The 112,366-nt window shown below is 42.7% G+C and carries 123 protein-coding genes, 6 tRNA genes and 1 other RNA gene (1 of these 130 cut by a window edge); 98 read left to right on the top strand and 32 right to left on the bottom strand.

Going from position 1 to position 112,366, the window contains the following annotated elements; genetic code table 11:
- The 3 genes from KIH41_RS09010 to KIH41_RS09000 all read left to right on the top strand — a co-directional run.
- Positions 1-27: the 3' end of a fibrobacter succinogenes major paralogous domain-containing protein gene (locus tag KIH41_RS09010; protein WP_214162174.1), read on the top strand. Its footprint begins 1,335 nt before the window's first position; 27 of the gene's 1,362 nt are visible here — the last part of the coding sequence; the start codon falls outside the window, past its left edge; its stop codon occupies positions 25-27.
- 205 nt (positions 28-232) lie between these two features.
- Positions 233-715: a very short patch repair endonuclease gene (locus KIH41_RS09005; RefSeq protein WP_213944867.1), complete on the top strand. Its 483-nt coding sequence runs from the start codon at positions 233-235 to the stop codon at positions 713-715.
- Between the two features lie 308 nt (positions 716-1,023).
- A complete protein-coding gene (locus tag KIH41_RS09000) occupies positions 1,024-1,662 on the top strand; it encodes an NAD(P)-dependent oxidoreductase (protein ID WP_213944868.1) in 639 nt (212 codons plus the stop codon).
- 118 nt (positions 1,663-1,780) lie between these two features.
- Here the strand turns inward: KIH41_RS09000 and KIH41_RS08995 are convergent, their stop codons facing one another.
- Positions 1,781-2,791 (bottom strand): glycoside hydrolase family 43 protein, encoded by a 1,011-nt coding sequence (locus KIH41_RS08995; protein WP_214162173.1) that lies wholly within the window; start codon positions 2,789-2,791, stop codon positions 1,781-1,783.
- 156 nt (positions 2,792-2,947) lie between these two features.
- Between KIH41_RS08995 and KIH41_RS08990 the strand changes: the two genes are divergently transcribed.
- Positions 2,948-3,454: a YcxB family protein gene (locus KIH41_RS08990; protein ID WP_214162172.1), complete on the top strand. Its 507-nt coding sequence runs from the start codon at positions 2,948-2,950 to the stop codon at positions 3,452-3,454.
- 239 nt (positions 3,455-3,693) lie between these two features.
- On the opposite strand, the gene frr is transcribed toward KIH41_RS08990, so the two are convergent.
- The 4 genes from frr to KIH41_RS08970 all read right to left on the bottom strand — a co-directional run bounded on the left by frr (position 3,694) and on the right by KIH41_RS08970 (position 6,121).
- Positions 3,694-4,254 (bottom strand): ribosome recycling factor, encoded by a 561-nt coding sequence (gene frr, locus KIH41_RS08985; RefSeq protein WP_213944871.1) that lies wholly within the window; start codon positions 4,252-4,254, stop codon positions 3,694-3,696.
- Positions 4,255-4,269: 15 nt separating this feature from the next.
- Positions 4,270-4,980 carry a UMP kinase gene (pyrH, locus tag KIH41_RS08980; protein ID WP_213944872.1) on the bottom strand — a complete coding sequence of 237 codons (711 nt, stop codon included), beginning with the start codon at positions 4,978-4,980 and terminating at the stop codon, positions 4,270-4,272.
- A 149-nt stretch (positions 4,981-5,129) separates the two neighbouring features.
- Positions 5,130-5,624 carry an acetyl-CoA carboxylase biotin carboxyl carrier protein subunit gene (locus KIH41_RS08975; RefSeq protein ID WP_214162171.1) on the bottom strand — a complete coding sequence of 165 codons (495 nt, stop codon included), beginning with the start codon at positions 5,622-5,624 and terminating at the stop codon, positions 5,130-5,132.
- 302 nt (positions 5,625-5,926) lie between these two features.
- A complete protein-coding gene (locus KIH41_RS08970) occupies positions 5,927-6,121 on the bottom strand; it encodes a hypothetical protein (protein WP_246535334.1) in 195 nt (64 codons plus the stop codon).
- A 156-nt stretch (positions 6,122-6,277) separates the two neighbouring features.
- Between KIH41_RS08970 and KIH41_RS08965 the strand changes: the two genes are divergently transcribed.
- From KIH41_RS08965 to cysM, 54 genes are all read left to right on the top strand, one after another.
- Entirely contained in the window at positions 6,278-8,857 is a 2,580-nt protein-coding gene (locus KIH41_RS08965) for a M1 family metallopeptidase (protein ID WP_214162170.1), read from the top strand.
- A 185-nt stretch (positions 8,858-9,042) separates the two neighbouring features.
- A tRNA-Tyr gene (locus KIH41_RS08960) sits at positions 9,043-9,125 on the top strand.
- A 50-nt stretch (positions 9,126-9,175) separates the two neighbouring features.
- Positions 9,176-9,248: transfer RNA gene (locus KIH41_RS08955), tRNA-Gly, on the top strand.
- 36 nt (positions 9,249-9,284) lie between these two features.
- Positions 9,285-9,356, top strand: a tRNA-Thr gene (locus KIH41_RS08950).
- Between the two features lie 60 nt (positions 9,357-9,416).
- Positions 9,417-10,604 (top strand): elongation factor Tu, encoded by a 1,188-nt coding sequence (gene tuf / locus KIH41_RS08945; protein ID WP_213944876.1) that lies wholly within the window; start codon positions 9,417-9,419, stop codon positions 10,602-10,604.
- 119 nt (positions 10,605-10,723) lie between these two features.
- A tRNA-Trp gene (locus KIH41_RS08940) sits at positions 10,724-10,797 on the top strand.
- Positions 10,798-10,812: 15 nt separating this feature from the next.
- Positions 10,813-11,001, top strand: a complete 189-nt coding sequence (gene secE / locus KIH41_RS08935; protein WP_143959993.1) for a preprotein translocase subunit SecE — start codon at positions 10,813-10,815, stop codon at positions 10,999-11,001.
- Positions 11,002-11,020: 19 nt separating this feature from the next.
- On the top strand, positions 11,021-11,578 hold the full coding sequence (nusG, locus tag KIH41_RS08930; RefSeq protein ID WP_213944877.1) for a transcription termination/antitermination protein NusG: 558 nt from the start codon (positions 11,021-11,023) through the stop codon (positions 11,576-11,578).
- A gap of 3 nt (positions 11,579-11,581) precedes the next feature.
- Positions 11,582-12,025 carry a 50S ribosomal protein L11 gene (rplK, locus tag KIH41_RS08925; RefSeq protein ID WP_213944878.1) on the top strand — a complete coding sequence of 148 codons (444 nt, stop codon included), beginning with the start codon at positions 11,582-11,584 and terminating at the stop codon, positions 12,023-12,025.
- A gap of 10 nt (positions 12,026-12,035) precedes the next feature.
- Positions 12,036-12,734, top strand: coding sequence for a 50S ribosomal protein L1 (gene rplA, locus KIH41_RS08920; protein WP_213944879.1), 699 nt, complete (start codon positions 12,036-12,038; stop codon positions 12,732-12,734).
- Between the two features lie 2 nt (positions 12,735-12,736).
- A complete protein-coding gene (gene rplJ / locus KIH41_RS08915) occupies positions 12,737-13,276 on the top strand; it encodes a 50S ribosomal protein L10 (RefSeq protein WP_213944880.1) in 540 nt (179 codons plus the stop codon).
- 51 nt (positions 13,277-13,327) lie between these two features.
- On the top strand, positions 13,328-13,705 hold the full coding sequence (gene rplL, locus KIH41_RS08910) for a 50S ribosomal protein L7/L12 (RefSeq protein WP_213944881.1): 378 nt from the start codon (positions 13,328-13,330) through the stop codon (positions 13,703-13,705).
- A gap of 157 nt (positions 13,706-13,862) precedes the next feature.
- Complete coding sequence (gene rpoB / locus KIH41_RS08905) at positions 13,863-17,738, top strand: DNA-directed RNA polymerase subunit beta (protein ID WP_214162169.1); 3,876 nt, start codon at positions 13,863-13,865, stop codon at positions 17,736-17,738.
- A 47-nt stretch (positions 17,739-17,785) separates the two neighbouring features.
- Positions 17,786-22,096 (top strand): DNA-directed RNA polymerase subunit beta', encoded by a 4,311-nt coding sequence (gene rpoC, locus KIH41_RS08900; RefSeq protein ID WP_213944883.1) that lies wholly within the window; start codon positions 17,786-17,788, stop codon positions 22,094-22,096.
- Positions 22,097-22,360: 264 nt separating this feature from the next.
- Positions 22,361-22,684: a DUF3467 domain-containing protein gene (locus KIH41_RS08895; protein WP_213944884.1), complete on the top strand. Its 324-nt coding sequence runs from the start codon at positions 22,361-22,363 to the stop codon at positions 22,682-22,684.
- A gap of 189 nt (positions 22,685-22,873) precedes the next feature.
- Positions 22,874-23,257: a 30S ribosomal protein S12 gene (rpsL, locus tag KIH41_RS08890; protein ID WP_143960002.1), complete on the top strand. Its 384-nt coding sequence runs from the start codon at positions 22,874-22,876 to the stop codon at positions 23,255-23,257.
- Between the two features lie 24 nt (positions 23,258-23,281).
- Complete coding sequence (gene rpsG / locus KIH41_RS08885; protein ID WP_143960003.1) at positions 23,282-23,749, top strand: 30S ribosomal protein S7; 468 nt, start codon at positions 23,282-23,284, stop codon at positions 23,747-23,749.
- Between the two features lie 8 nt (positions 23,750-23,757).
- Entirely contained in the window at positions 23,758-25,878 is a 2,121-nt protein-coding gene (gene fusA, locus KIH41_RS08880; protein ID WP_213944885.1) for an elongation factor G, read from the top strand.
- A 12-nt stretch (positions 25,879-25,890) separates the two neighbouring features.
- Complete coding sequence (gene rpsJ / locus KIH41_RS08875; protein WP_014020620.1) at positions 25,891-26,196, top strand: 30S ribosomal protein S10; 306 nt, start codon at positions 25,891-25,893, stop codon at positions 26,194-26,196.
- A gap of 217 nt (positions 26,197-26,413) precedes the next feature.
- Positions 26,414-27,046 carry a 50S ribosomal protein L3 gene (gene rplC / locus KIH41_RS08870; protein ID WP_213944886.1) on the top strand — a complete coding sequence of 211 codons (633 nt, stop codon included), beginning with the start codon at positions 26,414-26,416 and terminating at the stop codon, positions 27,044-27,046.
- Positions 27,047-27,050: 4 nt separating this feature from the next.
- Positions 27,051-27,680: a 50S ribosomal protein L4 gene (gene rplD, locus KIH41_RS08865; protein ID WP_214162168.1), complete on the top strand. Its 630-nt coding sequence runs from the start codon at positions 27,051-27,053 to the stop codon at positions 27,678-27,680.
- Between the two features lie 4 nt (positions 27,681-27,684).
- Positions 27,685-27,972: a 50S ribosomal protein L23 gene (gene rplW, locus KIH41_RS08860; protein WP_213944888.1), complete on the top strand. Its 288-nt coding sequence runs from the start codon at positions 27,685-27,687 to the stop codon at positions 27,970-27,972.
- Between the two features lie 13 nt (positions 27,973-27,985).
- Positions 27,986-28,810: a 50S ribosomal protein L2 gene (gene rplB, locus KIH41_RS08855; RefSeq protein WP_213944889.1), complete on the top strand. Its 825-nt coding sequence runs from the start codon at positions 27,986-27,988 to the stop codon at positions 28,808-28,810.
- Positions 28,811-28,812: 2 nt separating this feature from the next.
- Positions 28,813-29,091, top strand: a complete 279-nt coding sequence (rpsS, locus tag KIH41_RS08850) for a 30S ribosomal protein S19 (protein WP_008203028.1) — start codon at positions 28,813-28,815, stop codon at positions 29,089-29,091.
- A gap of 2 nt (positions 29,092-29,093) precedes the next feature.
- Positions 29,094-29,483 (top strand): 50S ribosomal protein L22, encoded by a 390-nt coding sequence (gene rplV, locus KIH41_RS08845; protein WP_143960009.1) that lies wholly within the window; start codon positions 29,094-29,096, stop codon positions 29,481-29,483.
- A 9-nt stretch (positions 29,484-29,492) separates the two neighbouring features.
- A complete protein-coding gene (gene rpsC, locus KIH41_RS08840) occupies positions 29,493-30,227 on the top strand; it encodes a 30S ribosomal protein S3 (RefSeq protein WP_213944890.1) in 735 nt (244 codons plus the stop codon).
- A 23-nt stretch (positions 30,228-30,250) separates the two neighbouring features.
- On the top strand, positions 30,251-30,670 hold the full coding sequence (gene rplP / locus KIH41_RS08835; RefSeq protein ID WP_143960011.1) for a 50S ribosomal protein L16: 420 nt from the start codon (positions 30,251-30,253) through the stop codon (positions 30,668-30,670).
- 9 nt (positions 30,671-30,679) lie between these two features.
- Positions 30,680-30,874 (top strand): 50S ribosomal protein L29, encoded by a 195-nt coding sequence (gene rpmC / locus KIH41_RS08830; RefSeq protein WP_143960012.1) that lies wholly within the window; start codon positions 30,680-30,682, stop codon positions 30,872-30,874.
- Positions 30,875-30,881: 7 nt separating this feature from the next.
- The gene (rpsQ, locus tag KIH41_RS08825) at positions 30,882-31,145 is read left to right on the top strand and encodes a 30S ribosomal protein S17 (RefSeq protein WP_213944891.1); all 264 of its coding nucleotides are present in this window, start codon (positions 30,882-30,884) and stop codon (positions 31,143-31,145) included.
- A gap of 2 nt (positions 31,146-31,147) precedes the next feature.
- Positions 31,148-31,516, top strand: coding sequence for a 50S ribosomal protein L14 (gene rplN, locus KIH41_RS08820; protein WP_009183371.1), 369 nt, complete (start codon positions 31,148-31,150; stop codon positions 31,514-31,516).
- Between the two features lie 2 nt (positions 31,517-31,518).
- Positions 31,519-31,863: a 50S ribosomal protein L24 gene (rplX, locus tag KIH41_RS08815; RefSeq protein ID WP_213944892.1), complete on the top strand. Its 345-nt coding sequence runs from the start codon at positions 31,519-31,521 to the stop codon at positions 31,861-31,863.
- Positions 31,856-32,416 (top strand): 50S ribosomal protein L5, encoded by a 561-nt coding sequence (gene rplE, locus KIH41_RS08810; protein WP_213944893.1) that lies wholly within the window; start codon positions 31,856-31,858, stop codon positions 32,414-32,416. The genes rplX and rplE overlap by 8 nt, the downstream gene beginning before the upstream one ends.
- Positions 32,417-32,418: 2 nt before the next feature.
- Positions 32,419-32,688, top strand: a complete 270-nt coding sequence (rpsN, locus tag KIH41_RS08805; protein ID WP_018475630.1) for a 30S ribosomal protein S14 — start codon at positions 32,419-32,421, stop codon at positions 32,686-32,688.
- Positions 32,689-32,770: 82 nt separating this feature from the next.
- Entirely contained in the window at positions 32,771-33,166 is a 396-nt protein-coding gene (rpsH, locus tag KIH41_RS08800; RefSeq protein ID WP_213944894.1) for a 30S ribosomal protein S8, read from the top strand.
- Positions 33,167-33,175: 9 nt separating this feature from the next.
- The gene (gene rplF / locus KIH41_RS08795; RefSeq protein ID WP_213944895.1) at positions 33,176-33,733 is read left to right on the top strand and encodes a 50S ribosomal protein L6; all 558 of its coding nucleotides are present in this window, start codon (positions 33,176-33,178) and stop codon (positions 33,731-33,733) included.
- A gap of 7 nt (positions 33,734-33,740) precedes the next feature.
- Positions 33,741-34,094, top strand: a complete 354-nt coding sequence (rplR, locus tag KIH41_RS08790) for a 50S ribosomal protein L18 (protein WP_213944896.1) — start codon at positions 33,741-33,743, stop codon at positions 34,092-34,094.
- Positions 34,095-34,102: 8 nt separating this feature from the next.
- Entirely contained in the window at positions 34,103-34,621 is a 519-nt protein-coding gene (gene rpsE / locus KIH41_RS08785) for a 30S ribosomal protein S5 (protein WP_213944897.1), read from the top strand.
- Positions 34,622-34,625: 4 nt separating this feature from the next.
- Positions 34,626-34,805: a 50S ribosomal protein L30 gene (gene rpmD, locus KIH41_RS08780; protein ID WP_213944898.1), complete on the top strand. Its 180-nt coding sequence runs from the start codon at positions 34,626-34,628 to the stop codon at positions 34,803-34,805.
- 2 nt (positions 34,806-34,807) lie between these two features.
- Positions 34,808-35,254 (top strand): 50S ribosomal protein L15, encoded by a 447-nt coding sequence (rplO, locus tag KIH41_RS08775; RefSeq protein WP_213944899.1) that lies wholly within the window; start codon positions 34,808-34,810, stop codon positions 35,252-35,254.
- A 2-nt stretch (positions 35,255-35,256) separates the two neighbouring features.
- Positions 35,257-36,573 carry a preprotein translocase subunit SecY gene (gene secY / locus KIH41_RS08770; RefSeq protein WP_213944900.1) on the top strand — a complete coding sequence of 439 codons (1,317 nt, stop codon included), beginning with the start codon at positions 35,257-35,259 and terminating at the stop codon, positions 36,571-36,573.
- Positions 36,574-36,576: 3 nt separating this feature from the next.
- Entirely contained in the window at positions 36,577-37,350 is a 774-nt protein-coding gene (gene map, locus KIH41_RS08765) for a type I methionyl aminopeptidase (protein WP_213944901.1), read from the top strand.
- Between the two features lie 2 nt (positions 37,351-37,352).
- The gene (gene infA / locus KIH41_RS08760; protein ID WP_143960025.1) at positions 37,353-37,571 is read left to right on the top strand and encodes a translation initiation factor IF-1; all 219 of its coding nucleotides are present in this window, start codon (positions 37,353-37,355) and stop codon (positions 37,569-37,571) included.
- Positions 37,572-37,631: 60 nt separating this feature from the next.
- Entirely contained in the window at positions 37,632-37,748 is a 117-nt protein-coding gene (gene rpmJ, locus KIH41_RS08755) for a 50S ribosomal protein L36 (RefSeq protein WP_009034194.1), read from the top strand.
- A 4-nt stretch (positions 37,749-37,752) separates the two neighbouring features.
- On the top strand, positions 37,753-38,130 hold the full coding sequence (rpsM, locus tag KIH41_RS08750) for a 30S ribosomal protein S13 (protein WP_213944902.1): 378 nt from the start codon (positions 37,753-37,755) through the stop codon (positions 38,128-38,130).
- A gap of 15 nt (positions 38,131-38,145) precedes the next feature.
- On the top strand, positions 38,146-38,544 hold the full coding sequence (gene rpsK, locus KIH41_RS08745; protein WP_143960027.1) for a 30S ribosomal protein S11: 399 nt from the start codon (positions 38,146-38,148) through the stop codon (positions 38,542-38,544).
- 18 nt (positions 38,545-38,562) lie between these two features.
- Positions 38,563-39,168, top strand: a complete 606-nt coding sequence (gene rpsD, locus KIH41_RS08740) for a 30S ribosomal protein S4 (protein WP_213944903.1) — start codon at positions 38,563-38,565, stop codon at positions 39,166-39,168.
- 33 nt (positions 39,169-39,201) lie between these two features.
- Positions 39,202-40,191, top strand: a complete 990-nt coding sequence (locus tag KIH41_RS08735; RefSeq protein WP_143960029.1) for a DNA-directed RNA polymerase subunit alpha — start codon at positions 39,202-39,204, stop codon at positions 40,189-40,191.
- A gap of 6 nt (positions 40,192-40,197) precedes the next feature.
- Complete coding sequence (gene rplQ / locus KIH41_RS08730; RefSeq protein ID WP_213944904.1) at positions 40,198-40,707, top strand: 50S ribosomal protein L17; 510 nt, start codon at positions 40,198-40,200, stop codon at positions 40,705-40,707.
- A 135-nt stretch (positions 40,708-40,842) separates the two neighbouring features.
- Entirely contained in the window at positions 40,843-41,934 is a 1,092-nt protein-coding gene (carA, locus tag KIH41_RS08725) for a glutamine-hydrolyzing carbamoyl-phosphate synthase small subunit (RefSeq protein ID WP_214162167.1), read from the top strand.
- Positions 41,935-41,958: 24 nt separating this feature from the next.
- Positions 41,959-43,236 (top strand): phosphopyruvate hydratase, encoded by a 1,278-nt coding sequence (eno, locus tag KIH41_RS08720; RefSeq protein WP_213944906.1) that lies wholly within the window; start codon positions 41,959-41,961, stop codon positions 43,234-43,236.
- A gap of 117 nt (positions 43,237-43,353) precedes the next feature.
- A complete protein-coding gene (locus KIH41_RS08715) occupies positions 43,354-43,641 on the top strand; it encodes an FtsB family cell division protein (protein ID WP_213944907.1) in 288 nt (95 codons plus the stop codon).
- Positions 43,622-44,170, top strand: coding sequence for a hypothetical protein (locus tag KIH41_RS08710; protein WP_213944908.1), 549 nt, complete (start codon positions 43,622-43,624; stop codon positions 44,168-44,170). The genes KIH41_RS08715 and KIH41_RS08710 overlap by 20 nt, the downstream gene beginning before the upstream one ends.
- A 13-nt stretch (positions 44,171-44,183) precedes the next feature.
- Entirely contained in the window at positions 44,184-45,017 is an 834-nt protein-coding gene (gene epsC, locus KIH41_RS08705) for a serine O-acetyltransferase EpsC (protein WP_214162166.1), read from the top strand.
- A gap of 11 nt (positions 45,018-45,028) precedes the next feature.
- On the top strand, positions 45,029-45,907 hold the full coding sequence (gene cysM / locus KIH41_RS08700; RefSeq protein ID WP_213944910.1) for a cysteine synthase CysM: 879 nt from the start codon (positions 45,029-45,031) through the stop codon (positions 45,905-45,907).
- Positions 45,908-45,966: 59 nt separating this feature from the next.
- Here cysM and KIH41_RS08695 read toward each other — a convergent pair whose 3' ends face one another.
- Positions 45,967-47,037: an Ldh family oxidoreductase gene (locus KIH41_RS08695; protein WP_213944911.1), complete on the bottom strand. Its 1,071-nt coding sequence runs from the start codon at positions 47,035-47,037 to the stop codon at positions 45,967-45,969.
- Between the two features lie 21 nt (positions 47,038-47,058).
- The gene (locus tag KIH41_RS08690) at positions 47,059-48,006 is read right to left on the bottom strand and encodes a Ppx/GppA phosphatase family protein (RefSeq protein WP_213944912.1); all 948 of its coding nucleotides are present in this window, start codon (positions 48,004-48,006) and stop codon (positions 47,059-47,061) included.
- A gap of 220 nt (positions 48,007-48,226) precedes the next feature.
- Between KIH41_RS08690 and KIH41_RS08685 the strand changes: the two genes are divergently transcribed.
- From KIH41_RS08685 to KIH41_RS08670, 4 genes are all read left to right on the top strand, one after another.
- Positions 48,227-49,810 carry an acyl-CoA carboxylase subunit beta gene (locus KIH41_RS08685; RefSeq protein ID WP_214162165.1) on the top strand — a complete coding sequence of 528 codons (1,584 nt, stop codon included), beginning with the start codon at positions 48,227-48,229 and terminating at the stop codon, positions 49,808-49,810.
- 12 nt (positions 49,811-49,822) lie between these two features.
- The gene (locus tag KIH41_RS08680) at positions 49,823-50,890 is read left to right on the top strand and encodes a M42 family metallopeptidase (RefSeq protein WP_214162164.1); all 1,068 of its coding nucleotides are present in this window, start codon (positions 49,823-49,825) and stop codon (positions 50,888-50,890) included.
- Between the two features lie 106 nt (positions 50,891-50,996).
- Positions 50,997-51,890, top strand: a complete 894-nt coding sequence (locus KIH41_RS08675; RefSeq protein WP_214162163.1) for a glycosyltransferase family 2 protein — start codon at positions 50,997-50,999, stop codon at positions 51,888-51,890.
- 131 nt (positions 51,891-52,021) lie between these two features.
- On the top strand, positions 52,022-52,780 hold the full coding sequence (locus KIH41_RS08670) for an ABC transporter substrate-binding protein (RefSeq protein WP_214162162.1): 759 nt from the start codon (positions 52,022-52,024) through the stop codon (positions 52,778-52,780).
- 85 nt (positions 52,781-52,865) lie between these two features.
- Here KIH41_RS08670 and KIH41_RS08665 read toward each other — a convergent pair whose 3' ends face one another.
- From KIH41_RS08665 to ald, 8 genes are all read right to left on the bottom strand, one after another.
- The gene (locus KIH41_RS08665) at positions 52,866-53,711 is read right to left on the bottom strand and encodes a prephenate dehydrogenase (protein WP_214162161.1); all 846 of its coding nucleotides are present in this window, start codon (positions 53,709-53,711) and stop codon (positions 52,866-52,868) included.
- Positions 53,712-53,739: 28 nt separating this feature from the next.
- Positions 53,740-54,885, bottom strand: a complete 1,146-nt coding sequence (locus tag KIH41_RS08660) for a pyridoxal phosphate-dependent aminotransferase (RefSeq protein WP_214162160.1) — start codon at positions 54,883-54,885, stop codon at positions 53,740-53,742.
- Positions 54,882-55,700, bottom strand: coding sequence for a prephenate dehydratase (locus KIH41_RS08655; RefSeq protein WP_214162159.1), 819 nt, complete (start codon positions 55,698-55,700; stop codon positions 54,882-54,884). The genes KIH41_RS08660 and KIH41_RS08655 overlap by 4 nt, the downstream gene beginning before the upstream one ends.
- 5 nt (positions 55,701-55,705) lie before the next feature.
- Positions 55,706-56,074, bottom strand: coding sequence for a DMT family protein (locus KIH41_RS08650; RefSeq protein WP_213944920.1), 369 nt, complete (start codon positions 56,072-56,074; stop codon positions 55,706-55,708).
- A 13-nt stretch (positions 56,075-56,087) separates the two neighbouring features.
- Complete coding sequence (locus KIH41_RS08645) at positions 56,088-57,308, bottom strand: 3-phosphoshikimate 1-carboxyvinyltransferase (RefSeq protein ID WP_213944921.1); 1,221 nt, start codon at positions 57,306-57,308, stop codon at positions 56,088-56,090.
- Positions 57,295-58,341, bottom strand: coding sequence for a 3-dehydroquinate synthase (gene aroB, locus KIH41_RS08640; protein ID WP_214162158.1), 1,047 nt, complete (start codon positions 58,339-58,341; stop codon positions 57,295-57,297). The genes KIH41_RS08645 and aroB overlap by 14 nt, the downstream gene beginning before the upstream one ends.
- Before the next feature lie 46 nt (positions 58,342-58,387).
- Positions 58,388-59,485, bottom strand: coding sequence for a chorismate mutase (locus KIH41_RS08635; RefSeq protein WP_213944923.1), 1,098 nt, complete (start codon positions 59,483-59,485; stop codon positions 58,388-58,390).
- A gap of 368 nt (positions 59,486-59,853) precedes the next feature.
- Positions 59,854-60,987, bottom strand: coding sequence for an alanine dehydrogenase (gene ald / locus KIH41_RS08630; protein ID WP_213944924.1), 1,134 nt, complete (start codon positions 60,985-60,987; stop codon positions 59,854-59,856).
- 444 nt (positions 60,988-61,431) lie between these two features.
- On the opposite strand from ald, the gene KIH41_RS08625 reads away from it, so the two are divergent.
- Positions 61,432-63,846, top strand: coding sequence for an alpha-ketoacid dehydrogenase subunit alpha/beta (locus KIH41_RS08625; protein WP_214162157.1), 2,415 nt, complete (start codon positions 61,432-61,434; stop codon positions 63,844-63,846).
- Between the two features lie 106 nt (positions 63,847-63,952).
- On the opposite strand, the gene KIH41_RS08620 is transcribed toward KIH41_RS08625, so the two are convergent.
- Entirely contained in the window at positions 63,953-64,630 is a 678-nt protein-coding gene (locus tag KIH41_RS08620; RefSeq protein ID WP_214162156.1) for a hypothetical protein, read from the bottom strand.
- A 76-nt stretch (positions 64,631-64,706) separates the two neighbouring features.
- On the opposite strand from KIH41_RS08620, the gene KIH41_RS08615 reads away from it, so the two are divergent.
- The gene (locus KIH41_RS08615; RefSeq protein WP_213944927.1) at positions 64,707-65,702 is read left to right on the top strand and encodes an acyl-CoA synthetase family protein; all 996 of its coding nucleotides are present in this window, start codon (positions 64,707-64,709) and stop codon (positions 65,700-65,702) included.
- On the opposite strand, the gene KIH41_RS08610 is transcribed toward KIH41_RS08615, so the two are convergent.
- Positions 65,703-66,095, bottom strand: coding sequence for a Dabb family protein (locus tag KIH41_RS08610; RefSeq protein ID WP_213944928.1), 393 nt, complete (start codon positions 66,093-66,095; stop codon positions 65,703-65,705).
- A 109-nt stretch (positions 66,096-66,204) separates the two neighbouring features.
- On the opposite strand from KIH41_RS08610, the gene KIH41_RS08605 reads away from it, so the two are divergent.
- Both KIH41_RS08605 and KIH41_RS08600 read left to right on the top strand, forming a co-directional pair.
- Positions 66,205-67,194, top strand: a complete 990-nt coding sequence (locus KIH41_RS08605; RefSeq protein ID WP_214162155.1) for an endonuclease/exonuclease/phosphatase family protein — start codon at positions 66,205-66,207, stop codon at positions 67,192-67,194.
- A gap of 100 nt (positions 67,195-67,294) precedes the next feature.
- Complete coding sequence (locus KIH41_RS08600; RefSeq protein WP_213944930.1) at positions 67,295-68,278, top strand: endonuclease/exonuclease/phosphatase family protein; 984 nt, start codon at positions 67,295-67,297, stop codon at positions 68,276-68,278.
- Here KIH41_RS08600 and KIH41_RS08595 read toward each other — a convergent pair.
- The 3 genes from KIH41_RS08595 to rnpB form a co-directional block, all read right to left on the bottom strand.
- Positions 68,275-68,451: a Lacal_2735 family protein gene (locus tag KIH41_RS08595; RefSeq protein WP_213944931.1), complete on the bottom strand. Its 177-nt coding sequence runs from the start codon at positions 68,449-68,451 to the stop codon at positions 68,275-68,277. The two genes, KIH41_RS08600 and KIH41_RS08595, sit on opposite strands and share 4 nt — an antisense overlap.
- Positions 68,452-68,808: 357 nt before the next feature.
- Positions 68,809-69,966: a sigma-54-dependent transcriptional regulator gene (locus tag KIH41_RS08590; protein WP_213944932.1), complete on the bottom strand. Its 1,158-nt coding sequence runs from the start codon at positions 69,964-69,966 to the stop codon at positions 68,809-68,811.
- A 28-nt stretch (positions 69,967-69,994) separates the two neighbouring features.
- Positions 69,995-70,408, bottom strand: an RNA gene (gene rnpB, locus KIH41_RS08585) — RNase P RNA component class A.
- 275 nt (positions 70,409-70,683) lie between these two features.
- Between rnpB and KIH41_RS08580 the strand changes: the two genes are divergently transcribed.
- Entirely contained in the window at positions 70,684-73,095 is a 2,412-nt protein-coding gene (locus KIH41_RS08580) for a TonB-dependent receptor (protein WP_246539037.1), read from the top strand.
- Positions 73,096-73,246: 151 nt separating this feature from the next.
- Positions 73,247-73,819, top strand: a complete 573-nt coding sequence (locus KIH41_RS08575) for a DUF3109 family protein (protein ID WP_213944934.1) — start codon at positions 73,247-73,249, stop codon at positions 73,817-73,819.
- Positions 73,820-73,878: 59 nt separating this feature from the next.
- Here KIH41_RS08575 and accC read toward each other — a convergent pair whose 3' ends face one another.
- From accC to KIH41_RS08535, 8 genes are all read right to left on the bottom strand, one after another.
- On the bottom strand, positions 73,879-75,228 hold the full coding sequence (gene accC / locus KIH41_RS08570; protein ID WP_214162153.1) for an acetyl-CoA carboxylase biotin carboxylase subunit: 1,350 nt from the start codon (positions 75,226-75,228) through the stop codon (positions 73,879-73,881).
- 33 nt (positions 75,229-75,261) lie between these two features.
- Positions 75,262-75,750 carry an acetyl-CoA carboxylase biotin carboxyl carrier protein gene (gene accB, locus KIH41_RS08565; RefSeq protein WP_214162152.1) on the bottom strand — a complete coding sequence of 163 codons (489 nt, stop codon included), beginning with the start codon at positions 75,748-75,750 and terminating at the stop codon, positions 75,262-75,264.
- 102 nt (positions 75,751-75,852) lie between these two features.
- Entirely contained in the window at positions 75,853-76,416 is a 564-nt protein-coding gene (gene efp / locus KIH41_RS08560; RefSeq protein ID WP_213944937.1) for an elongation factor P, read from the bottom strand.
- Between the two features lie 26 nt (positions 76,417-76,442).
- Positions 76,443-77,441 carry a beta-ketoacyl-ACP synthase III gene (locus KIH41_RS08555; protein ID WP_214162151.1) on the bottom strand — a complete coding sequence of 333 codons (999 nt, stop codon included), beginning with the start codon at positions 77,439-77,441 and terminating at the stop codon, positions 76,443-76,445.
- A 333-nt stretch (positions 77,442-77,774) separates the two neighbouring features.
- Positions 77,775-77,966: a 50S ribosomal protein L32 gene (rpmF, locus tag KIH41_RS08550; RefSeq protein ID WP_143962228.1), complete on the bottom strand. Its 192-nt coding sequence runs from the start codon at positions 77,964-77,966 to the stop codon at positions 77,775-77,777.
- Between the two features lie 18 nt (positions 77,967-77,984).
- Entirely contained in the window at positions 77,985-78,557 is a 573-nt protein-coding gene (locus tag KIH41_RS08545; RefSeq protein ID WP_214162150.1) for a YceD family protein, read from the bottom strand.
- 73 nt (positions 78,558-78,630) lie between these two features.
- Positions 78,631-79,653, bottom strand: a complete 1,023-nt coding sequence (pdxA, locus tag KIH41_RS08540; protein ID WP_213944940.1) for a 4-hydroxythreonine-4-phosphate dehydrogenase PdxA — start codon at positions 79,651-79,653, stop codon at positions 78,631-78,633.
- A complete protein-coding gene (locus KIH41_RS08535) occupies positions 79,650-81,089 on the bottom strand; it encodes a leucyl aminopeptidase family protein (RefSeq protein ID WP_214162149.1) in 1,440 nt (479 codons plus the stop codon). Before KIH41_RS08535 ends, pdxA begins: the two co-directional genes overlap by 4 nt.
- 54 nt (positions 81,090-81,143) lie before the next feature.
- Here KIH41_RS08535 and rsmA point away from each other — a divergent pair, with 54 nt between their 5' ends.
- From rsmA to KIH41_RS08475, 12 genes are all read left to right on the top strand, one after another.
- Entirely contained in the window at positions 81,144-81,926 is a 783-nt protein-coding gene (gene rsmA / locus KIH41_RS08530; RefSeq protein WP_214162148.1) for a 16S rRNA (adenine(1518)-N(6)/adenine(1519)-N(6))-dimethyltransferase RsmA, read from the top strand.
- The gene (mgtE, locus tag KIH41_RS08525; protein ID WP_213944943.1) at positions 81,914-83,281 is read left to right on the top strand and encodes a magnesium transporter; all 1,368 of its coding nucleotides are present in this window, start codon (positions 81,914-81,916) and stop codon (positions 83,279-83,281) included. The genes rsmA and mgtE overlap by 13 nt, the downstream gene beginning before the upstream one ends.
- Positions 83,282-83,411: 130 nt before the next feature.
- Positions 83,412-84,341: a 2-hydroxyacid dehydrogenase gene (locus KIH41_RS08520; protein ID WP_214162147.1), complete on the top strand. Its 930-nt coding sequence runs from the start codon at positions 83,412-83,414 to the stop codon at positions 84,339-84,341.
- 401 nt (positions 84,342-84,742) lie between these two features.
- The gene (locus KIH41_RS08515; protein WP_214162146.1) at positions 84,743-85,525 is read left to right on the top strand and encodes a hypothetical protein; all 783 of its coding nucleotides are present in this window, start codon (positions 84,743-84,745) and stop codon (positions 85,523-85,525) included.
- Positions 85,526-85,570: 45 nt separating this feature from the next.
- Complete coding sequence (locus KIH41_RS08510) at positions 85,571-87,412, top strand: gamma-glutamyltransferase family protein (protein WP_214162145.1); 1,842 nt, start codon at positions 85,571-85,573, stop codon at positions 87,410-87,412.
- A gap of 506 nt (positions 87,413-87,918) precedes the next feature.
- A complete protein-coding gene (locus tag KIH41_RS08505) occupies positions 87,919-88,140 on the top strand; it encodes a hypothetical protein (protein WP_213944947.1) in 222 nt (73 codons plus the stop codon).
- A 63-nt stretch (positions 88,141-88,203) separates the two neighbouring features.
- Positions 88,204-89,001, top strand: coding sequence for a GLPGLI family protein (locus KIH41_RS08500; protein WP_213944948.1), 798 nt, complete (start codon positions 88,204-88,206; stop codon positions 88,999-89,001).
- A 238-nt stretch (positions 89,002-89,239) separates the two neighbouring features.
- A complete protein-coding gene (locus KIH41_RS08495) occupies positions 89,240-91,906 on the top strand; it encodes a peptidase associated/transthyretin-like domain-containing protein (RefSeq protein ID WP_214162144.1) in 2,667 nt (888 codons plus the stop codon).
- A 38-nt stretch (positions 91,907-91,944) separates the two neighbouring features.
- Positions 91,945-92,415 (top strand): flavodoxin domain-containing protein, encoded by a 471-nt coding sequence (locus KIH41_RS08490; protein ID WP_214162143.1) that lies wholly within the window; start codon positions 91,945-91,947, stop codon positions 92,413-92,415.
- 154 nt (positions 92,416-92,569) lie between these two features.
- Positions 92,570-93,043 carry a transcription elongation factor GreA gene (gene greA, locus KIH41_RS08485; protein WP_213944951.1) on the top strand — a complete coding sequence of 158 codons (474 nt, stop codon included), beginning with the start codon at positions 92,570-92,572 and terminating at the stop codon, positions 93,041-93,043.
- A gap of 48 nt (positions 93,044-93,091) precedes the next feature.
- A complete protein-coding gene (locus tag KIH41_RS08480) occupies positions 93,092-93,484 on the top strand; it encodes an HIT family protein (RefSeq protein WP_214162142.1) in 393 nt (130 codons plus the stop codon).
- A 119-nt stretch (positions 93,485-93,603) separates the two neighbouring features.
- Positions 93,604-93,981 carry a GxxExxY protein gene (locus tag KIH41_RS08475; protein WP_214162141.1) on the top strand — a complete coding sequence of 126 codons (378 nt, stop codon included), beginning with the start codon at positions 93,604-93,606 and terminating at the stop codon, positions 93,979-93,981.
- 64 nt (positions 93,982-94,045) lie between these two features.
- Here KIH41_RS08475 and ruvC read toward each other — a convergent pair whose 3' ends face one another.
- Entirely contained in the window at positions 94,046-94,618 is a 573-nt protein-coding gene (ruvC, locus tag KIH41_RS08470) for a crossover junction endodeoxyribonuclease RuvC (protein WP_213944954.1), read from the bottom strand.
- A gap of 191 nt (positions 94,619-94,809) precedes the next feature.
- Between ruvC and KIH41_RS08465 the strand changes: the two genes are divergently transcribed.
- The 14 genes from KIH41_RS08465 to KIH41_RS18315 all read left to right on the top strand — a co-directional run bounded on the left by KIH41_RS08465 (position 94,810) and on the right by KIH41_RS18315 (position 105,817).
- Positions 94,810-95,847: a glycosyltransferase gene (locus KIH41_RS08465; RefSeq protein ID WP_214162140.1), complete on the top strand. Its 1,038-nt coding sequence runs from the start codon at positions 94,810-94,812 to the stop codon at positions 95,845-95,847.
- A complete protein-coding gene (locus KIH41_RS08460) occupies positions 95,828-96,094 on the top strand; it encodes a hypothetical protein (RefSeq protein WP_317194932.1) in 267 nt (88 codons plus the stop codon). Before KIH41_RS08465 ends, KIH41_RS08460 begins: the two co-directional genes overlap by 20 nt.
- Before the next feature lie 13 nt (positions 96,095-96,107).
- Positions 96,108-97,313, top strand: a complete 1,206-nt coding sequence (locus tag KIH41_RS08455) for a PP2C family protein-serine/threonine phosphatase (protein WP_213944991.1) — start codon at positions 96,108-96,110, stop codon at positions 97,311-97,313.
- The gene (locus KIH41_RS08450) at positions 97,313-97,954 is read left to right on the top strand and encodes a polysaccharide deacetylase family protein (RefSeq protein ID WP_246535337.1); all 642 of its coding nucleotides are present in this window, start codon (positions 97,313-97,315) and stop codon (positions 97,952-97,954) included. Before KIH41_RS08455 ends, KIH41_RS08450 begins: the two co-directional genes overlap by 1 nt.
- Positions 97,951-99,072 (top strand): glycosyltransferase, encoded by a 1,122-nt coding sequence (locus KIH41_RS08445; RefSeq protein WP_214162139.1) that lies wholly within the window; start codon positions 97,951-97,953, stop codon positions 99,070-99,072. The genes KIH41_RS08450 and KIH41_RS08445 overlap by 4 nt, the downstream gene beginning before the upstream one ends.
- A gap of 6 nt (positions 99,073-99,078) precedes the next feature.
- Entirely contained in the window at positions 99,079-99,855 is a 777-nt protein-coding gene (locus KIH41_RS08440; protein ID WP_213944957.1) for a TatD family hydrolase, read from the top strand.
- Positions 99,852-100,928 carry an asparaginase gene (locus KIH41_RS08435; RefSeq protein WP_213944958.1) on the top strand — a complete coding sequence of 359 codons (1,077 nt, stop codon included), beginning with the start codon at positions 99,852-99,854 and terminating at the stop codon, positions 100,926-100,928. The genes KIH41_RS08440 and KIH41_RS08435 overlap by 4 nt, the downstream gene beginning before the upstream one ends.
- 188 nt (positions 100,929-101,116) lie before the next feature.
- Positions 101,117-101,204: transfer RNA gene (locus KIH41_RS08430), tRNA-Ser, on the top strand.
- Positions 101,205-101,506: 302 nt separating this feature from the next.
- Positions 101,507-102,325, top strand: a complete 819-nt coding sequence (locus tag KIH41_RS08425; RefSeq protein ID WP_213944959.1) for a MotA/TolQ/ExbB proton channel family protein — start codon at positions 101,507-101,509, stop codon at positions 102,323-102,325.
- 56 nt (positions 102,326-102,381) lie between these two features.
- Entirely contained in the window at positions 102,382-102,711 is a 330-nt protein-coding gene (locus KIH41_RS08420; protein WP_213944960.1) for a hypothetical protein, read from the top strand.
- Positions 102,711-103,349: an ExbD/TolR family protein gene (locus tag KIH41_RS08415; RefSeq protein WP_213944961.1), complete on the top strand. Its 639-nt coding sequence runs from the start codon at positions 102,711-102,713 to the stop codon at positions 103,347-103,349. The genes KIH41_RS08420 and KIH41_RS08415 overlap by 1 nt, the downstream gene beginning before the upstream one ends.
- Before the next feature lies 1 nt (position 103,350).
- Complete coding sequence (locus KIH41_RS08410; protein WP_213944962.1) at positions 103,351-103,812, top strand: ExbD/TolR family protein; 462 nt, start codon at positions 103,351-103,353, stop codon at positions 103,810-103,812.
- Between the two features lie 113 nt (positions 103,813-103,925).
- Positions 103,926-105,425 (top strand): NAD(P)H-hydrate dehydratase, encoded by a 1,500-nt coding sequence (locus KIH41_RS08405; RefSeq protein ID WP_214162138.1) that lies wholly within the window; start codon positions 103,926-103,928, stop codon positions 105,423-105,425.
- A gap of 59 nt (positions 105,426-105,484) precedes the next feature.
- On the top strand, positions 105,485-105,817 hold the full coding sequence (locus tag KIH41_RS18315; protein ID WP_213944964.1) for a T9SS type A sorting domain-containing protein: 333 nt from the start codon (positions 105,485-105,487) through the stop codon (positions 105,815-105,817).
- On the opposite strand, the gene KIH41_RS08395 is transcribed toward KIH41_RS18315, so the two are convergent.
- Positions 105,814-106,266, bottom strand: a complete 453-nt coding sequence (locus KIH41_RS08395; RefSeq protein ID WP_213944965.1) for a hypothetical protein — start codon at positions 106,264-106,266, stop codon at positions 105,814-105,816. The two genes, KIH41_RS18315 and KIH41_RS08395, sit on opposite strands and share 4 nt — an antisense overlap.
- Before the next feature lie 72 nt (positions 106,267-106,338).
- Positions 106,339-107,790, bottom strand: coding sequence for an asparagine--tRNA ligase (asnS, locus tag KIH41_RS08390; RefSeq protein WP_213944966.1), 1,452 nt, complete (start codon positions 107,788-107,790; stop codon positions 106,339-106,341).
- A 197-nt stretch (positions 107,791-107,987) separates the two neighbouring features.
- On the opposite strand from asnS, the gene rpoN reads away from it, so the two are divergent.
- The 3 genes from rpoN to KIH41_RS08375 are packed head-to-tail and all read left to right on the top strand — an operon-like array spanning position 107,988 to position 110,853.
- Complete coding sequence (gene rpoN / locus KIH41_RS08385) at positions 107,988-109,436, top strand: RNA polymerase factor sigma-54 (protein ID WP_213944967.1); 1,449 nt, start codon at positions 107,988-107,990, stop codon at positions 109,434-109,436.
- 2 nt (positions 109,437-109,438) lie between these two features.
- The gene (locus tag KIH41_RS08380) at positions 109,439-110,062 is read left to right on the top strand and encodes a phosphatase PAP2 family protein (protein ID WP_213944968.1); all 624 of its coding nucleotides are present in this window, start codon (positions 109,439-109,441) and stop codon (positions 110,060-110,062) included.
- Positions 110,063-110,067: 5 nt separating this feature from the next.
- Complete coding sequence (locus KIH41_RS08375) at positions 110,068-110,853, top strand: enoyl-CoA hydratase-related protein (RefSeq protein ID WP_213944969.1); 786 nt, start codon at positions 110,068-110,070, stop codon at positions 110,851-110,853.
- A gap of 51 nt (positions 110,854-110,904) precedes the next feature.
- Here KIH41_RS08375 and KIH41_RS08370 read toward each other — a convergent pair whose 3' ends face one another.
- Positions 110,905-111,642: a porin family protein gene (locus tag KIH41_RS08370; protein WP_213944970.1), complete on the bottom strand. Its 738-nt coding sequence runs from the start codon at positions 111,640-111,642 to the stop codon at positions 110,905-110,907.
- 183 nt (positions 111,643-111,825) lie between these two features.
- Here KIH41_RS08370 and KIH41_RS08365 point away from each other — a divergent pair.
- Positions 111,826-111,899: transfer RNA gene (locus KIH41_RS08365), tRNA-Arg, on the top strand.
- The last annotated feature ends 467 nt before the right edge of the window (positions 111,900-112,366 follow it).

Below are 112,366 nucleotides of genomic sequence, written 5' to 3'. Positions count from 1 at the left end.
CGATCGGTGAGGTGTATAAGGGAGTGAAAAATGATTGGCGCCTGCCCACTTCCATCTCATGGTGTCGGAAATCAACAAGAATTCTATTTCCCGCATCAGGGAAAAGTAATCGTAGTTTCCTTTAGGGCAAGGGGATTGTTTCTACATGATTTGGAGTTATTTCATTGAATTGCACGATTGAGTCCTTGGGTATGTTATAGCTCCAGAGAAAGTGTAGTGGAGTGAATTTCCAATGAGTAAGTTATATAAGCAGCCCAAAATACAAGTGCCTAGATTCAGTGAGGAGAATGGCTTTTATACCACCAAAAAACGGTCTGACAACATGGCCCGCATCAAAGGTTGGGATACCAAGCCTGAGAAAATACTGAAAAAGGCGCTCTGGCATGCGGGAGTCCGATACAGAAGCAACAGCCAAAAACTCCTAGGCAGACCTGATATATCATTCATCAAGTATAAGCTGGTTGTATTCGTAGATGGCAGCTTCTGGCATGGTCATGATTGGAACCGCAGGAAATCTTCCATCAAGAGCAACCGAGATTTTTGGCTGCCCAAAATCGAGCGAAACATGCAAAGAGACCAAGAAGTAAATGCCTACTACCTGTCCAAAGGCTGGACGGTTTTGAGGTTTTGGGATTTTGAGGTGAAGAATGAATTGGGCGTATGTGTGATGAAGGTGGCTGAGGAGATTGAGAGGGCGTGTGGTTTTAAGGTTTAACTTCTTTGCGGAAGAAAATGGGCCGCAAAGGACCCAAAATTTTAAAGAAGTACACTATGGCCTCTTCGCGGAGTAAGAATTGGTCAAAAAGGGCACTATGGTCACAAAGTGGACAAAGTTCAAAAGTAGTAGCACGAAGAATTTTTAAGTACGAAGTTAGAGATAATCTTTTTGATCTGAATGAGTTTATCGGTAAATTTGTAAGTGGTTAATTTTTAGGTTTTTGCGAGTTGGTTCGGTGTGAGGTTTTTAATGCCGATCGGGTATGTTTTAGTGTATAATTTCACTTCTGATAAAATTCCAACATTATGCAAATCACTATTTTGGGAGCCACTGGTCAGGTGGGTGGCTCAGTACTTCGAGAGGCGTTAAAGAAAAACTACCAAGTGAAAGTTTTAGTGAGATCTCCGGAAAAGCTGAATGACCTGAGAGATAAAGTTACGGTAGTCACCGGTAACTTGTTGGATGCGGATGCAGTTGAAAAAGCACTTCAAGGGAGTGCTGCGGTTATTAATGCCGCGGGGGGAGTGAAAGAGCCTGATCAGTTTGAAAAGTTTCAACGTATCGGACAGTTGCTGACAGGTAAAATGAATGATCAAGGAATAAAGCGGTTGGTCAATATCTCCGGGGCCGTCAGTGCCCTTCCTAATGAGTCATTGGATTTGCAAAGGAGAATTATGAAGGTTTTTGTAAGTATACTTTTTAAAGAGATGAAACAGGCCCAAGAAGCACTGATGCCCATAATTATATCAAATGGGCAGATATACTGGACTTTTGTGAGAGCTGCCATGATCACTAAAAAAGCGGGGACGGGTAAGGTGTTGGCCGATGACAAACGGATGCCGGGCACCTCAATTAGATTGGATGACTTGGGGATGTTTTTAGTCGATCAGGTTTCCTCTGATAAGTGGGTGAAAAAAGCACCTTTGGTTGCATCAAAAACGTAATGGCAGATGTCAGGAGATATGATGGTTTAGAGGGTCTCCTCCAGCTAAACCTACCTGGTGCAGACAGGCTCCTAAACTCCCAATCCCCGAAGGGGTGTTCGGGAAATAAACTTCTAAACTATTTTCCGGCAATTTTTCTCTCCGGAACCCCTTCAAAGGTAATCCTTACCGGCTTGATCTTTCCTTCTTCGTCAAATTCCATCTTGTCTATGCAGACCACGCGGTGGTTGTGGTGGGTTTCCTCCAAGGGCCTGCGGTGATATACGATATAGTATTCGTCCTCATCGGGAATCTGGATGACGGAATGATGGCCGGCACCGGTGGCCACTTCGGGGTCTTGCTGGAGGACGGTGGCTTCCCGCTCGAATGGGCCGAATGGACTGTCGGCAATTGCATAAGCCACTCTATAATTAGGGCCTCCCCAGCCTCCCTCGGACCACATAAAGTAATATTTTCCGTCCCGGATAAACATAAATGGTCCTTCCACATAATCTTTCGGAGTTACTTCCTGGTAAAGTTCCCCGTCCTCAAATGGCTCCAGCCCGGTGAAGTCCTCATTGAGCTTGACCACATTGCAGTGGCCCCAGCCACCGTAATACATGTAGTGGGTCCCGTCTGCATCCCGGAAAACAAACTGGTCAATGGGCTGGGCGCCGTTGACGATCTCGTTGATTAGAGGCTTGCCGATGAGGTCTTCAAATGGACCCTCGGGTTGATCCGCTACAGCCACGCCTATACCTCCCAGAGCTTCCTCTTTTTGTATATCGTTTGCCCCGAAGAAAAGGTAGTATTTGCCCTTGTTTTCAATTACCGAGGGAGCCCACATGGCACTGTCGGCCCAAGTAATGACGGCTGTGTCAATAATTCGCTCGTGTTTTTCCCAGTTGACCAGGTCTTTAGAGGAGAATGCGTCCATATGGACCTGCCGGTGATAGGCATCCGAATAGGTGGGGTAGATCCAATAGGTGTCGCCGTAGACAATTCCCTCCGGGTCAGCGTACCAACCCTCAATAACCGGATTTCCGGAATAGGCGGGTTCGGTTGTGATGGGTTCTTGCGGAGAACAAGCTATTAGAGGAAATAGGGATAAAAGGAAATAAAGGGAAATATTGTGGGAGGAGGTTTTCATAGGTTGGTAGGTTTGGATTGAAAATAGGGGTTTTTGGAGAATGATGCAGGGGGAAAGGGTTTAGTGGTTGGTTAGGGTGATGGCTGGAAGGGTACTTCACCCATATATCCCGCCCCTACCCTTGCAAAATAAATCCCTACACCTTATCTTCCCTTTATGTCAGAAGTCACTATACATACCGGATTGAGTTTTAAAGATTACAGGAGGGCTAATTTCTTTTTGCTGTATAGGCGGAATATGACCAGAGGAATGCTAGTGTTGGGGGTTTTATTGATATTGGGAACCGTGGTTTTGTACTTTGTTCGGCCTGAATATTATTCCAGTTTTCCCATTTTGCCAATTGCCTTGGGTGCGGCGATGGTATTGTTACCGCCCTTATCCTTGCTTAGGTCCTCCAAGAAGAACTACTTTGGCGATGCTCGATTGAGGGAGAAGTTTACCTACAAACTTGACAGGGAGAGGATACAGGTTCTGGGCGAATCGTTTGACACAACCTTCTCATGGAAGAAACTTTATAAGTTTGAAGTTTCAGACCACTGGGTGCTGCTTTGGCAAAATGCCCAAATGGCACTGCTGATTCCAAAAAGAGACGTGACGGAGGGCCAAATTCAAAGGTTGAAGGATATTGCGGGCAAGCATCCGGGAGTGAGGACGAAATATTAAAATGATAACAAAAGCCACTTCGCGGAGTAATTGGCCACAAAGTTTTAAAGAAGTGGCACAACTTGTTCCGAGAAGCGGAGCGGGAAAGGGCACTTTGGGGAGGGAAAGGGTCACAGAGCCTCTTCAGGGAGGGAGGCCGAAAAAAATATTATTTTAATGGGCAGAACCTAAAGCGCTAGACTGCTTAGTACCTAGTATAGTGTACTTAGTACAATAAAAAAATCCCCGAAGGGATTTTTTTATACTTTCATGATTTCGGCTTCTTTCTTGTCGAAAAGCTCGTCGATTTTTCCGCTGAACTTATCGGTGTATTTCTGAACCATGTCTTCTGCTCTTTTGACTTCATCTTCAGGAGCTCCATCTTTCTGCAGCTTTCTCAAGGAGTCGTTGGTATCTTTTCTGACGGTACGGAGGCTGATCTTGCCGTTTTCGCACTCTTGCTTCACCTGCTTTACCAAACCTTTTCTTCTCTCTTCTGTCAAAGGCGGGATGGTCAAGATGATGATCTCCCCGTTGTTTTGCGGGGCAAGTCCTAGGTCGGAGTTTACAATTGCCTTTTCGATTTCACCGATCAGGTTTCTTTCCCATGGCTTGATAGTGAGGGTTCTGGCATCTGGCGTGGTGACTGAGGCCACCTGCTGCAATGGGGTAGGAGCGCCATAATAGCTGACCATGATCCCGTCAAGCAGGTTTGGCATAGCTTTTCCGGCCCTTATTTTTACCAACTCAGCAGCCGTGTGGTCTACGGCTTTTTGCATGAGCTCTTTTGCATTATCAAGTTCTAATTGAATCTCTTCCATGATATAGTTAAAAGCTTATTTTGACATAATTAAAGTACCAACGTCCTCTCCGTTGATCAGGTTTTCCAGATTGCCGTCTTTGTTCATGTCGAAGACGATGATAGGAAGGTTATTTTCCTGGCAAAGGGTGAAAGCCGTCATATCCATTACGTTTAGGTTGTTTTCATAAACCTCCTGGAAGGAAATGGTTTCGTAACGGGTGGCATTGGCGTCTTTTTCAGGATCTGCAGTATATACTCCATCCACTCGGGTGCCTTTCAATACCACCTCAGCTTCGATTTCAATGGCTCTCAAACTCGCCGTAGAATCCGTGGTGAAGTATGGGTTGCCGATACCTGCACCAAAAATCACTACTCTTCCTTTCTCCAAATGACGAATGGCTCTTCTGCGGATAAAAGGCTCGCATACGCTCTCGATTTTGATGCCGGACATCAGTCGGGTGTACATGCCGTTTTGCTCCAAGGCACTCTGAAGCGCCATGGCATTGATCAAAGTGGCCAGCATGCCCATATAGTCACCCTGCACACGGTCGATTCCGATTTTCTCGGATTGAACGCCCCTGAAAATGTTGCCTCCTCCGATTACAAGTGCTACTTCTACACCCATGTCCACCACTTTTTTGATTTCCAGGGCATATTGCTCTAGTCTTTTTGGATCTATGCCGTAGTTTTTGTCACCCATTAGGGCTTCGCCGCTAAGCTTAAGGAGGATTCTTTTATACTTCATGCTCTGATGGCCTTCTAAAGAAAGGTATTTGTTGTTGAAATGATTTTTATCGAATATTTAAACTCGACAAATATAATTTGTTAAGGTAATAAAACTATGGGAAATTGGGTTTTTTTGGACCGATGTAGGATGTCCGATGACCGGAGATTCTAGAATTGAATCAAAACCTGGTTTTTTTCCACGCTGGCCCCTTTGCTTACCTTGATTTCCTTTACCACTCCGTCGCCTGGGGATTTGATGATGTTTTCCATTTTCATGGCTTCCAGCACAAGTACGTGATCGCCCTTCTTTACCTCATCTCCTATTTTCACCTTGATATCAAAAATAAGCCCCGGCATGGGTGCCTTGATATCTTTAGCTTTTGATCCGGCTGTGTTGTTCATTCCCAATTTTTCCAAAAGCAAGTCATAACGGTCCTTTATGGAAAGGGTGACGGTTTTGTTGTTGAGTTTGACCTTGAGGGTTTTTTCCTCGGCATTGTGCTCGATAAGCTCCAAGTTGTAGGACTTGTTTTTGGCTAAAATATGGTAGCGTCGGTCCTCGAGTTTGGTAATGTCCCACTCGACCAGACTTTCATTGACCTGAAAGCCCTCGTTTTCCTTGCTTACCTCGAATTTGTCTTTATTTATAGTTACTGAATACATATTAGGGAATTTTGGTGGCTAAAGATAGTAAATGTGTGGGAAAGGACAAGGTGTGGGCATTGTACTAACTATATTGTACTAGGTACTAAGTACGATGTACTAAGCGTTCACGAAGGCGAAGGGATAGTGAGTACCAAGAGTACTACCACGTACCACCTAATCGCAGCGGAGGCTCACCGCTATCCTGTGTCTTTGACTTAGTGCCTAGTACCTAGAATCTTGGTACAACAAATAGTACAATAAAAAAACGACAACTACATGCTGTCGTCTTTTGAACAAAAAATCATATTTGGAGGTAATGCTTATGTCAGCTTTTTGGATCCGGCGCCCATCATGATGCCCCCGATTACTAATAGTACAACGCTCACAATCACGGGGGTCCAGTTGGCCGTGCTCACGGCGATATCCATGCCCAGGAAAGAGAAGCTTTCCGAATCCTGAATGGCCTGGATGCCAAAGATCAAGGTGCCAACAACACCCAGAATTAGTAAAATCATTCCAGCTATTTTCATAAAGTGTAGTGTGTTTGGTTAAAATAATAGTATAACAAAAAGAGTGCGCAAAATTTTTATGGGCTTCACTTTCAGCCAAAAACCCAATCCCCGAAAATTATCTTAACTTAGGACGTTGTTATTTCAAACCCGTTTGATTTTATGAATTTAAAAAATACCAGTGTTTTGTTATTGGCCCTTTTGCTGGGGTGTAAGACGCAAACCGAAGTAACCCAGGCACCGGCAGAAATGGAAGAGGTGCCAGCAGAGGTGGAGGAAAGGTTTGAGACTACCCAGCAGCAGAAAGGGGTCTTAAGGCAGAAAGAATATGAACTAAGGGAGTATAGGGCTACTAGGGAAAGGCATTTTGACCTTCTTCATACTTCATTGGACCTGTCTTTTGACTTTGAGAAAAAGCATGTTCTTGGGAAAGCCAAGCTAAAACTCAAGCCATATTTTTATGATCAAAGGGAGCTGGAACTTGATGCCAAAGACTTTGAAGTTTACGATGTTTCTGTCATCAGGGAGGATGAAAATTATCCCCTGAATTTCAAGTATGACCAGAAGAAACTTTTAATCTACCTGCCGGGAAAAATCTCCTCAAGCGACACCCTGGACCTGTCCATTAGTTACACTGCCAAGCCGTATGAAGGCGGTAGCGGCGGCAGCGCAGCCATCACGGATGATAAGGGGATGTATTTTATAAATCCAACCGGTGAGGAGGAGGGGAAGCCCACGCAGATCTGGACCCAAGGGGAAACGGAGCATAATTCCAAGTGGTTTCCCACCATCGATGCCCCAAATGAGCGGGCCACCCATGATTTCAAATTGACCGTGCCCGAAAGATACCAGACATTCAGTAACGGAAAGTTACTGGGCAGGCAGGATAATGAAGATGGTACGCGCACAGACCACTGGGAGATGGATATGCCTCATGCACCATACTTAGCCGCAGTAGTTGTTGGGGATTTTGAAGTAGTGGAGGACCAATGGGAGGATGTACCCCTGCGCTATATTGTAGAGAAAGGATACAAAGAGGGTGCGGCCAAGGTTTTTGAAAATACTCCCGAGATGATCGGTTTTTTCTCGGAGCTGTTGGGCGTGAGGTATCCTTGGCAGAAGTATGATCAGGTGGTGGTAAGGGATTTTGTGTCTGGAGCTATGGAAAACACAACCCTTTCCATTTTCATGGAAGCACTTAATCTCGATGAGCGGGAAGCCTTGGATAGCGAATGGGAGGGCATCATTGCCCACGAACTTTTTCACCAGTGGTTTGGGGATTATGTAACTACGGAATCTTGGTCCAATTTGCCGTTGAATGAGGCTTTTGCCAATTATTCCGAATACCTGTGGGAAGAATTCAAGCATGGTAAGGATGCGGCAGACCTTTCACATGTTGGGGAAATGGAGCAGTATTTTTCCGAGGCTGAAGGGAAGCAGGTAGATCTGATTAGATTTTACTATGATAATGATGAGGAGATGTTTGATAGCCACTCCTACGCAAAGGGGGGTAGAATCTTGCATATGTTACGAAAGTACTTGGGAGATGAGGCCTTTTTTGCTTCCCTAAACCATTATTTGGAGAAGCATGCCCTGAGCAGTGTTGAAGTTCACGATTTGAGACTGGCTTTTGAGAAGGTGAGTGGTAAAGACCTCAATTGGTTTTTCAACCAGTGGTTTTTGGACTCTGGGCATCCTGAATTGGATGTCAGGATAGATGAGAGTGTGCCAGGGAATATTCTGCTGACCGTAAGGCAACAGCAGCCTTTGGGGCAAACCCCGTTGTATAAGTTGCCCTTTAAGGTTCAATATTACATTGATGGGGTGCGGTATGAGCGGGAGTTTGTGTTGGAAGAAGGAGAGCAGTTTTTTGCCCTAGAGAACGGAGAATTAACGGATGTCGTGCTGTTTGATGAGGGCATGGAGTTGCTGGCCAAAAAGCAGACTTTTAGGGGATATGATAGGCTGGTAGCCCAATTTGAAAATGCAGAGGCAGGGATTGCCAGGTATGAGGCGCTGGACAGTTTGACCACCCACTACACCCGTCAGGAACTCGGTGGGATATTCCGTTCTGGAATGGAGGATGAGTTTGGTTCATTGAGAGAGCTGGCCTTGGACAGGTTGAGTTCGAGTGAGGTAAACTTCCAATTTGTGGAGGACTTGGTGTACCAGATGGCCCAAGAGGATGAGAAGAACAGTGTGCGGGCTGCAGCTATCGAGGTGCTGGCGCAAAACAACCCGGAGAAGTATCAAGCCTTCTTCAGAGCCCAATTGGATGAACCTTCCCTTTATGTGGCTGGGGCAGCTTTGGCCGCATACCTGGGGCATGAAGGTAATGACGACAGACAGGAAGTAGCAGAAGGATATATGGATCACCGTAACATCCGGGTGGTAGTGGCTTTGGCCAATTACTTTTCTGCAAGGGAAGAAAAGCAGTATGCGGGCTGGTTTCACGATAATCTCAACAAGCTTAGTGGAGAGTCGCTGTATTACTTTTTGGGGTATTATGGTGATTTCTTTGCTAGGCTTGAGGAGCAAGAGAGGAACGTGGCCATTGAAAAGCTTTATGAAGTGGCAGCAGAGAACCCTGCGAACTATATCCGCTTGGGAGCTTTTCAGAGCCTGTTTGGATTCTATGACGAAGATGGGGTAAAAGAAAAACTCAAACGCCTCAACGAAGAGGAGACCGATAGTATGGTGAAGCAGTATCAGGGTTTTTACCTGCAGAATTATGGAGATTAAAGGTGAGGGCAAATATTCTAGAAAAATTAATTGGTTGATGACGAAACGCTTAAGCGGGAAGGTTAAAAAAATATGAGATTTTTTCAGCCAATATTTTGATAGTTTCACAAAAGCCTATAATTTTGCCATCCGTTAAGACATACAAAAACAAACGAACGTTTTGAAAATGGCTTAGCGGATCAGTTGGGGGAATACCAAAGCGGCCAACTGGGACGGACTGTAAATCCGTTGACTTATGTCTTCACAGGTTCGAATCCTGTTTCCCCCACAATTTATTCGCAAAACTTTTGTAGTTTTGCAAGCATATTAGATTAACAAGCGGGAGTAGCTCAGTTGGTAGAGCGGCAGCCTTCCAAGCTGCAGGTCGCGGGTTCGAGCCTCGTCTCCCGCTCTATGCTTGTTTATAGGCATACTATTAATGTTATCAGCCGACGTAGCTCAGGGGTAGAGTGCTTCCTTGGTAAGGAAGAGGTCACGGGTTCAAATCCCGTCGTTGGCTCAGAGACATTCAGAAAAAATAACTAATTCATATCTTTAACTAAACAGAGGATTTTCACGCATGGCAAAAGCAACCTTTGACCGTTCCAAACCGCACGTTAATATCGGTACTATTGGTCACGTAGATCATGGTAAGACTACCTTGACAGCTGCCATTACGACCGTATTGGCTAACAAGGGTCTTTCTGAATTAAGAGATTTCTCTTCTATCGACAACGCTCCAGAAGAAAAAGAAAGAGGTATCACTATCAATACTTCACACGTAGAATACCAGACAGAGAAGCGTCACTATGCGCACGTTGACTGTCCAGGTCACGCGGATTACGTGAAGAACATGGTAACTGGTGCTGCTCAGATGGACGGTGCAATTCTTGTAGTTGCTGCCACTGACGGACCAATGCCTCAAACTAGAGAGCACATCCTTCTTGCTCGTCAGGTAGGTGTACCAGCTCTAGTAGTTTTCTTGAACAAAGTTGACTTGGTAGATGATCCTGAATTGTTAGAACTAGTTGAAATGGAAGTAAGAGAGCTTCTTTCTTTCTATGATTTCGACGGTGACAACATCCCTGTGATTTCCGGTTCTGCTCTTGGTGGTCTTAATGGCGACGAGAAGTGGGTAGACCAAATCATGGAATTGATGAACGCTGTAGATGAGCACATTCCTCTTCCTGAGCGTCTTATCGACAAAGACTTCTTGATGCCTGTAGAGGACGTATTCTCGATCACTGGTCGTGGTACTGTAGCTACTGGTAGAATCGAAAGAGGTGTAATCAACTCTGGTGATCCAGTAGATATCATCGGTATGGGTGCTGAAGGTCTTAAGTCTACCGTAACTGGTGTTGAGATGTTCCGTAAGATCCTAGACAGAGGTGAAGCTGGTGACAACGTAGGTCTACTTCTTAGAGGTATTGAGAAATCTCAAATCAAGAGAGGTATGATCATTTGTAAGCCTGGTTCTGTGAAGCCACACGCTCACTTCAAAGCTGAGGTTTACGTACTTTCAAAAGAAGAAGGTGGACGTCACACTCCATTCTTCAACAAATACCGTCCACAGTTCTACTTGAGAACAACTGACGTAACTGGAGAGATCAAACTTCCTGAGAACGTTGAAATGGTTATGCCAGGTGATAACGTTACTATCGAAGTGAATCTTTTGAGCCCAGTAGCTCTTGAGAAAGGTCTTAGATTCGCTATCCGTGAGGGTGGTAGAACAGTAGGTGCTGGACAGGTTACTGAAATCCTTGACTAATCCTTAGTGATTGAAATAAATTCAAATGCGGTTCTGAAATTTATCGGAATCGCATTTGTTTCTTTAAGGAAAATTGACTAGTTTTGCGTTCCGTTTGGAATGAGCAATTCAACAAATACACGGGCATAGTTCAATGGTAGAATAGCGGTCTCCAAAACCGTTGATGGGAGTTCGAATCTCTCTGCCCGTGCCACTAAATCATAAAATCATGAATGTTAAGAATTTTGTAGTTGAGTCAATAGACGAGATGAAGAACAAGGTTACTTGGCCTACATATTCGTCTTTGCAGAATAGTGCTGTATTGGTTCTTGTGGCGTCTTTGATTTTCGCACTGGTTATCGGTGTGATTGATCTGAGCTTCGAGAATTTGATGACATGGTTTTACGATTTATTTTAATTGAGAATTAAAGTTACGGATGGCTGAACATAAATGGTACGTACTTAGAGTGGTTGCAGGGCAAGAAAAGAAGGCTAAATCATATTTAGACAACGAGATTGCCAGGCAAAAGCTTGAGGAATTTATTCCTGAGGTTTTGATCCCCTCTGAGAAAGTTTACGAAATGCGCAATGGTAAGAAGCGGGTAAGGGAGAGAAACTATTTCCCGGGTTACGTTTTAGTCCATGCTGACATTACCAATGGTGAGGCCAATCACGTGATTACAAGTATTCCGGGAGTTATCGGTTTCTTAGGGTCAAGCACAGGGGGAGCTTCCAAAACCCCTGAACCATTACGCCAGTCAGAAGTCAACAGGATTTTAGGTCGTGTTGAGGACGTGGATGAGTTTGCCGAGAAATTGGATACCCCATATATAGTTGGAGAGACCATAAAAGTAATGGATGGTCCTTTCAGTGGGTTCCAGGGTACAATAGAAGAGGTGTTTGAAGACAAGAAGAAATTGAATGTTATGGTCAAGATCTTCGGTCGGAACACGCCTGTCGAATTAAACTTTATGCAAGTAGAAAAACTAGACTAGGAAATGGCTAAGGAAATTACTGGTTATCTGAAATTACAGGTGAAAGGTGGCCAGGCAAATCCATCTCCTCCAGTTGGTCCGGCCCTTGGTTCAAAGGGTTTGAACATCATGGAGTTCTGTAAGCAGTTCAATGCTAGAACTCAGGAAAAAATGGGTCAAGTTGTTCCTGTTCTTATCACGATTTATTCGGATAAGTCTTTTGACTTCGTAGTAAAAACTCCTCCAGCAGCAAACTTGCTAATTGAGGCGGCGAAGATCAAAGCTGGTTCATCAGAACCAAACAGGAAGAAAGTAGGATCTGTTACCTGGGATCAAGTTAAGGAAATTGCCGAGGTGAAAATGCCTGACTTGAATGCTTTCAAAGTAGAATCTGCCATGAAAATGATCGCAGGTACTGCAAGAAGTATGGGAATCACAGTTTCAGGAAAAGCTCCTTGGGAGGAATAAATATTAAACAATGGCTAAGTTAACAAAAAAGCAAAAAGAAGCTCTTTCTAAATACGACCCAAGCCAACAGTACTCCCTGGCTGACGCTTCTTCAATTGTGAAGGACATCACTACTACCAAGTTTGATGCTTCTGTAGATCTAGACATCCGTTTGGGTGTTGATCCACGTAAAGCAGATCAAATGGTAAGAGGAGTAGTGGCGTTGCCTCACGGTACAGGCAAGGACGTTAAAGTTCTTGTGCTTTGTACTCCTGAAAAGGAAGAAGAAGCAAAGGAAGCTGGAGCGGACTATGTGGGATTGGATGACTATATTGCCAAAATCGAAGGCGGATGGACTGACGTAGATGTCATCATCACTATGCCTAACGTAATGGCGAAAGTAGGTAGGTTAGGTAGAGTATTAGGACCAAGAGGTTTGATGCCTAATCCTAAATCCGGTACTGTAACCCTTGATGTAGGGAAAGCGGTAAAAGAAGTTAAAGCCGGTAAGATCGACTTTAAAGTAGATAAATTTGGTATCATCCACGCGAGTGTGGGCAAGGTATCTTTCGGACCTGAGCAAATTCAGGACAACGTGAAGGAACTTATTGCTACCATTTCTAAGTTAAAGCCAGCATCTTCAAAAGGTACATATTTCAAGAGTATACATTTGTCTAGCACAATGTCTCCTGGTATTGCAATAGATAAAGGGAGTATTCAAGGTATATAATTATGACTAGAGAGGAAAAACAAGTAGTAATCGAAAGTCTTACCGAGAAATTAAAAGAAACTCCGCATTTCTATATCACAGATGCATCCGGTTTCAACGTGGCTCAGGTAAATGCTTTCAGAAGAATGTGTTTTGAAAAAGGAGTCGAGTACAGGGTTTACAAGAACACCCTTATCCAAAAGGCGTTAGAAAACCTTGACACTGATTACGCTGCTTTTTCAGAGCAAACACTTAAAGGTTTTTCAGGGATTATCTTCTCTCCGGAGACTTCTAATCTTCCTGCCAAAATCATTAAGGATTTCAGAAAGAAATTAGGTAAGAAAGAAACAAGACCAGTTTTCAAAGGTGCTTCCATTGACAGCGATCTTTTCATAGGTGAGAAAAACCTTGAAATGTTGTCAACCCTTAAATCTAAGGAGGAGCTACTGGGAGAAATCATTGGATTGCTTCAATCTCCTGCCAAAAACGTTATCTCTGCGCTCAAGAGTGGCCAGGATAAACTTGCAGGACTTGTTAAAACTCTTTCTGAAAGAGAATCTTAAAATATCATCAAATCAATTAGTTTAAAAACAATCAATTAAAATAATAATACAATGGCAGATCTTAAAGCATTCGCTGAGCAGTTAGTTAACTTGACTGTTAAAGAAGTTAGTGAGTTAGCCACTATTTTGAAAGACGAGTATGGTATCGAACCTGCTGCTGCTGCTCCAATGATGGTAGCCGGTGGTGGAGCTGGTGAAGGTGCTGGAGAAGAAGAAAAAACTTCTTTTGACGTTATTTTGAAAGCTGCTGGTGGACAGAAACTTGCTGTAGTTAAGCTTGTAAAAGAATTGACTGGTCTTGGTCTTAAAGAGGCTAAAGAAGTAGTTGATAGCGCTCCTAAGGCGGTTAAAGAAGGTATCGCTAAAGACGAAGCGGAAGCTCTTAAAAAGCAACTTGAAGAAGCTGGAGCTGAAGTTGAGCTTAAATAATCTCCTTAACCTTTCACCCAGAGGGTAAAGGTTAAAAAAATTAGACCTGACTGTATAGTCAGGTCTTTTCCTGTTTGTGCGCAGTTTGAAAATTGCACTATTCTAAGCGATAATTGTCGCATTTGGTTATAAATTATCACTATAAACATATACTGCCTTGGCTATCCAGAATCAACCCGAAAGGAAAAGTTTCTCATCTATTAAGGTAGTCAAAGACTATCCGGATTTCCTAGATATCCAGCTTCAATCTTTCAAAGATTTCTTTCAGCTAGATACCCCAGCTGAAAAAAGAAGACAGGATGGTCTTTTCAAGGTGTTTTCTGAGAATTTCCCTATCAGTGATTCCAGAGAAAACTTCACCCTTGAATTCATTGACTACGCCGTAGATCCTCCAAAATACAACGTTTCCGAAAGTATTGACCGAGGGCTTACCTATTCTGTTCCGTTGAAAGCAAAACTTCGTCTATTGTGCTCTGATGAGGACAACGAGGATTTTGAAACCATCGAACAGGAAGTATTCTTAGGAAACCTTCCTTACATGACCGAAAAAGGCTCCTTTGTAATCAACGGTGCCGAGCGTGTAATTGTATCTCAATTGCACAGGTCTCCAGGCGTATTCTTCGCTCAAAGTAAACATACCAACGGTACAAAACTATATTCTGCAAGAATTATTCCTTTTAAAGGTTCTTGGATCGAATTTGCTACCGACATCAATAACGTGATGTATGCTTATATTGACCGTAAGAAAAAATTCCCTGTTACGACTTTGTTGAGAGCAATCGGATACGGCTCTGATAAGCAAATCTTGGATCTGTTTGGACTTTCTGAAGAAGTTCCTTCCACCAAAGCTGCTTTGAAGAAAGTAAGTGGTAGAAAGCTAGCTGCCCGTGTTTTGAGAACTTGGGTAGAGGATTTCGTGGATGAGGATACTGGTGAGGTAGTTTCTATTGACAGAAACGAAGTATTGTTGGAAAGAGACTCCATCCTTACTGACGAGGATATCGAGTTGATTTTGGAATCCGGCTCCAAAAGCATCATCCTTCACAGAGAAGATGTAAACGTAGCCGATTACTCCATCATCTACAACACCCTACAGAAAGATAATTCCAATTCTGAGAAAGAGGCGGTGGAAGTTATCTATAGACAGTTAAGAAATACTGAAGCACCTGATGAAGCTACTGCCCGTGAGGTTATTCATGGTCTTTTCTTCTCTGACAAGCGATATGACTTGGGAGAAGTAGGACGATATAGAATTAACAAGAAACTTGGTTTGGACATCGCTTCAGACAAGATCGTGTTGACCACCGAAGATATCATCAACATTGTGAAGTATCTAATCGGTCTAATCAACTCTAAAGCGGTAGTCGATGATATTGACCACTTGAGTAATAGAAGGGTTAGAACTGTAGGCGAGCAATTGTATAGCCAGTTCGGTGTAGGTCTTGCCAGAATGGCCAGAACTATCCGTGAAAGAATGAACGTAAGAGATAACGAAGATTTCAAGCCTGTTGATTTGATCAATGCTAGAACTCTTTCTTCTGTTATCAACTCATTCTTTGGTACCAACCAGCTTTCTCAATTTATGGATCAGACCAACCCGCTAGCCGAGTTGACCCATAAAAGAAGGTTGTCAGCTTTGGGTCCAGGTGGTCTTTCAAGAGAAAGAGCAGGTTTCGAGGTTCGTGATGTACATTATACTCACTACGGCCGTCTTTGTACGATTGAAACACCAGAAGGTCCAAACATTGGTTTGATTTCTTCCCTTTGCGTTCACGCTAAAGTGAACTCTATGGGCTTCTTGGAGACTCCATATAGGAAAGTGAAGGAAGGTAAAGTTTCCATGAATGTTGAAGACATTGTGTTCTTGACCGCTGAAGAGGAAGATGATAACAACATCGCCCAGGCAAATGCACCTCTTGATGATGCAGGTAACTTTATCAATGAGAGAGTAAAAGCTAGATTTGAAGGTGACTTCCCAGTGTTGGAACCAAATGAAATCAGCTACATGGACGTTGCTCCTAACCAGATTGTATCGGTTGCGGCTTCATTGATTCCATTCTTGGAACATGATGACGCCAACCGTGCTTTGATGGGATCAAACATGCAGCGTCAAGCAGTGCCGTTGTTGAAAGCAGAGTCTCCGATTGTGGGTACAGGGCTTGAAGCAAAAGCTGCTGTTGACTCGAGATCATTGATCATTGCTGAGGCTGATGGTGTGGTAGACTATGTGGATGCCAAGAGAATTACCATTAAATATGAATTAACTGAAGATGAGCTTATGGTCAACTTCAGTGACGAATATAAAACTTATGACCTGATCAAGTTCAGAAGAACCAACCAGGACACCACCATCAATTTGACTCCATTGGTGCTTAAGGGCCAAAAGGTAGTGAAGGGGCAGGTGTTGGTAGAAGGTTATTCAACCAACCAAGGAGAGCTTGCTTTGGGTAAAAACCTTCAAGTGGCTTACATGCCATGGCAAGGTTACAACTTTGAGGATGCTATCGTAATTTCCGAAAGGGTTGTAAGAGAAGATATCTTTACTTCTATCCACGTTGAAGAGTTCCAGTTGGAAGTTAGAGACACCAAGAGAGGTGAAGAAGAATTGACATCTGAAATTCCAAATGTTTCCGAAGAGGCAGTTAAAAACCTTGACGAAAATGGTATAATCAGAATTGGCGCTGAACTGAAAGAAGGTGATATCATCATCGGTAAGATCACGCCAAAAGGTGAAACTGATCCTACACCTGAAGAGAAACTTCTGAGAGCTATCTTCGGTGACAAGGCTGGGGATGTGAAGGACGCTTCTTTGAAAGCTTCTCCTTCATTGAACGGTGTGGTAATCGATACCAAATTGTTCAGCAGACCTAAGAAGGATAAGGATCTAAGAGCTAAGTCTAAAGCTGAGGTTGAAAAACTTAAGAACCAATATTCCAAAGATCTTCTTGGTGTAAGGGCTAAGATGATCAATAAATTGGTGAAGCTTCTTGATGGTAAGACTTCTCAAGGTGTAAAGCACAAGTTTGGGGATGAGATTATCAGCAAAGGCGTGAAGTTTAACCACAAAAATATTGAGCAAAACTTATTCCCTGCTAAGAACCCTTATAGAGATGAGTCTAACTACAATGTGGCTGAGGAAGCTAACCTGATTTCGGATATCATCCTAGATGACTGGACTGAGGATGCGCATACCAACTCATTGATTCAGCAATTGGTGAAAAACTATACCAATACTAGAAATGAAATCTCCGGGATCTTCAAGCGTGACAAGTTCACTCATGAGGTAGGGGATGAGCTTCCAGCGGGAATCGTTCAGTTGGCTAAAGTATATGTCGCCAAGAAGAGAAAGCTAAAAGTAGGTGATAAGATGGCGGGCCGTCACGGTAACAAAGGTATCGTGGCCAAGATCGTAAGAGATGAGGACATGCCATTCTTGGAAGACGGTACCCCAATGGATATCGTATTGAACCCACTTGGTGTACCATCTCGGATGAACATAGGACAGATCTTTGAAACTGTATTGGCTTGGGCTGGTAAGAAGCTTAATAAAAAGTATGCGACCCCAATCTTCGATGGTGCTACCATGGATGAAGTGGCTACAGAACTTGATGCTGCAGGTTTGCCATCATTTGGTAGAACTTACCTTTATGATGGTCTATCGGGCAAGAAGTTTGACCAGCCAGTGACGGTGGGTGTAGCCTACATGTTGAAACTGGGTCACTTGGTGGATGATAAGATGCACGCCAGATCTATCGGACCATACTCGTTGATTACTCAACAGCCATTGGGTGGTAAAGCCCAGTTTGGTGGACAGAGATTCGGGGAGATGGAAGTGTGGGCATTGGAGGCCTTTGGTGCTTCCCATGTACTTCAAGAAATCCTGACCGTGAAATCCGATGATGTGATCGGTAGGGCCAAGGCTTACGAAGCAATAGTAAAAGGAGAAAACCTTCCGAAACCAAATATTCCGGAATCCTTCAACGTATTGGTTCACGAGCTTAGAGGCCTTGCTCTAGAAATCACCTTGGATTAATTTGAAAAAACGGGCCGTAAGGCCCTTCACATACTCACAAATAAATTATGGCTTTCAGAAAAAATAAAAAACTAAACAACGACTTTTCCAGAGTCACTATTAGTTTAGCTTCTCCAGAATCCATTTTGGATAGCTCGCATGGTGAAGTGACCCAGCCGGAAACGATCAACTATAGAACCTACAAGCCTGAAATGGGTGGGTTGTTCTGTGAGCGTATCTTCGGTCCGGTCAAAGACTGGGAATGTCATTGTGGTAAATATAAGCGCATAAGATATAAAGGTATCATCTGTGACCGATGTGGTGTAGAAGTTACTGAGAAGAAGGTAAGAAGAGAAAGAATGGGCCACATTGAATTGGTGGTTCCAGTTGCCCACATTTGGTATTTCAAATCCCTGCCTAACAAAATAGGTTACCTTCTTGGACTTCCAACCAAGAAATTGGACCAGATTGTTTATTATGAAAGATATGCCGTAATTCAGCCAGGTGTAAAAGCCGAAGATGGATTGCAATACTTGGACTTTTTGACCGAGGACGAATACTTGGATATCATGGACAAGCTGCCGAAAGAAAATCAGCAGCTAGATGACCAGGATCCTAATAAATTTATCGCCAGAATGGGTGCTGAAGCTATTGAAATGTTGTTGTCAAGACTGGATCTTGATGACCTTTCCTACAGCTTGAGACACCAGGCGGCTACTGATACTTCTCAGCAAAGAAAAGCGGAGGCTTTGAAAAGGCTGAAAGTAGTGGAAGCGTTTAGAGACGCAAGAACCAGAATTGAGAACCGTCCGGAATGGATGGTGGTAAGAATGGTTCCTGTAATTCCACCGGAGTTGAGACCGTTGGTTCCTTTGGATGGTGGTAGATTTGCTACTTCTGATTTGAATGATCTTTACAGAAGAGTGATCATCAGAAATAACCGTTTGAAGAGACTTATCGATATCAAGGCTCCTGAAGTGATCTTGAGAAATGAGAAAAGAATGCTTCAGGAAGCTGTAGATTCACTATTTGATAACTCAAGAAAAGTGAACGCAGTAAGATCTGATGGAAACAGAGCATTGAAGTCGCTTTCTGATATGTTGAAAGGTAAGCAAGGTCGTTTCCGTCAAAACCTGTTGGGTAAGCGTGTCGATTATTCTGGTCGATCGGTTATTGTAGTAGGTCCTGAATTGAAGCTTCACGAATGTGGTCTTCCCAAAAACATGGCGGCTGAACTTTTCAAGCCTTTTATTATCAGAAAACTGATTGAAAGAGGAATTGTAAAGACAGTTAAGTCTGCCAAAAAGATTGTAGATAGAAAAGATCCAGTGGTGTGGGATATCCTTGAAAATGTATTGAAAGGACACCCTGTATTGCTAAACAGAGCCCCAACTCTTCACAGGTTGGGTATTCAGGCCTTCCAGCCAAAATTGATTGAAGGAAAAGCAATCCAGTTGCACCCATTGGTATGTACAGCTTTCAACGCCGATTTTGACGGTGACCAGATGGCTGTTCACGTACCGCTTGGACATGAGGCAATCTTGGAGGCTTCAACATTGATGTTGGCATCTCACAACATTTTGAACCCAGCTAACGGCGCCCCTATTACTGTACCTTCTCAAGATATGGTTTTGGGTCTGTATTATGTAACTAAGGGCAAGCGCTCTACGGAAGAGGAGAAAGTAGCAGGTGAAGGCATGACTTTCTACGGAGAGGAAGATGTAATCATTGCTTTGAACGAAGGCAAGATTTCTCAGCATGCTTTTATCAAGTGTAAAGTATCTATTAGAAACGAAGCCGGTGAACTTGAAAACAAGATCATTGAAACAGTAGCAGGAAGGTTGATCTTCAACCAGTTTGTTCCTGAGCAAGTAGGTTTCGTTAATGAACTTTTGACTAAGAAAAAGCTTCAGCAGATTATTGGTGAAGTGGTGAAAATTTGCGGTATCGCAAGAAGTGCCCAGTTCCTAGATGATATCAAGCATCTAGGATTCCAAATGGCTTATCAGGGTGGTCTATCAATGGGTCTTAATGACGTTATTATCCCAGATGATAAAGAACCGCTGATTGCCAAAGCCAAAGAGGAAGTTGACCAGGTTTGGAACAACTACTTAATGGGTCTTATCACCGACAACGAAAGATATAACCAGGTAATTGATATCTGGACTAGAACAAACTCCCATTTGACTAACATCTTGATGAAGCAAATGGAAGAGGATAAGCAAGGATTCAACGCCATCTATATGATGATGCACTCTGGAGCCAGGGGTTCTAGAGAGCAAATCAGACAGCTGGGAGGTATGAGAGGTCTGATGGCCAAGCCGCAGAAAAACCTTCAAGGTTCTGTCGGTGAGATCATCGAAAACCCGATCCTTTCCAACTTTAAAGAAGGTCTTGATGTATTGGAGTACTTTATTTCCACTCACGGTGCCCGTAAGGGTCTTGCCGATACGGCCTTGAAAACTGCCGATGCGGGTTACTTAACCCGTCGTTTAGTGGATGTTGCTCAAGATATGATCGTGTCCGAGGAGGATTGTGGTACCTTGAGAGGTCTAGTAGTAGAGGCATTGAAAGACAATGACGAAATCGTTGAGCCACTTTCTGAAAGAATTGTAGGCAGGGTATCTGTTCACGATGTGTACGACCCTATCTCTGACGAATTGATCTTGACTGGTGGGGAGGAAATCTCCGAAGAACTTGCCAAGAGAGTAGATGAGTCTGCTATTGATGAGGTTGAAATCAGGTCGGTATTGACATGTGAAACTAGAAGAGGTGTATGTACCAAATGTTACGGTAGAAACCTGACTTCGGGCAATATAGTACAGACAGGTGAGTCTGTAGGTGTAATTGCTGCCCAGTCTATTGGTGAGCCAGGTACACAGCTTACCCTTAGAACCTTCCACGTGGGTGGTACCGCTTCCAACATTTCTGTTGAGGCAAGTATACCTGCCAAGTTTGATGGTGTCATCGAATTTGAAGAAGAACTAAGATGGATCAATACTACAAATAAGGACGGTGAAGCTGTTACAATTGTAATGGGTAGATCTGGCGAGGTGAAAATTAACGATGCCAAGTCTGGCAAAACATTAGTGACAAACCACGTGCCTTACGGTGCGATCTTGAATGTAGTAGAAGGTCAGAAGATCTCTAAAGGAGATTCTCTATGTACTTGGGATCCATACAATGCCGTGATTCTCTCTGAGTTTGACGGTGAGGTAGCCTTTGATGCCATCCTTGAAGGCATCACTTACAAGGAAGTATCTGATGAGCAGACAGGTTATAGAGAGAAAGTAATTATCGAAACTAAGGATAAGACTAAGAACCCTGCCGTGGTAGTAAACTATGGTGACGAGACTAAGTCATACAATATTCCAGTGGGAGCCCACCTTTCTGTAGAGGCAGGTGAAAAGGTAAAAGCTGGTCAAATCCTAGTGAAGATTCCTAGATCTGTGGGTAAAACTAGAGATATTACCGGTGGTCTTCCAAGGGTTACTGAATTGTTTGAGGCAAGAAACCCATCCAATCCGGCTGTAGTTTCTGAAATCGACGGTGTGGTAACTTATGGTGGTATCAAACGTGGTAACAGAGAAATCTTCATCGAATCCAAAGATGGTGTTAAGAAGAGATACATGGTATCCCTTTCCAAGCACATCCTTGTGCAGGAAAATGACTTCATTAGAGCTGGTGAGCCGTTGTCAGATGGTGCCATCACGCCTAATGATATCCTTTCCATCAAAGGCCCTACTGCAGTACAGGAATATTTAGTGAATGAAATCCAGGAAGTATATCGTCTTCAGGGTGTGAAAATCAACGATAAGCACATCGAGGTGATTGTAAGCCAAATGATGCAGAAAGTTGAGATCCTTGATGCTGGAGATACTGGATTCCTTCAAGGTCAGATTGTTGACAAGTGGGCTTTCAGAGAGGAAAATGATAACATCTTGGATAAGAAAGTAGTAATGGATGCCGGTGACAGCAACAGCTTAAAGCCAGGTATGATCATCACTACCAGAAGACTGAGAGATGAGAATTCTAGCTTGAAGAGAAAAGACTTGAAACTTGTGCAGGTGAGAGATGCAGAAACTGCGGTTTCCAAACCTACCCTACAAGGTATCACTGCTTCTTCTTTGGGTACGGAAAGCTTTATATCGGCAGCTTCCTTCCAGGAGACGACTAAGGTGTTGAGTGAGGCGGCTATCCGTGGTAAGCGTGACGAGTTGTTGGGCTTGAAGGAGAACGTGATCGTTGGTCACTTGATCCCAGCCGGTACCGGTCAGAGAAGATTCAAAGATGTGATCGTTGGATCTCAGGAAGATTATGAAAGACTTTCAACTGAAAAGGAGAAGTCTACCAGAAAATCCAAAGAGACTATAAAGTAATAGCGATTTTATAACAAAAAAGGCCTGTCTCAAAGCAGGCCTTTTTTGTTTCCTGCGAGGCAAAGGAAAATGAGAACATAACTTTGCGGAAAGAGGAGGGATACAAGAATTTCATCGAGTTTTGCACAGAATTACGCAGAGTTGCCCCTAGGATTACCTTATTGAAGATAATAGTATTTTCTAGAAAAATAGGATACTGACACTGACAGAAATATGGCAGAGATGGAAAAGGAGTAGCAGATAAACACTTTAATTTAAGAGTAAATGGATTCAGAAGAAAAATTACCCCAGGATCAGCAGATCAATGTGGAGCTTCCCGAAGAGGTGGCTGAAGGAGTTTATGCCAATCTTGCGATGATAGCGCATTCCAATTCAGAATTTGTGGTGGATTTCATCCGTTTGATGCCGGGTGTGCCTAAGGCCAAGGTTAAATCTAGGATCATCATGACTCCGGATCACGCCAAAAGGTTGTTGCAAGCCTTGAAAGAAAATGTTGAAAAATACGAAGCCGCTTTCGGTAAAATTAATGGGGGAGGGGAAGGTCCTTCTTTTCCCATGAATTTCGGTGGGACGACAGGAGAGGCATGAGGGTTAGTTTATATTCTATAGTCCATGCTCGCTAGTTGAAAGCCAACGGCCGACTGTGGCCTGTTGACTATGGGCTATCATCTACAATAAAATATAACTCTTTAATTTTGTTAGTTTTAACGATTTGATTACCTTTGCAGTCCAAAAATCAGTTTAAAAAAGTAAGGAAAAACTAAATTTTATCAGTTAATGCCTACTATACAGCAGTTAGTAAGAAAAGGTAGAAATACCCTTGAGACCAAATCCAAGTCAAGAGCCTTGGATGCGTGCCCTCAGCGTAGGGGTGTGTGTACTAGAGTGTACACCACTACTCCTAAGAAGCCTAACTCAGCAATGAGAAAGGTAGCTAGGGTTAGGTTGACGAATGGAAAAGAAGTTAACGCTTATATTCCAGGTGAAGGTCACAATTTGCAAGAACACTCTATCGTGTTGATCAGAGGTGGTCGTGTGAAGGATCTTCCAGGTGTGCGTTATCACATCATTCGAGGTGCATTGGATACTTCTGGAGTTAAAGACCGTAAGCAAGGTCGTTCCAAGTACGGTGCTAAGCGTCCTAAGGCCGCTAAAAAATAATCCATATTTTAACATTACGAAATAATGAGAAAAGCGAAACCAAAAAAGAGATATATTCTTCCTGATCCGAAGTTTAATGACACTTTGGTGACAAAATTTGTGAACTGCCTTATGGTGGACGGGAAGAAGAGTATTGCTTACAAAATCTTTTATGACGCAGTAGCGAAAGTAGAAGACAAAACAGGTGAGAACGGTCTTGAGCTTTGGAAGAAAGCGCTTAACAATATAACTCCCGCTGTAGAGGTGAAGAGTCGTAGAGTTGGGGGAGCTACTTTCCAGGTGCCTATGGAGGTGAGACCTGAAAGAAAGACTTCACTAGGTATTAAGTGGATGATCACTTATTCTAGAAAAAGAGGTGAGAAAACAATGATGGATAGACTTGCCGGTGAAATCATGGCGGCATCCAAAGGCGAAGGCGCTGCGGTGAAGAAGAAAGACGACACGCATAGAATGGCAGAAGCCAACAAAGCATTCTCACACTTTAGATTCTAAACAATAAGATGGCGAATAGAGACTTAAAATACACTAGAAACATTGGTATTGCTGCGCACATTGATGCGGGTAAGACTACTACGACCGAGCGTATCCTTTTCTATACAGGTGTGAGCCACAAACTTGGTGAGGTGCACGATGGTGCGGCTACCATGGACTGGATGGCCCAAGAGCAGGAAAGAGGGATCACGATCACCTCAGCAGCTACAACAGTTTTCTGGGATTACAGAGACAAAAAATATCAAATCAATGTAATTGATACTCCAGGTCACGTTGACTTCACTGTAGAGGTTAACAGGTCTTTGAGAGTACTTGACGGTTTGGTTTTCCTTTTCAGTGCTGTGGACGGTGTAGAGCCACAGTCTGAGACTAACTGGCGTTTGGCTGATAATTATAAAGTTGCCCGAATCGGATTCGTTAACAAAATGGACCGTGCTGGTGCTAACTTCCTAGAAGTTTGTAAGCAAGTAAAAGAGATGTTGGGTAGCTACGCAGTTCCATTGCAGCTTCCTATCGGATCAGAAGATAAATTCAGAGGTGTTGTTGATTTGATTAACAACAGAGCCATCATTTGGAATGAAGAAGATTTTGGAATGACCTTCGAACAGGTTCCGATTCCAGAGGACATGGTAGATGATGTAGCCCAGTGGAGAGAGCATTTGCTTGAGGCGGTAGCCGAGTATGATGAGTCTCTTATGGAGAAATTCTTCGAAGATCCAAACTCAATTACTGAAGAAGAAATTTTAACTGCACTTAGAGCAGCTACTATTGACATGAAGATTGTACCTATGGTATGTGGGTCTTCATTCAAAAATAAAGGTGTTCAGACCATGCTTGACCTTGTGATGGAATTGTTGCCATCTCCATTGGAAAAAGGTGATCTTTACGCTACATCTGTTGATTCAGAAGAAAAAGTATTGATTAAGCCTGATGTAAATGAACCGTTCACAGGTTTGGCTTTCAAGATTGCAACCGATCCTTTCGTAGGTCGTCTTTGCTTCGTGAGGGCTTACTCAGGTAAATTGGATTCTGGATCTTATATTTTCAACACGCGTTCTGGTAACAAAGAGCGTATTTCCAGAGTGTTCCAAATGCACGCCAACAAGCAGAACCAAATCGAGAGATTGGAAGCTGGTGATATTGGTGCTGTAGTTGGTTTTAAGGATATCAAAACGGGTGATACACTTTGCGATGAGAAGCGTAAGGTGGTAATGGAGTCCATGGTATTCCCTGAGCCGGTTATCGGATATGCTATTGAGCCCAAAACTCAGGCTGATGTTGATAAACTAGGTATGGCTATCGCCAAACTTGTAGAAGAAGATCCTACACTTCAGGTGAACACTGACCACGAAACTGGTCAGACTATCTTGAGAGGTATGGGTGAGCTTCACCTTGATATCATCATCGACCGTCTTAAAAGAGAATTTAAGGTTGAAATCAACCAAGGTGCTCCACAGGTGGCATACAAAGAAGCTTTGTATGGCAACATTGAGCACAAAGAGGTTTATAAAAAGCAGTCTGGTGGTAAAGGTAAGTTTGCAGACATTGTGTTCGAACTTGGACCAAAAGATCCAGATCCAGAAACAGGTGAAATCAAGCCAGGACTTGATTTTGTCAACGGTATCGTTGGTGGTGTAATTCCTAAGGAATTCATCCCTGCTATCCAAAAAGGATTTGCAGAGGCCATGAAAAACGGTCCATTGGCAGGTTATCCTGTCGAAAGTATGAAAGTTAGGTTGTTCCACGGTTCCTTCCACGATGTCGATTCAGATGCTCTTTCTTTCGAACTAGCTGCAAGAATCGGTTTCAAAGAAGCTGCTAAGAAAGCCAAGCCACAACTTTTGGAGCCAATCATGGCTGTGGATGTTGTAACTCCTGATGAATATACTGGTCCTATCACAGGTGACTTGAACAGAAGAAGAGGATTGATGAAAGGTATGGATACCAAAGGTACTTCCTCCGTAATCAAAGCTTCAGTGCCATTGTCTGAATTGTTCGGTTATATCACTGACCTTAGAACGATCACTTCTGGTAGAGCAACCGCTTCTTTGACCTTCTCACACTATGAGCCGGTTCCATCGAATATTGCAGAGGCAGTTATTGCTAAAGTAAAAGGAGACAAAGCCTAAACAAATTAGAACATGAATCAGAAAATAAGAATAAAACTTAAGTCTTACGATCACAGCCTGGTGGATAAGTCATCAGAGAAAATCGTAAAAGCTGTAAAATCTACAGGAGCAGTAGTGGTAGGTCCAATTCCATTGCCTACTAAAAAAGAGAAATTCACTGTTCTAAAATCTCCACACGTAAACAAGAAAGCTCGTGAGCAATTCCAGCTTTGTACTTACAAGAGATTGGTGGATATTTACTCTAACAGTTCTAAGACTGTTGACGCTTTGATGAAAATCGAATTGCCAAGTGGAGTGGATGTAGAGATCAAAGTTTGATCCTCCTGACACGAAACGAAAGTTTTTGGAAACCTGTCCGCTATGAGCGGATGGGTTTTTTCTTTTAGGCGCAAAATGATTTATACGGGAATATTGCGTAAATGTTTGAAAATATTTGAGTTGTAATTTGTAGGCTGGTTTTAAATTACTAACTTTGCAGTCCCTTAGGGCACAAGTGTGTGGATACTTGTGGAAATATTATATTATATAACAGAAGATGTCTGGAATAATAGGTAAAAAAGTAGGAATGACTAGCATTTTTAGTGCCGATGGGCGTAACGTCGCATGCACGCTAATAGAAGCTGGTCCTTGCGTAGTGACGCAAGTAAAAAATGTTGAAACAGACGGGTACAACGCTGTTCAATTGGCATACGGTGAGCGTAAGGAGAAAAACACTCCTAAGCCACTAGTGGGGCACTTTAAGAAGGCCGGCACTACGCCAAAGCAGAAAGTTGTTGAATTCAGAGATTTCAGGGTAGAGTTTGAAGGTCAAGTTGATCTTGGAAAAACTGTAAAATCAGAAGAAGTATTCATCGAGGGAGACTTTGTGGATGCTATCGGTACTTCAAAAGGAAAAGGTTTTCAAGGTGTTGTAAAACGCCATGGTTTTGCCGGTGTTGGTGGCCAGACTCACGGTCAGCACAACAGAGCGAGACACCCAGGTTCCATTGGTGCATGTTCTTGGCCTTCGAGAGTATTCAAAGGTATGAGAATGGCCGGTAGAACAGGTGGAGACAGAGTGAAAGTGATGAACCTGAAAGTACTTAAAATCTATCCTGAAAAGAACTTGATCCTGGTAAGCGGCTCTGTCCCTGGTCCAAAGAATTCTTTCGTTATTCTAGAGAAGTAAGAAAATGGAATTAGTAGTATTAAAACATAACGGTGAAGACACAGGTAGGAAGGTAACCCTTTCGGATGACATTTTCGGCATTGTGCCAAATGATCATGCGATCTACTTGGATGTTAAGCAGTATTTGGCTAACCAAAGACAGGGAACGCACAAATCCAAAGAAAGAGCTGAGATAGCCGGATCAACTAGAAAGATCAAAAAGCAAAAAGGTACAGGTGGCGCCAGAGCTGGATCCATCAAATCGCCTGTATTTAGAGGAGGAGGTAGAATCTTCGGTCCAAGACCAAGAAACTATTCTTTCAAATTAAATAAGAAATTGAAGCAGTTGGCTAGAAAGTCTGCGCTTTCTTACAAAGCTCAGGAGAATAATGTTTCTGTATTGGAGAACTTGTCATTTGACGCTCCAAAGACAAAGAACTTTATTTCTTTATTGTCTGGCCTTTCTTTGACAGATAAGAAATCACTTGTGATCCTTCCAGAAGGAAACAAGAATGTATACTTATCCAGCAGAAACCTACCTAAGACAAAGGTGATCACAGTAGATGACGTAAATACTTACGAGCTGCTACACGCTGACGTTGTTGTTTTCTGTGAAGACGCTGTAAGTAAGTTAGAAAACATTTTATCGAAGTAATACAATGGATATACTAAAGAAGCCTTTGATTACGGAAAAGATTTCTGCTATGAATGAACGCGGAGTTTACGGGTTTATCGTAGAGAAAACTGCTAAGAAGCCAGAAATCAAAAAAGCCGTAGAGAAAATGTTTGGTGTGAAAGTAGTCGGAATCAGGACTATGAGATATGCTGCGAAGCATAAGACAAGATACACCAAGTCGAAGATCGTATCCGGTTACACCAATGCCTTCAAGAAGGCCATTGTACAGGTAGCCGATGGAGAAGTAATTGATTTTTACGGAGAAGTTTAATTGAAATTAAATCATGGCAGTTAAAAAATTAAGACCTGTAACTCCTGGGACCAGATTCAGAGTAGCTCCAGCGTTTGACGAGATTACCAAGTCAACGCCAGAGAAATCTCTATTGGCTCCGTTGAAAAAATCAGGTGGTAGAAATAATGTAGGTAAGATGACAGCCCGCTATATGGGTGGTGGTCACAAGAGAAGACTTAGAGTAGTAGACTTTAAGCGTACTAAATTCGGTGTGCCAGCGGTAGTAAAAGCTATCGAGTATGATCCAAACAGGACTGCTCGTCTGGCTTTGTTGTACTACGTGGATGGTGCTAAGGCTTACATTATTGCTCCGGAAGGTTTGCAAGTTGGACAAACAGTGATTTCCGGAGAAAGTGTTGCCCCAGAAGTAGGAAATACTATGCGACTGGCTAATATTCCTTTGGGTACCATAGTTCACAACATTGAGCTGAAGCCTGGTAAAGGTGGAGCTATGGCTAGATCAGCCGGTAGCTATGCTCAGATTGTAGCCCGTGAGGGTAAATATGTGACGATCAAATTGCCTTCTGGCGAGATGAGATTGGTACTAGGTGTATGTTTGGCAACAGTAGGAACTGTTTCCAATTCAGACCACATGAACGTGGTATTAGGTAAAGCTGGTAGAAACCGCTGGTTAGGAAGACGTCCTAGAACAAGAGGTGTGGCTATGAACCCTGTCGATCACCCAATGGGTGGTGGTGAAGGCCGTTCATCAGGAGGTCACCCGCGTTCAAGAACTGGTTTGCTTGCTAAAGGTAAGAAGACCAGGTCTCCTAAAAAGTATTCAAATAAGTTTATTATCAGTAAAAGATCTAAATAATTATGGCACGTTCATTAAAAAAAGGTCCTTATATCGAGCATCACCTCCTAAAGAAGGTGGACGTGATGAACGAGTCTGGAAAGAAGTCTGTAATCAAGACCTGGTCCAGAAGATCGATGATCTCTCCGGATTTTGTAGGCCATACCTTTGCTGTGCATAACGGTAATAAATTCATCCCAGTATTCGTAACCGACAACATGGTGGGTCACAAGCTTGGTGAATTTGCCCCTACAAGAAACTTTAGAGGTCACATTGCCAAAAAAGATAAAGGAAAGAGATAATCATGGAAGCAGTAGCAAGATTAAATAATGTTCCTACCTCACCTAGAAAAATGCGTCTAGTAGCTGACCTAGTTAGAGGCAAGAGAGTGGGACAGGCACTAAGCATATTGAAGTTTACACCAAACCATGGTGCTATTAGATTAGAGAAACTTCTACTTTCTGCTATAGCCAACTGGCAAGCCAAAAACCCTGATACCAAATTGGAAGATGCTGATCTAGTGATCAAGACTATCATGGTAGACAGCGGTCGTATGTTGAAGCGACTAAGACCTGCTCCTCAGGGACGGGCCCACAGGATTCGTAAAAGATCAAACCATGTAACCTTGGTAGTTGATGCGATCAACACTGTGGAGACCGCTGGTGAAGTAGAAACTAAAGATAATTCTAATTAAGATCAGACTATGGGACAAAAAGTAAACCCGATAGGTTTTAGACTTGGTATCGTAAAAGGTTGGGATTCTAACTGGTACGGCGGCAGAGACTTTGCCGACAAGCTATATGAAGACCAAAAAATAAGAAAATATGTGTATGCCCGTATCCCTAAGGGAGGCATCGCAAAGGTAATTATCGAAAGAACTCTTAAGAGAATCACCCTGACAATCCATACAGCTCGCCCAGGTGTGGTAATCGGTAAAGGAGGAGCAGAAGTCGATAAATTAAAAGAAGAGCTGAAAAAGCTTACCGACAAGGATGTGCAGATCAACATATTTGAGATCAAGCGTCCTGAACTTGATGCAAAGTTGGTAGGGGAATCTATAGCTCAACAACTTCAGGCCCGTATTTCTTTCAGAAGAGCGATGAAGCAATCTATTGCCGCTACCATGAGAGTAGGAGCCGAAGGAATCAAAATCAAACTTTCTGGACGTTTGGGTGGTGCTGAAATGGCGAGATCTGAGATGTACAAAGAGGGAAGAATTCCTTTGCATACATTGAGAGCAGATATCGATTATGCGATTTCAGAAGCTGCAACCGTCTACGGAATCATCGGAATCAAAGTTTGGATTTTCAAAGGTGAGGTATACGGGAAGAGAGATCTTTCTCCAAATGCCGGAGTAGCCAATGAAGCGAAGGGCGGAAGAAGAGATGCCGGCCGTAGAAGAGAAGGCGGACCAAAGAGAAGAAAGAGAAATAACTAATTTTCACCGATAAGTGAGAAATCATGTTACAGCCAAGAAGAACTAAATATAGAAAAATGCAAAAGGGCCGTGTCAAAGGCATCGCGCAAAGAGGGCATACGCTTTCTTTCGGGAACTTTGGCATCAAATCCCTAGAGCCAGGATGGATTACTTCTCGTCAGATTGAAGCGGCGCGTATCGCAATGACAAGAGCCATGAAAAGAGAAGGTCAAGTATGGATCAGAATTTTCCCTGATAAGCCTATTACCAAGAAACCTGCAGAGGTTCGTATGGGTAAAGGTAAAGGTGCTCCTGAGTATTGGGTAGCCGTTATCAAACCGGGGACAATTCTTTTCGAAGCAACCGGTGTAAGCTTAGAAGTAGCTCAAGAGGCGCTACGACTAGCACAACAGAAACTTCCAGTGAGTACAAAATTTGTAGTACGTAGAGATTACGTAGGATAATTCACAACTATGAAAAACTCTGAAATCCAAGCACTCTCCGAGAGTGAAATCACTGAGCGTATTGCAGCTGAGCAAGAAAATTTGACAAAATTGCGCTTCGCTCATGCCATTTCTCCAATAGAGAATCCGAATAAAATAAGAGAAACCAAGAAGTTGATAGCCAGACTAAAGACTTCTTTGAGAGCAAAACAACTAGCTAAATAAGAAATCAATGGCTACTACTGAGAGAAATCTACGTAAAGAAAGAATAGGAAAAGTAGTAAGCAACAAGATGGATAAGTCTATCACAGTTGCCGTTGAGAGAAGGGTCAAGCACCCGATCTACGGTAAGTTTGTTGCTAAAACTACCAAATTTATGGTTCATGACGAGAACAACGAGTGTGGCGCAGGCGACCTTGTGAAAATTAGTGAAACTCGTCCGCTGAGTAAGAACAAGCGTTGGAGATTAGTAGAAATTATAGAAAAGGCTAAATAATCATGATACAACAAGAATCCAGATTAGGCGTAGCGGACAATTCAGGTGCTAAAGAAGTACTTGTAATCCGTGTACTTGGAGGCACCAAGAAAAGATATGCTAGCATTGGTGACAAGGTTGTGGTAACTGTAAAGTCTGCTCTTTCTTCCAGCAACATGAAAAAAGGTACCGTTTCTAAAGCGGTGATTGTTAGAACTAAGAAAGAAATCAGAAGAAAAGACGGTTCTTATATCCGTTTTGAGGATAACGCAGCAGTTCTTCTAAATAACAACGATGAGCCAAGAGGCACTCGTATCTTTGGCCCAGTAGCCAGAGAGTTGAGAGAGAAGCAATTTATGAAGATCGTATCCTTGGCACCAGAAGTATTGTAATCATGGAAAGAAAATTTAATAAGCAACCAAAATTGCATATCAGAACTGGCGATACCGTAAAGGTATTGGCCGGAGATGATAAAGGTAAAACTGGTAAAGTACTTTCTGTAAACCTTGAGAAGAAAAGAGCGATTGTAGAAGGATTGAATATGGTAACTAAGCATATCAAACCATCGGCAACCAATCCACAAGGTGGCATCGAAAAGAAAGAAGCCGGCATCCACATCAGTAACCTTATGCTTGTAGATCCTAAATCTGGTGAAGCTACCAGAACAGGAAGAAAAGCAGGTGAAAATGGTAAATTAGTAAGGTATTCTAAGAAAACCGGGGAGGTGATCAATGGCTAATCCTAGAGTAAAAGAAAAATATGTGAAGGAGGTAGCTCCTGCACTTAAGGAAAAATTCCAATATAAGTCTGTAATGCAGGTGCCTAAGTTGACCAAAATTGTGATCAACAAAGGTATCGGAGCTGCTGTGGCTGACAAGAAATTGGTAGATCAGGGAGTTGAAGAGCTTTCTTTGATCACTGGCCAGAAGGCTGTACCTACTGTAGCAAAAGTATCTATCTCTAACTTTAAGTTGAGAGAAGGCATGCCAATCGGCGCCAAAGTTACTTTGCGTGGAGACAGGATGTACGAATTCTTGGATCGTTTGATTTCTGTAGCCCTTCCAAGGGTGAGAGATTTCAAAGGTATCTCTGACAAAGGCTTTGACGGAAGAGGAAACTACACCATGGGTGTAACAGAGCAAATCATTTTCCCTGAAATCAGCATTGAAAAAGTAAGCCGTATCACAGGAATGGACATCACTTTTGTGACCACTGCTAATACTGACGAAGAGAGCTTTGCTTTATTGAAAGCTTTCGGAATGCCTTTCATCAACAAAAATAAAGAAGAATAATTATGGCAAGAGAGTCAATAAAAGCTCGTGAGAGAAAAAGAGAACGTCTTGTAGCCAAGTACGCCAAGAAGAGAGCAGAACTAAAAGCTGCCGGTGATTATGAAGCTTTGGATAAGCTTCCTAAAAACGCTTCTCCTGTCAGACTGCACAACAGATGTAAGTTGACTGGCCGTCCTAAAGGTTACATGAGAAAATTCGGTATCAACAGAGTTACCTTTAGAGAAATGGCTTCTGCGGGTAAGATTCCTGGTGTAACTAAGGCGAGCTGGTAAAAATCAGACAAAAGTTTTTATTCTAAGAATCATTGTGTAACTTTGCACGCCCGAAAGGGCATGCAGTTAGACTTATATAAATATGACTGATCCAATAGCTGATTATCTAACCAGGTTGAGAAATGCCATCAAGGCTTCTCATCGAATCGTAGAGATACCTGCTTCCAACATCAAGAAGGAAATTACAAAAGTGCTTTTTGACAAGGGATATATTCAAAACTACAAGTTTGAAGACAACGGTCCTCAAGGGACTATCAAGATAGCTTTGAAATACAACCCTACCACTAAGCAGAACGCAATTGTAAACCTTTCAAGAGTAAGTAAGCCAGGTTTGAGAAAATATGTTAAAAATGATGAGATGCCACGAGTTATCAACGGCTTGGGTATCGCCATCGTTTCCACCAGCAAGGGTGTAATGACCGACAAAGAAGCTCGTACAGAGGGGATAGGTGGAGAAGTGCTTTGTTACGTATATTAATAAACCGTTATGTCTAGAATAGGTAAAAAACCAATAAATATACCGGCGGGTGTTACTGTAGACGTGTCAGCGCATAACGTTGTCACTGTTAAAGGTCCCAAAGGTACGCTGACTCAGGATGTGAATCCCGATATCACCATGCAGGTGGAAGACAACCAGGTTGTAGTAACTCGTCCTACTGAATCGAAGAGACACAAGTCTCTTCACGGACTGTACCGTTCTTTGATCAACAACATGGTTGTTGGTGTAACGGAAGGTTACAAGAAGGAACTAGAACTAGTGGGTGTTGGTTACAAAGCCACCAACCAGGGCCAGGTACTTGAATTAGCCCTTGGTTACTCGCACAGTATATACTTCGCTCTTCCTGATAGTGTTTCTGTGAAAACTGAAACTCCTAAAGGTAAGAACCCAATTGTTACACTTGAGAGTATTGATAAAGAATTAATTGGACAAGTAGCCGCTAAAATCAAGTCTCTACGTAAAGTAGAACCTTACAAAGGTAAAGGTGTTCGCTTCATAGGTGAGCAGATTAGACGTAAAGCTGGTAAAACTGCTGCTAAAAAATAATTAAAAGATGGCTTTTAATAAGAATTCAAGAAGACTTAGAATCAAGAAAAGTATCAGGAGAAAGATCTCCGGTACTGATTCAAGACCTCGTTTGTCAGTATTTAAAAGCAATACTGGTATATACGCGCAATTAGTAGATGATCTTAAAGGTCACACCTTAGCTCAGGCTTCCTCAAAAGAACTAGACAAAAGCAAGAAAAATGCCAACGTTGAAGTTTCTAAAGAAGTAGGTAAAAAGCTTGCTGAGAGAGCAGTAGCAAATGGTATCACTGGTGTTGTTTTCGACAGAAGTGGATATTTATATCATGGTAATGTAAAAGCTCTTGCCGAAGGTGCAAGAGAAGGTGGCCTTAAATTTTAATAGAAATTATGTCCCAAGTTAAAAAGAAACCCATTAGGGCAACAGATACTGATCTTAAAGAAAAAGTTGTAGCTATCAACCGTGTTGCTAAGGTAGTAAAAGGTGGTAGAAGATTTTCCTTCTCTGCTATTGTAGTAGTCGGTGATGGTAACGGTATTGTGGGATTTGGTCTTGGTAAGGCTAATGAGGTAACTGATGCAATTACTAAAGGTATAGAAGACGCTAAGAAGAGCCTTGTAAAGGTTCCTGTGTTGAAAGGTACCATTCCTCACGAACAAATTGGAAAATTTGGTGGCGGATTGGTGTTGATCAAACCTGCTGCTCCGGGTACTGGTGTTATCGCCGGTGGTGCGATGCGTGCGGTGTTGGAGAGTGCTGGTGTGAAAGATGTATTGGCTAAGTCCAAAGGATCTTCTAACCCTCACAACGTGGTGAAAGCTACTATCGATGCGCTTTCTCAACTTAGAGATGCTATCGCTGTATCACAACAGCGTGGAGTTAAATTATCAAAAGTATTTAACGGTTAAGAACATGGCTAAGGTAAAAGTAACGCAAGTTAGAAGCACAATCGGTAAGCCAGAAGATCAAAAGGCGACTATAACCGCTCTAGGTCTAGGTAAGATTAACAGGACTGTGGAAGTGGAAAACACCCCTCAGATCGCTGGAATGATAAGAAAAGTAAGTCACCTTGTAAAAGTGGAGGAAGCTTAATTATGAAATTACATACATTAAAACCTGCCGAAGGTTCCGTAAAAACTCGAAAAAGAATTGGCCGTGGCCAAGGATCTGGTAGAGGTGGGACTTCGACAAGAGGTCACAAAGGAGCAAAATCAAGGTCTGGTTATAAATCTAAATTAGGTTTTGAAGGTGGTCAAATGCCTCTTCAAAGAAGAGTTCCTAAGTTTGGTTTCAAGAGCCTTAACAGAATTGAATGTAAGCCTGTCAACCTAAATACCCTTCAGGAATTGGCTGATAAGCTTAACATTCAGGAGATTTCATTTGATACTTTAGTAGAAAATGGTCTAGCTGCGAAAAAAGATGTTGTAAAAGTCCTTGGAAGAGGCGAACTTACGGCGAAATTAAACGTAAGTGCTCACCATTTCTCAGCATCCGCTGTTGAAGCTATCGAAAAAGCTGGCGGATCTGTTAACAAGATTTAAGAATGAAAAAGTTTATCTCAACAGTTAAGAACATCTTTTCTATTGAAGATTTAAGAATCCGTATTCTGAATACAATCGGTTTTCTGATTGTATTCAGATTAGGTTCTTTTATCGTATTGCCAGGTGTTGACCCAAGTAAGCTAACAGGATCATCTGAAGGTATATTTGGGCTTATTGATACCTTCCTTGGTGGAGCATTTAGCAATGCATCCATTTTTGGGTTAGGTATTATGCCATACATCTCGGCATCCATTGTATTGCAATTGTTAACTGTTGGAGTACCATATTTCCAAAAGCTTCAGAAAGAAGGGGAGTCGGGTAGAAAACGCATCAACCAAATCACTAGGGTATTGACGATCTTGATCACAGTAGCCCAAGGTATAGGTTATGTCACCGCTACCATTCCAAATGAAGCAATTATGGTGAGTAAGCCTTTATTCATGTTCTCTTCTCTAGTGTTGTTGTCAGCCGGTACCATGTTTTGTATGTGGTTGGGTGAGAAAATCACGGAGAAAGGCATCGGCAACGGTATTTCCATGTTGATTATGATCGGTATCATTTCTAGGTTCCCTGGAGCTATTATCGCAGAAACCCTCTCTAGAGGTACCAGCGGTATGTTGTTGCTGATCATTGAAGCTGCTGTTCTGTTCTTTGTAGTGGTTGGTGTTGTGGCGTTGACAGAAGCTACCAGAAGAATACCTGTGCAGTATGCCAAACAAGTGGTTGGTGGTAAAGTTTATGGCGGCCAGAGACAGTATATCCCTATCAAGGTGAATGCTTCTGGGGTAATGCCTATCATCTTTGCCCAGTCCTTGATGTTCCTTCCTGCTCTTGTAGCTCAGATTTGGGCGGAAGACAGTGATATAGCCAACTATATCGGGAGCACATTTAGTGACTTTACCTCTTGGCAATACAATTTGGTATTTGCAATAATGATTATCCTCTTCACCTTCTTCTATACCGCTATCACGGTTAATCCGGAGCAAATAGCTGAAGACATGAAAAGAAATGGTGGTTTTGTACCGGGTATCAAGCCAGGTGCGCCTACTGCAGATTTCATTGATAATATTATTTCAAGAATTACATTACCGGGATCCATTCTCTTGGCTTTGGTGGCAATCATGCCAGCTTTTGCGATGATGGCTGGAGTCGGAGGTGAGTTTGCCCAGTTCTATGGTGGTACATCTCTACTGATTATGGTAGGGGTAATCATGGATACTTTGCGTCAAATAGAAAGCTATCTGTTGATGCGACACTATGAAGGAATGATGAAGAGTGGAAACATTAAAAATAATCCTTCAAACTACGCTGTCGCATAATATATGATACATTACAAGACTTCAGAAGAAGTCCAGTTAATAAAAGATAGTGCTGAAATTTTAGGCAGAGCTCACGGAGAAGTTGCCAAATATGTGAAAGAAGGAGTCAAGACTTCCTTCTTGGATAAAATTGCGGAGGAGTACATCCGGGATCACCAGGGTGTCCCTTCGTTTAAAGGATATAATGGATTTCCATCCTCCCTTTGTATATCGGTCAACGAAGTTGTTGTACATGGTTTTCCAGGGGAGTATGTTTTGAAAGATGGCGATATAATCTCAATAGATTGTGGAGTCTTTCACCAAGGTTTTCATAGCGATTGCGCTTATACTTACCCTGTCGGTGAAGTTTCCCCCTCTGTATTGTCACTTTTAAAAGCTACCAAAGAATCTTTATATCACGGTATTGAAAAAGCTGTTTTCGGTAACCGCATTGGTGATATAGGCCACGCGATCCAAAAATTTGTAGAAGCCAAGGGCTACACGGTAGTCCGCGAGCTGGTAGGACACGGCTTAGGCCGCAGCCTTCACGAATCTCCTGAAGTGCCTAACTACGGCAAACGGGGAAGTGGACAAAAACTAATGGACGGTCTGGTAATCGCCATCGAGCCCATGGTAAATTTGGGATCGAGAAATGTGGTGCAGGAACGGGATGGATGGACCATTAGGACTGCTGATCGCAAACCTTCAGCCCATTTTGAACATACCATTGCGGTATTTGAGGACAGAACGGAGATATTGACTACACATAAGTATATAGAAGAAAATTTTAAATTCTAAACATGGCGAAACAGACCTCTATAGAGCAGGATGGTACTATAATCGAAGCATTGTCCAACGCAATGTTCAAAGTAGAATTGGAAAATGGTCATCAACTGATAGCCCATATTTCCGGTAAAATGAGAATGAACTATATTAAGATTCTTCCTGGTGACAGGGTGAAATTGGAGATGTCTCCATACGACCTTTCCAAAGGCAGAATTGTATATCGTTATAAATAAACTATCATGAAGGGTCTATTAAGATAGCTTCATATTAGTAGACCATTAAATAACACAGACATGAAAGTAAAGGCATCTATTAAAAAGAGAAGTGTTGACTGTAAAGTGATCAGAAGAAAAGGGAAGCTTTACGTTATCAACAAGAAAAACCCTAAGTTTAAACAAAGACAAGGTTAATATTATGGCAAGAATTGCAGGTGTTGACATTCCGGACAACAAGCGCGGCGTAATCGGCTTAACATACATCTTCGGTATTGGAAGAAGTTCAGCTGAAGCTATTTTGAAAAAAGCAGGCATATCTGAGGATAAAAAAGCAGGTGAGTGGGATGATGAGGAGTCTACCGCTATTAGAAATATTATTGCTGAAGAATACAGAACTGAGGGTGTACTGAAGTCTGAAGTTCAGCTAAACATCAAGCGATTGATGGACATCGGTTGTTACAGAGGTCTAAGACACAGAAAAGGTCTTCCTTTGAGAGGTCAAAAGACTAAGAACAACGCTAGAACTAGAAAGGGTAAGAGAAAGACTGTTGCTAACAAGAAAAAAGCAACTAAATAAATCTTGATTTAGATTATGGCTCAGAAAAGAAACGATAAAGCTAAAGGTAAAAAAAGGGTTGTTAAAGTAGAAGCAGTAGGGCAAGCCCACATCAGAGCTTCTTTTAACAACATCATCATCTCCATTACCAATAACTCTGGTCAGGTGATTTCATGGGCTTCTGCCGGTAAAATGGGTTTCAGAGGTTCAAAGAAAAATACTCCCTATGCAGCACAGATGGCCGCTCAAAACTGCGGACAAGTTGCTTATGACTTAGGTTTGAGAAAAATCGAGGTTTTTGTAAAAGGTCCTGGTTCTGGTAGAGAGTCTGCCATCAGAACTTTACAAAATGTAGGTCTTGATGTAACTACGATTACAGATGTGACGCCACTTCCACACAACGGATGTCGTCCTCCAAAACGTAGAAGAGTTTAATATTAACGGATAAAGAGAATGGCTAGATATAGAGGTCCTAAAGCGAAAATTGCTAGGAAGTTCGGTGAACCAATCGAAGGACAAAGCAAAGCACTTCAAAAGAAAAACTATCCTCCAGGCATGCACGGGAGAGGTAGAAGAAAAAAGCAGTCTGAATATGCAATTCAGTTGATGGAAAAGCAAAAAGCTAAGTACATCTACGGTGTATTGGAAAGACAGTTCGCCAAAATGTTTGATATCGCTTCTAGAAAGCAGGGTATCACTGGTGAAAACCTTCTTCAGTTGTTGGAAGGTAGATTGGATAATACCGTATTTAGATTAGGTATTGCCCCTACTAGAAGAGCAGCTCGACAGTTGGTTTCTCACAAGCATATCTTAGTGAATGGCGAGATTGTAAATATCCCATCTTATACCCTTAAGCCTGGTGATGTTGTAGCGGTTAGAGAACGGTCTAAGTCTCTTGAAGCTATTACGGAGAGTCTTGCAGGTAAAGCACAAAACCGTTATCCTTGGTTAGAGTGGGATAACAGTTCTTATTCTGGTAAGTTTGTAAGCATCCCTTCTAGAGATGATATCCCTGAGAATATCAAGGAGCAACTTATCGTTGAACTTTACTCTAAGTAATAATATAACTTCTGACTTAAAAGAACTAAAGATATGTCCATACTAGCATTTCAGATGCCCGAAAAAGTGGTAATGGAAAAAGCTGATGATTTTCACGGCCTATTTACCTTCAAGCCACTTGAAAAGGGTTATGGGGTAACAATTGGCAATGCGTTGAGAAGAATTTTGCTTTCTTCCCTAGAAGGTTATGCCATCACTTCAGTGAAACTTCCTGGAGTAGTGCATGAGTTTTCTACCATTGAAGGGGTTGTCGAAGACGTTACTGATATCATTCTTAATCTTAAACAAGTAAGACTTAAGAAGATTCATGATTCTATTGATGGAAAAATCACCATCGAAATCAAAAATCAGGATGTCTTTACTGCCGGAGATATCGCTAAGTTCACCTCTTCCTTTGAGGTCCTGAATCCAGAGTTGGTCATCTGCCACTTGGATGATACGAAAAGTTTTGAAATTGAAATAACAGTTGAAAAAGGTAGAGGTTACCTTCCAGCTGAAGAGTCCAAGCCAAAAGAGCAAGTATTCGGTGTCATTCCTATTGATGCTATCTTCACACCTATCAAGAATGTGAAATACAGCGTGGAAAACACAAGGGTAGAGCAGAAGACTGACTTTGAGAAATTGATTCTTGAAGTATCTACTGATGGTTCTATCCACCCTGAGAAAGCTCTTCAGGAATCTGCCAAGATTTTGATTCAGCACTTCATGTTGTTCTCTGACCAGACTATGGTACTTGAGGATGTGACAATGAACCAAGCTGAGCCAATCGATGAGGAATTCCTTCACATGAGAAAATTGTTGAAGACTTCTCTAGGCGATTTGGACCTTTCTGTAAGAGCATTCAACTGCTTGAAAGCAGCGGATGTGAAAACTTTGGGTGACCTTGCCAAACTTGAAATCTCCGATATGATGAAGTTTAGAAATTTCGGTAAGAAATCTCTAGCTGAGTTGGAGCAGTTGATCCAAGATAAGGGATTGACCTTCGGGATGGATTTGTCTAAGTATAAACTTGATGAAGAATAATAAACGATGAGACACGGTAAGAAATTTAACCACCTTGGCAGGACAGCCTCGCATCGAAAAGCAATGCTTTCGAACATGGCTACTTCCTTAATTCTTCACAAGCGTATATCCACCACGCTTGCCAAGGCTAAAGAATTGAAGAAACATGTAGAACCTCTAATCACGAGAGCTAAAGAGGACACTACTCACAATAGAAGAATTGCTTTCTCTTTCCTTCAAAGCAAAGAAGCCATAAAGGCTCTTTTCGGCGAAATCTCTGAGAAAGTAGGTACAAGACCAGGAGGGTACACTAGAATTATCAAAACGGGATTCCGTCTAGGTGATAATGCTGAAATGTGTATCATTGAATTGGTTGACTTCAACGAATTGATGTTGAAAGAAGCTAAGCCAGCTAAGAAAACTACTAGAAGAAGTAGAAGAGGATCTGGTGCATCTAAGGCTGAAGGAACTGATGCTTCTACTGAAGCTAAGTCGTCTGATGCTGAAGAATCAAAAGATGAAAACAAATCTGAATAAGATATGTTATTTTCATAATATAGAAAAGGGATTGGGCTTTGGTTCAATCCCTTTTTTTTATATCCTTTAAGAATAGGACATTCTTCACTTCTTAATAATTTCACTAAATTTGACCAACGAATCTAATACCTAAGAATGAACAGAAAAAAAGCAACTTTACTCTTAGCGGACGGAACCGTTTTTTACGGAACTCTTGTAGGCAAGGATGGCACTAATGGCGGAGAAATATGTTTCAATACCGGGATGACCGGTTATCAGGAGATTTATACCGACCCTTCGTATACAGGCCAGATTATCGTAAACACCACTCCTCATATTGGAAATTATGGCACTATAGATACAGAAGTTGAATCTGCACATCCTTTGATTGCTGGGATAGTGGTGAGCCACTTCTCTGATGTGCATAGTAGGATAGATGCCACTAAGAGCTTACAGGCTTACTTGGAAGAGCACGGTGTTACTGGTATTGCTGATGTGGATACAAGGAAACTCGTAAGGCACCTTCGATCTAAAGGGGCTATGAATGCCATTATCAGCTCAGAATATGATAACTTGGAAGATCTGCAAGCCGAATTGGATAAAGTTCCTAGTATGGCCGGTTTGGAGCTTTCCTCTAAGGTGTCAACCAAAGAACCTTACTTCTTTGGAGATGAAAATGCAGAGGTAAAAGTTGCTTGTATAGATTACGGAATTAAGCTAAATATCTTAAGAAATCTGGCCGATCGCGGTGTTTATTGCAAAGTGTTTCCAGCTAAAACCAGTGTGGCCGAAATGGAAAAATGGGCGCCCAATGCTTATTTCCTTTCTAACGGTCCTGGTGATCCAGCTGTGATGGATTACGCAGTTGAAACTACAAAAGAATTGCTTGAGTTAAACAAACCGCTTTTCGGGATTTGTTTGGGGCATCAATTGTTAGCTAGAGCTTGCGGAGTGGGGACATACAAGATGCACCATGGTCACCGAGGTCTTAATCACCCAATCAAAAATGTTAAAACTGGGAAAAGTGAGATTACTTCTCAGAATCACGGCTTCAATATTACAAAAGAGGATATTTCGGCCAACCCAAATGTTGAAATTACTCACGTCCACTTGAACGATGGAACCATTGCAGGTATCAAGCATACTTCAAAACCGGCGTTTTCTGTGCAGTATCACCCTGAGTCCTCTCCGGGCCCACATGATTCAAGATACCTTTTTGATGAGTTTTTAGCCTTAATCAATAATTAAATCAACCTATAACCTTTTATACATATGAGTTTAATACAACAAATTCACGCTAGACAAATTCTTGACTCCAGGGGTAATCCTACTATTGAGGTAGATGTGGTAACCGATAGCGGAGCTTTTGGTAGAGCAGCAGTGCCTAGTGGTGCTTCCACGGGTGTTCATGAAGCTGTAGAGCTTAGAGATGATGACAAAGAGGTTTACATGGGAAAGGGTGTTTTGAAAGCCATCGCCAATGTAAATGATAAGATAGGACCTGAATTGGCTGGGTTCGATGTTTTTGAACAAAATATGATTGACCAGATCATGATTGATTTGGATGGATCAAAAAATAAGTCAAATCTAGGTGCCAACGCTATTCTAGGTGTTTCGTTGGCCGTAGCCAAAGCTGCAGCCATGGAAGCTGGTCAGCCTTTGTACAGATACATCGGTGGGGTAAGTGCCAACACACTTCCTGTACCTATGATGAATATCTTGAATGGTGGGTCTCATGCTGATAACGCGATTGACTTCCAAGAATTCATGGTAATGCCTACTGGTGCCGAGACCTTCTCTGATTCTTTGAGAATGGGAACTCAGATTTTCCACCACTTAAAGTCAGTTTTGAAGTCCAAAGGTCTTTCTACAAACGTTGGCGATGAGGGAGGATTTGCTCCTAACCTGCGTTCCAATGTTGAAGCTATTGAGGTGGTGCTACAGGCTATCGAAAAGGCTGGATTCAGACCTGGAGAGGATGTATTCATAGCCATGGATGCAGCTTCTTCTGAATTCTATGATGAGGAAAAAGGCCTATATGTTTTCAAAAAGTCTACTGGTGACGAACTCACTTCTCAGCAGATGGCTGATTACTGGGCTGATTGGGTCAACAAGTATCCAATCATCTCCATCGAAGACGGTATGCATGAGGATGATTGGAATGGTTGGAAATTGATGACCGACGCTGTTGGCCATAAAATCCAAATTGTTGGAGATGATCTATTCGTGACCAATGTGGAAAGACTTCAAAGAGGTATTGATGAGAACATTGCCAATTCTCTTTTGGTAAAGGTAAACCAAATCGGTTCTCTGACTGAGACTATTAAAGCGGTTGACCTTTGTCATAGAAATAAATATAAGTCTGTAATGTCTCACCGTTCTGGTGAAACTGAGGATTCTACAATTGCTGACTTGGCAGTAGCCTTAAATACTGGCCAAATCAAAACTGGTTCAGCTTCCAGGTCTGATAGAATGGCAAAATACAACCAGCTCTTGAGAATTGAGGAGCAGCTAGGTGAATCAGCCTATTTTCCTGGAAAGAAATTTTAATGAATAAAGAAAAGGTAACCAATTGGTTACCTTTTTTATTTTTAGATGCCCCAAGCTCGGAAGGGCCTTTTTCTATTGAATAATTTTTATATTTGCTTGAGTTAAAGATCTGCAGCAATGGCCAAATACCTTAAGTACACCAAAAACTTCTATTTTATTTTTACAGTTCTATTCATATGCTGGATGATTTTCATTGATACAAATGACATCTTTAGCCAGTTTAAACTGAGGGCAAAGCTCCGGGATTTGGAAAAACAGAAAGAATTCTACCAAGAGCGGAAAACCAAAATTCAGGCTGAGAGAGAAGAGTTGATGAGCAATTATGAACTTTTGGAGAAGTTTGCCCGTGAAAGATATTTAATGAAACGTAAATCAGAAGACCTGTATGTCATTGTTGAAGAGTAAACTTACCTTAATAGTCCTGTTTTTAATACTTGCCTTATCATTTGACTCTTTTGCGCAGAGAGAAATATACTTGGATGAAAGCCCTCCATTGAAGGACAGAATGTATTATGGAGGTAATTTCAGTTTGCAGTTTGGGTCTGTTACCTTCATTGATGTTTCGCCATTGGCTGGTGTTATGATTACCGAAAGATATTCCGCCGGTGTGGGTGCAACTTATCAATACATAAACTTCCGTTGGCTCAACACACCAGGTTCAAGTGTATTTGGGGGTAGGATATTCAACAGGTTTAACGTGTTGCCCAACTTCTTTCTTCATGGAGAATTTGAAACCTTAAATGCCCAATATGTAGATTATCAGGATAGACTACAGCGTGACTGGGTGCCAGGTCTTTTTGTTGGAGGGGGTTATTTTTCCCCATTTGGCCAACGAGGAGGGATTAATATATCTATTCTTTACAATTTGATGTATGATAATCTAAGGTCCCCCTACAATGAACCATATGTAATTCGAGCGGGTTTTCTTTTTTAGGAAAAAACCAATTATGCAAAAGTTCATTGATAAAATTTATAAAGCCCACACGGCCTGCCCTAAATGTCCTTCCAGAAAAATCATTCATGATTTCCTGGAAGAGCTTTTAGGGTTTCTTTTTCCAGAATATGCCCCGAAATCATTATTGAAAAGGACTGAAGTTGAAGAAAAGTATGAGAAAATTAAAGAGGATTTTGCTTTTCTTTTGCTTCTCAATCCTCAACTTCACAATCAAGATGTAACTCAGCTACAGCATAAGTTTTTTGCTGATCTTGATGGTGTCTATGATTTGATACTGGAGGATGTTGAGGCAATGTTTGAGGGTGATCCCGCTGCCAAAAGCAAAACTGAAATCATCCGAAGCTATCCTGGGTTTTTGGCGATAGCAGCCTACCGCATAGCCCATATATTGTATAGAAACAAAATAATGCTGATCCCGCGTATGATGACAGAGTATGCCCATGGTATGACTGGCATAGATATTCATCCCGGCGCGCAGATTGGAAGACGTTTTTGCATTGATCATGGGACGGGTGTAGTGATTGGAGAAACTGCCCTGATCGGAAGCGGTGTGAAGGTGTATCAGGGTGTAACACTTGGGGCCCTCAGTGTTGATAAAGAAATGGCTGACAAAAAACGACATCCAACCATTCATGATGAGGTGGTTATTTATGCAGGAGCGACTATTCTTGGTGGCGAAACGGAAATAGGTGCTCAAAGCATCATTGGAGGCAATGTCTGGTTAACTAAAAGCATTCCGGCGGATTCTAAAATTTATTATCAGGCTAAAATGCACCAAGAAAACACCAATGAAACCGATACTTTTATAGTTAAAAGCGGATCTTAAATTTCTTTTCCATGCGTTTATTTGAATTGATAGGCAATACACCCTTGGTAGAGCTTAACGTAATTCCTGAAAATCCAAATGTAAAAATCTTCGCAAAGCTTGAAGGGCAAAACCCAGGAGGGAGCGTGAAGGATAGGGCTGCCTATAATATGATCCGCTCTGCCCTAGACCGGGGAGAGCTTAAATCTGGGGACAGACTTATTGAGGCTACTTCTGGGAATACCGGTATCGCGCTCGCCATGGTAGCCAACTTACTAGGCGTACACATGACCCTCGTAATGCCGGATAACTCCACCAAAGAGAGAATATTATCCATGGAGGCTTATGGGGCTAAAGTCATATTGACTCCAGCTGCTAAAACTATTGAGTATTCCCGGACTCTTGCAGAGGAAATGGCCGAAAGGGATGGTTATTTCATTCTTAATCAATTTTCCAATCCGGATAATTATAGAGCCCACTATGTCGGTACGGGTCCGGAAATATGGAGAGATACAGATGGCCAAATCACCCACTTTGTTTCAGCCATGGGGACTACGGGAACAATCATGGGGGTGTCCAGATACTTGAAAGAGAAAAATCCAGATATACAGATTGTAGGAACCCAGCCTACAGATGGTTCAAGCATTCCGGGTATAAGACGGTGGTCCAAAGAGTTTTTGCCAAAAATATTTGAGCCTAAAAGGGTAGATAGGGTAATAGACGTAAGCCAGCAAGATGCTACTCACATGACTCGAAGATTGGCTAAAGAAGAAGGGGTCCTTGCAGGCATGAGCAGTGGGGGTGCCTTGCATGCTGCGCTTAAAGTGGCTTCTGAAATAGATAAAGGTTGGATTGTCTGCATAGTCTGCGATAGGGGGGATAGATATCTGAGTTCAGATCTTTTTGGTTGATTAAGGTGGCGCATAAAACAAACGGGGCTTGAATATCTGATATTCAAGCCCCGTTTGTTTTACAGCTCAACGCTAAATTTTTCTCCCAACGCTTTTAAATCATCCACCACGGAAGGAAGCAATGGTATTCCATCTTTTCTCCTGATTGTCTCAATTTCTCTTTCAGGGTCACCGGGGATTAGGACTTTATCATGGCCTTCAATTGTCTTGGCCGATCTAAATCTTGAAATCCAATTGTCCATGTTTGATTTGAATTCTTCAGCCGGTCGGAAAGCGTCTACCCGCATTGCACCAAAGAAGTGTCCCAGTCCTTCTCCAACCGGGTTTGGGTCTGGTTGTAGAAAAGCTACAAATGGCGGCACCCAAGGACCATAATTAGCTCCAGAAAGGACTGCGGAGAATATATCTACAATGGCCCCCAAAGCATAGCCTTTATGTGAACCATGTTCTTTGTCACCCCCCAATGGGAGTAATGCGCCACCATCTTTTACGCCGCTAGGACTAGTAGTTGGTTGCCCGTCTTTATCTTGAATCCATCCTGATGGTGCCTGCTCATTTTTTCGGGTAAGGATTTCCAGCTTACCATTTGCCGCAGTGGTAGTAGCCAAGTCTGCCACAAAAGGGGGCTGCTTTCCCGCCGGTATGGCTACAGAGATGGGGTTGGTTCCTAACAAGCGCTCCCTAGCATAAGTAGGAGCCACGAGTGGACTGGCATTCGTCATAGACAGCCCGATCATGTCGTGCTGCAAAGCCTCCATAGCATGAACGCCCGCAATTCCGTAGTGATTGGAGTTTTTGACGGAAACCCAGCCGGTTCCCGCAAGTTTTGCCTTCTCAATAGCAACCTTCATTGCATAAGGCGCTACTACCAACCCTAAGCCTCCATCACCATCTACCACAGCCGTGCTGGGAGTTTCGTAGGTGACGTGGATATTTGGTTTAGGATTAATCCTTCCAGCCTCCCATAACCTGACATAACCAGATAGCCTAGCCACTCCATGTGAATCCACCCCCCGCAGGTCTGCAGATAATAGAATTCCGGTAGCAATGCTTGCCTGGTCTTCAGGACAGCCGATTTTTAAAAAAACTTCTTTTGAAAATTTACTTAATCGATCAAGTGTGTAATTCATGTAATCAAGTACGGAAGAGTATTAACTATTTACTGGGCACTCTTTTCTGATAAGTTGGGAAATAGCGCCCTCTTTGAGTGCGTAAGTGGAACAATACAAGTGTTGGGCTGGGACAAATTTCAAGATATAGGTGATCAGTAAGCTGGCCACCACGATCATATCCACCCTCATGGGAATCATGCCAGGGATATCCAGCCTTTCTTGCTTGTTCAACGTTACGAGTTGTTTTGCGATTTTATAAAACTCAGTCGAAGGGAGGTCAAATGTTTGCTGAGTTTTCTGCTTTTTCTGTTTAAGGCTTGCAAAATAGATGTCTGATAGCGTATCAAAGGTTCCAGAGGCTCCTACCAGTTCAGTCGGTTCAAACTTATGGATAGCGAGAACTAGATCGTGAAGTTTTTCGGCTAGGTAGCTTTCCAACTTATCCATTTCTTCAGGAAGAATCGGGTCGTGATAGTGGAAAAGATCAAGCATGCGCTGTCCCCCTATTTCAAAACTTTGCTTCCAGAAGGACTGTACATTATTGCCAATGATGAATTCCACGCTTCCGCCACCGATATCCATCATTAAGCTGGTACTATCCGAAAGTGAACCGGAGAATTTGATACCCTCATATATCAACTGGGCCTCTTGCTCACCATCGATTACATTTACTTCTATATTGTAAAGCTTTTTGATTTTTTGGACGAATTCGGGGCCGTTTTCTGCATTTCTAACCGCACTAGTAGCAAAAGCAAAAATGTCATTTATTCCTTCACCTTTGATCAGGTTGTGGAAATGCTGTAAGGTGTGGTAGGCTCTTTTTCGGGCATCAGGCATAAGTTGTTTTTTGGAAATTCCCCCCTGGCCGAGTTTAACGGCAACTTTTTCCTTATAAATTGTCCTGAAACTATCTTCATGCAATTCTACCAATAGCAAATGAAATGTATTGGTCCCCATGTCTATGACTGCTGCCTTCTTAAAATTCATCTTTTGGCAAAATTTAGTTGTGCGAATATAGAAAGTTTATTTAAAAAGCATTAGTTCCTCCTTTTTATTTAACTAAGAAAAAATAGAAGGAAAAAATATCTTCTGCCCACAATCCAATAATTAGGCCGACATTGGACAAAAACAACAATAAGTTGAAGGCAAATTTTTTGGATAGGGTTTGCATGGCTATATTTGACTAAATCTTTACAACAATAAACTCATGGATAGTACAACTAAAGGCGTATATACTTTACCTGGCAACCAGGAAAAATATGATTTATTAAAAAAGAAAAACCAAGAGGCGCTCCAGGGCGGGGGAGAAGCCCGGATAGCCTCTCAACATAAAAAAGGAAAACTGACAGCCAGGGAAAGGATTCACCTTTTAATGGATGAAGGTTCCTTCCAGGAAATTGACAAGTTTGTGATGCACCGGGGCAAGGACTTCGGTATTGACAATGAACATTACCTTGGCGACGGCGTGGTTACTGGCTACGGGAATGTCAACGGTAGATTGACCTATGTTTTTTCCCAGGATTTTACTGTTTTTGGAGGATCGCTATCGGAGACCCATGCTGAGAAGATCTGCAAAATCATGGATATGGCCATGAAAAATGGAGCTCCAGTTATTGGCTTAAATGACTCGGGTGGAGCAAGAATCCAAGAGGGTGTCAATTCCCTTGGCGGCTATGCAGATATCTTTTACAGAAATACCCTTGCTTCTGGGGTGGTGCCGCAGATATCAGGTATCATGGGGCCATGCGCTGGCGGGGCAGTTTATTCCCCAGCTATCACTGACTTTATCTTAATGGTAGAGGATACCTCCTATATGTTTGTGACTGGGCCAAACGTGGTGAAAACGGTTACCCAAGAGAATGTGACCGCAGAAGAACTTGGAGGGGCCAGTGCCCACTCTGTAAAAAGCGGGGTGACCCATTTCTCCTGTGCCAACGAAATGGAGTGCATCAACCATATCAAGCAGATCTTAAGCTATGTCCCTCAGAATTGTGAGGACACGGCTCCGGTGTATCCATACGAAATGAAGGAGGATGAAAGCCGTAAGGTGCTCGATGAGGTAATTCCTGAAAACCCCAACCATCCATATGACATGCGGGAGGTAATCGAGGGAACCCTGGATGAGGGGTCATTCTTGGAAGTACATAAAAATTACGCAGACAATATTGTTGTTGGATTTGCAAGAATCGCCGGTAGAAGTATTGGAGTAGTGGGTAACCAGCCTCAGTCTATGGCGGGCGTTTTGGATAACGACGCCTCTGTAAAGGCTGCGCGATTTGTGCGTTTCTGTGACTCTTTCAATGTGCCTTTGCTAGTGTTGGTAGATGTACCAGGCTTCCTACCTGGTACAGATCAGGAATGGAACGGCATTATTACCAATGGTGCCAAATTGCTATATGCCTTCTCGGAAGCGACAGTACCAAGAATTACCGTGATTACTAGAAAAGCTTATGGAGGTGCATATGACGTGATGAACTCCAAGCATATCGGTGCTGACCTCAATTTTGCATGGCCAACAGCCGAAATCGCGGTAATGGGTGCCAAAGGTGCTGCCGAGATTATCTTTAAGAAGGAAATTGCAGAGGCTGATGATAAAGAGGCCAAATTGCAGGAAAAGGTTGACGAGTACACCGCTAAGTTTGCCAATCCATACAGAGCCGCACACAGAGGTTTTATCGATGAGGTGATTATGCCGTCGGAAACAAGAGAGAAGTTAATTAGAGGCTTTAAAATGCTGGAGAACAAGGTGGACAAGTTGCCTAGAAAGAAGCATGGCAACATTCCTTTGTAAACAAAATACTTAATGGGAGCAAATACACAATTTCTATACAAATATTTAAATAATGCCTCGCCCACTGGGTTTGAAGCGTCCGGACAAGAAATATGGTTGGATTATATCAAACCGTATGTGGATGAATATTTCACCGATAATTATGGTACAGCTGTGGGGGTGCTTAATCCCGATGCCAAATTTAAGGTGGTAATTGAAGCCCATGCGGACGAGATCAGCTGGTTTGTCAACTACATTACGCCGGAAGGTTACATCTATGTTCGCCGCAACGGGGGCTCCGACCACATGATCGCTCCTTCGATGCGGGTCAACATACATACAGATGAGAAGATCATTCCGGGTGTTTTTGGTTGGCCGGCCATACATGTCAGGGACAAAAGCAAAGAAGAGGGGCCAACTCTTGATAATATCTTTATCGACGTGGGAGCCAGAAGCAAGGATGAAGTTGAAGAGATGGGGATTCATGTTGGCTGCGTAGTAACTTTCAGGGATGAACTGACTGAGCTAAATGGGAAATTCTATTCCGGCCGGGCACTTGATAATAGGATCGGGGGCTACATGATTGCAGAAGTAGCCAGGCAACTTCATGAAGAGGGTGTCAAACTTCCTTTCGGTCTGTACATCGTCAATGCCGTTCAGGAAGAAATCGGACTGCGTGGAGCAGAAATGATTGCCAGAAAAATCAAGCCTGATGTGGCCATCATTACCGACGTATGTCATGACACCACTGCTCCCTTGTACAACAAGGTGACAAGTGGTGATCAGACAGCTGGAAATGGGCCTGTATTGACTTATGGAGCTTCAGTGCATAAAAAGCTTTTAGATTTAGTCATAGCTGTCGCAAAAAACCGCAAAATTGATTTCCAACGGGCCGCAGCCTCCCGGGGTACAGGTACCGATACCGATGCCTTTGCCTACAGCAATGAAGGTGTGCCATCGGCGCTGATATCACTCCCGCTTAAATATATGCATACAACCGTGGAGACGGCCAGTAAGAAAGATATTGACGAGGTAATCGCACTGATCAAAGGGTTCTTGGAGGACTTTGATCCGGAGTTTGATTTTAGGTATATCAGTTAAAAAAGAAGGGGTGACAATTAGTTGCCCCTTTTTTGTTGCTTCTAAATCAATTCTGCATTTTTTGCTATATTGTATTAAATTTTTAACTTTTAAGAATATTTTTTAGATGGAAACTAGGCATTTATCAAATGTGCAGGTCTCTGTGATTATTACCTGCTATAATCATGGGAAATTTCTGAAGCAGGCAGTTCAGAGTGCCCTTGAACAAAATATAGAGGAATTGGAGATTTTGGTTGTCGATGATGGATCACTTGATGATACATCAGAGGTTGCCAAGTTGTTGCCAGTAAGGTATATTTATCAATATAATCAAGGGCTTTCTGCGGCTCGCAATACTGGTATTAGACACAGTAGAGGCAAATTCTTGGCGTTTTTAGATGCGGATGATTACTTTAAACCCAACTCTCTTCACACGAACTTGGATATAATCCAAAACAACCCCCAAATCGCTTTTGTAGCAGGATCCCATGAGAAAGTTTATGAGGAAACTGGGGAAGTTTTTGTTTTGAATGATACTGTCAACGAAAATCATTTCTACTACATGTTGCAGGGCAACTTTATTGGAATGCATGCAGCCGTGTTATATAATAAATGGGTGTTTGCTGAATATAAATTTGATGTGAATCTCAAGATGTGTGAGGATTATGACCTTTACCTCAAGATTACACGCAAATATGAAATTATTCATCATGAAAAAATTATTGCAGCATATAGGATTCACTTATCCAATATGTCATCCAATTATTCCAAAATGCTGAAAGCCGCTCTTTCAGTATTGAATCGAAATAAGCCGTTAATTAAATCAGTTGAAGAAAAAAAGGCATTTAAGGAAGGAGTTAATTTTTGGAAAAAATATTATACCCAAGAAATGATCAACCAAATGAGGCTTGGTAGAATTAAGCTGGACTACTATGGACTTTTCATGTTAATAGATCAAAGCCCAAAGATTTTGCGCAGATCAATTGAAGCAAAGTTTAGATCAAATCTGTCGGTGGATTAAGATTATCGACTCCATTTGGTTTCTTGCCTGATTTTTCAATTATTTGGGTATTAGGAAATAAAATTGTTCCAATTTTCTAGCCAAAAAAGGTAGAAGAAATTGAGAGGATATAAAACACTAGAAAAGCACATATGGAAATTACTGACCAACTTGGAAGAAACCTGACTATACCTGATGAACCTCAACGCATTGTGTCCCTTGTACCTTCCCAGACTGAGCTCCTGGCCGATATGGGGTTGGGGAAAGAGATTGTAGGGGTAACCAAGTTTTGTGTTCATCCAGAAGGTTTTAAAAAGTCAAAAACGATTATCGGGGGGACCAAAAATTTTCATTTCGACAAAATACGATCCTTGAACCCGGACCTCATCATCGGAAATAAGGAGGAAAATTATCAGGAAGGGATCGAAGCACTTGCCAAAGATTTCCCGGTATGGGTAAGTGATATTTATAATCTAGAAGATGCTTTGGATATGATGAAAAGTCTGGGGGAAATGACTAGCAAACAAGTAGAAGCAGAAAGAATTATCAACTTGGTGGAATACGGTTTCCGCCGCGATTTTTTTTATAAGGGAACCGTGGTTTACCTGATATGGAAGGATCCCATAATGGTTGCCGGGAGGGATACGTTTGTGAACTGCATGCTAGAGAAAGCAGGTTATACCAATTTGGTGGATGCCAGTCGGTATCCCGAAATGACCGTTGAGGAAATTACTGCATTAAACCCTGAAACGGTTTTGCTGAGTTCGGAACCATTTCCTTTCAAAGAGAAACATCTTGAAGATTTTAAGCGAAGATTCCCATATGCGAATGTTAAGTTAGTTGATGGTGAAATGTTTTCTTGGTATGGAAGCAGGCTTATAAAGGCTCCGGAGTATTTTGAAAGGTTATAGAAAAAATCACCTGCCCGCCGCTATCGATTTTTAAATCAAAACAAGGTCAAGATTGCCAGATGGCCATCTTAACCTTTTGCTGTTCTCAATCCATATCCATTATCTCCCTAATAGGGCCGACTTCTTTCAGTTGCCGATACACCGACTCGAAATCATCTCTTTTGATGCTGTTTTCAAGGTTTTTAAGTTTTTCGATATAGCACCCCAGCGCCTCAAGCACATGTGTTTTGTTCTCCTTCAGTATCGGTGTCCACATTTCCGGGGAGCTTTTTGCCAGCCTTACGGTAGAAGCAAAACCTGAGCCCGCCATATCAAAGATGTGACGCTCGTCTTCCATTTTGTCCATCACTGTTTTGCCCAGCATGAAGGATGAAATATGGGAAAGGTGGGATACGAAGGCAAGATGAAGGTCGTGCTCTTCGGGATCCATAAAACGGAGTTTCAGGTTCAGTGCCTCGAAAAGCTCATATGCTTTACCCTTGAGGTGTACATCTGTTTTTTCCATTTCGCAAATGATGAAGACCTTTCTGTTCAGCAAGTCTTCTTTTGCCGCCCGAGGCCCTGAGTATTCGGTCCCCGCAATTGGGTGGCCGGCCAGAAACTGCCCCCGCTTTTGGTGATCGGAAAGGTGTTTGCAGAGGGTGGCCTTTGTGGAGCCGAGGTCGATGATCAAGGTTTCTGCGCTTACCTCATCCAAAAGTTTTTTGGAAAGTTCAGGAAGTACGTCAACAGGAGTCGCCAGCAGGACAATATCTGTGTCAGCGGAAGGTTTTTCTGAGACCTCGTCAATTAGCCCTAGGTATTGAGCCTCCTCCAGATGCTGATCGTTTTTGTCAAATCCGCTGATGTGTACTTCCGGGAATGCTTTTCGAATGGCTAGGGCAAATGATCCTCCGATCAGGCCAAGGCCGATGATGTGTATGTGTTTCATTAGGTTAATAGGTTTCGATAGAATATAATTAAGAGGAGCACCTTCTGATAGCCTCCAGTATGCGGTCCTCGGATGTGCAAAGGGAAAATCTGATATAGCCCTTACCCCCTGATCCGAAAATGCTGCCGGGTGCCACAAAGATTTGCTTTTCCTGCATCAAGCTGTCCGCGAACTCCAGATCATCCATACCGTCCGGCAATTTAGCCCAAACAAACATGCCTGCCGTTTGTCGATGGAAGGTCAGACCAAGACTTTCGGCAAGCTTCCAGACCAGGGTTCTTCTGGACTGATAAGCGGAATTCAATCCATCAAACCACTCTTTGTTCAGTCCGAGTGCAGCAATTGCCCCTTTTTGGATTCCCAGAAACATCCCAGAATCCATATTGCTTTTGACCTGCAGAATTGCCTGCAGAAATTCTTTTTTCCCTGCCATCATCCCTACTCTCCATCCCGGGATGTTGAAGGTTTTGCTCAGCGAGTTCAGTTCAAGAACACTTTCAGCGGCCCCTTCTATTGAGAAAATGCTTTTGGGCTCCGGGTTTAGGATGAAGCTGTATGGATTGTCATGGACAATAAGGATGTTATGGTTTTGACCAAACGCAACAAGTTTTTCAAATAAGCTCTCTGAGGCTAATGCACCTGTGGGCATGTGGGGATAATTGACCCACATTAATTTTACTTTGGAAAGATCCTGCTGTTGCAAGGCTTCAAAATCAGGTTGCCAATTGTCTTCTTCCTTTAGGTTGTAAAAGACTGGATGGGCTTTGACCAGTTTTGTGACAGCGCTATAGGTGGGGTACCCGGGGTTTGGGATCAATACCTGGTCATCCTCGTCCAAAAACGCCATGGAAATGTGCAGGATACCCTCCTTGGATCCCATCAGTGGCAGGATATTCTCAGGCGTAAAGCTGACCCCGTACTGCCTTTGATAAAATTCGGCAAAAGCAGTCCTCAGCTCGGGAGAACCCTGATAGCTTTGGTATCCATGTGAACATTCCTGACCGGCGGAATCCTGTAAGGCTTTGATAATGCTCGGATGTGGAGGCAGGTCAGGGCTTCCTATTCCCATCTCAATGATAGGCTGTCCTTGGGCAATCAGTTGCTTTACTTCCTTGAGTTTGGAAGAAAAGTAGTATTCCTGGACATTCTGGAGCCTTTTGGAATATTTTTTCATGGCTTTTGGCTTATGTATTCTCCGAATATTTTCACCTCATTCCCTGCTCCCCTTACTTTTTCCAGCGCCTTGGAATATTTAGTATAATCGGAAATCAAAGTGTCAATGAAAAAAGCGTAGTCCCAGGGTTTTTCAATCACAGGGATTGACTGGATTTTGCTCAGGTCAAGATCCTGGTCAGCAAAGATTTGAAGAAGCTTAGCCAGTGCGCCTTTTTCGTTGCGGATGATTACTTTTAAGGAAGCCTTGTTGGGTATTTGGGCCGGTTTCTCGGGTTCTTTGGCCAGCAGGATGAACCTAGTGAAGTTTTCTTTTACAGTTTGGATATTTTCGGCCAGAATTTCCATTCCGTATATTTCTGCGGCTTTATGGCTGGCTATTGCTCCCTGGTATTGGAGTTTTTTCTCTGATATTTCCCGGGCGACGCTGGCGGTATCCTTTCCTGGTTCAAGTTTGATATGGGGATGCTTTTGGAAAAATGTTTGGCATTGTAAAATGGCCATGGGATGGGACTTCACAACTTGCAGATTTTCCACTTTCAAGCCGGGCAAAGCCATCAGGTTGTGTGAAATGGGCAGATAGTGCTCGCCTTGAATAAAGAGTCCATGCCTGTCGATCACTTCATAATTGGGTAAGATGGCTCCGGCAATGGAGTTTTCAATGGCCATTACTCCCTGTGAAGCCGAACCATTTCCCACTGCTGCTGCAACTTCTTCAAAAGTGTCAAAACTGAGTACATCTGCGTCAATGCCAAACACATTGATTGCCACCTGGTGGTGGAAGGAGCCCGGGATTCCTTGGATTGCTATAGGCATCTTTTTTACTTTTTGAAAATGAAATAAACCGCTAAGACCAAAAAGCCAAAACCAATGAGGTGGTTGAGCCGAATGGTTTCTGTTTTAAAAAACGCAAAGGTGAATACCATGAAAATCACCAGGGTAATTACCTCCTGCAGAACCTTCAGTTCTACCAAGGAAAATGGGCCTCCATATTCTCTGAAGCCGATCCGATTGGCCGGTACCTGAAAGAAGTATTCAAAGAGCGCAATGCCCCAGCTGATCATCACAATGGAGATCAGACCCAAATTCTCAAACCACTTGAGGTCCTTAAACTTGAGATGCCCATACCAGGCAAATGTCATAAAGGTGTTTGAAAGCACCAGGAGGACAATTGTGTAAATGCCTTTCATATTTTGGTAAAGGCTATTGATTTTTGATTAAGGTCAGCATTTCAACATGCTTCCAGAAGCTTGGGTAACTTTTGTTTACCACCTCCGGATCTTCGATGATCACATTGGTTTTTGTCATAAGAGGCATATAGGCCATTGCCATGCGGTGATCATCATAAGTTGAAATCGTCACTTCATCCGGGATATTTACTGATGGAATCAAAGTAAACCTGCCGTCCCCGCCTTCCAACAGGTGGGCGTTGAACTTGGCCAGTTCAGCCTGAAGTGCGGCAATACGGTCGGTTTCCTTAATCCGGAGGCTTTCCAGTCCGCTAAACTCCATTTTTTGTCCAATGATTGCGCAGGTGACAGCCACCGTTTGTGCCAGGTCAGGGCAATGGGTGAAATCGAACTCCTGCATTCCCTTTACCGGGATTTTAGTCAATTTAATTCCATCTTTCTGGAATTCACTTGCTACGCCGAGATGGGCCATGATATCCACTATTTTGGAATCTCCCTGCAAACTTTCCTCTTTAAGTCCATTTAGGAAGAGCTCACCACTTTCGGCACAGGCCAACAGGCTGTACCAGTAGCTTGCACCTGACCAGTCACTTTCCACTGAGTAGATTGTGGGCCGGTAAGGTTGGGGGGGAATGGAAATTAAGTTGCCGTTCCAAGTATAGCTGATCCCAAATTGCTTCATCAGTTGCAGGGTCATCTCAATATATGTGCGGGATCCGACTTTTCCGGTCAGTTCCAGCTTCAAGCCTTGAGGGAGGAGCGGGGCAATCATCAGGATGGCGGATATATATTGGCTGCTGACATCACCCCTGATGGTGATCAAATCCGTTTTCTGCTCTGAAAACCCGTTGACTGCAAGCGGAGGATAGCCTTCAACTCCCAAATAATGGATCTCTGCCCCCAGCTGCTGTAGGGCTTCAACCAAAATCCCGATCGGGCGTTCGCACATCCTCGGGGTTCCCGTCATTACTTTTTGTTTGTTGGTAATCGCAGCATAGGCTGTCAAAAACCTCATCGTGGTGCCGGCGTCAAGCACATCATAAATTGGTGGATCTTTTTTGAGCAGTCGGATCATCGTCTGCGTGTCCCGGGCCTCTGCCAAGTTTTCAATCCGGTTTTCACCTGAAGTGAGTGCGTCAATGATCAGTACCCGGTTGCTTTCGCTTTTGCTGGAAGGCAGGGGGATTGTTGTGGATGGAATATTACTTTGTTGTGGAAGTCTAAGCTGGTTCATGCTTCAATTCATTGTAAAAGGCCAAGGCCGAAATAATCTCTTCTCTGGTGATGGGAATATTGTACTCACACTCGCCGATTCTTCTCAAAAGGGAGCAGTTGATGGTTTTGCCCTCGTTTTTCTTGTCCTGCAAACACAAATCAGAAATGCTTTGGAAAGCTTCCGGGTTTATGGAAACCTTGCCGAAGACAGCGATTATTTTGTCGCATACAGTGTCAAGGTCATTTTTTGGCAACCTCAATTTAAGATGGGAAAGATAGGCTTCGGCCACCATTCCTATGGCAATGGCTTCCCCATGGAGCAGGTGTTCGGGAGTGTCCAGATAATGGGATTCCACTGCATGTCCAATGGTATGCCCGAAATTCAGAATCTTCCGCAAACCCTCTTCCTTGGGGTCTTTTTCAACCACCTCTTTTTTGATGGAAACTGATTTTTCTATGATGTCCTTCCATGGCTGTACCTTCCAGTTGTCAGTTTTGAGACAATGAAAATAATTCTCGCTTTTGATAAGGCCATGCTTGAGCACCTCGGCATATCCGCTCCTGAGCTCGCGAAGCGGAAGAGTCTGGAGAAACTCTTCAGAAATCACTACTGCAAGAGGCTCTGCAAATACACCCAGGTGGTTTTTGAAACCCATAAAATCAATCCCCAGTTTCCCTCCCACACTGGCGTCCACTTGTGACAAAAGGGTGGTGGGGATGTTGATGAAACGCATGCCTCTTTTGAACGTGCTGGCGCAAAAACCTCCCATGTCCCCTGTGACACCTCCACCCAGATTTATAATGAGGGATTTCCTATCAAAATCATTCTCCGTCATCCAGGTCCAGATTTTAGTGCAGGTTTCTAGGTTCTTGTGAGCCTCACCTGCCTGAAAGGTGAAAGTCAGGTGGTCCGGAAGCTTGTCGGCAACCATAGGGTAGCAGTAATTAAAGCTGTTGCTGTCAGTAATGATGCCCAACTTTGAATAGGATTGCTTGCTTAAAAAGCCAGTGAGCCTTTCAGCTATTTTTTCTGAGAAAATGATTGATTCCAAATTTCCTTAAATTATGTTGAGGTCCAAATTACAAATAAATTACTGCTTATTTTACGATTTTCACTGGCTCTCTCAACTGCTTCTCCTGTCTTTTAACGGATTCTTCATGGATGGTGAAAAGAAGCTCCTTCATGAATTTTTCCCCAAGGTTTTTTGAAATGCCCTTTTGTGTTCTGGATTCCATCACCTGCTTCCATCTCTCTGATTGGAAAACGCTGAGGTGGTTTTCTCTTTTATGGGCGCCAATTTGCTCAATGACGGCAAATCTCTCCGCAAGAATGTCCAGCAGCTGATCATCGAGATGGTCCACTGCCGCCCGCAGATCATGAAGTTTTTCACTTGGCTGCACTTCCTCCAATGGGGTCTTGAAATCCAATTGCTGCAGGATCTGCTTTAGCTGGGCCGGGGTAACCTGCTGTTGGGCATCCGACCATGCCTTGTCCGGGTCGTGGTGGGTTTCTATCATCAGTCCGTCGAGGCCGAAGTTGAGTGCTCGCTGGGAGGTTTCCAGGATGCCGTCCCTTTTACCAACAATATGGCTTGGGTCGTTGATGACCTGCATGCCTTTCCATTCTCTTTTCAGGTGGATGGGCATTGACCAGTTTGGCTTGTTCCGGAATCTTTTGTCGTACGCATCACTGAAGCCCCGGTGGATGGCGGCCAGTTTATCAATGCCAACGGCATGAAGTCTTTCCAAAGCGCCGATCCAAAGCTGAAGGTCAGGGTTCATGGGGTTTTTGACCATCACAGGGATATCCGTGCCTCTCAAGGCTTCTGAAATTTCCTGTACCGCAAACGGGTTGACAGTGGTCCTGGCGCCGATCCAGAGCACATCAACCTTGTGCTTGAGGGCCATTTCCACGTGGGCGGCATTGCCTACCTCAGTAGTGATGGGGATATTGAGGTGGTGGCGAACGATCTCCATCCACTTGAGTCCTTCTTCGCCGATGCCTTCGAAGCTTCCCGGCCTGGTGCGGGGTTTCCAGATGCCAGCTCTGAACAGGGAGGGCAATACATTTTCCTCCTTCATGGCCAGGCAGACTTTTTCAATCTGCTCTGCACTTTCCGCGCTGCAGGGACCTGCGATGATCAATTGGTTGCTGAGGTTCAAACCCCATTCGGATGACTGTAAGTGATTTTTCATTTTGCAATAGGTTTAAAATAGAAAAAGCCCGGATCTTGCGAACCGGGCTTTAGGTTTGTAAATATCTTGAAGTTTATTTTTCCACTAGACAATACGCAGCTCCGATTCGACCTTGGGGGCGAAAGTAAAAGTAAAAGAAGCTAAAATATAGTGCTGCGAATAATAACATGTTTCAAAGGTAAAGGATGTTTTTTATTATACAAAATAAAAATATCGACAACTTTTTGTCTGAGTTTCAAAAATACCAACTTGTTTTTGTGTTTTATGTAATTCGCGAAGGGATGTTTTGTGGAAAGGGTTGGAACTAGGGGAGGAATGGTTAATTATTTGGCAAAAAAAAAGCCCGGAAATTTCCGGGCTTTGAGTTTTTATGAGTTAACTAACTCTTCTTCAAGATATTTGTCTACTGGAACATATGGCATGTCAAATGCATCGGCAACTGCTTTATACACAATGTCACCTTTGATTACATTCAGACCTGGAACAAGTTCAGGATTTTCCAAAGCTGCTTTCTTCCATCCCTTGTCCGCCAATTGGATGGCATAAGGTAGAGTCGCATTAGTCAATGCAATTGTGGAAGTGTAAGGTACAGCACCTGGCATGTTAGCTACACAGTAATGAACGACGTCGTCAATTACATAAGTTGGATCCTGGTGAGTAGTTGGCTTACAGGTTTCGATACAGCCTCCTTGGTCTACAGCCACATCTACCAATACGGTACCTGGCTGCATCTCTTTCAGCATATCTCTAGTGATCAAGTGAGGAGCCTTGGCGCCAGGGATCAAAACAGCCCCTACGATAAGATCAGCTTCCTTGATCATTTTACGGATGTTGAATTCGTTAGACATCATAGTCTTAACATTTTTAGGCATCACGTCGGATAGGTATCTCATTCTTGGAAGGGATACATCCATGATAGTCACGTCAGCTCCTAATCCGGCAGCCATCCATGCAGCTTGGGTTCCTACTACACCACCACCAAGGATGATGACTTTAGCAGGCAATGTGCCCGGTACGCCACCCAATAGGATGCCTTTGCCACCAAGAGGTTTTTCCAAGTAGTTTGCGCCTTTTTGAACGGCCATTCTGCCGGCTACTTCCGACATAGGTACTAGCAAAGGAAGACTTCTATCCGTTTTTTCAACAGTTTCGTAAGCCAAGCAAACAGCCTTACTGTCCACCATTGCCTTTGTAAGCGGCTCGTGAGAAGCAAAATGGAAGTAAGTAAAGATCAATTGATCTTCTTTGATAAGTTTATATTCAGGTTCAATAGGCTCCTTAACTTTGATGATCATTTCCGCAGCTGCATAAGTACCCTCAATGGTAGGAAGGATAGTAGCGCCTGCTTCTTCATACATAGCATCGGTAAATCCGCTGCCTTCTCCGGCAGTATGCTGAACATACACAGTGTGACCTCTTTTAACGAGTTCTTTAGCTCCCGCCGGGTTTAAAGCCACGCGGTTCTCGTTGTTTTTGATTTCCTTTGGAACACCTATTATCATGATATTCTAGTATTTGGGTTGTGATTTGAGCGCAAATATAGCATCCTAAGCCTTAAGAAAAACAAAACCCTATCATATATTTTGATGTTATTATTTAAATATAGTTAAATTGAAACATTGTTATGTTTAAAATTTCAAAACCTCAGGAAGTTCTGTTTATGGGGTTTTTAAAATCGATTCTTCTGACCTTTTTTTACTAGCATTTGATAAGAAAAGCATCTAATCAGTGGTTAAGGAGAGTTTAGGGGGTTTGAATGGTTTTTTTGATTTAATCAGAATTTTATTTATGATTTGGGCGTCTTTTTACTATTTCGTCAGAATAAATATTGGATATCGCTTTTAATTAGTTGTCAGTTTTTTTTGCAGGACTGACATTTTATTGTATTTTTGAAATACTTGCAGAGAATGCCTGCCAAACCCAAAATAGCTTTAAAGAATAATTTTATGGAAGAAGTTGCTGTGAATAAAAAAAATAAGTCATTAAGCTTGTCGAAAGACGAAATTCTTAATGATTATAGGCTTGCCCAGCAAAGCCGCCAAGCATCCCTTATGGGCCGAAAAGAGGTTTTTATGGGGAAAGCCAAATTCGGGATTTTTGGAGACGGTAAAGAACTGGCCCAGATCGCGATGGCCAAGTATTTCAAAAACGGGGATTTCCGTGCCGGCTATTACCGTGACCAGACTTTTATGTTTGCCATTGGCGAGCTTACCATTCAGGAATATTTTGCCCAGCTGTATGCTCACGCGGATGTAGATGCTGAGCCTGCCTCAGGCGGCCGATTGATGAATGGCCACTTCGGTACCCGGGCTTTGGAGCAAAACGGAGAGTGGAAAAACTTGACGGAGATGAAGAATTCAGCTTCTGATATTTCTCCCACCGCTTCCCAGATGCCAAAACTTTTAGGTCTTGCTTATGCATCCAAGCTTTATCGTCAAAACAACAACCTTTTAAAGGAGCTTTCAAACTTCAGTATTGAAGGAAATGAGGTCGCTTGGGGTACTATAGGGAATGCTTCTACATCAGAAGGGATGTTCTATGAAACCATCAATGCTGGTGGTGTACTTCAAGTCCCTATGGTGGTTTCGGTTTGGGATGATGAATATGGTATTTCAGTGCCCAAAGAGTACCATACCACCAAAGGAAGTATTTCAGAGGTCCTGAAAGGTTTTCAAAGGACTGATGATCAAAAAGGATATGAAATCCTTGTGGTGAAAGGTTGGGATTATGAGGCCTTGATGAGTACATATCAAAATGCCGCCAGAATCGCACGCGAAGAACATGTGCCGGTGCTGGTGCATGTGATTGAACTCACTCAGCCCCAAGGTCACTCTACTTCTGGTTCCCATGAGCGATACAAGTCCAAGGAGAGGCTAGAGTGGGAAGCTGATTACGACTGTGTGCGCCAGTTCCAAGAATATATAATTGAACAGGGCATGGCTACTGAAGAGGAGCTAGCTGAAATAGATGCCGAAGCAAAAGCATTTGCCAAAGCGCAAAGAGAGGCTGCTTGGAAAGCATTTGCAGGCGAGATTAAATCTGAATTACAGGATGCTGTTTCTTTAATAGAGCAGGCCGCTCCTAATAGCAGACAGAAAGAAAAGCTGGTAGTATTGGCTGATGAATTGGCCAAAACCATGAACCCAATACGAAAGGATGTTATTAGTGCGGTAAGAAAAGCCTTGCTATTGATGAGATTTGATGGGGCGGATGTAAAGCAGAATTTGAAGCTGTGGTATGAGCAGCAAAAGAAACTGAACGAGGACAGGTATAACAGCCACTTATATAGCCAGTCAGATTTTCGTGTAGGTAATATTGATGAAGTTCCTGCTCAATACGGCGATGATGCCCAATTGGTAGATGGACGGGAGGTTCTACAAGCCTGCTTTGACCACCTATTGAGCAATGACCCAAGGGTTTTTGCTTTTGGCGAAGATGTGGGGAAGATAGGAGATGTGAACCAGGCTTTTGCCGGCCTTCAGGATAAATACGGAGAACTCAGGGTTACTGATACCGGTATACGTGAATGTACAATTATCGGGCAGGGCATTGGTGCTTCCATGAGAGGGTTGAGGCCAATTGCTGAGATTCAATATTTGGATTATCTTTTATATGCTATACAAATCTTATCGGATGATGTGGCATGCTTGCAATACAGAACCAAAGGCGGTCAAAAAGCGCCAATAATCGTTAGAACCAGAGGACATAGATTGGAAGGCGTATGGCATTCAGGTTCACCTATCGGCATGATCTTGCATAGCTTGAGAGGAATGTTGGTGTGTGTGCCTAGGGATATGACCCAAGCGGCCGGTATGTATAACACTTTGGTGAAAGCCGATGAGCCAGCTTTGGTGATCGAGTGCCTGAACGGTTACAGGTTGAAAGAAAAAATGCCTGCCAATATTGGTGAGTTTACGGTTCCTTTGGGTAAGCCTGAAATTTTGCGTGAAGGCTCCGATCTTACCATCGTAACTTACGGTTCTATGTGCCGAATCATAATGGATGCGGCCTTGATGTTGGATGAGATGGGAATTTCCGTGGAAGTGATCGATGTGCAGACATTATTGCCATTTGATACGCACCATGTCATTGCAGACTCAATCAAGAAAACCAACAGGGTGATCTTTGCCGACGAAGATGTACCAGGAGGTGCTTCTGCATACATGATGCAGCAGGTGATCGAGGAGCAGGGTGCTTATTATCATTTGGATTCTGAGCCGGCAACTATTGCCGCAAAAGCACACCGACCTGCTTATTCATCTGATGGAGATTATTTCTCCAAGCCAAGCGTGGATGATGTAGTTGAGAAAGTTTATGAAATGATGCATGAAGTAGATCCAAATACCTTCCCTGAATTATAAGTAGAAATTAAGCAAATATAAAAGGCCTCCGAAGATCATTCTCCGGAGGCCTTTTTCTATTTTAATATTTCAATATATCCATATTTCAATATTTCTTTTTTTCTTTCTATCTCCTCGTCACTTGATTAAGCGTAAAATCCGGAGTTGATACCGTATTGCTTCGATTTAACTGACGGTCTTGGATCTGTACATCCAATCTGATGGTGTCATTCCTAAAGATCGCCTGCCAACCTGAGGATAACATCCCGTAAGAAATGTTGCCTTCTATTGCCCTTTCCCTATCGTCGGTTAAGATACGGGGGAATCGCCCATTGAATGTGGTGTAATAGGGAGGCCCTTCCCAGACGAACTCTTGGTAATCCCCTCCTCGTTTAATGAAAAAGCGCACGAAAATGTTGTTGTGATCTGGATTGGGTTTTATCCAAAGCGTATCCCGAACTGTGACATTATCCAACATAGGGTCCAAAATTCTCCAGTCTCTTGGGTTGTAACTGGGTGCGTCGGGTGGCCTGTTGGAGTAAGAGATGCGGGACCCGGTTTCGGTTAATACGTAGTCAAAGGGCTGAAAAGGCGGGTTGAAATCCCTTGGTCCCAAACCCAAGTCACCTTCTGCATCCTTGAAATCCACGCTGACAATGAGTGAGTCAGGCGCTCCTTGTATAGGGACAAACTCCACTCTGCTGAAGGATATCTCAGGGGCGGAGGGGAAATTTTCCGGAGGAGACACACAGCCTATCGCAGCCGTGGCTAAAAATAATATGCCTAGATAGTTTTTCACCTTCATCTTGTAAGCCTAAATTTACGGATAATATTGGTTTTTATAAAGTTGGTAAAAAAATGCCATTCACAAATATAGAACGATGAATTATTTCAAAAGTTTTTCAGCCGATTTAGATCAAGTCAATGAAGTTAATTTTGAAAAAGTAGCTCTTGCATTGTTTAAGTTTCAGGCATTACACAACCCCATTTATAATAGCTATCTCAAATACCGAAAAGTAAAAGTCGGAAAGGTCAATAGCCTAGATGCAATTCCATTTCTTCCTATTTCCTTTTTTAAGTCCCACAAAGTAGTCACGGGTCCCCAAGAGGATTTCACAGATTTTTACTCCAGCAGTGGGACTACGGGCAATATTACCAGCCGGCATTTTATATGGTCCCAGATGTTTTACCTAGAGAATGCCCGAAGGATTTTCGAATCGGAATATGGGCCTTTAACCGATTATCATGTGCTTGCGCTTTTGCCAGCTTATCTGGAAAGACCAGGCAGCTCCCTGGTGACTATGGCGGATGATTTTATCAAACAGTCTGGGTCCCCCCATTCCGGATTTTATCTTTACAACCAAGAAGAACTATTGGCAAAGCTGAACGAGCTCGCGGCTAGCCCCAAGAAAGTGCTTTTACTGGGAGTGACATTTGCCTTGCTGGACTTTGCCGAGCAGATGGGGCATTTTGAACCGATGGATAACCTCATAGTGATGGAGACCGGTGGGATGAAAGGTAGAAGAAAAGAAATGATTAGGGAAGAAGTTCATGAAATTCTAACAGGTTTTTTCAAGGTTAACCAAATCCACTCCGAGTATGGCATGACCGAACTCATGTCCCAGGCTTATTCCAGGGGAGGAGGAAGATACAGCCTTCCCCATACCATGAAGATCCTGCTAAGGGATGTAAATGACCCCTTTTCACCTGCAAGGAAAAGGCAAGGTGGGATAAATGTGATAGATTTGGCCAATTTCCACAGCTGCGCATTCATAGAAACCCAGGATATGGGCCGTTATGATGAAGAGGGCAGGTTGGAGATTTTAGGCAGGTTTGATAATTCGGATGTCAGAGGCTGCAACCTACTGGTGGTTTAACTATTCCAGTACAAAGTCATAAACTTTAACTTCCTTCCATTTGTCGGCATGCTGTTCGATAAACTTCAGGTGAATAGGGTCCACTTGATAGGCGTTTTGATCCTCAAGGGAGTCGAAAACCATATTCAAAGCCAAATCGTAACTGCTGTCCACCACATCTCTTGCTTCAGTCGGGGCAGGGGTTCCCATTTTAAACTCCTTAACGCTGCCAATAGACCCCAACTTTTTTGTGGCCGCTTTAAATTCCTCGAAGCTGGTATCATCATTTAACCAAAAGAACACCTGATGGATCATTCGAGATTTAGCCTTGAGTTGAGCAGTTCCTACAAAAGGTAAATAGCTTAGGGGGAGTGCCAAAATCAGCCGGTTTAAAAATTTTCTTCTTGATTTCATAGGGTAGTTTATTTTTAGTTAAAAGTTATTCAAAATATAGAAATAAAATTAGCCAATTGCTTACGAAATGGCATTGTTTTTATCCTAGCTATTTAAAATTACTACCTGAATGAGAATAGTTACCTATATTCTGATTTTTGTTGCGGTAATCACCACGGCATTACCCTTGATCCAAACCACCCATTGGTGGATTAGAATATTCGATTATCCGCGAGCCCAAATTGCAGTTATTGCTATTTTGGCTCAAGCTTTAACTTTCGTTTATTTCCGGCACGACATGGTTAAATTCCTTGGGATTTCCGTGTTCCTGCTGGCAGCCATAGCCTATCAGGGCAGATTGATGATTAAATATACGCCAATTTACCCCGTTCAGGCACCAGGGGCTTTCGAGCCGGTGGAGGAAAATACCTTCAGTATCCTGATGTATAATGTTCGGTTGACGAATGACAGGTATGCGGATTTCCTAAATTTGGCGAGAGAACGAGATCCCGACATTATTTTGCTTACAGAGCCAGATCAGGCTTGGGCTGATGCTGTCGAAGGTCTTGATCAAGATTATCCTCATCATATCAAGCATCCTTTGGACAATACTTACGGGATGATCCTTTATTCCCGGTTGGGGCTTGAGGATACGGAGTTGAATTTTTTGGTCAAGGATAGCATTCCCTCTATTTTCACTAAGGTAAAACTTCCCTCTGGAGTTTTGGTTAATCTTCACTGCCTTCATCCAGAGCCTCCAAAGCCAGGTACACCAACATACGAGCGTGATACTGAGATTTTGATAATTTCTGATCGGGTTATACAAGATGAAAGTCCAACGGTAATTGCCGGGGATTTAAATGATGTAGCCTGGTCCAGAACATCCGAGCTGTTTCAGAAAAGGACCTATATGCTTGACCCCAGAGAGGGTAGGGGGCTTTTTAGTACTTACAATACCTTTGTCCCTCTTTTTAGGTACCCTCTTGATCATTTCTTCTATTCCAAACATTTTAATTTGGTCAATTTTGAGCGGTTGCCCCACATTGGTTCGGACCATTTTCCAATCAAGATGACCGTTGAATATGTTCCATTGGAGGAGAGGTTTGACAAATCAAAGTAGAAAGGAGCAAACCCTTTTCTATCTTGATTAGTTATTTCTACGGATTATTTTATATTTATAAATATAACTGGTGATTTTGATCAGTTAAAAACCCCATTTGATGCCATACTTTATAATATTTTTAGTTTTCCTTTCAGTAATAGCTACCGCACTGCCCATGATCCCTTCATATAAGTGGTGGATTAGGATCTTTGATTTTCCCAGGGCCCAGGTGACGGTAATTGCTTTTCTTTCCATTATCCTTACGCTTATCTTTTGTATAGATAGTCCTTTGCTTCTTTACACTTTGATTCCTTTGTCGATAGGCGTGATCAGTTATCAATCTATAAAAATGATTAGGTATACGCCATTTTACCCTATCCGATCACCAAAGGCCAATCTTCCTATTCCTGATAACTCCTTTAGTGTTCTACTGGCGAATGTTAAAATGGATAATGATCAATATGGGGAGTTAAAGGAAATCATCAGGAAGAATGATCCAGACTTGGTTTTGCTAAATGAGGTGGACGATAAATGGCTGCGTGAGCTTCAAGAGCTAGATAGAGATTTTAGATATAGCATTAAATATCCGCAGGACAATACCTATGGGATGACGCTTTATTCAAAACTCAAGCTCATCGATACCAAGGTGAATTTTTTGGTGGATAACACCATCCCTTCAATTCATACCAAAGTGGAGTTGAGATCAGGCAAAATTATTAACTTCCACGGGCTTCACCCTGAGCCACCCAAACCTGGTAGTTCAACTTACGAAAGGGATACAGAATTACTGATAGTGGGGAAAAGGATTAAAAATGAAGATGAGCCAGCTATTTTGGCCGGAGATCTAAATGATGTAGCTTGGTCGGCTACTTCAGAATTGTTTCAAAAAAGGTCAGGGCTTTGGGATCCTAGGGAGGGAAGAGGCTTTTTTAACACCTACAATGTGTTTGTGCCATTCTTCCGCTACCCATTGGATCATTTCTTTTATACCAAAGATTTCTTACTTATTAGCCTTTCCAAGTTGGCGAAGTTTGGATCCGATCATTTTCCAATATTGATCAAGCTGGAATTTGACCCTAAGGCAAGAACTAAAATAGATTAATTGGTTTTCCCTTTCATAGACTCCAGTTCAGAAGCCACTGCGTCGGCTTCTGCATATTTTTCATCACTCTTTTGACGGTCAATTTTCGAGAGCTTAAAAGCTTCCTCTAACAGGCTTTTATGCTTTTGGCGTAATACTTCGATTTTGGATTTCTTTTTGAATATACTCAGCATAGTTCTAATCGTGTTTTGGTTAACCTTGGATTAGAAATATCTTGTTTAAGGTTTTTGTTTGATTAGACAGTTAAAAAAAATAACTGATCTTATTTAAGGTAGGCCGGGTATTTGATTAGATTATCCCGTCGTTAACTGTTCAGGGAATGAAAAGTTTTCAATTTAATTTTGTATTCCCTTGAGAAATAAACATATTTGGGTTTCTGAAAAAATATTTAAGATATGAAAAGATTATTAGCTGTTATTTTGGCGCTTGGCTTTTTGGGCCTAGGTGCATGTGCCTCTAGCAAACCTTGTCCGGCTTACGCTAAGGCTGAGATTGCCGAAGAAGTAAAAGGATAAAAAAAATATGCTGACTTAATAGTCAGCATATTTTTTTATGTCTTCTTCCGAAATGGTCTGGCCTCCCAGGATTACTAGCCTTTCCACCACATTGCGAAGCTCCCTTATATTTCCCGTCCAGGGGAATTCCTGAAGCTTGGATATAGCAGCTGGATCCGCCACTTTTTTGGCAGTGCCATACTCCTGGGCAATGTCGCCCAAAAACTTGTCTACCAACAGCGGAATGTCTTCTTTTCTATCTTTCAATGCAGGCACTTGGATAAGGATCACACTCAATCTGTGGTAAAGATCCTCTCTGAAGTTTCCTTCTTCGATCTCTTTCTTCAAATCCTTATTAGTAGCCGCTAAAACACGCACGTCTACTTTGATATCTTTGTCCCCACCTACTCGGGTGATTTTATGCTCTTGTAGAGCTCTAAGTACTTTTGCCTGGGCCGAAAGGCTCATGTCCCCTATTTCATCCAAAAACAAGGTGCCGCCTGTCGCTTGCTCAAATTTACCCTGACGCTGCTTGTTGGCAGAAGTAAAGGCTCCTTTTTCATGGCCGAAAAGCTCACTTTCAATCAACTCTGCCGGAATGGCGGCGCAGTTGACAGCAATGAATGGGGCGGCTGAGCGATTGCTCTTTTGGTGAAGCCAATGGGCTACCAACTCCTTACCCGTACCGTTTGGTCCAGTGATCAGTACCCTGGCCTCGGTAGGGGCTACTTTTTCTATAGTGTCCTTCACGGTCTGAATAGCCGTAGAGGCACCCACCATATCAAGTTTCTTGGAAAGCTTTTTCTTGAGCACCTTGGTTTCGGTCACCAAGTTCTTTTTCTCAAGGGCATTCCTAACAGTAAGGAGTAGCCTGTTCAAATCCGGCGGCTTTGGGATAAAATCAAATGCCCCCATTTTGGTGGCTTCCACTGCTGACTCAATCGAGCCATGCGCTGAAATCATGATGAACTGGGGCTGACGCTCCATCTTTGAGGCTTTCTCCAAAACCTCCAGCCCATCCATTTTAGGCATCTTGATATCGCAAAGTACTAGGTCGAATTCTTCGTTTTGGATTCTTTTTAGGCCTTCTTCTCCATCTGCAGCCTCAGAGATGTCATACTTCTCATACTCTAGGATTTCCTTCAGTGTAGCCCTGATGACGCGCTCGTCATCAACGATCAAAATTTTAGGCATAATGTGTATGTGTTATTAATAATAAAAGAAAAAATGCAAGCCTATAAGCCGGGTTCTGTAACCTTTGCCCAAAAGCAAAGGCCATTTGTCATTTATCTAGCCTTGCCATCACTGGCAAGATCTATCGATCTACCCACTCCGGTTTCCCGACAAGTCGGGATTGGACGAGCAGCCCTTGGACCGGAGCCTATTTGATCTTTCAACCCATAAGGTTTTCCATGCCTCCTGCATCACTGCCGGAGCGGTGGGCTCTTACCCCGCCTTTTCACCCTTACCCGGTTTCCGATAGAATCGGGACCCGGGCGGTCTGTTTTCTGTGGCACTTTCTGTATCCCGATCCTTACGGATCAAGACCCTTCCCGTTAGGAAGTATGGCGCTCTATGTTGCCCGGACTTTCCTCCTTCCCGCTTTTATCGGGACGGCGACAAATCGGCTTGCATCCTGCAAATTACAATGTTTTTGGTGATATACCCTAAGTAAAAAGGAATTTTCCTGACTAGGGTTGCGCCAAAGATAACAATAATTGTTCCATAAATAATTCCATTTTTATCTCCTTGTATTGATTGCAAGGTTTAATAAAGAAAATCTATTAAGAATTCACAACCCTTATTTGGATTAAGTTTAAATAGGAAATACATTTGCATCGTTATTAAAATTAAATCTAAATAAGGATTGACCGATATATGAATCGCATTCCAAAATTACTCGGAATTTGTTTGGTAGCTTTGATTTCTCTATTAGGAACGGCCCAACAATCTTTTGCCAAAGATTCAAATGAAGATAAAGAATTGGCCCTTACAGGAAAAGTGAAGTCGCAGGAAGGAGAACCTATTCCCTATGCTAATATCCAAGTGCTGGGAACGGTGAAAGGTACCCTGACTAATCTTGATGGCTCTTTTGAAATATTTGACCTTGAAGATGGGGTTTATACCGTTAAAGTTTCAGCTATGGGATTCAAAGCCATTACTCGTGATGTGGAGGTTAAGAACGGGGTAATTAAGCAATTGGATTTGATTTTTGCAGAAATTGGGGTTGACATGCCCGAAATTACTATTATTTCGGAAAAAGACAGGATGTTCAGCAAGGTGCCTGGAGCGGTTACATTTATAGATAATAGAGAATTGAAAGCCTTGAGCCCTATCAGTGGCAATGAAGCCTTGAGAAGGTCGCCGGGTGTACACGTGGTAGACGAAGAGGGAATAGGAATGAGAGCCAATATCGGTATTCGTGGTTTAGACCCGGATAGAAGCCGCTCGGTTTTAGTGATGGAAGACGGTATTCCTGTCGCGCTTTCCCCTTATGGAGAGCCTGAATTATATTATACGCCTGCAATTGACCGTATGAGCGGTGTAGAAATCTTGAAAGGTTCTGGACAGATTCTTTACGGTCCTCAGACCATCGGTGGGGTTGTAAATTATATCACGGCTACTCCTCCGCAAGAGCAGGAAGGTGCAGTAAAAATCCAAGGTGGCCAAGGAGGATTGTTCACGGGCATGTTGAGCTATGGAAATACTTTTGGGAATACTGGCGTGCAGGTTAATCTCTTGAAGAAAAGAGCTGATAATGTTGGCCCAACGCAATTCGATATCACGGATTTTAATACCAAGTTTCTTTTTGACCTCAATGAAAGGTCAACCCTAGGGGTAAAGCTGGGGGTGTATAATGAGGTTTCCAATTCGACATATGTGGGTCTTACCCAGACCATGTTTGACGCTGGTGGGCAGGATTATGTAAGAATTGCCCCTGATGACCAGCTTGATGTTCGCCGATATTCTTTAAGCTTTAGCCATAAATACAAGATTTCAGATAAAGTAAGGTTGAGAACCATCGCCTACGGTTATACTACCACAAGAAACTGGAATAGACAAGACTTCGCTGTAGGTGGGGGAGAGGGTTATACGCCTCCATCCAATTGGACAGGCACTGTTTGGGGGGATACCGATGTAGTGGGTGGTGCGCTTTATATGAGAAACTCTACTGGGAACAGAAATAGGCAGTTTGAAGTGGCTGGAGTTGAGCCTAGATTGGAAGTGGATCACAACCTTTTTGCCAAGAAGAATGAGTTGATCGTCGGTACCAGGTTCCTTTATGAAAGAGCATTTGAGCAAAGAGTCAATGGCACGCAGGCTGGGGTGAGAAGTGGTGACTTGGTAGAAGATGAAATCAGAACCGGTCATGCAATCAGTGCTTACGCCCAAAACAAAATCCATCTTAACGACAAGTTTAGCTTCAGTGGAGGGGTTAGAATGGAAAGCTTTGATTACGTAAGGGACATCAACAGAAGAAGCTTCCCGGGTGTGGGAATCAGGGATACTTCCCTAGTAGCCGGCAACCAGGTAGTAGAAGTTATCCCAGGCATGGGGTTCAATTACAGACCTACCCAAAAGATAAACATGTTTGGTGGGGTGCATAAGGGGTTTGCGCCGCCAAGAATAAAGGATGCCATCTCCAACTTGGCAGATGTTTACGAATTAGACGCTGAACACAGCTGGAATTATGAGCTGGGTTTCAGAACCGATTTGGTAAACTGGATCTTTATGGAGATGACAGCATTCCACATGGATTTCTCCAACCAGATCATCCCAGTGTCTGAATCTTCCGGTGGAGTAGGTTTTGGAGTAGTCAATGGAGGTGCTACCCGTCATTCAGGTCTGGAAACAGCTATTGTGATGGATATCAGCCAAGCGTTGGGATTGAGCAGGACTAAGCTGGTGTATGATATTAATGCTACGTATGTGAAAGCAACTTTCTCTGAAGACAGGTTCGTAAATGAAGTGAATATTTCTGGAAATAGAACGCCATACGCCCCTGAGTGGTTTATCAACTCTGCTTTAACATTGGAAACAGAATCCGGATGGGGAGCAAGATTGGTAGGAAACTATGTAGGTCAGCAATTCACGGATATTGAAAACAGCATCGCCGCATCAGCAGATGGTCGAACTGGTCAGCTTCCAAGCTATTTTACCGTGGATGCAGTTGTAAATTATACCGTGGCCAAGTGGAACACCAATTTCAACTTGACTGTAAAGAACCTTACTGATGAGCGTTACATTGCGAACAGAAGGCCTCAAGGTATCCGAGTAGGACTTCCAAGATTCATTACAGCTGGTTTTGAATTCAGATTTTAAACATTCAACCTCTTTTAGGGTTAAATTACAAAGCATTCAATGCTTTTACTTCATAGTGCAGGGTTATGCCGCTCCTTAGGGGGCGGCTATTTTTTTGTTCGGCCAGTCGACAATTATCCTTACCTTTGCAAAATAATTAAAGAGTAATAATATGATATTAGTGGGGAAAGCCGTGCTAAGCGACGATATTAAGGATCACTTCTTCGTGTGTGATCTCGAAAAATGTAAAGGCGCCTGCTGTGTAGAGGGAGACGCCGGGGCACCATTGGAAGATGAGGAGATTGAGATACTTGAGAAAGCCTACCCAGCTATAGAACCCTACCTTAGCGAAGAAGGGAAGGCTGCTATCAAAAAGCAGGGGGTATGGGTATATGATCAGGAAGGTGAAAAAGGTACTCCAACCATAGGTGACAACCGTGAATGTGCCTATGCCCTATATGATGAAAAGGGGATTTTGAAATGCGGGATGGAACAGGCTTACTTGGATGGGAAAACTAATTTCAAAAAACCCATAAGTTGCCATCTGTACCCGATAAGGGTGAAGAAATACGATGACTTTGATGCTTTGAATTACGACAGATGGGAGATATGCAATCCTGCCTGTTCGCTGGGGAAAAAGCTTGGGGTGCCCATCTATAAATTCCTAAAAGAACCTCTAATTAGGAAATACGGGGAGGCTTGGTACGAAGAACTGGTAAGAGAAATAGAAGGAGAAAAGCTTTAATAGTTTTGCGCCAAATAAGAAAAAAAGGCTGCTTTATCGAAAAGCAGCCTTTTATATTTTTAACCTTTAATGCGTGAAAAGTCAAAGGTATCCAAGAACTTGGTGGTGAAGTTTCCAGCTTTAAATTCAGGATCGTCCAACAAAGCCAAATGGAAAGGAATGGTGGTTTTGATGCCATCAATTACAAATTCCTCTAAGGCTCGCTTCATTCGTACTATAACCTCTTCTCTAGACTGGCCGCTAACAATCAGCTTAGCAATCATGGAGTCATAGTTAGGAGGAATGACATAGCCAGCATACACATGGCTATCTATCCTGACACCACGTCCACCTGGAAGGTGTAGATTCACGATTCTACCAGGGCTAGGTCTAAAGTCCTTGGTAGGGTCTTCTGCGTTGATTCTACACTCCATAGAGTATAACTTGGGATAATAGTTCTTTCCGCTTATTTTCTCCCCAGCAGCAACCTTTATTTGCTCCTTAATCAAGTCGAAGTCGGTTACCTCTTCGGTAATCGGATGCTCCACTTGGATACGGGTATTCATTTCCATGAAGTAGAAGTTGCGATGTTTGTCCACCAAAAACTCGATGGTACCGGCACCTTCGTATCCAATGGCTTCAGCGCCTTTAATAGCAGCTTTACCCATCGCATCTCTAAGTTCATCTGTGATGAAAGGAGAAGGGGTTTCCTCCACCAATTTTTGATGGCGTCTTTGGATAGAGCAATCTCTTTCCGAAAGGTGGCAAGCCCTTCCATTGCTATCACCAATGATCTGGATTTCAATATGTCGAGGCTCCTCCACAAATTTTTCCAAGTAAAGGGCATCATTACCGAAAGCAGCGGCTGATTCCTGTCTGGCATCATCCCAGCCTTTTTTGAAGTCAGCTTCTGATTTGATGATTCGCATACCCTTACCACCACCACCGGCTGTAGCTTTTACGATTACAGGGTAGCCCATTTCGGCAGCTATCTGTTTGCCCTCCTCCATTGATTTGAGCAATCCTTTTGATCCAGGTACGGTAGGTACGCCCGCTTCTTCCATGGTAGCTTTGGCAGTAGCCTTGTCACCCATTTTATTGATCATTTCGGGGCTGGCTCCGATGAACTTGATATTGTATTCATCACAAATCCTTGAAAACTCGGCGTTTTCAGACAAGAAGCCGTATCCGGGGTGGATAGCGTCAGCATTGGTGATTTCTGCTGCAGCAATGATTCTTGGGATATTAAGATAGGAGTCTCTAGAAGGAGCCGCACCAATACATACAGCTTCGTCAGCAAAACGAACGTGAAGACTGTCCTTGTCGGCAGTGGAATATACAGCCACTGTCTTGATGCCCATCTCTTTACAGGTACGGATTACCCTTAGGGCGATTTCTCCTCTATTGGCAATAAGTATTTTCTTAAACACAGTTGATTAAGTTAGTTGTAACAAAATTGAAACTTATCCTGCCGGATCTACTAGGAACAATGGCTGATCGTATTCTACAGGCTGGGCATTTTCTACCAACACCTTTACGATTTTACCTGATACCTCAGATTCAATTTCGTTAAACAATTTCATCGCTTCAATGATACAAACCGTCTGGCCAGCCTTTATGGTGTCGCCTACATTTACAAATGAAGGGGAATCAGGGTTTGGCGTTCTGTAGAAGGTCCCAATCATTGGCGACTTTACCTCGATGTATTTGGAGTTATCAGAAGCCGGGGCAGCAGGTGCTGCCGCTTCAGTTGGCGCCACAGGAGCTGGATTTGATGGAGCTGGAGTTGTGTTGGAAGGGGCAGGTGCAGCAGCAGGTTCAGCAGCTTTCACGTGTACAACCTCAGAGTTCTTCTTGATCGAAAGTTTGAACTCATCCGTTTCGATTTTTACCTCAGCCAAACCTGACTTAGAAATGAAATCTATTAATTCTTGAATTTCTTGCGCTTTCATATTTTTTTGATGTTAGGAAACTTGAGTTTTGATTGTCAGTTTCGGGTTTGTATAAATACATTGAAGCCATGCAAATGGAGGTAGGCATGGCTAATAGATTATTTATTTGACTCTTTCTGAATAAGAACCATCCCTGGTGTCGACCTTGATCATGGTATCTTGGTCGACGAAAAGGGGGACCATCACAGTAGCTCCCGTTTCAAGAGTCGCAGGTTTTAGGGTGTTGGTAGCCGTATCGCCTTTTATACCAGGTTCGGTATAGGTAATCATCAATTCCACAAACGGAGGCAATTCTACTCCTAGAGGGGTTTCGTTTTCTGCATGGATCAAAATATCCACCATCTGACCTTCCTTGAGAAGTTTAGGTCTTTCGATAAGCTTTTCCTCGATAGGAATCTGCTCGAAAGTTTCGGTGTCCATAAAGTGATAGCCCATGTCATCGGCATAGATGAACTGGTGCTGTCTTTTTTCCACTCTGGCAGTGGTCACTTTCTCGCCGGCATTAAAAGTCTTGTCCAAGACTTTTCCGGTTGTGAGACTTTTTAGCTTGGTCCTTACAAACGCAGCGCCTTTCCCAGGCTTTACGTGCTGGAATTCCACTATCGTAAAGATATCGTGGTTAAATTCCAAGCAAAGACCATTTTTGAAATCTGCAGTACTTGCCATTTATTTAAGGTTATTTAGTTTCTCAATTATTTAGGGTCGTATCCCCATTTTAGGTACATGGAACCCCATGTAAACCCACCGCCAAAGGCTGCCAAGATGATGTTGTCACCTTTCTTCATTTGCGATTCGTAATCCCAAAGGCACAATGGCAACGTTCCTGCTGTCGTGTTGCCGTACTTTTCAATGTTCATCATTACTTTCTCTGGTCCCACACCCATTCTATTGGCTGTGGCATCGATGATACGCTTGTTGGCCTGATGAGGCACCAGCCAGGCTACATCTTCGGCAGTAAGGTTGTTTTTGGCCATGATGTTGGCGCTCACCTCAGCCATGTTGGTTACGGCAAACTTGAACACCGTAGAGCCTTCCTGGTACGCAAAGTGCTCACGTGCGGCTACTGTTTCCATTGTAGCTGGTCTGGCACTGCCACCGGCTTTCATGTGCAGGTATGGCGCTCCGGATCCGTCGGAATGAAGGATAGAGTCCATAATCCCTATTTCTTCAGTGGTTGGCTCCAAAAGAACCGCTCCACCGCCATCACCGAAGATGATGCAGGTAGACCTGTCAGTGTAATCCACAATTGCAGACATCTTATCCGCGCCTACAATGATGACCTTTTTATGCTTGCCAGTTTCAATGAATTGGCTTCCGATTGTCAAAGCATACAGAAAACCCGAACAAGCCGCTGAGATATCAAAGCTGAAGCTGTTCTTAGCTCCTACATTGTCGGCGATAATATTTGCTGTGGCCGGGAAAACCATGTCAGGCGTTACCGTGGCACAAATTATCAAATCAATATCTTCGGGATTGGTGTTGGTTTTTTCCAATAGGCCTTTTACAGCGTGGGTGCCAATTACCGAAGTACCCTGATTCTCTCCTTTTAGTACTCTTCTTTCTTTAATACCAGTACGGGACACAATCCATTCATCATTGGTATCGACCATGGTTTCCAATTCCTTGTTGGTCAACACATATTCGGGGACCCAACCATGTACTCCGGCTATTACAGCTCTAGTTTTTTCCATTTAAATTTGGTTTGGGGAGTTACCTAGAAACACTGGATGATTAATATGTTATTTCTACTTAGTAATTCCCTTGTAATTGTGGTAAAGTACCGATTGTAGGTTTTAATACATGGGTACTTTACTTTACGGCCTTCAAAATTATTTAAAAAGTGCTTTACCACCAAGGATTTTAAGCACTAGAATTGTAAAGCTATGATATAAAGTCCTGTACCCCTTATCTGGCATAGTGAAAAATGCTTTTTGGAGGCCAGAAACAACTATTCATGAAGCTATATAAAAGAAAAAAAACCACCTGGAATTCAGATGGTTTTTGTAGTATGTTGTGTATATGGCTTATGCCAATACTTCTTTTTCCATGATCACTTGACCTTTGTGATAAAGCTTGCCGTCCAACCAGTAAGCTCTGTGAGGAAGGTGGAATTCACCAGTGGTTGGGCATTGTGCCAATCCAGGAGCGGTCAACTTGTAATGCGTTCTTCGCTTATCTCTTCTGGTTTTCGAAATTTTTCGTTTAGGATGTGCCATCTCTATGCAATTTTTAGATTAATCTTTTTTCTTTAAATTTTTAAGCGCTTCCCATCTGGGATCTGTATTTTCCTCGGATTCCGATGACTCCTCGTCTTGCTCAGACGGCTCGTCTTCAACATCGCCGGAACTGTATACCAGCTCACCCTCTGCTTCAAAATCATCTTCATCCATTTCATACACATGGTCCGGATGGACTTTCTTGGCCGGGATCGCTAATATTATAAATTCATATATCAATTGCGCAACATTGATTTTGGGGGTGTCGCGGGTAATCATGAAAATCTCTTCATTGATTTCCGCTTCCTCTGGACCGTATTTGTACCTTACTCGCTGGGTAGTTTCCAGTGGATGGTCAAAGAGCTCTAGACTTCGGTCGCAGGTAAGCTCCACGCTTCCCTTAATGTCAAATATCGCGTCTATTAAATTAGCTTCCTTGGATAAAGTAACCAAAGCAGTCAAATTCCCCTTGCTTACAATTTCGTTTTTCTCAAAGTGCTTGAAGAACTCATCGGTAACTGGAAAAGAGAATTCATGCTTCCCTTCTTTAAGTTTGATGACTTCAATATCGTAATCTTTAAAGAATTTCACGCTTCCTCCTTCTAATTTAAGACCGCAAATTTAGTGAAGTATTTTTAAAAACTAAAACTGAACCGTATTTATTTTAGTCCTCCTCTTCCCAGTCACCCTTCTGTCTGATAATATCATAGGCACAAAAGATGGCTGAACGCATGGAGCCTTCATCGGCTACGTTCTTCCCGGCGATGTTATAGGCAGTGCCATGATCGGGAGAAGTTCGCACAAAAGGCAGGCCAGCCGTAAAGTTGACGCCGGTCTCAAACGCTAGGGTCTTGAAAGGAATCAAGCCTTGATCATGGTACATGGCCAAAATCCCGTCAAACTTCTTGAAATGCATCATTCCAAAAAATCCATCAGATGGATAGGGCCCAAATACCATTTCGCCTTTGTCCTTAAATGCACGAATGGCGGGTTTGATGATTTCTTCCTCTTCAGCACCCAACAAACCATCTTCCCCTGCATGCGGGTTAAGTCCCAGTACGGCAATTTTTGGCTTGTTGATACCATAATCATCCTGAAGGGACTTGATCATGATCTGAAGCTTCTCTTGGATTCTCTTCTGTGTAATCTGTGCCGGCACATCTTTTAGAGCGACATGACCAGAAACAAGTCCAACCCTCAAGTCGTCCGACACCATAAACATCATGCTGTCTTTCGCCTCAAAAGCCTGTGTAAGGTATTCCGTATGGCCCACAAAGCTCAACTCCTCGCTGTTAATGTTGTTTTTGTTCAGTGGGGCAGTTACCATCGCCTGGATTTTGTTGGCCTTCATATCCTCAATAGCTTGGTCTATAGCGGCAATGGCCATTTTGCCCGCTTCCATGGTTTCCACGCCTGGAATTACCTCGGGGCATTCTTCCACGACGTTGATCACGTTGATTTTCTTGTGGTGGATTTCGTCCACGCTCTTGATTTGCATGAAATTAAAATCATCCAGCTGCAATTGCTTGCGGTAATAGGTGATGGCCTTGCCGTGAGCATAAATTACAGGCGTAATGAGCTTTTGAAGCCTGTTGTCCAAAAGGGCTTTCATGGTCACCTCGGCACTGATGCCGTTAATATCTCCTATCGTAATCCCAATGATGGGCTTGTTTTTCCTGTTGCTCATTTAGTGCTTTGGGTATAATTTGATAAAAACCTGGTCAGCAGCCTCACGCCAAATCCGCTTCCACCCGCCGGCTTGTAGCTGTCGGAGGATTTGGAATAGGCGGGGCCGGCTATATCCAAGTGTATCCATTCAAAATCTATAAAATGTTGTAAAAACTTCCCGGCAGTGATCGCCCCGCCGGTCGGACCGCCAAGGTTTGTAATGTCGGCAATGTTTGATTTTAATTGCTTATCGTACTCTTCCCAAATCGGGAATTCCACCAATCTTTCGCAAGTGATCTCTCCGGCCTGTTGAAGCTGGGATTTCCATTCCTGCGATGCCGTACCCATCATCACCGCACCTTCCTTGCCAATTGCAGCCATGGCCGCTCCGGTAAGTGTGGCCACATCTATAACCAGTCCCGGATTGTATTTCTGCGCAAAGATAAGGGCATCAGCCAAAATTAACCTGCCTTCGGCATCTGTATTGAGAATTTCTACGGTTTTGCCATTGGGATACTCAATTACATCTCCAGGGGTGACGGCATTGTATCCGGGGCGGTTGTCCGTAGCGGGGATCAGTCCGATAACTTCTATGGGGAGGTTAAGTTTGGCAACAGCACACATGGTGCCCACCACCGTGGCGGCTCCAGCCATGTCGGACTTCATCAGGTCCATGGAATTTGCCGTGGGTTTCAAGCTCAATCCACCTGTGTCGTAAACCACCCCTTTGCCCACCAATACTATGGGTTTGTCATTTATAGGCTTATCGGGGCGGTGGCACATGATGCTGAAAGTAGGAGGCAATTCACTTCCTGCATTGACAGCAAGCAGTCCGGCCATTTTTAGTGAGGCGATCCGGGTTTCGTCGAAAATCTCCGTTTCGAACCCATATTCTTTTCCCAAGGCTTCAATCTCCTCAGAAAGCTGGGGAGCCGTTAAAAATATGGCTGGCTCATTGACCAAGGTACGGGCTACAAAAGTTGCGTTGATGGATAACTGTAGAAAATCGGCCTCCTGTTGGGAGAGTCCGTTAGCGACTACCTCAAGAGTGGAGGGGAAAGTCTTTTTTTCGGTCTTATACTTTTGAAAAGAATAGGAGGCAAGCATGCAGCCTTCCAGAAAGGGCGCAAGGCTGGCATTTTCTCCCAGACCGTATGCCACTGCCGCATCCAGGTCCTTCAAAAACCCCCAAGCTTTAGCACCAGCTCTTCTGGCATATTCTGCCTTGTAGGTTTCAGAAGAGCTTTCTTTCTGCTTAAAAATTAATAGTTGATGGGTCCCGTTTGTGAAAGTTAACTGTTCCTTGTTTTTGGAAAATAGCATGTTTTTGAGGAAGGCTTTTTCCTTTTCTTCAAAGGCATAATGTTCCAGATCTCCCTCCTTTGAAAGGTAAATTACACCTTGGAGAGCAGCGGGATTATCAAGGCTCTTTTTTAAACTTATGGCAGTTAACATATAATATCTTAATTTTGACACGCAATTTAACGAATTTTTATCAGAGAAATTAAGATGGATAAAGTCAAACCTAAAAAGCACCTGGGCCAACATTTCCTTACCGACTTGGGGATTGCCGAAAAAATAGCCAAAGGCATGACCGGTCACAAGGGAGTGAAAAAAGTGCTCGAAATCGGTCCCGGGATGGGGGTTCTGACGGATTTTCTGCTGCAGGAGCCTTGGGACCTGTACCTGGTCGATGTGGATACCGAGTCCATTGCCTATTTGCACAAAAAATATCCCCAGTTGGGAGAAAAGATTATTGAGGCAGATTTCTTAAAACATGATTTTGGAAAGGTAATTGAAGGGGACTATGCAGTAGTGGGGAATTTCCCTTACAACATTTCTTCACAGATATTTTTCAAAGTACTGGAGGACCGCCACAAGGTGCCTGAGGTGGTGTGTATGCTTCAAAAAGAGGTGGCCCAGCGGATTGCTTCCCCTCCTGGAAATAAGGATTATGGGATTTTAAGCGTGCTGTTGCAGGCCTTTTATGATATAGAATATCTTTTTTCGGTGCCTCCCGGGGTCTTTAATCCTCCGCCAAAAGTGAACAGCGGGGTAATTAGGCTAAAAAGGAATGAAACCAAAAAGTTGGATTGTGACGAGAAGATGTTTTTCAGGGTGGTTAAACAGGCCTTTTCCACTCGCCGAAAAACCCTGCGGAATGCCCTCAAATCAATGGGACTGGCCGAAGAAGTGAGGGAGATGTCCTTGCTGGACAAGCGCGCTGAGCAACTAGGCGTGCAGGACTTTGTATTTTTAACGAACCAAATTCAAGCAACTTGGAACAAATAAAACTATTCGAGCTCTCAAAAGAATACCTGGAGCAACTCCGCCAGGCTATAGAAGCCGAAGACAAGGTGTTCATCAAGGAATCCATGGAAGGCGCCAACGAGGCCGATGTGGCGGCCTTGCTAGATGAGCTTGACATGCAGGAGGCTTTGTACGTGCTTCGGGTGCTTGATGATGAGCTTGCCGCTGATATCTTAATTGAGCTTGATGAAGATGATCAATTCAAGATCATTACATCCATGGAGCATACCGAGCTCGCTGCTCTTATCGACCACATGGACTCCGATGATGCGGTAGATATACTCAACCAACTCGGGGTTAATGAGCGGGAGGATGTAATCAGCCACCTTCAGGAGAAGGAGAAGTCTGCCCACATTCTGGACCTTTTGCGCTATGATGAGGATAGCGCAGGGGGACTCATGGCCAAGGAATTTATCAAGGCCAACCAAAATTGGACGGTGGTGCAGACGATCAATGAGATCCGACGCCAGGCTGAAAATGTTGAGAAAATCTACTCCATATATGTAGTGGATAATAAAGAAAGGCTTTTGGGAAGGGTCAGCCTGAAGAGGATCATTCTTTCGGCAGCCGATACCAAGATTGCGGATATTTTTGAGGATGACCAAATATCTGTGCCTACCCATATGAGGCAGGAAGAGGTGGCGGAAATTATGAGAAAATACGATTTGGAATCCATTCCTGTGGTAAATGTCAAGAATAAGCTTGTTGGAAGGATTACCATTGATGATATCCTCGATGTGATCCGGGAGCAATCAGAGGAAGATATTCAGGCCATGACGGGGCTTTCGGATGATGTGGAGGAAAGCGATAGTATTTTCAGGATCGCCAAAGCTCGGCTTCCTTGGTTGCTTATCGGTGTGGTAGGTGGGCTGATGGGGGCCGGAATAATAGATTTCTTCGAAGATGGTCTTCAGAAAGTCATCGCATTGGCTTCATTCATTCCTTTGGTGGCAGCTACCGGCGGTAACGTGGGCATTCAGTCCTCCTCCCTGGTAGTCCAGACGCTTGCCGCAAAATCGGTGTTCAGCGATACCCCTTGGCAAAGATTCATCAAGGGCTTTCTGATAGCCTTGGTCAATGGTGTAGTGTTGGGAGGTTTTGTGCTGGCTGTGGTGGTTTTTGTCTACAAACATGAGTTTATTTTTGGAGTTACCATTGGGCTGGCCATGTTCTGCGTGGTTTTGCTGGCATCCTTTATGGGGACCGTAACTCCCATTTTGTTAAATCGATTTGGAGTAAACCCAGCCATTGCCTCAGGCCCTTTTATTACTACGGCAAATGACCTGCTTGGCTTGGCAGTGTATTTTGGAGTGGCGATGTTGTTGTTGAATTTGTAGGATGACAGATGTCGGATTTCCGATGAGGGTATCAGGATAAAATTGGCCACGAAGGGCACAAAGTAAAAAAGAGGTCGAACAAGGCTTTTTAACGGCAAGATGAGGGAGGTTTAAAATAAAACGATCTGTTATGAGGATTTTGATCATAGACGAAATGCACAATAGTATTGTGCCCCTTTTGGAAAAATTGGGGCATGCAGTGGATTATAAGCCAGAAATAGACCGCAAGGGCATAATGGAAGTTGTGGGTGGCTATGAAGGATTGATCATTAGATCAAAAACAAAAATGGATCGAGAGCTGCTGGAAAAGGGGGGCAACCTTAAATTTATAGCCAGGGCAGGAGCCGGCCTTGATAATATTGACATTGATTTTTTAGAAGCCCGAGGCATTCAGTTATTCCATGCACCCGAAGGCAACCGGGATGCGGTAGGGGAGCATGCCGTGGGTATGCTTTTGGCCCTTTTTAACCATTACAACCGGTCTGACCAGCAGGTCCGCAAAGGAATCTGGCGGAGGGAAGAAAATAGAGGGGAAGAATTGGCCGGCAAAACAGTCGGCATCATCGGATACGGCAACATGGGCCAGTCTTTTGCAAAGCGCCTAAGTGGATTTGGAGTACATGTGCTGGCCTATGATAAATATAGAACCGATTATGGCGATCAATATGCTGCTGAAGCGGGTTGGGAGGAGATTTTCGAAAAAGCCGACATTTTAAGTCTGCATATCCCTTTAACTTCCGAGACTAGGGGTTTTTTGGATATCACCTTTTTGGGCAGATTTCAAAAACCCATCTATTTCATCAATACGGCTAGGGGAGAACTAATCAGTTTTGATACTTTGAATGAGGCCCTTCAGGAGAAAATATTCAAAGGAGCCATACTCGATGTATTGGAAAACGAAAAATTTGGCAGCATGACTCACGCCCAGAAACTGTCCTTTGATAAACTTGCCGAGCGTGACAACGTCATTTTTTCACCTCATGTGGCAGGCTGGACCCACCAATCTTACGAAAAGATCAACAAAGTGCTAGTTGAAAAGATAGCCAAAGCCTTCCCCTAAGCTTTTGCTTTATCCATTAGCCTACAATGGGGCTAGTCCCATTTCTGATACATAGATTTTTTAAGTAATTCCTACCTAATATCAACTTTACTCAGATAGCAAACCTTTCCGTTTCCATCCCATTTTTACTCCAAATCCCCACTGCATCCTCTCCGTCAAAATACGGAGTGGGTACGGAGAGGGTACAAAGTGGAATCGGAGTGGATACGGAGTGGCTAAGTTTGGGTGTTGCTTTAAAGTTTTGATTAACAAAGGATTGTGTTGTTGATGATTGGTGTTGGTGAAGGGACGGTATACAAGAAGGAACTAATAAGCAATCTGTCATTAGTTCACTATATATTAAAAGTTACATTATTACTTTTTACGCAGAAGTCTTATATTTAGATGAAAATGAATGAGATATGAAAAAGGCTTTATTCAGTTTCTTGATTTTTATAAGTTTTGTCACCCAGGCATTTTGCCAGACTGAAGGCTTGCAGAAAACCATCCGGGCCACCAATATTCAAGAAACGTTAATCAATCGTCCCAATTTTGTAGGGGGAAATATGGTGTATGGTATTCCAGATGAGCCTAAGCGAGTACTGGGCAATTTTTACCTGGACCCCAAGTGGAACAAATCCACGCTCATGCTTTATAAAAATGATCAGATTTTAACCGACCACTTGGTTCGCTATAATATCGAGAGCCATCAATTTGAAGCCATTGCCCCCAATAGCGATCAGGTAAAAACCATTCCGGGCCTACGCGTCCACAATTTGGTTTGGATTGATTCCGTGCATCAGGTGCCCAGATATTTTGTGAATGGGATGGAGTTTTTGGACCAAGGGGTACCTATTTCCGGCTTTTTTGAAATCTTGGTAGATGGTGAATTGCCCCTGGTTCGGCGCACGGTGACTACCTTGAAAAGGGCCAATTATAATACCGCGTTGATGATTGGGAATAAGGATGATGAGATCAAAAAGAAAAACATTTACTATTTTGTCAAAGACAAGCAGGTTTTGGAAGTGCCCCGAAAGAAGAAAAAACTTTTGAAGATTTTTGATGATAAAGAGCAGGAGGTGGAGGGCTTTATCGAGGCTAACCGGATAAACCTTGGCGAAAACAATGGCCTCTATAAGGTATTTAGCTTTTATAATTCATTGTATGAGGGCTATGAGCCCCTTTGGCCGGAGGCTACCGAATAGATAGCTTGTTTTATTTATATCAATCACCTTTCCTAAAATAGGATTATGAAGAAAATTTTAGCTGCACTCTTAATTTTTGTTTCTCAAAATGTATTAGCCCAAACCACCCAAAAGCCGGTTTTGCACGGTAAAAACTGGGTGGCCATCACGGGCAAACCTTTGGCAGCCACCGCTGGGGCCATGACCTTCCAGAAGGGGGGTAACGCCGTGGATGCGGCCTGTGCCATGCTGGCGGCGACCTGCACGATGTGGGATGTGCTCAGCTGGGGAGGGGAGACCCAGGCGCTGATCTACCATCCGGGCCAGAAAAAGGTATTCGGTATCAATGCCCTTGGTGTGGCTCCTTCCGGAGCAACGGTTGATTATTTCAAGGATAACGACATGGAGTATCCGCCTGCCTTTGGCCCATTGGCGGCAACCACGCCCGGAACCTTTGGAGGAATAATCACCATGCTGGCGGAATATGGGACGTTGAGCCTTAAGGATGTTTTAGAACCAGCCATGCAGATGGCCCAAGGCTACCCCATCGAGGCGCAAACGGCCAACCAGATCGAGTCCAACAAGGATAAGGTAAAGGAATGGCCTTATTCCAAAGCGGTTTTTCTTCCGCATATGGGAGAGGAGCGGGAGGCGCCGCATGCCGGGGAAATATTCGTGCAGGAAGACCTTTACAATACACTCAAAAAACTGGTAGATACGGAGCAAAAGGCCTTGTCTGAAGGCAAGAGCCGCAAGGAAGCCCTGCAGTTGGCCTATGATAGGTTTTATACCGGCGACATTGCAGAGGAAATCGTGCGAAGCGTGAAGGAGCAGGGAGGATTGTTCGAGATGGAAGACCTGGCCAACTGGCAGGTCAAAATCGAGGATCCTCTGCATGTGAATTACAAAGGTATTGATGTTTTCAAATTGAGAGAGTGGACGCAAGGGCCGGCTTTACTGCAGTCATTAAATATTCTGGAGAATTTTGACCTAAAGAAAATGGGTTACAACTCCGCCAATTATATTAACACAATCTATCAGACCATGAGCCTGGCTTTTGCCGATAGGGATTTTTATTATGGAGACCCTGATTTTGGACAGGCTAGCCCTATGGAGGGGCTTCTTTCAAAGCAATATGCCAAAGAAAGAGCCAAACTGATTCAGGAAAGAAATGTGGAGGATATTGGGCCAGGTGATCCTTATCCTTTCCAAGGTGGAACCAATCCATTTAAGGACTTATTGGAAAAAAGAAAAGATGCATTGAGTTATTTCGAGCCAGAAAATCCCATTTCGGGATTAGAAGATCCGTTTTTGGAAGAATTCCTATTAGGCACGACTACCGTACAGGCAGCCGATGCAGAGGGTTGGGTAGTTTCCATCACGCCGAGTGGGGGCTGGGTGCCGGCTGTCATCGCCGGTGAGACCGGCATAGGCTTGAGCCAGAGGATGCAGAGCTTTGTGCTGGACGAGAAGCTGAATCCTTTTAATGTGCTGGAGCCTGGCAAGCGTCCACGGGTGACCCTTACGCCAAGCATGGCCTTAAAGGACGGCAGGCCGTTTTTGTCCTTTGCCGTTCAGGGTGGCGATACGCAGGACCAGAACCTGTTGCAGTTTTTCCTCAACGTGGTGGAGTTTGACATGACTGTACAGGAAGCCGCCGAGGCTGCCAACATCAACAGTTACCAGATGCAGTCCTCCTTCGGCGCACATGAAAGCAAACCTGGAGCCATTACCCTCAGCACCCAAACACCTCCATGGGTAAGGAACGAGCTAAAGAAGCGGGGCTACAAGATGGATTTCCAGGAAAGGACCAGCGGGCCAATCAACGCAATATGGTTTGACTGGAAGCACGGCACCTTCTGGGGAGGCAGCAGCAACCACGGGGAGGATTATGGGATAGCTTGGTAAAAAAAGAGAAAGGGTACACAGAGTTAAGATAGAGGTTTAAAAGGAGTTTCACAGAGCCTCGTCGCAGAGAAGAAATGCTTTAGAATTTATTTTCGCCTTTCTGCCCCCTGGTTGGAAGCATCATTAATTAGAGGGAGGGTTATGGGATTGCATGGAAGAAGGACGGGCGGTAAGGGGACAGCGGACTGATCTGTGTCATTTGAATTGACAAGCAATTAGGTACTTTTAGGGAGTCATCTCAATAGAGTGATTTTGGAATATTATGGTAAGATGGGGATGAACGTTTAAATTCGGTGTTTTTTGGGTTTTGGGGATAGTTTGTTATGATTATCATTCAGAGGGTAAGTAATAATTGTACCTTTTTATTTAAACTAATTTTAATTTTTTTTAACGAAATGTTTGCTTCTTTCTTTCTTTCTTTCTTTCTTTCTTTCTTTCTTGGGCATAGGTTATAGGTGGCCGCTTTTTAGCCTTTAATAATTTTAACCATATAATTCTTTAAAAAAATGAAAAAGTCAATCATGTTTTACCTTTGTTTATTTTTGGGTATCGGCTTAACTTATGCTTCTTCTTATGAAGATGAGTTTCAATCCTGTGTGGATGCGACAGCTTGTGGTGTAAATGTCATGGTCTGCGGTGATACTTTAGAGGAGATGAATGAGCAACACGGTGAGTGGGAGCAAATTCTTGGCTGTGGAGGAGATTCATCAATAGATCCAGCTCCATAAATTTTGCTATTTAACCTAGCAGCACTCTGTGCTGTTAGGTTTTCACCATAATTGAAGGTTTTTATGATGTTTACATTTATAATTCATTTATTGTTAGCTTATTTTGCTGTGGAGCCGACTCTTTCTTCATCAAATATGGCTGTTTATTATCAGTTGGTTTATGTTGATGATACCTTGAGTATGGAAAGCCCGAAAACAGAATTTATGGTGCTTTTGGTAGGAGAACAGCAATCATTGTTTAAAAGTTATAATAAATATTTGCAAGACTCATTAATTCAAGCACATTCATCTAGTGGGACTACTCCAAAAGAATTTTTTGAATTAAAAAAACAATATCCAAATTCTAATTTTGATTTTCAAATAGTTAAAAATACAAGGTCGATAAAGGTTTATGATAAAATTATACCTGACCATTACGTATATGAAAAGGATATGTCTGGTTTGGAGTGGGAAATAACTGGAGATAAGAAAACCTTAATGGGTTTTACTGTTCAGAAAGCCAAGGCTCTCTATGGTGGTAGGGTATGGGAGGCGTGGTTTTCAGAAGATTTACCTTTAAATGATGGACCATATGTTTTTGGAGGTTTGCCAGGGTTAGTTATTGAGGTTAAAGATTCTCAAGGACATTATGCCTTTAATCTTTACAAGATTAAGAAAGGGATTAAGTCTTCCTTAGAACCTTATTTAGTTAAAAAACCAATTGTTGCCTCAGAAAAACAATTTTTAAGATTAAGAAAGGAGTTTCATTTACAGGCTTCTCAGAAATTATCACAATCAAATATGGAGGTTCGAGATATTGAACTTGCTAGGCAGGTTGATGAGAGGTTCCGGAGAAAGAGTAATTTTATTGAAGTAAATTAAGTTATGAAAAAAGTTTTAGAGTAAATAGATTCTTGGCTAAAAAATTCTAACAAAATTAATATCTAAAATTTAAGACAGATAGTAAGACCATAAATTAGTTGCGACGAAGTATTCTGTTTTTAGTGATTTTATGAGTTAATAATAGGGGTCCACGCTGAGTAATTTTTTTAATTACTAAAAAGTGAAAGAAAAATCAATATAGATATTTAGACCGGGTTCACCCTGATTGTTTAATAATATGATTATAAGAACCGTTATTATATCTGTAATTTTTATCTTAGGGTTCATACCACAAATTTATGGACAGGCAATTTTATCGGGAAAGGTCTTATACAAACAACAAAATATACCTGTATTTGGTGTCAATGTTTTAGTTAAGGATCCTGAAGGCAAAAACACCATGACTTTTGGGGTGACTAATGATAAGGGGCAATTTTTAATTCAGATACAATCGGAGTCAGATAGTCTTTTAATTGAATTTAGATCTTTAACGATTCAAGAGTATCAGATGGTGGTTTCCAATGTGTCCCAACAGATTTTGGTAGAAGTAGAGGAAGCTATGCAGGAAATTCCTGAATTCACCCTGAAATCTATTAAAAATCCTATCACCGCAAAAAATGACACGATTAGTTATTCCGTAGAAGGATTTGCTACACCAAATGACCGGGTGATAGCCGATATCCTGAAACGGCTTCCAGGAATTGAAGTGCTGGATAATGGAAGGATATTGTATGAAGGAAGGGGTATTCACAAGTTCTACATAGATGGAATGGACCTGCTGGAGGGGAAATATAATCTTGCTAACAAAAACCTGCCTGCAGATGCCGTAGAGTCTGTGCAGGTGCTGGAGAACCATCAACCTTTGCGGGTGCTTGACAGTCTGGTATTTTCTGATAGGGCGTCTTTAAACTTAAAACTGAAGAGAAAAAATGTATGGGTAGGGACAGGGGATGTGGGAGTAGGGGCCTCCCCTCTATTGTGGGAGGGTAAATTCAGCCCCATGGTGTTCCGAAATAACCTGCAAATGATCAATACGGTGCAATCCAACAATTCCGGTAAGGATATCGCTGAGGAATTGGAAGTATTGACTTTGGATGATTTGAAGGAAAACGTGGGAAGTCTAGCTGGTTTTAAGCCTTGGTTTGGGATCCCTGACCTGTTTGTTCCAAATCTTCATAAAGAAAGGTTCCTATTCAATGAAAGCCATCTGTTTTCTGCCAATGTGCTTAAACGTAATGCAAACAAGATAGAGTTCAGGACGAATGTCTCTTATTTGCATGACAGTCAGCGGCAGAACGGTCAAGTCCGTACGGCATTCTTCCTTCCTATGGATACTGTTAGTATCCAAGAGGATCATCATAACCGGTACGTGAGAAGGGATCTGGAGGCTGAACTGTCCTGGATCAAAAATGAAAAGAAAGGCTATATAAAAAATAGACTTCAATTAAATGTCCAAAATAATGTGGAATTAGGACTGACCCATTTAAATGAAATTAAGCGAAACCAAAAAGCCAACCTCCCATTGGTGTCTATTTCCAATAAGTTTCACACCCTAAAACCTGTGGGAAGACAACTTGTGGACGTCAGATCTGACGTCACCTTTAGACGGGCAAACCAAAGTCTGTCGATTTCCCCTGGAGGCTTTGAGCAGCAATTGACAGAGGGCGTTTCATTTGAAAGGCTGGTTCAAAATCTTGAATCCCAAACTTTCTTCCTCAATAATTCCATAGGCCTGACCAAAGGTTTGGGAAAAGGCTGGACCTATAGTGGAAATGCGGGCCTGTTATACCAGCTGGATGTGATGGAAAGCAGTTTGAGTACTAGGGAGGGAAGCGAAGAGGCGGTGCAGCCCTTTCCATACGTAAATGATATTAGCTATCAACAGGTCAGGACTTACCTCAAATCGAAATTTACCCTGAAGCAGGAGTCATTTAACTTTTCATTTGATATCCCGATGAGCTATCTCAATGTTCAGGTGAAGGATCCAGTAGCCCATCAGGGCCTTCAGATGGGAAGGATGATCTTCGAGCCCCAGCTTTTTATGAAATATGATTTTACCGGAAAGTGGAATTCGGTAGTGAGGCTTAAAAGGAAAAATGACTTCAAGGGTGTTCAGGATTTGCATTATGGTTTTATCCTACGGAATTTTAGAACTTTCCGACAGCAGGCTACAGCCGTTCCTGAAGTAGTGGATCATAGTCTGGCCTACCATTTAAACTATAGAGATCCCATAAATTCATTTTTCGCTAACTTTAACTACACTTATGCATTTATGGATTTCAATACCATCACGGAAAATCAGGTGGGGGCCTCTGGGGAGATTGTCTACCGCACTTTGGATTTGCAAAACAGTGGTGAGACTCATTCCTTAAACCTTCGGAGTAGTAAGTACATGCCTTTGTTATTTACCAACATTATCCTCACGGGACTTTTTCAACACCGCACAAGAGAACAGATTATCAATGGTGATCTTGCCGTGGTAGCCTATCAGGTAGTCGGGCCTGGGTTAGAGCTACATATCAATCCAAAGTCTGTCGTCAATCTTTCGTATAAGGCAAATTTTAATTTTATCAATTCCACTGTGGGGGAAAATAGCTTAGGGCGCATACAACAATTAAAGCAGACTGCCGAGCTTGATGTCTTTCCTGTTGAAAACCATTTATTGAGTGTCATAATGGAAGTTTATGACAACAGGCTTGGAGAGAACAAGGATTTGACTGGTTTTTTGGATTTGCGTTATAGATATAGGATCCCCCAAAGCAAGTGGGATGTGAGCCTGCATGCTCAAAATATTCTCGATAACAATAATTTCGGGACCTTTACTGCGGACTCCTTTATGATCCGAGAGCAAAGTTTCATGCTGCGGCCCAGGCAGGTTTTGGTGAATTTGAATTTTTCTTTCTAAAATCGTAAATTGAGCTAACCTTATTATTTTTAGCATTTATGCAGCCATTAATTTTATACCATACCAAATACGGAAGCTCAAAGCTTTATGCAGAATGGCTAAGGGAGGACCTAGGTAGGGGAGAGATACGGGATCTTCGGGGTTTTGATGCTACAGGGCTGCGGGATTTCGGACAGATCGTGATAGTGAGCTCCATTTATATAGGGAAAGTCGGAGCGATGGATTTCATGGTGCATCATTGGGGTGAGCTGCTCGAAAAGCAAACCTACCTACTGGTGGTGGGAAGCGCTGAGCCTGGTTCAGAGGAATCCAAGCAGGCTTACATGCTTATTCCGCGGGAGATCAGGGAGGGCTTGAACGGTTATCATAAACTGCCTGGTAAAATAGATTTTCAAAAACTGAGTTTTATTCATAAATTGATGCTTTGGTTTAAAGGTATCCGAAAGAGCGAGGACAAGATGGACCGGGCGGCGCTGCAGCCGGTCATTCAGGATTTGATAAGGGCCTGAGAAGGCATATATTTCTTTTTAAACCTTAAAATTGCTTATACGTTACTAATACCATACCTTTGTAATACAAAAAATAAGAAATTTAGGGAAAGGCGGTTTCAGCAATGAGACCGTTCTTTTTGTTTTTCATAGCCATAGTAACTTAAATAAAGACATGGGAAAAATACAATACTACACTGAAGAAGGCTTGAAAAAGCTCAAGGATGAACTTCACGAGTTGAAGACCAAAGGCAGGCAGGATATCGCCAAGCAGATCGCCGAGGCCCGCGACAAGGGTGACTTGAGTGAAAATGCGGAGTATGATGCCGCCAAAGATGCCCAGGGGCTTTTGGAGCTAAAAATCTCCAAGCTCGAGGAAGTAGTAGGAAATGCCCGGGTATTGGACAATTCGAAAATGGATACTTCCAAGGTCGGCATCTTGAGCACTGTCAAAATAAAGAATGTCAAAAATGGTATGACTGTAACCTACACGCTTGTGTCGGAAGAAGAAGCTGACCTAAAAGCTAATAAAATCTCACTGGCTTCTCCTTTTGGAAAAGGCCTGATGGGAAAAAAGGTTGGGGAAATCGCCCAGATCAACGCGCCTGCCGGTGTGGTTGAATTTGAGGTATTGGAAATCAATTATTAAAAATCCTATCCCGGTTGTGTCCCAATCGGGATTTTTTTGTGAAAAACTATGGCATCTATATTCACCAAAATCATAAACAGAGAGATCCCCGGCCATATTGTAGCTGAGGATGAAAACTACATCGCATTTTTGGACATCCAGCCGCTCGTAAGAGGCCATGTACTCGTGGTCCCCAAGCAGGAGGTTGATTATATCTTTGATCTGGAAGACGACATGCTGGCCGGGCTCAATGTCTTTGCCAAAAAGGTGGCCAAAGCTATAGACAAGTCCATCAAGTGTACCCGTGTGGGTGTCGCCGTGATCGGTCTTGAGGTCCCCCACGTCCACATCCACCTAGTCCCCCTCCGCACCATGGACGACATCAACTTCACCCGCCCCAAGCTAAAGCTCGACCAAGAGGAGTTGGCGGAGATTGCTGAGCGGATTAAGGGAGCTGTTTAAAGGGACGGAGAGTTTCGCTGAGTTCAGCCAAGAGTTTCACAGAGCTCCTTCACGGATTTTTTTATCACAGAGTGGGCCCGGAGTCTTTTTTAACCTACAATTTTTTAAAAGCAGATATAATGGAAATTGATAAAATCACAGAAAAGATTCTGTTTTGCGCTTTTAGAGTGCACTCAGAGTTAGGTCCTGGACTTTTAGAAAGCACATATGAGAAGTGTCTTGCATATGAGTTGATTGAGCAGGGGTTGACAGTGGAGCAGCAGAAGATTTTGCCTTTAACCTACAAAAAACTTGAGTTGCAACATGGTTACCGTCTAGATTTGCAAGTTGAGGGGAAGGTGATTGTGGAGGTTAAAGCAGTTGAGAAATTAACAGAAGTCCATGTTGCTCAGGTTTTGACTTATTTGAAGTTGACGGGGTGCAAAGTTGGGTTATTGTTGAATTTCCAAGTCGATAGCTTAAAAACAGGCATTAGAAGGGTTTCAAAAAGTAAGTGAGTTTATTGGGGAAGAACAGACTCTGCGTAACTCCATTAAAAACTCCGCGAAACTCTGCGTCCCTTTACTTCACTCGATCCGGGTTTTCCTCCAGGAACGACTTCCAGCCGGCGGTGCGGCCGCGGGATTGGAGGCGGCCTTCGTGGAAGTGGTGGCAGAGGGCTACGCCCAAGGCATCGGTGGCGTCGAGCAACTTGGGCAACTCCTCGATCTTCAGAAGCGTTTGCAGCATTTGGGCCACCTGTTCTTTGGAAGCATTACCATTGCCGGTGACGGATTGCTTTACTTTTTTAGGGGAATATTCCGTGATAGGGATGTCCCTGGCCAAGGCCGCGGCCATCGCCACACCCTGAGCCCGGCCCAGTTTTAACATAGACTGTACGTTCTGGCCAAAAAAGGGTGCTTCTAGTGCCACCGTGTCAGGATTAAACTCATCAATGATCCCTGTTATCCGCTCAAATATCTTTTTTAGCTTCAGTTCATGGGTGCCGTACTTCTTCAGGTGAATAACCCCATACTGCAAAATCTTATAGCTATTTCCTTCAACCAATAGCAATCCATAACCCATTACATTGGTGCCGGGATCTATGCCTAGGATGATTTTTTCTTTCGGTTTTAATTTCGCTAATTTGGCCATTGTCGCAATTTAATGCAATTCCTATGATGTCGCTTCATAAATGCATGTTTTTATCTATTCCAAACCCGGATCAGGTCAACCTTATTTTTTAATTCATGCTTGCCTCTTATTTTGCCTTAATCTGTATTTATATAATAATTCTGGCCTTATTGGCTTCCAGGTGGCCAAAACCATCAACAAAATTGAATGATGTGGCTGCTAGGCAAAAGCAAACCCTCATCATCCCAATTCGCGATGAATGGTCAAACCTACCTGCATTGCTGCAAAGCTTGGAGCAAAATGACCCAAGCGAGGTTTTGTTTGTCGACGATGGAAGTATCGACGGTGGTCCCGAATTTATCCTAGATGAGATAAAAAGGCGAAAACTTGCCAACTGGAGGGTTTTGAAAAGTGAGGGTGTTGGTAAGAAGGCAGCTGTTAGCTTAGGCGTTACATTGGCTAGTAACGAGATTATTTTGGTTACGGATGCAGATTGCCAATTACCAAAAGGTTGGGCAGAGAGAATGACTGCTCAATTTCAGAATCCCCTAGTCAAAATGGTTTGCGGGCCAGTTTTGTCTTGCGACTCCAAGGGCTTGCTTGGGCGGTTTGAACTTGGCGAATGGTGCAGTATTTTGATGGTGACCAACTATGGCTTTTCGGAAAGCAGGCCCATCATGTGCAGTGCTGCAAATATGGGCTATAGGAAAAGCGTATTTCAAGAGGTGGGGGGGTACGAAGGTAATGAAAATTATCTAAGTGGAGATGATGAGTTTTTATTGAAAAAAATCACTGAAAAATACGGTGCTGAGGCCATTTGCTGGAAGCCTGAGAAGGAGTTTTTGGTAAGAACCAATCCGGTCCCATCCCTGGGGGGCTTACTGAATCAGCGGGCCAGGTGGGCCAGCAAATGGGGGGTCGGCAAGACGTGGGGAGAAAAATTGCCACCAATGATTTGGGCTGTTTTTTCTGCCATATTGCTGGTTTCTTTTTCTTTACTTTTCTCAAAGTCTGAATATTCAAGATATTTTTTCGTAATTTGGATATTCAAAGGCTTGGCTGATTGCTATTATTTAGGAAGGGTGCTTAATCACTACCTGCCTTACCTACCCAAAGCCACCCTGCTGATAGCAAGCGCATTTCATCCGGTCTATACCCTCCTGATTGTTTGGAAGGTTTTATTTACTACACTATATTGGAAAGGGAGAAGAATAATTTCCCATGTAAAAGATGAAAAACAACATGTCTGAAGCTGAGTTTGACCTTATGGATGAGCTGTATTTTGTTCAATCGTATGCCTATTTAAAGGAGGCCATGGGTTGGGATGATGAACAGCTTTTGGCTATCTTGCAGAAACTTTACGGGAAAGGTTATATCAAATGCATGACCGAGCCTGACAGTGAAATCTTTGACAAGGCGGATATCTTAAAGGCCGGTCGTGATTACTACTATCTGGCTACCAAAAAAGGCCTAATGTACCACAATACCAGAGAATAACATTTTTATGGAACTGACTGCTGAAACGGTAAAATTTCAAAGAAAAGAGCTTGAACTCAAAGCTCTGTTGGAAATTACCCAGGCTATTAATGAAAATAAGTCTGAGTCAGTCCTGCTGAATATCTACAAGTTCACCACCCTCGTACATCTTAATATTAAATCCTTGGTGCTTTATGTAGCCAACCAAGATGGTTTTGAATCTAGGGTGGCTCATGGGGTGAAGGAGAAAATCCCCGAACTCATCCCCTATAAGGATGTAGAGGATAACAAGGAGATGGGGAAGTTAAGTTTGGTGATGCCGAAAGAGTATTCTTTCTCGGAATTGGATTTTTATATTCCAGTATACCACAAAGATAAAATGCTGGCAATTCTTCTTCTCAAAAGGAAGGGAGGAGAATTGGATATGGATTATACCCAGGCTCTAACCAATATTTTGGTGGTGGCCCTGGAAAACAAGCGTTTTGCAAGAAAGCAGCTGGAACAGGAAAGATTGAAAAAAGAAATTGAGATCGCTAGCAATGTGCAGCGCATGCTTTTTCCCGCATCATTACCTGAAACAGATAGACTGAAGGCCAAGGTTACTTATGTGCCGCACAGTACGGTGGGTGGCGATTATTATGATTTTGTCAAAAAATCAGAAGATGAGGTCTTTTTCTGTATAGCCGACGTGAGCGGTAAGGGTATGCCTGCAGCACTTTTGATGTCCAATTTCCAAGCAGCACTTCGGACTTTACTGAGAAGTAGCTCAGATTTGGAAATGATCGTCCACCAGTTGAATTATACGATTTTTGAAAACACCAAAGGGGAGCGGTTTATCACCTTCTTTTTGGGATATTATAATTACAAGACACAAGAACTCACTTATGTGAACGCGGGCCATAATCCGCCTCTTCTCTGCTGGGAAGGCGAAAGCCGAAGTGAGCAATTGGAGGCAGGTACTACTATTTTGGGAGCTTTTGAAGAACTGCCCTTTCTTACCGTTGGAAAAAGAGAGAACCTCAAGGGCTTTACCCTGCATTTATACACAGATGGTCTTACGGAGACCTTCAATGATGAGGATGAGGAGTACGGTGATGAGCGGTTTGGAGAATATGTGAGAGAAAATCTTTGCATGGATCCGGTTTTATTCCATGAGCAGTTTTTTGATCATCTTCAGAATTTTTCAAATGGCAAGAACCGACAAGATGATATCACCTTGATGAGTTTGAGGTTTAAATAATGATTTCATTCGGCATGTTTATTCACAAGGTGCCCCGAAGATTGCAGAAAGCATTTCCCCAATTTATCTGGCGGAAGAATGAAAATACCCAGAAGATCTACCTGACCTTTGATGATGGGCCTGTGCCCCAGGCTACTGATGCCGTTTTGGAGGTTTTGGACAAGTTTGAGGCCAAGGCAACTTTTTTCATGGTGGGGGATAATGTGGACAAGAATCCAGCTTTGGCACGGGAGGTCCTGTCGCAGGGGCATACAATAGGTAACCACACTTATAACCACCTCAACGGGCTCTGGTGCACTACTCCCAAGTATTTGAAAAACGTCCGCCAAGGCAAAGCCGTGTTGGAAGATGTGTTGGGGCAGGAAATCAGGTTTTTCCGTCCTCCTTACGGTAAAATTAAGAAGGGGCAGTGGAAGGCAGTTGGCCAATTTCATGAAATAGTGATGTGGGATGTGCTTTCGGGTGATTACTCGCCCAGTCTTTCTGTGGAAAATAGTATTCTCAAGACCGTCAAATACTCCCAAAACGGTAGCGTATTGGTATTTCATGATCAGGAAAAGACGGTAAAAAAAGCCCCGTATATTTTAGAACAGGTGCTTTATCGATTGAGCGATAAAGGGTTTGAATTTGATCGCTTATGATGTGGGGTGCCCAGGTGATCGTATTTTTTTTACTTGTCCAAGATTTAGTGCTGTACCTTTGCATGGTATTTAATTTCAAAGATTATTTTGGGAAGACCCCAGCAAGCTGGCCAAACATAACGGTGCTGATCCCTGCCAGAAATGAGGAGGACAATATTAAGGCATGTCTAGAGGCATTGGAGCAATTGGATTATCCTTCAGAAAATCTTCAGGTTATTTTGGGTAATGATGGATCGGAAGACCACACGGAGGAATTGATGAAAACGTGGCAGTCTACCCAAAGTCATTGTTTATTTCTAAATATAAATGAAGCCCCAGCCAATTCCACCATGACCGGAAAAGCAAATGCCCTGAATCAGATGGCAAAACTGGCGGATGGGGAGTATTTGCTTTTTACCGATGCTGATTGCAAAGTGGGAGCAGGATGGGCCAAGGAGATGGTAGGCGCGGCGGTGCAAGCTGACGCGTCTTTGGTGACAGGTATTACAGCAGTGGAGGGAAGGCAGTTATTTGGCAAACTTCAGGCCATGGATTGGTGGCTGACATTGGGAATGGTGAAGGTATTTGCTGACTTAAATACCAAGGTGACCTCCATGGGCAATAACATGCTGATCAAAAAGTCCTTATATGAAAAATTGGGAGGGTTTGAGAAACTGCCTTTTTCCGTAACGGAAGATTTTGAGTTGGCCAAGGCGGTGTCCCAGTTGGGATACCGAAGTATACATCAGGTTTCTCAAAATAGCTTATTGGAAACCAAGCCGGTTGCGGATTATTGGGGGCTTTTAAGACAACGGAAGCGCTGGATGCGTGGGGCAATGGGGTTGACTTTAATTTGGAAAGTTTTACTAGCGCTTCAAGTGCTGTTTTTTCCTTCCATCATTTTTTTAACATGGCTCAATCCGCTGCTGGGAGTTGGTATTTGGGCAATGAAAATATTTATCCAATCCTTATTTCTAAGGCATTTTGCCGGAAAGACGCAAAGGCATTTGGCCGTTGGGAACTTGCTGCTATTTGAATTTTATTATTTATTCATTTCATGGTCAACAATAGTGTACTATTTTTGGCCTGCAAAAATAAACTGGAAGGGGAGAACCTATCCAGTCTATCACCCAAAATAAACCTATATGTACCTAGTTGATTCCCACGCCCATATTTATTCCAAAAAGTACGATGATGACCGGGACGCAATCATTGCGAGCTGCTTGGAAAAAGGCGTAAATAAAATCTATATGCCGAACATTGATGTGGAAAGCATCGATGCCATGTTGGAGGCCGAACACAAATATCCTGATGTGTGCATTCCTACTATGGGCCTGCACCCCTGTGATGTGGATAAGGATTTTGATAAGCAGCTTTATGTGATGGAGGATTGGCTTAAAAAGCGCCCTTTTGCCGCAGTGGGCGAAATCGGGTTGGATTTATATTGGGACAAAACATTTTTTGAACATCAGAAAGAAGCTTTGAGAATTCAAATCAGGTGGGCCATTGAGAAAGGTTATCCCATAATTCTGCATTGCAGGGACTCAATTGACCAGACGATCCAAGTGGTGAAGGAGGAGTTCAAAGATGGGCTAAAAGGAGTCTTCCATTGTTTTTCAGGAAACCTCCAGCAGGCCAAAGAAATCCTGGACATGGGTTTTTTGTTGGGCATAGGGGGGGTGGCTACTTTCAAGAATGGGGGGCTGGATGCTGTTTTGCCTGAGGTTGGCTTAGAGCATTTAATTTTGGAAACCGATGGGCCGTATTTGGCGCCTGTTCCGTATAGGGGCAAACGCAATTCGCCCGAATATATTCCCATAATTGCCCAGCGGGTAGGTGATCTTACTGAAAACACGCTTGAAAAAGTAGCTGAAGTGACCACCAAAAACACTGAAAAACTCTTTAGCCCCATCAAATCATGAACTATAAGATAGTAAGGCTCAATACTGCAGCCAAAAGCGATATAGAATCCTCCGTACTGATTATATATACGGGAGGCACCTTGGGAATGGCCTATGACGAAAGCGGAGCCTTGGTTCCGTTTAATTTTGGGCAGATCCTGGAAAAAATCCCTACGCTCACCCATATGAATATCGCCATCACCGTGATATCCTTCCCGGAGCCTATTGATAGCTCCAATGTGAACATGCAGCATTGGGTGGACATGGCCTATATTATATATGAAAACTACGACTCTTATGATGGGTTTGTGGTACTTCACGGAACAGATACCATGGCGTACTCGGCATCTATGCTTAGCTATATGCTAAAAGGTCTTCGCAAGCCTGTGATATTCACAGGTGCCCAGCTGCCTATCTCTGCCATGCGGTCCGATGCCAGGGAAAACCTGATGACGAGTTTGGAGATTGCCACATCAAAAGCCAATGGCAACCCAATAGTGCCAGAAGTTTGCCTGTACTTTAATCACATGTTGCTCAGGGGCAACCGGTCCAAAAAAGTACAGAGCGTCCACTTTGATGCCTTTGAATCAGAAAACTATCCAGCCCTTGCCGAGTCCGGGATCGTGATTGACTATAACTTTGCGGCGATTCGACCCTTTGAAGAAGGGGGGAGTCTAACCTACAGCAGTAAAATGGATAACAATGTTATGGTTATAAAGCTTTTCCCAGGCATTACCCAAAAAGTATTGGATAGCTGTTTTAACATAGAGGGGCTGAGAGGGGTGATTCTGGAAACCTATGGTTCAGGCAATAGCCCGAGCGAGAATTGGTTTATCAAATCCCTTGAAAAGGCCATGGACAAAGGTATCCACATTTTCAATGTTTCCCAATGCAATGGCGGCCGTGTGATCCAAGGGAGGTATGAGACAAGTAAGGACCTCAAAAGGGTGGGTGTACTGAGTGGAGGGGATATTACCACAGAGGCGGCAGTGACCAAAATGATGTACCTATTGGGAAATGAGTCCAGTGAAAAGGAAATCCGTCGGAAGCTGGTTACGCCGCTGGCAGGCGAAATGTCGTTAACGAGTAATTAGGCAAGAAAACCGGTAGAATTTTCAAAGAATAGCGGGCTTGTTTAAGGGCTTGATCATCAGGGAGGTATTCTAGTGTAAAATGTCTAAATCGGTTTAAAGGCATTTTTTTCAATAATTAAGCTCAAAAAATGTTGCATAGGGGCAAATTAATATATTTATTTGTTGCCACGATTGCAGATCAATAACACAGAGAGGTGTCCGAGCGGTCGAAGGAGCACGCCTGGAAAGCGTGTATACCCCTAAAGGGTATCGAGGGTTCGAATCCCTTCCTCTCTGCTTCCTATCCCCAATGATGTTTTCTAGCTTTATTCCAGTTTCATTGTTGAAGTTGATAGAATAGCATAAATGAAATCCTCCGCTTAACTGACCAAGATTCCTTTTACATAAAAAGCTTTAAAGATATTAGAAAAGATGTTTTAGCTTGTGACAGGAATCCAAACTGGAGGAAATAGATATTATTTTTGAAATTTATGGTAGCAAATTTTGCTATTTGAATAGAAAAAATGATAACTTTAAAATTAAATCATTACAATTAGAAACCGTTTAACCTTTATTTAAAGTCTATTAAAAACCAAATTATGAGAAAGTTAATCGCTTTGTTCATGCTATCCGGCATTCTTATGAATCCGGTGATCTCGAAAGCTCAAGACGCAGTTGATCAAGATACAGCTGTAGTCGACACTACTGAAGTAGTACAAGAAGAAGCTGAAGTTGAAGAAACCAGCCCAGCTATCACAGATGATGAAATCGTCGAAGAAGAAAGAGGATTTCACCAAATCATCAAAGACAAATTTATCGAAGGTGACCCTGCTTTCATGACTCCAGTATTGATCTGTTTGATCTTGGGTCTTGCTGTGGCACTTGAGAGAATCATCACTTTGAACCTTTCTACTACCAACACCAAGAAATTGTTGGCAAGAGTAGAAGAGGCTTTGGAGCAAGGCGGTATCGAAGCTGCTAAAGATGTAACAAGAAACACTAAAGGTCCTGTTGCCTCTATCTTTACTCAAGGCTTGATGAGATACTCTGAAGGTATCGATATGGTTGAAAAATCCATCATCGCTTACGGTTCAGTAGAAATGGGTAGATTGGAAAAAGGTCTTGTTTGGATCTCTCTTTTCATCTCTTTGGCTCCAATGCTTGGTTTCATGGGTACTGTAATCGGTATGATCGGTGCATTTGACTCTATTGAGGCAGCTGGTGATATCTCTCCATCTCTTGTAGCTGGTGGTATCAAAATCGCCCTTTTGACTACAGTAGCTGGTTTGATCGTTGCGATTATCCTTCAGTTGTTCTACAACTATTGCGTAGCTAAAATCGACTCTTTGGTTAATGATATGGAGGATGCTTCTATCTCTTTGGTAGATATCCTTGTAAAGTACAAATTGACTAGATAATCCTAGTTAATCTTGTAACTTATTCAAATTATCAATAACTTAAGAATCAAATCAATATGGATACTACGGATATTTTCTTATATGTAGGTTATCTTTTGATTGCGGTTGGAGCGGTATTGGCTCTTGTCATGCCTTTGATCAAATCATTCGATAATCCAAGAAGTCTAATCAAAACAGGAATTGGTGTCGTAGCTCTACTTGTATTGTTCTTCATTGCTTACAGCATTGCTGACAACGAAGTAATACCAAGATATGCAGCTGCACCGTTTAACTTGACTCCGGCATTGTCTCAGTTGGTAGGTGGAATTCTGATCACAGTTTACTTCCTATTCGGCTTCGCAATCTTGGGGATTATAGTGACTGAAATCAACAAAATCATTAAATAATGGCAAGAAAGAAAGGCAGAATGGCTCAGGAAGTGAATGCAGGGTCTATGGCGGATATCGCCTTCTTGCTCCTTATCTTCTTCCTGGTCACTACGACAATTGCTTCGGACAAGGGTGTATTGAACATCCTTCCTCCTAAGCAGGATCCGAATCAGCCGCCGCCAGAAATTAAACTTAACGAGCGTAATATCTTCAACATCCTTGTGAATGCCAATGACCAATTGTTGGTAGAGGGTGAAGTAAGACAGAACACCGTGGGTTTGTCAGACGAAATCAAATCTTTTCTTCTGAATTTCGGAGCGCCGGATGAAGAGGCTCAAGCATTGTTCAATAGCTTGCCTGCATCTTTAAGAAATCAAGCTGAAAGAGACAGTAGATCTTCAGATCACCCAATGGCTGGTGGAGCAGTAATCTCCATTAAAACCAACAGAGGTACTAGCTATGAGCGTTATCTTGAAGTTCTTGACATTGCCAAAAGAGCTTATTTTGAAATCTATGCAGAGCGAGTAGGTATTACCGCTGATCAGTACAGAGCCCTATCTGGTAGAAATGCCGCAGAGAAGGAGCTTATTGACAGAGGTAAGGAAGGAATCCCTATGGCGATCTCCATTGCTGAACCAGATAAAATAGGAAGTTAATATGTCAAAGTTTAAAAAGAAAAATAAGGTAACGGAAAGTATTCCTACCTCAGCTTTGCCGGATATTATTTTCATGCTTTTGTTCTTCTTTATGGTGACCACCGTACTAAGAGAACAAGAGATCCTAGTTGAGCAGAGAATCCCACAGGCGACTCAGCTTCAAAAACTTGAAAAGAAAAGTTTGATCTCCTACCTATATGTCGGTAAGCCGAAAGATACGGGTAGATATGGTACTGAACCAAGAATCCAAGCCAATGATGTACTTATCGGAACAAACGATATCGCACTTTGGGTAAACCAGGAGAGAGACAAATTATCTGAAGCTGAAAGAGATCAGATTACTATTTCGATGAAAGCCGATAGAGAAGTTAAAATGGGTCCAATCTCGGATGTTCAGTTTGAACTTAGAGAGGTCGACGCAAGAAGAGTTCTTTATGCAGCTGTAGGTCGAGTAGATCAATAGCGATTAATATTATCTTAGCATAAAAAAAGCCGATTGTTGAAATCGGCTTTTTTTTTTGTTTGGTTCATTTTTTGATTTATGGAGGGGGCCTTTATAACTAAACTTTTTGCGTGATGTTAAAAATCTTATCTGCCAGGCAGATCAAAAGCCTTGAAGAATCTTATTTGGAGGAGAAGGGGATACTTTCTCTTGAATTGATGGAGACCGCTGCAGAGGCTTTTTGCCAATGGTATATGCAGAACTTCAGCAGGAGACAAGATATCGCTATTTTTTGTGGAACAGGGAATAATGGGGGAGACGGGATTGCCATTGCCAGGCTACTTTCTAGGCAAGGTTATCCAGTCTGTGTTTATACCCTTGGCGATGCCAAAGATGGTACTGCCGACTATAACTCCAATCTGAATATTTTACCTACCAATATCGTGAATAAGCCGTTTTCCAATATTGATTGGGAAAGGTTCCGTTGCCATGTGATCATTGATGCCATGCTAGGGATAGGGTTGAATAAACCTTTGGAAGGGAAATATCTTGATGCGGTCAAAAAGCTGAATTCCCAAAAAACTATGAGGATTGCGGTGGATATGCCTACGGGTCTGCCATCTGATAAGTTGGTGGATGGGGAGGCATTTCAGGCCCATTATACCGTTACTTTTCAAACGCCTAAACTTAGTGCATTATTTCCGGAACATGCCGCCTATGTTGGGGATTTGGTAGTGAAAGATATCGGAATTGATGGCAAGTATTTTAATGGGTATGAATCTTCCAGATTTTTTGTGGAAGAAAAAGATATTCTGGAGCGACATAAAATTTTCCATAAGGCAAGCCACAAGGGTGATTTTGGGAAAGTGTTGTTGGTAGGGGGGTCGAAGGGGAAATTGGGTGCTATTATGTTGTCGGCCAAAGCTGCCCTTCGAACTGGAAGTGGGTTAATTTCTACCTTTGTCCCCGGTTTTGGGCTTCCTATTATGCAAAGCAGTATTCATGAAGTCATGGTGGAGACTTGTACAGGAAATGATATTTTGGATTCGGCTCCAGAGAATCTCGACAGGTTCGACACAATTGCTATTGGTCCGGGTATGGGGACCGATGAGAAGACAGCCGAAGCTCTTAAAAACATTTTGGAGTCCTATAAGGGTAAAATGGTAATTGATGCAGATGCGCTTAATATCATAGCCAAAAGGAAAGATTTGAAGGAGTTGATTACTAGCCAAATGATCTTGACACCACATTTGAAGGAGTTTGAAAGAATGGTGGGGGATGATGTCAAATATCCCGAGGGAAGAATCGAAAAAGCATTGGAGTTTAGCCAGACTTATGGATGTGTACTTATTTTAAAAGGATTGCATAGTTTGATCACCACTCCTGCAGGCATACAATATTTCAACCCTACTGGTTCCCAGTTTTTGGCTACGGGCGGTACAGGTGATGTGTTAACAGGTGTTGTGGCATCCTACTTAGGTCAGGGTTATTCTGTGGAAAATGCGGCATTGTGTGGAGTTTATCACCACGGTTTGGCTGGGCAACTGGCAGGTGAAGACCAGCGACGAGGGACTATTGCCTCAGATGTGATCGAAAAAATACCGGAAACATATAAAAATCTGGGTTTGTCATAAATATTGGGTTTTTATTCCCTTTGGTAGGTTTTTTGTACCATTAGAGCAAAATATATTCTATGGTAAAAATCTACATCCTTAACCTACTTCTAATTTTCACCTTATCTTCAAATCTTACCGCATCGTCTAGCGGGGATTCTTTCTTACCTGATAAAGTATATCCCAATCCAGCCTCTGATTACATTTATTTCCAGACTGACTCGGTGGATCGAAAATTTGAATTTGAGATCTATAGCCTAATTGGCAATAAGCAAAACTATTTTATACAAATACCTGAAAAGGGATTGTATCGTTTTGAAATCGTTCAACTTCAACCCGGTCCTTACTTCTTAAGTGTAACGGATCGAGAGACTCAGGAGAAACAAACTTTCCGTTTCCACAAAAACAATTAATGAGGCCAAGGCTTGGTGATTCTTTCGGCTATATAGGTTTTGTAACTGTTGCCAATACAATAGACAGCTGCTCCAATCAATAGGAAAATGTGAAACATCCCATTATTGAATATGAGTGTCATAATATTAAATGATTCAAAAAAGGAATTGATGCTGGATACCTCGGTTCGGATCCAATAAAGTGTGAAAATGAATCTCACCACGACACTGAGTAGGGCAAGCATGCCACCTACTATCCCCATCAAAGGATTGCGGAAATGATAAATCAGGCAAAAGCTGCTGATGGTCTCGATGCCGGCCATTAAAATGGCCCCCTGCAGGCTGTAACCTTCTGCACCGATTAGTGTAAACTTAGTAAATCCTCCGAATAGCAATAAACCGGCAAGTGAAAACCGGATGATCAATCCCCCAATAGCTTCAGTTTTGAGAAACTTTAAAAATTTTTCCATTATTGAATTTATTCATAAAAATTTGAAAAAGGTCAAAAAATAAGCCACAATATAAATTGTGGCCTTTAATTCTTAAAACTCAACGTTTCCAGGAGTCCTTGGGAAAGCTATCACATCTCTGATATTTCCCATGCCGGTAACAAATTGTACCAGCCTTTCAAATCCAAGTCCGAATCCAGCATGTGGTGTTGCTCCAAACTTTCTTGTTTCCAGGTACCACCACATTTCTTTCTGAGGTATGTCTAATTCATCCATCCTTTGGGTAAGCTTATCAAGTCGCTCCTCTCTTTGGCTTCCGCCCACGATTTCCCCTATACCGGGAAAAAGTATGTCCATAGCTGCGACAGTTTTTCCGTCTTCGTTTTGCCTCATGTAGAAGCTCTTGATCTCCTTTGGGTAATCGGTCAGGATTACCGGCTTTTTGAAATGCTTTTCTACCAAGAATCTTTCATGCTCCGACTGAAGATCAGCACCCCATTCTTCAATTAAGTAACTAAACTTCTTCTTTTTGTTTGGCTTTGAATTTCTCAAAATTTCAATCGCCTCTGTATAAGTAATTCTTTCAAAACTGTTTTGAGTGACAAACTGTAATCTTTCCAACAACCCCATGTCACTCCTTTGATCGGCTTTTTTAGCAGCCTCTTCCTCGGCAGCTCTCTTGTCTAGAAATTCCAAATCTTCCTTGCAGTTTTCAAGAGCATACGCAATCACATATTGGAGGAAATCTTCAGCTAGGTCTTGATTGTCTTCAGCATCATAGAAGGCCATTTCTGGCTCAATCATCCAGAACTCAGCCAGGTGGCGTGTGGTATTGGAGTTCTCAGCTCTGAAAGTAGGTCCAAAGGTGTAAATCTCGGACAAAGCCATGGCGGCTAATTCACCTTCCAGCTGCCCTGAAACCGTCAGGTTTGCCTCTCTTTCAAAGAAGTCTTCCTTATAGTTGATATCCCCATTTTCATTAAGAGGAGGGTTTTTAAGGTCCAGTGTGGTCACTTTAAATGTTTCGCCTGCTCCTTCAGCATCCGAAGAAGTGATGATTGGAGTGTGGATATAGAAAAACCCTTTGTCATTGAAATATTTGTGGACTGCAAAAGCCAGGGCGTGCCTCACTCTGAAGACCGCCCCAAATGTATTGGTCCTCATGCGTAAATGTGCATTTTCCCTTAAGAACTCCATACTGTGCTTTTTGGGCTGCAGAGGGTACTTTTCAGGGTCTGCCTCGCCTAGTATCTCGAGTGTATTTACGGTCAATTCTGTTGATTGGCCTGATCCTTGTGATGCTACAATTTCACCTTGTACTTTGATACAAGCACCAGTGGTAACTTTTTTCAAAAGGTCTTCTGAAATGGCATTGGGGTCAGCTACTACTTGGTAATTATGAATGGTGCTGCCATCATTCAAAGCGATAAAAGCTACATTTTTATTGCTTCTCTTGGTTCTAACCCAGCCCATGAGAGTTACCTGTTCGCCGACTTTTCCGCTGTCTAGCAGATGTTTAATTTTGATGCGCTTGTTAAATGCCATTTGGTAATTTATTTAAAGTGTCCAATCAAATCTGATTAAGTGATTATCTTTGTGATTAAAGGAATGCAAAAAAACGATATAATAAGCTTTTTATCAAAATTTTGGGGTAATTTCCTAAATTTACATATGGAATTGAGAGCCCTGTTATAATCTGTATCGAGTAACCAATTTTTATTAACTTCTATTAGCATACGCACATGCAAAAACTGAATTTAAATCAGATATTATCTCAGAAGCTGTCTCCACAGCAAATACAGTTCATTAAATTGTTGCAGGTTCCAACTGCGGAGTTGGAAGCCAGGGTAGAGGAGGAGTTGGAGATTAACCCTGCATTGGAAGAAGGAAAAGATGACGACACTTCCAATGACGATATGCAGGATAATTACGATAATGAAGTAAGTAAAGACGATGGTGATTTGAATCTGGATGATTATCTGGGTGATGATTACGGTGGATATAAAATGCAGGGGGATGGCAATTACAGCCCCGACGATGAGGATAGAGAAATTCCCCTCTCCAGTGGCACCTCCCTTCATGAGCAATTAATTTCTCAATTGAATTTTTTGAAGCTTGACGAACGCCAGAGATTAATTGGTCAGCAATTAATTGGAAGTATTGAAAATGACGGTTACATTAGGCGAGATCTAGAAGCCATTATTAATGATTTGGCATTTAGCCAAAATGTGGAAACAGACCTTGATGAAGTGGAGCAGGTATTGCGCAAAATCCAATCCTTTGACCCTGCCGGTATTGCAGCGAGAAGCCTCCAAGAATGTCTTACCCTTCAACTGGAGCGAAAAGAACATCCAGAAGATGAAACCGTGCAGTATGCATTGAATGTGATTAATAACTGCTTTGAGGAATTTACCAAAAAGCATTATGATAAAATCCTTAAAAAATGTGGCATTGATGAGGTGAAACTCAAAGATGTGATCCAGATGATCACCCGGCTTAATCCCAAGCCAGGAGGGGTATCTGAAGGTTTAATGAAAACCCAGTACATTATACCTGATTTTATCTTAAATAATGTCAATGGTAAATTCGAGATCAGCCTGAACTCCAAGAATGCGCCTGACCTTCGAGTGAGTAGATCTTATACGGAAATGTTTGATGCCTATGACAAGAGTGATAAGAAGGATAAAAAACTGAAGGAGACCGTCACTTTCGTCAAACAAAAACTTGATGCCGCCAAATGGTTTATTGATGCTATCAAGCAGAGACAACAAACTCTGCTAAGAACCATGCAAGCCATATTGGATTACCAAAATGAATTTTTCATTGAAGGAGATGAGGCCAAATTGAGGCCTATGATCCTAAAGGACATTGCGGAAAAGATAGATATGGATATCTCTACCGTTTCTAGGGTGGCTAACAGTAAGGCTATCCAAACGGAATTTGGTGTGTTCCCCTTAAAATATTTCTTCTCTGAAGGAATCGCTACAGATGGTGGCGAGGATGTGAGTAACCGTGAAGTGAAGAGTGTGCTTAATAAGATGGTAAGTGAAGAGGATAAAAGAAAGCCGCTTTCAGATGATAAACTTGTCAAACTTTTGAACAAAAGAGGTTACAATATCGCAAGAAGAACCGTCGCCAAATACAGAGAGCAGTTGCAAATACCTGTGGCTAGATTAAGAAAAGAACTTTAATAGTGATTAGAACTCTTGCGTTAATTTTATCCGTAGTATTCCAGCCTTTGCTGGTCCCTACGGTGGTATTTGCTTGTGTGTTTTATTTGATTCCAGAAGCCACCAGCGTCCCTTTACAGGCTAAAAGTACAATTTTATACCTTATAGCCCTTACTACATTGGTAATTCCACTCATCAGTGTGGTAGGCATGAGACTTACCAAAGCTATCAAAAGCATCCATATGCAAACCATTGAAGATAGGGTATTCCCGTTTTCAATGGTTACTCTTTTTTATGGGTTAACCACTTATTTCTTTTATTTTCGAATGGATTTTGATGAGTTGATAGGTTATACCTTAGGCTTGATTACTCTTTGTATCCTTATCTTGACCATTATAACAGCATTTTGGAAAATCAGTGCGCACACTACCGGGCTTGCAGGATTGCTAGCCATAGTAGTGGTGCTTCATATGAAATACAATTCAGGAGGGCTGCTTTATCCACTTATATTTTCTATTTTGCTTTGTGGGGCGGTAATGTCTTCCCGCTTATATTTAAATGCACACAAACCTGCAGAGGTGGCCGGAGGTTTCCTGCTAGGTTTCTCCATATGTTTTATAGGCTATTATATCTACCTTTTCAACTGATCTATATGAACTACAACACCATCGTATTTTCCGAATTTGAGCAATATGTCGAGTTAAAGCTTAATAGACCGACTGTTTACAACGCCTTGAATCAAGAAATGCTTTCAGAATTGCTTGAAGCGTTTAAAGCCATCGAAAGCGATGATCGCATCCGATGCGTCGTGTTAACTGGTACTGACAAGGCTTTCAGCAGTGGACAGGATCTCAAATCGGTAGGAGGGGATCTTAGCAACGTTCCTTTTGAGTCCATTATCAAAGATTTTTATAATCCACTCATACTGAAAATGCGGTCACTCAACAAACCCATAATCTGTAAGCTTAATGGGGTGGCTGCGGGAGCAGGCTGTTCTTTGGCTTTGGCATGTGACATGATCATCAGTTCAGATGATGCTTACCTGGCAGAGATTTTTGTTAACATCGGGTTAATCATGGATGCGGGCTCCACTTTCTTTTTGCCTAGAGCATTGGGGTCGTTCAAAGCTTTTGAAATTGCTACCACTGGGGCCAAGGTATACGGAAAAGAAGCCGAGAGCTTGGGTTTGGTCAATAAGTCAGTCCCTGCCCTTGAGCTGGATGATGAGGTTCAAAAAATGGTTAACTACTATACCACGGCACCTACCTATGCGATTGGCTTGATCAAAGAAATGCTAAATGAATCGAATGGGATGAAATTGGAAGAGGTTTTGGAAATGGAAAGCGTCTATCAGCAGAAGGCAGGCAATTCCCATGACTTTAGAGAAGGGGTGATGGCCTTTTTGGAGAAGAGAAGACCTAATTTTCAGGGTAAATAAAAAAGGGAGCGGTTATTCGCTCCCTTTTTTATTTAAATGTGTTTGTGGATGTTAAAACAGTGCCACTGAGATACCAAAGTTAAACTGATTTGCCTCAGTGTTCAATGGGCCCTGGTTGTTTCTCCAAATGGAATTCAGACCATAATAGGACCAGACGTTAAATCCTCCAAAACCAACTCTTGTATAGACACCGTATCTAATTGGGTTGAATCCTAGATTTTGCTTGTCTTTTACAGTTCTTGAAAGGCCCTCTTCTGTTTCAAAGGAAACTTTTGAGTGGGCATCAAACAGAACCCCTACCTTGGCACCTACAGCAAATCTAAATCCCTTGCTATAGTCCGTCTTATTAAGATGGTATCTGAATTCAATAGGGATATCTATATAGTTGGCAGCTGTGGTATGACCATTTATATTGATGTTTTCGCCATATACGCTGGTGATATCAACTAGTTGGCTTGAATTTGGACCTTTTTCCGGGTCATTGATCAGCATTCTGTTCCTTTGGAAGGAAAACTTCTCCAAACCTAGGCCTATACCAGGGTTGAAAGTAAGGCCGGTGTTTTCTCCTATATTAAAAGGTCTCTGATAATATACATTAAAGGTACGGGAGGCTAAAAACCGAGTGTTGAAATCACTTGGTCTGTTATTTAGCACGTTAAAACCAAAATCGAGAAACAAATCGCCTCTGACATCAGGTCGTCCTCCAATAGGGGTACGAGCTCTTTCCTGAGCATATAATGAAGAAGATGTCAAAAGAAGGGCAAATAAAATAAAGGTTAGTCTTTTCATGAAAGAATTGAAGTCTAATAAATTTCAGCGGGCTAAATTAGAAAAACTTCATGGATAACAGTCTGTTTTTATCTTAATTATTCTTAACGCTTATATATAGTCAAGTTTTTTTCTCAATACTTTGTCTCCACTGTTTGCAGATATGATTTTATTAGCTACATTTGCATTCCCATTCAACGGAATGGCCTCGTAGCTCAACTGAATAGAGCACTTGATTACGGCTCAAGAGGTTTCAGGTTTGAATCCTGACGAGGTCACAAAAGACTCTTGCATCATATATATGGTGTAAGAGTTTTTTTATCCCTAAACGTTCTATTGAAATTCTGATATATTGTCTCCATTATTGTTGAATATACAATAAAACTCTATAGAGATAACGATAATGTAATGACAGTTAAGTTTGAATGAAGAAATTGTAAAATAATTTCACTTCACATTTGGCAGTTTCAGAAAAGAGTTGCACCTTTGCAAACCCAATCGGAAAGAGGGGTATCGGAAGAAAAAGTTCTTCGGATGAGAAATTGAAATACTGCAAAACACGGATAAAAATATTACAAATTTTTTCCCTGAAAATTTTGCAGGTTTGAAAAAAGGGGCTACCTTTGCAACCCGTTCGAAAGCGATCGGGAAAAAAAATCAAGACACGGGTTTGAAAAACAGCCGCTATAACCGGGAACGTCCGGTTGAAAGTTCTTTGAAGTACTGTAAGACAAAATACGACAAA

This window comes from Litoribacter ruber (assembly GCF_018500185.1).
Lineage (GTDB): Bacteria > Bacteroidota > Bacteroidia > Cytophagales > Cyclobacteriaceae > Litoribacter > Litoribacter ruber.
Note: the sequence above shows the minus strand (reverse complement) of the source record. Positions and strands in the feature narration are given on the sequence as shown.

Excerpts from the sequence above, each read along its gene's own strand:
- KIH41_RS09005 (WP_213944867.1), top strand. The coding sequence starts at position 233 with ATGAGTAAGTTATATAAGCAGCCCAAAATACAAGTGCCTAGATTCAGT.
- KIH41_RS09000 (WP_213944868.1), top strand. The coding sequence starts at position 1,024 with ATGCAAATCACTATTTTGGGAGCCACTGGTCAGGTGGGTGGCTCAGTA.
- KIH41_RS08995 (WP_214162173.1), bottom strand. The coding sequence starts at position 2,791 with ATGAAAACCTCCTCCCACAATATTTCCCTTTATTTCCTTTTATCCCTA.
- KIH41_RS08990 (WP_214162172.1), top strand. The coding sequence starts at position 2,948 with ATGTCAGAAGTCACTATACATACCGGATTGAGTTTTAAAGATTACAGG.
- frr (WP_213944871.1), bottom strand. The coding sequence starts at position 4,254 with ATGGAAGAGATTCAATTAGAACTTGATAATGCAAAAGAGCTCATGCAA.
- pyrH (WP_213944872.1), bottom strand. The coding sequence starts at position 4,980 with ATGAAGTATAAAAGAATCCTCCTTAAGCTTAGCGGCGAAGCCCTAATG.
- KIH41_RS08975 (WP_214162171.1), bottom strand. The coding sequence starts at position 5,624 with ATGTATTCAGTAACTATAAATAAAGACAAATTCGAGGTAAGCAAGGAA.
- KIH41_RS08970 (WP_246535334.1), bottom strand. The coding sequence starts at position 6,121 with ATGATTTTACTAATTCTGGGTGTTGTTGGCACCTTGATCTTTGGCATC.
- KIH41_RS08965 (WP_214162170.1), top strand. The coding sequence starts at position 6,278 with ATGAATTTAAAAAATACCAGTGTTTTGTTATTGGCCCTTTTGCTGGGG.
- tuf (WP_213944876.1), top strand. The coding sequence starts at position 9,417 with ATGGCAAAAGCAACCTTTGACCGTTCCAAACCGCACGTTAATATCGGT.
- secE (WP_143959993.1), top strand. The coding sequence starts at position 10,813 with ATGAATGTTAAGAATTTTGTAGTTGAGTCAATAGACGAGATGAAGAAC.
- nusG (WP_213944877.1), top strand. The coding sequence starts at position 11,021 with ATGGCTGAACATAAATGGTACGTACTTAGAGTGGTTGCAGGGCAAGAA.
- rplK (WP_213944878.1), top strand. The coding sequence starts at position 11,582 with ATGGCTAAGGAAATTACTGGTTATCTGAAATTACAGGTGAAAGGTGGC.
- rplA (WP_213944879.1), top strand. The coding sequence starts at position 12,036 with ATGGCTAAGTTAACAAAAAAGCAAAAAGAAGCTCTTTCTAAATACGAC.
- rplJ (WP_213944880.1), top strand. The coding sequence starts at position 12,737 with ATGACTAGAGAGGAAAAACAAGTAGTAATCGAAAGTCTTACCGAGAAA.
- rplL (WP_213944881.1), top strand. The coding sequence starts at position 13,328 with ATGGCAGATCTTAAAGCATTCGCTGAGCAGTTAGTTAACTTGACTGTT.
- rpoC (WP_213944883.1), top strand. The coding sequence starts at position 17,786 with ATGGCTTTCAGAAAAAATAAAAAACTAAACAACGACTTTTCCAGAGTC.
- KIH41_RS08895 (WP_213944884.1), top strand. The coding sequence starts at position 22,361 with ATGGATTCAGAAGAAAAATTACCCCAGGATCAGCAGATCAATGTGGAG.
- rpsL (WP_143960002.1), top strand. The coding sequence starts at position 22,874 with ATGCCTACTATACAGCAGTTAGTAAGAAAAGGTAGAAATACCCTTGAG.
- rpsG (WP_143960003.1), top strand. The coding sequence starts at position 23,282 with ATGAGAAAAGCGAAACCAAAAAAGAGATATATTCTTCCTGATCCGAAG.
- fusA (WP_213944885.1), top strand. The coding sequence starts at position 23,758 with ATGGCGAATAGAGACTTAAAATACACTAGAAACATTGGTATTGCTGCG.
- rpsJ (WP_014020620.1), top strand. The coding sequence starts at position 25,891 with ATGAATCAGAAAATAAGAATAAAACTTAAGTCTTACGATCACAGCCTG.
- rplC (WP_213944886.1), top strand. The coding sequence starts at position 26,414 with ATGTCTGGAATAATAGGTAAAAAAGTAGGAATGACTAGCATTTTTAGT.
- rplD (WP_214162168.1), top strand. The coding sequence starts at position 27,051 with ATGGAATTAGTAGTATTAAAACATAACGGTGAAGACACAGGTAGGAAG.
- rplW (WP_213944888.1), top strand. The coding sequence starts at position 27,685 with ATGGATATACTAAAGAAGCCTTTGATTACGGAAAAGATTTCTGCTATG.
- rplB (WP_213944889.1), top strand. The coding sequence starts at position 27,986 with ATGGCAGTTAAAAAATTAAGACCTGTAACTCCTGGGACCAGATTCAGA.
- rpsS (WP_008203028.1), top strand. The coding sequence starts at position 28,813 with ATGGCACGTTCATTAAAAAAAGGTCCTTATATCGAGCATCACCTCCTA.
- rplV (WP_143960009.1), top strand. The coding sequence starts at position 29,094 with ATGGAAGCAGTAGCAAGATTAAATAATGTTCCTACCTCACCTAGAAAA.
- rpsC (WP_213944890.1), top strand. The coding sequence starts at position 29,493 with ATGGGACAAAAAGTAAACCCGATAGGTTTTAGACTTGGTATCGTAAAA.
- rplP (WP_143960011.1), top strand. The coding sequence starts at position 30,251 with ATGTTACAGCCAAGAAGAACTAAATATAGAAAAATGCAAAAGGGCCGT.
- rpmC (WP_143960012.1), top strand. The coding sequence starts at position 30,680 with ATGAAAAACTCTGAAATCCAAGCACTCTCCGAGAGTGAAATCACTGAG.
- rpsQ (WP_213944891.1), top strand. The coding sequence starts at position 30,882 with ATGGCTACTACTGAGAGAAATCTACGTAAAGAAAGAATAGGAAAAGTA.
- rplN (WP_009183371.1), top strand. The coding sequence starts at position 31,148 with ATGATACAACAAGAATCCAGATTAGGCGTAGCGGACAATTCAGGTGCT.
- rplX (WP_213944892.1), top strand. The coding sequence starts at position 31,519 with ATGGAAAGAAAATTTAATAAGCAACCAAAATTGCATATCAGAACTGGC.
- rplE (WP_213944893.1), top strand. The coding sequence starts at position 31,856 with ATGGCTAATCCTAGAGTAAAAGAAAAATATGTGAAGGAGGTAGCTCCT.
- rpsN (WP_018475630.1), top strand. The coding sequence starts at position 32,419 with ATGGCAAGAGAGTCAATAAAAGCTCGTGAGAGAAAAAGAGAACGTCTT.
- rpsH (WP_213944894.1), top strand. The coding sequence starts at position 32,771 with ATGACTGATCCAATAGCTGATTATCTAACCAGGTTGAGAAATGCCATC.
- rplF (WP_213944895.1), top strand. The coding sequence starts at position 33,176 with ATGTCTAGAATAGGTAAAAAACCAATAAATATACCGGCGGGTGTTACT.
- rplR (WP_213944896.1), top strand. The coding sequence starts at position 33,741 with ATGGCTTTTAATAAGAATTCAAGAAGACTTAGAATCAAGAAAAGTATC.
- rpsE (WP_213944897.1), top strand. The coding sequence starts at position 34,103 with ATGTCCCAAGTTAAAAAGAAACCCATTAGGGCAACAGATACTGATCTT.
- rpmD (WP_213944898.1), top strand. The coding sequence starts at position 34,626 with ATGGCTAAGGTAAAAGTAACGCAAGTTAGAAGCACAATCGGTAAGCCA.
- rplO (WP_213944899.1), top strand. The coding sequence starts at position 34,808 with ATGAAATTACATACATTAAAACCTGCCGAAGGTTCCGTAAAAACTCGA.
- secY (WP_213944900.1), top strand. The coding sequence starts at position 35,257 with ATGAAAAAGTTTATCTCAACAGTTAAGAACATCTTTTCTATTGAAGAT.
- map (WP_213944901.1), top strand. The coding sequence starts at position 36,577 with ATGATACATTACAAGACTTCAGAAGAAGTCCAGTTAATAAAAGATAGT.
- infA (WP_143960025.1), top strand. The coding sequence starts at position 37,353 with ATGGCGAAACAGACCTCTATAGAGCAGGATGGTACTATAATCGAAGCA.
- rpmJ (WP_009034194.1), top strand. The coding sequence starts at position 37,632 with ATGAAAGTAAAGGCATCTATTAAAAAGAGAAGTGTTGACTGTAAAGTG.
- rpsM (WP_213944902.1), top strand. The coding sequence starts at position 37,753 with ATGGCAAGAATTGCAGGTGTTGACATTCCGGACAACAAGCGCGGCGTA.
- rpsK (WP_143960027.1), top strand. The coding sequence starts at position 38,146 with ATGGCTCAGAAAAGAAACGATAAAGCTAAAGGTAAAAAAAGGGTTGTT.
- rpsD (WP_213944903.1), top strand. The coding sequence starts at position 38,563 with ATGGCTAGATATAGAGGTCCTAAAGCGAAAATTGCTAGGAAGTTCGGT.
- KIH41_RS08735 (WP_143960029.1), top strand. The coding sequence starts at position 39,202 with ATGTCCATACTAGCATTTCAGATGCCCGAAAAAGTGGTAATGGAAAAA.
- rplQ (WP_213944904.1), top strand. The coding sequence starts at position 40,198 with ATGAGACACGGTAAGAAATTTAACCACCTTGGCAGGACAGCCTCGCAT.
- carA (WP_214162167.1), top strand. The coding sequence starts at position 40,843 with ATGAACAGAAAAAAAGCAACTTTACTCTTAGCGGACGGAACCGTTTTT.
- eno (WP_213944906.1), top strand. The coding sequence starts at position 41,959 with ATGAGTTTAATACAACAAATTCACGCTAGACAAATTCTTGACTCCAGG.
- KIH41_RS08715 (WP_213944907.1), top strand. The coding sequence starts at position 43,354 with ATGGCCAAATACCTTAAGTACACCAAAAACTTCTATTTTATTTTTACA.
- KIH41_RS08710 (WP_213944908.1), top strand. The coding sequence starts at position 43,622 with ATGTCATTGTTGAAGAGTAAACTTACCTTAATAGTCCTGTTTTTAATA.
- epsC (WP_214162166.1), top strand. The coding sequence starts at position 44,184 with ATGCAAAAGTTCATTGATAAAATTTATAAAGCCCACACGGCCTGCCCT.
- cysM (WP_213944910.1), top strand. The coding sequence starts at position 45,029 with ATGCGTTTATTTGAATTGATAGGCAATACACCCTTGGTAGAGCTTAAC.
- KIH41_RS08695 (WP_213944911.1), bottom strand. The coding sequence starts at position 47,037 with ATGAATTACACACTTGATCGATTAAGTAAATTTTCAAAAGAAGTTTTT.
- KIH41_RS08690 (WP_213944912.1), bottom strand. The coding sequence starts at position 48,006 with ATGAATTTTAAGAAGGCAGCAGTCATAGACATGGGGACCAATACATTT.
- KIH41_RS08685 (WP_214162165.1), top strand. The coding sequence starts at position 48,227 with ATGGATAGTACAACTAAAGGCGTATATACTTTACCTGGCAACCAGGAA.
- KIH41_RS08680 (WP_214162164.1), top strand. The coding sequence starts at position 49,823 with ATGGGAGCAAATACACAATTTCTATACAAATATTTAAATAATGCCTCG.
- KIH41_RS08675 (WP_214162163.1), top strand. The coding sequence starts at position 50,997 with ATGGAAACTAGGCATTTATCAAATGTGCAGGTCTCTGTGATTATTACC.
- KIH41_RS08670 (WP_214162162.1), top strand. The coding sequence starts at position 52,022 with ATGGAAATTACTGACCAACTTGGAAGAAACCTGACTATACCTGATGAA.
- KIH41_RS08665 (WP_214162161.1), bottom strand. The coding sequence starts at position 53,711 with ATGAAACACATACACATCATCGGCCTTGGCCTGATCGGAGGATCATTT.
- KIH41_RS08660 (WP_214162160.1), bottom strand. The coding sequence starts at position 54,885 with ATGAAAAAATATTCCAAAAGGCTCCAGAATGTCCAGGAATACTACTTT.
- KIH41_RS08655 (WP_214162159.1), bottom strand. The coding sequence starts at position 55,700 with ATGCCTATAGCAATCCAAGGAATCCCGGGCTCCTTCCACCACCAGGTG.
- KIH41_RS08650 (WP_213944920.1), bottom strand. The coding sequence starts at position 56,074 with ATGAAAGGCATTTACACAATTGTCCTCCTGGTGCTTTCAAACACCTTT.
- KIH41_RS08645 (WP_213944921.1), bottom strand. The coding sequence starts at position 57,308 with ATGAACCAGCTTAGACTTCCACAACAAAGTAATATTCCATCCACAACA.
- KIH41_RS08635 (WP_213944923.1), bottom strand. The coding sequence starts at position 59,485 with ATGAAAAATCACTTACAGTCATCCGAATGGGGTTTGAACCTCAGCAAC.
- ald (WP_213944924.1), bottom strand. The coding sequence starts at position 60,987 with ATGATAATAGGTGTTCCAAAGGAAATCAAAAACAACGAGAACCGCGTG.
- KIH41_RS08625 (WP_214162157.1), top strand. The coding sequence starts at position 61,432 with ATGGAAGAAGTTGCTGTGAATAAAAAAAATAAGTCATTAAGCTTGTCG.
- KIH41_RS08620 (WP_214162156.1), bottom strand. The coding sequence starts at position 64,630 with ATGAAGGTGAAAAACTATCTAGGCATATTATTTTTAGCCACGGCTGCG.
- KIH41_RS08615 (WP_213944927.1), top strand. The coding sequence starts at position 64,707 with ATGAATTATTTCAAAAGTTTTTCAGCCGATTTAGATCAAGTCAATGAA.
- KIH41_RS08610 (WP_213944928.1), bottom strand. The coding sequence starts at position 66,095 with ATGAAATCAAGAAGAAAATTTTTAAACCGGCTGATTTTGGCACTCCCC.
- KIH41_RS08605 (WP_214162155.1), top strand. The coding sequence starts at position 66,205 with ATGAGAATAGTTACCTATATTCTGATTTTTGTTGCGGTAATCACCACG.
- KIH41_RS08600 (WP_213944930.1), top strand. The coding sequence starts at position 67,295 with ATGCCATACTTTATAATATTTTTAGTTTTCCTTTCAGTAATAGCTACC.
- KIH41_RS08595 (WP_213944931.1), bottom strand. The coding sequence starts at position 68,451 with ATGCTGAGTATATTCAAAAAGAAATCCAAAATCGAAGTATTACGCCAA.
- KIH41_RS08590 (WP_213944932.1), bottom strand. The coding sequence starts at position 69,966 with ATGCCTAAAATTTTGATCGTTGATGACGAGCGCGTCATCAGGGCTACA.
- KIH41_RS08575 (WP_213944934.1), top strand. The coding sequence starts at position 73,247 with ATGATATTAGTGGGGAAAGCCGTGCTAAGCGACGATATTAAGGATCAC.
- accB (WP_214162152.1), bottom strand. The coding sequence starts at position 75,750 with ATGAAAGCGCAAGAAATTCAAGAATTAATAGATTTCATTTCTAAGTCA.
- efp (WP_213944937.1), bottom strand. The coding sequence starts at position 76,416 with ATGGCAAGTACTGCAGATTTCAAAAATGGTCTTTGCTTGGAATTTAAC.
- KIH41_RS08555 (WP_214162151.1), bottom strand. The coding sequence starts at position 77,441 with ATGGAAAAAACTAGAGCTGTAATAGCCGGAGTACATGGTTGGGTCCCC.
- rpmF (WP_143962228.1), bottom strand. The coding sequence starts at position 77,966 with ATGGCACATCCTAAACGAAAAATTTCGAAAACCAGAAGAGATAAGCGA.
- pdxA (WP_213944940.1), bottom strand. The coding sequence starts at position 79,653 with ATGAGCAACAGGAAAAACAAGCCCATCATTGGGATTACGATAGGAGAT.
- KIH41_RS08535 (WP_214162149.1), bottom strand. The coding sequence starts at position 81,089 with ATGTTAACTGCCATAAGTTTAAAAAAGAGCCTTGATAATCCCGCTGCT.
- rsmA (WP_214162148.1), top strand. The coding sequence starts at position 81,144 with ATGGATAAAGTCAAACCTAAAAAGCACCTGGGCCAACATTTCCTTACC.
- KIH41_RS08520 (WP_214162147.1), top strand. The coding sequence starts at position 83,412 with ATGAGGATTTTGATCATAGACGAAATGCACAATAGTATTGTGCCCCTT.
- KIH41_RS08515 (WP_214162146.1), top strand. The coding sequence starts at position 84,743 with ATGAAAAAGGCTTTATTCAGTTTCTTGATTTTTATAAGTTTTGTCACC.
- KIH41_RS08510 (WP_214162145.1), top strand. The coding sequence starts at position 85,571 with ATGAAGAAAATTTTAGCTGCACTCTTAATTTTTGTTTCTCAAAATGTA.
- KIH41_RS08505 (WP_213944947.1), top strand. The coding sequence starts at position 87,919 with ATGAAAAAGTCAATCATGTTTTACCTTTGTTTATTTTTGGGTATCGGC.
- KIH41_RS08500 (WP_213944948.1), top strand. The coding sequence starts at position 88,204 with ATGATGTTTACATTTATAATTCATTTATTGTTAGCTTATTTTGCTGTG.
- KIH41_RS08495 (WP_214162144.1), top strand. The coding sequence starts at position 89,240 with ATGATTATAAGAACCGTTATTATATCTGTAATTTTTATCTTAGGGTTC.
- KIH41_RS08490 (WP_214162143.1), top strand. The coding sequence starts at position 91,945 with ATGCAGCCATTAATTTTATACCATACCAAATACGGAAGCTCAAAGCTT.
- greA (WP_213944951.1), top strand. The coding sequence starts at position 92,570 with ATGGGAAAAATACAATACTACACTGAAGAAGGCTTGAAAAAGCTCAAG.
- KIH41_RS08480 (WP_214162142.1), top strand. The coding sequence starts at position 93,092 with ATGGCATCTATATTCACCAAAATCATAAACAGAGAGATCCCCGGCCAT.
- KIH41_RS08475 (WP_214162141.1), top strand. The coding sequence starts at position 93,604 with ATGGAAATTGATAAAATCACAGAAAAGATTCTGTTTTGCGCTTTTAGA.
- ruvC (WP_213944954.1), bottom strand. The coding sequence starts at position 94,618 with ATGGCCAAATTAGCGAAATTAAAACCGAAAGAAAAAATCATCCTAGGC.
- KIH41_RS08460 (WP_317194932.1), top strand. The coding sequence starts at position 95,828 with ATGAAAAACAACATGTCTGAAGCTGAGTTTGACCTTATGGATGAGCTG.
- KIH41_RS08450 (WP_246535337.1), top strand. The coding sequence starts at position 97,313 with ATGATTTCATTCGGCATGTTTATTCACAAGGTGCCCCGAAGATTGCAG.
- KIH41_RS08445 (WP_214162139.1), top strand. The coding sequence starts at position 97,951 with ATGATGTGGGGTGCCCAGGTGATCGTATTTTTTTTACTTGTCCAAGAT.
- KIH41_RS08440 (WP_213944957.1), top strand. The coding sequence starts at position 99,079 with ATGTACCTAGTTGATTCCCACGCCCATATTTATTCCAAAAAGTACGAT.
- KIH41_RS08435 (WP_213944958.1), top strand. The coding sequence starts at position 99,852 with ATGAACTATAAGATAGTAAGGCTCAATACTGCAGCCAAAAGCGATATA.
- KIH41_RS08425 (WP_213944959.1), top strand. The coding sequence starts at position 101,507 with ATGAGAAAGTTAATCGCTTTGTTCATGCTATCCGGCATTCTTATGAAT.
- KIH41_RS08420 (WP_213944960.1), top strand. The coding sequence starts at position 102,382 with ATGGATACTACGGATATTTTCTTATATGTAGGTTATCTTTTGATTGCG.
- KIH41_RS08415 (WP_213944961.1), top strand. The coding sequence starts at position 102,711 with ATGGCAAGAAAGAAAGGCAGAATGGCTCAGGAAGTGAATGCAGGGTCT.
- KIH41_RS08410 (WP_213944962.1), top strand. The coding sequence starts at position 103,351 with ATGTCAAAGTTTAAAAAGAAAAATAAGGTAACGGAAAGTATTCCTACC.
- KIH41_RS08405 (WP_214162138.1), top strand. The coding sequence starts at position 103,926 with ATGTTAAAAATCTTATCTGCCAGGCAGATCAAAAGCCTTGAAGAATCT.
- KIH41_RS18315 (WP_213944964.1), top strand. The coding sequence starts at position 105,485 with ATGGTAAAAATCTACATCCTTAACCTACTTCTAATTTTCACCTTATCT.
- KIH41_RS08395 (WP_213944965.1), bottom strand. The coding sequence starts at position 106,266 with ATGGAAAAATTTTTAAAGTTTCTCAAAACTGAAGCTATTGGGGGATTG.
- asnS (WP_213944966.1), bottom strand. The coding sequence starts at position 107,790 with ATGGCATTTAACAAGCGCATCAAAATTAAACATCTGCTAGACAGCGGA.
- rpoN (WP_213944967.1), top strand. The coding sequence starts at position 107,988 with ATGCAAAAACTGAATTTAAATCAGATATTATCTCAGAAGCTGTCTCCA.
- KIH41_RS08375 (WP_213944969.1), top strand. The coding sequence starts at position 110,068 with ATGAACTACAACACCATCGTATTTTCCGAATTTGAGCAATATGTCGAG.
- KIH41_RS08370 (WP_213944970.1), bottom strand. The coding sequence starts at position 111,642 with ATGAAAAGACTAACCTTTATTTTATTTGCCCTTCTTTTGACATCTTCT.